This window comes from Flavisphingomonas formosensis, from assembly GCF_009755815.1.
In the GTDB taxonomy this organism is placed as follows: domain Bacteria; phylum Pseudomonadota; class Alphaproteobacteria; order Sphingomonadales; family Sphingomonadaceae; genus Flavisphingomonas; species Flavisphingomonas formosensis.
Genome location: NZ_WRPK01000011.1, coordinates 1 through 112,832, shown reverse-complemented (window position 1 = coordinate 112,832; position 112,832 = coordinate 1). Strand labels below are relative to the sequence as shown.

At 65.8% G+C, this 112,832-nt stretch carries 103 protein-coding genes, 1 pseudogene and 1 riboswitch (1 of these 105 running past the window's edge); of the genes and pseudogenes, 56 read left to right on the top strand and 48 right to left on the bottom strand.

From position 1 onward, the window contains the following. On the bottom strand, positions 1-24 hold the 5' end (the start) of the coding sequence (locus GQY20_RS25600; RefSeq protein ID WP_157220003.1) for a TonB-dependent receptor. Its footprint begins 2,670 nt before the window's first position; 24 of the gene's 2,694 nt are visible here — the first part of the coding sequence; it begins with the start codon at positions 22-24; its stop codon lies off the left edge, out of view. A gap of 278 nt (positions 25-302) precedes the next feature. Between GQY20_RS25600 and GQY20_RS25595 the strand changes: the two genes are divergently transcribed. Then, entirely contained in the window at positions 303-1,073 is a 771-nt protein-coding gene (locus GQY20_RS25595) for a CsgG/HfaB family protein (RefSeq protein ID WP_198351206.1), read from the top strand. Positions 1,074-1,076: 3 nt separating this feature from the next. After that, complete coding sequence (locus tag GQY20_RS25590; protein WP_157220002.1) at positions 1,077-1,460, top strand: VOC family protein; 384 nt, start codon at positions 1,077-1,079, stop codon at positions 1,458-1,460. Positions 1,461-1,469: 9 nt separating this feature from the next. On the opposite strand, the gene GQY20_RS25585 is transcribed toward GQY20_RS25590, so the two are convergent. From GQY20_RS25585 to crtY, 3 genes are read right to left on the bottom strand one after another with little or no spacing between them, the layout of a single operon-like run. Next, the gene (locus GQY20_RS25585) at positions 1,470-2,408 is read right to left on the bottom strand and encodes a phytoene/squalene synthase family protein (RefSeq protein ID WP_157220001.1); all 939 of its coding nucleotides are present in this window, start codon (positions 2,406-2,408) and stop codon (positions 1,470-1,472) included. Then, entirely contained in the window at positions 2,405-3,952 is a 1,548-nt protein-coding gene (locus tag GQY20_RS25580) for a phytoene desaturase (RefSeq protein WP_157220000.1), read from the bottom strand. Before GQY20_RS25580 ends, GQY20_RS25585 begins: the two co-directional genes overlap by 4 nt. Continuing rightward, on the bottom strand, positions 3,949-5,115 hold the full coding sequence (gene crtY / locus GQY20_RS25575; RefSeq protein WP_157219999.1) for a lycopene beta-cyclase CrtY: 1,167 nt from the start codon (positions 5,113-5,115) through the stop codon (positions 3,949-3,951). Before crtY ends, GQY20_RS25580 begins: the two co-directional genes overlap by 4 nt. Before the next feature lie 138 nt (positions 5,116-5,253). On the opposite strand from crtY, the gene GQY20_RS25570 reads away from it, so the two are divergent. The 4 genes from GQY20_RS25570 to thiC all read left to right on the top strand — a co-directional run bounded on the left by GQY20_RS25570 (position 5,254) and on the right by thiC (position 9,455). Further along, the gene (locus GQY20_RS25570) at positions 5,254-5,865 is read left to right on the top strand and encodes a hypothetical protein (RefSeq protein ID WP_157219998.1); all 612 of its coding nucleotides are present in this window, start codon (positions 5,254-5,256) and stop codon (positions 5,863-5,865) included. Beyond that, a complete protein-coding gene (locus GQY20_RS25565) occupies positions 5,865-6,668 on the top strand; it encodes a sterol desaturase family protein (RefSeq protein WP_157219997.1) in 804 nt (267 codons plus the stop codon). The genes GQY20_RS25570 and GQY20_RS25565 overlap by 1 nt, the downstream gene beginning before the upstream one ends. Next, entirely contained in the window at positions 6,616-7,032 is a 417-nt protein-coding gene (locus GQY20_RS25560) for a DUF2141 domain-containing protein (RefSeq protein WP_157219996.1), read from the top strand. The genes GQY20_RS25565 and GQY20_RS25560 overlap by 53 nt, the downstream gene beginning before the upstream one ends. A gap of 427 nt (positions 7,033-7,459) precedes the next feature. Further along, positions 7,460-7,569: riboswitch (TPP riboswitch) on the top strand. Positions 7,570-7,607: 38 nt separating this feature from the next. Beyond that, on the top strand, positions 7,608-9,455 hold the full coding sequence (thiC, locus tag GQY20_RS25555; RefSeq protein WP_157219995.1) for a phosphomethylpyrimidine synthase ThiC: 1,848 nt from the start codon (positions 7,608-7,610) through the stop codon (positions 9,453-9,455). A 290-nt stretch (positions 9,456-9,745) separates the two neighbouring features. On the opposite strand, the gene GQY20_RS25550 is transcribed toward thiC, so the two are convergent. Further along, positions 9,746-10,162 (bottom strand): helix-turn-helix domain-containing protein, encoded by a 417-nt coding sequence (locus tag GQY20_RS25550; RefSeq protein ID WP_198351205.1) that lies wholly within the window; start codon positions 10,160-10,162, stop codon positions 9,746-9,748. A gap of 321 nt (positions 10,163-10,483) precedes the next feature. Between GQY20_RS25550 and GQY20_RS25545 the strand changes: the two genes are divergently transcribed. Continuing rightward, the gene (locus GQY20_RS25545; RefSeq protein WP_157219993.1) at positions 10,484-10,999 is read left to right on the top strand and encodes a 2'-5' RNA ligase family protein; all 516 of its coding nucleotides are present in this window, start codon (positions 10,484-10,486) and stop codon (positions 10,997-10,999) included. A gap of 80 nt (positions 11,000-11,079) precedes the next feature. Beyond that, positions 11,080-11,499 carry a nuclear transport factor 2 family protein gene (locus GQY20_RS25540; protein ID WP_157219992.1) on the top strand — a complete coding sequence of 140 codons (420 nt, stop codon included), beginning with the start codon at positions 11,080-11,082 and terminating at the stop codon, positions 11,497-11,499. On the opposite strand, the gene cofC is transcribed toward GQY20_RS25540, so the two are convergent. The 3 genes from cofC to cofE are packed head-to-tail and all read right to left on the bottom strand — an operon-like array spanning position 11,464 to position 13,744. Continuing rightward, complete coding sequence (gene cofC, locus GQY20_RS25535) at positions 11,464-12,072, bottom strand: 2-phospho-L-lactate guanylyltransferase (protein ID WP_157219991.1); 609 nt, start codon at positions 12,070-12,072, stop codon at positions 11,464-11,466. The two genes, GQY20_RS25540 and cofC, sit on opposite strands and share 36 nt — an antisense overlap. After that, the gene (gene cofD / locus GQY20_RS25530; protein ID WP_157219990.1) at positions 12,069-12,992 is read right to left on the bottom strand and encodes a 2-phospho-L-lactate transferase; all 924 of its coding nucleotides are present in this window, start codon (positions 12,990-12,992) and stop codon (positions 12,069-12,071) included. The genes cofC and cofD overlap by 4 nt, the downstream gene beginning before the upstream one ends. Then, positions 12,989-13,744 carry a coenzyme F420-0:L-glutamate ligase gene (gene cofE / locus GQY20_RS25525; RefSeq protein WP_157219989.1) on the bottom strand — a complete coding sequence of 252 codons (756 nt, stop codon included), beginning with the start codon at positions 13,742-13,744 and terminating at the stop codon, positions 12,989-12,991. The genes cofD and cofE overlap by 4 nt, the downstream gene beginning before the upstream one ends. A gap of 202 nt (positions 13,745-13,946) precedes the next feature. On the opposite strand from cofE, the gene GQY20_RS25520 reads away from it, so the two are divergent. The 3 genes from GQY20_RS25520 (at position 13,947) to npdG (ending at position 17,970) form a co-directional block, all read left to right on the top strand. Beyond that, positions 13,947-14,816, top strand: coding sequence for a TIGR03619 family F420-dependent LLM class oxidoreductase (locus GQY20_RS25520; RefSeq protein WP_157219988.1), 870 nt, complete (start codon positions 13,947-13,949; stop codon positions 14,814-14,816). A 65-nt stretch (positions 14,817-14,881) separates the two neighbouring features. Continuing rightward, complete coding sequence (cofH, locus tag GQY20_RS25515) at positions 14,882-17,173, top strand: 5-amino-6-(D-ribitylamino)uracil--L-tyrosine 4-hydroxyphenyl transferase CofH (RefSeq protein ID WP_157220136.1); 2,292 nt, start codon at positions 14,882-14,884, stop codon at positions 17,171-17,173. A gap of 119 nt (positions 17,174-17,292) precedes the next feature. Further along, complete coding sequence (npdG, locus tag GQY20_RS25510; RefSeq protein WP_157219987.1) at positions 17,293-17,970, top strand: NADPH-dependent F420 reductase; 678 nt, start codon at positions 17,293-17,295, stop codon at positions 17,968-17,970. A 151-nt stretch (positions 17,971-18,121) separates the two neighbouring features. Here npdG and GQY20_RS25505 read toward each other — a convergent pair whose 3' ends face one another. Beyond that, positions 18,122-18,658, bottom strand: coding sequence for a nuclear transport factor 2 family protein (locus tag GQY20_RS25505; protein ID WP_157219986.1), 537 nt, complete (start codon positions 18,656-18,658; stop codon positions 18,122-18,124). Between the two features lie 125 nt (positions 18,659-18,783). On the opposite strand from GQY20_RS25505, the gene GQY20_RS25500 reads away from it, so the two are divergent. The 3 genes from GQY20_RS25500 (at position 18,784) to GQY20_RS25490 (ending at position 20,747) form a co-directional block, all read left to right on the top strand. Further along, entirely contained in the window at positions 18,784-19,320 is a 537-nt protein-coding gene (locus GQY20_RS25500; protein WP_157219985.1) for a VOC family protein, read from the top strand. Between the two features lie 15 nt (positions 19,321-19,335). Then, a complete protein-coding gene (locus GQY20_RS25495) occupies positions 19,336-20,238 on the top strand; it encodes a TIGR03619 family F420-dependent LLM class oxidoreductase (RefSeq protein WP_157219984.1) in 903 nt (300 codons plus the stop codon). A gap of 146 nt (positions 20,239-20,384) precedes the next feature. Continuing rightward, a complete protein-coding gene (locus GQY20_RS25490) occupies positions 20,385-20,747 on the top strand; it encodes a hypothetical protein (RefSeq protein WP_157219983.1) in 363 nt (120 codons plus the stop codon). Between the two features lie 59 nt (positions 20,748-20,806). On the opposite strand, the gene GQY20_RS25485 is transcribed toward GQY20_RS25490, so the two are convergent. Continuing rightward, positions 20,807-21,733, bottom strand: a complete 927-nt coding sequence (locus tag GQY20_RS25485; RefSeq protein WP_232476250.1) for a dihydrodipicolinate synthase family protein — start codon at positions 21,731-21,733, stop codon at positions 20,807-20,809. Positions 21,734-21,891: 158 nt separating this feature from the next. Here GQY20_RS25485 and GQY20_RS25480 point away from each other — a divergent pair, with 158 nt between their 5' ends. Then, positions 21,892-22,800 carry a LysR family transcriptional regulator gene (locus GQY20_RS25480; RefSeq protein ID WP_157219981.1) on the top strand — a complete coding sequence of 303 codons (909 nt, stop codon included), beginning with the start codon at positions 21,892-21,894 and terminating at the stop codon, positions 22,798-22,800. Positions 22,801-22,829: 29 nt separating this feature from the next. Here the strand turns inward: GQY20_RS25480 and GQY20_RS25475 are convergent, their stop codons facing one another. From GQY20_RS25475 to GQY20_RS25460, 4 genes are all read right to left on the bottom strand, one after another. Beyond that, positions 22,830-24,632 carry a DUF885 domain-containing protein gene (locus tag GQY20_RS25475; protein WP_157219980.1) on the bottom strand — a complete coding sequence of 601 codons (1,803 nt, stop codon included), beginning with the start codon at positions 24,630-24,632 and terminating at the stop codon, positions 22,830-22,832. A 67-nt stretch (positions 24,633-24,699) separates the two neighbouring features. Beyond that, positions 24,700-26,946, bottom strand: a complete 2,247-nt coding sequence (locus GQY20_RS25470; protein ID WP_157219979.1) for a TonB-dependent receptor — start codon at positions 26,944-26,946, stop codon at positions 24,700-24,702. Positions 26,947-27,065: 119 nt separating this feature from the next. Next, positions 27,066-27,545, bottom strand: coding sequence for a Cif family virulence factor (locus GQY20_RS25465; protein WP_157219978.1), 480 nt, complete (start codon positions 27,543-27,545; stop codon positions 27,066-27,068). Positions 27,546-27,781: 236 nt separating this feature from the next. Then, positions 27,782-29,074 (bottom strand): amidohydrolase family protein, encoded by a 1,293-nt coding sequence (locus GQY20_RS25460; protein WP_157219977.1) that lies wholly within the window; start codon positions 29,072-29,074, stop codon positions 27,782-27,784. Between the two features lie 288 nt (positions 29,075-29,362). Between GQY20_RS25460 and GQY20_RS25455 the strand changes: the two genes are divergently transcribed. From GQY20_RS25455 to GQY20_RS25420, 8 genes are read left to right on the top strand one after another with little or no spacing between them, the layout of a single operon-like run. Beyond that, positions 29,363-31,168 (top strand): DUF885 domain-containing protein, encoded by a 1,806-nt coding sequence (locus GQY20_RS25455; protein ID WP_157219976.1) that lies wholly within the window; start codon positions 29,363-29,365, stop codon positions 31,166-31,168. A gap of 14 nt (positions 31,169-31,182) precedes the next feature. Beyond that, on the top strand, positions 31,183-31,419 hold the full coding sequence (locus tag GQY20_RS25450; protein WP_198351204.1) for a DUF3311 domain-containing protein: 237 nt from the start codon (positions 31,183-31,185) through the stop codon (positions 31,417-31,419). After that, positions 31,416-32,876, top strand: coding sequence for a sodium:solute symporter family protein (locus GQY20_RS25445; RefSeq protein ID WP_157219974.1), 1,461 nt, complete (start codon positions 31,416-31,418; stop codon positions 32,874-32,876). The genes GQY20_RS25450 and GQY20_RS25445 overlap by 4 nt, the downstream gene beginning before the upstream one ends. Further along, positions 32,873-34,075, top strand: coding sequence for an NAD(P)/FAD-dependent oxidoreductase (locus GQY20_RS25440; protein ID WP_232476249.1), 1,203 nt, complete (start codon positions 32,873-32,875; stop codon positions 34,073-34,075). The genes GQY20_RS25445 and GQY20_RS25440 overlap by 4 nt, the downstream gene beginning before the upstream one ends. Continuing rightward, positions 34,072-34,374, top strand: a complete 303-nt coding sequence (locus tag GQY20_RS25435) for a (2Fe-2S)-binding protein (protein ID WP_157219973.1) — start codon at positions 34,072-34,074, stop codon at positions 34,372-34,374. The genes GQY20_RS25440 and GQY20_RS25435 overlap by 4 nt, the downstream gene beginning before the upstream one ends. Then, a complete protein-coding gene (locus GQY20_RS25430; RefSeq protein ID WP_198351203.1) occupies positions 34,367-35,779 on the top strand; it encodes an FAD/NAD(P)-dependent oxidoreductase in 1,413 nt (470 codons plus the stop codon). Before GQY20_RS25435 ends, GQY20_RS25430 begins: the two co-directional genes overlap by 8 nt. 57 nt (positions 35,780-35,836) lie before the next feature. After that, positions 35,837-36,340 carry a VOC family protein gene (locus tag GQY20_RS25425; RefSeq protein ID WP_157219971.1) on the top strand — a complete coding sequence of 168 codons (504 nt, stop codon included), beginning with the start codon at positions 35,837-35,839 and terminating at the stop codon, positions 36,338-36,340. Positions 36,341-36,362: 22 nt separating this feature from the next. Beyond that, a complete protein-coding gene (locus GQY20_RS25420) occupies positions 36,363-36,767 on the top strand; it encodes a RidA family protein (RefSeq protein ID WP_157219970.1) in 405 nt (134 codons plus the stop codon). A 253-nt stretch (positions 36,768-37,020) separates the two neighbouring features. Here GQY20_RS25420 and GQY20_RS25415 read toward each other — a convergent pair whose 3' ends face one another. The 3 genes from GQY20_RS25415 to GQY20_RS25405 are packed head-to-tail and all read right to left on the bottom strand — an operon-like array spanning position 37,021 to position 41,449. Then, the gene (locus GQY20_RS25415) at positions 37,021-38,538 is read right to left on the bottom strand and encodes an indolepyruvate oxidoreductase subunit beta family protein (protein ID WP_157219969.1); all 1,518 of its coding nucleotides are present in this window, start codon (positions 38,536-38,538) and stop codon (positions 37,021-37,023) included. Further along, complete coding sequence (locus GQY20_RS25410; RefSeq protein ID WP_157219968.1) at positions 38,538-40,664, bottom strand: indolepyruvate ferredoxin oxidoreductase subunit alpha; 2,127 nt, start codon at positions 40,662-40,664, stop codon at positions 38,538-38,540. The genes GQY20_RS25415 and GQY20_RS25410 overlap by 1 nt, the downstream gene beginning before the upstream one ends. Before the next feature lie 5 nt (positions 40,665-40,669). Then, entirely contained in the window at positions 40,670-41,449 is a 780-nt protein-coding gene (locus GQY20_RS25405; protein WP_157219967.1) for a cyclase family protein, read from the bottom strand. A 144-nt stretch (positions 41,450-41,593) separates the two neighbouring features. Between GQY20_RS25405 and GQY20_RS25400 the strand changes: the two genes are divergently transcribed. Continuing rightward, entirely contained in the window at positions 41,594-42,097 is a 504-nt protein-coding gene (locus GQY20_RS25400; RefSeq protein ID WP_157219966.1) for a MarR family winged helix-turn-helix transcriptional regulator, read from the top strand. Continuing rightward, positions 42,094-42,477 carry a RidA family protein gene (locus tag GQY20_RS25395; RefSeq protein WP_157219965.1) on the top strand — a complete coding sequence of 128 codons (384 nt, stop codon included), beginning with the start codon at positions 42,094-42,096 and terminating at the stop codon, positions 42,475-42,477. The genes GQY20_RS25400 and GQY20_RS25395 overlap by 4 nt, the downstream gene beginning before the upstream one ends. Before the next feature lie 123 nt (positions 42,478-42,600). Here the strand turns inward: GQY20_RS25395 and GQY20_RS25390 are convergent, their stop codons facing one another. Both GQY20_RS25390 and GQY20_RS25385 read right to left on the bottom strand, forming a co-directional pair. Continuing rightward, entirely contained in the window at positions 42,601-44,328 is a 1,728-nt protein-coding gene (locus GQY20_RS25390; RefSeq protein WP_157219964.1) for an ABC transporter ATP-binding protein, read from the bottom strand. Then, positions 44,318-45,415, bottom strand: a complete 1,098-nt coding sequence (locus GQY20_RS25385; RefSeq protein WP_157219963.1) for a nucleotidyltransferase family protein — start codon at positions 45,413-45,415, stop codon at positions 44,318-44,320. The genes GQY20_RS25390 and GQY20_RS25385 overlap by 11 nt, the downstream gene beginning before the upstream one ends. A gap of 152 nt (positions 45,416-45,567) precedes the next feature. On the opposite strand from GQY20_RS25385, the gene GQY20_RS25380 reads away from it, so the two are divergent. From GQY20_RS25380 to GQY20_RS25370, 3 genes are read left to right on the top strand one after another with little or no spacing between them, the layout of a single operon-like run. Next, positions 45,568-46,008, top strand: a complete 441-nt coding sequence (locus GQY20_RS25380) for a PqqD family protein (protein ID WP_157219962.1) — start codon at positions 45,568-45,570, stop codon at positions 46,006-46,008. Then, positions 46,005-46,709, top strand: a complete 705-nt coding sequence (locus GQY20_RS25375) for a glycosyltransferase family 2 protein (protein WP_157219961.1) — start codon at positions 46,005-46,007, stop codon at positions 46,707-46,709. The genes GQY20_RS25380 and GQY20_RS25375 overlap by 4 nt, the downstream gene beginning before the upstream one ends. Then, on the top strand, positions 46,706-48,520 hold the full coding sequence (locus tag GQY20_RS25370; RefSeq protein WP_157219960.1) for a glycosyltransferase: 1,815 nt from the start codon (positions 46,706-46,708) through the stop codon (positions 48,518-48,520). Before GQY20_RS25375 ends, GQY20_RS25370 begins: the two co-directional genes overlap by 4 nt. Positions 48,521-48,554: 34 nt before the next feature. Here GQY20_RS25370 and GQY20_RS25365 read toward each other — a convergent pair whose 3' ends face one another. From GQY20_RS25365 to GQY20_RS25345, 5 genes are read right to left on the bottom strand one after another with little or no spacing between them, the layout of a single operon-like run. Then, positions 48,555-49,220 (bottom strand): GntR family transcriptional regulator, encoded by a 666-nt coding sequence (locus tag GQY20_RS25365; protein ID WP_157219959.1) that lies wholly within the window; start codon positions 49,218-49,220, stop codon positions 48,555-48,557. A 24-nt stretch (positions 49,221-49,244) separates the two neighbouring features. Next, positions 49,245-50,474 carry a metal-dependent hydrolase family protein gene (locus GQY20_RS25360; RefSeq protein ID WP_157219958.1) on the bottom strand — a complete coding sequence of 410 codons (1,230 nt, stop codon included), beginning with the start codon at positions 50,472-50,474 and terminating at the stop codon, positions 49,245-49,247. A gap of 13 nt (positions 50,475-50,487) precedes the next feature. Beyond that, the gene (locus GQY20_RS25355) at positions 50,488-51,678 is read right to left on the bottom strand and encodes an MFS transporter (RefSeq protein ID WP_157219957.1); all 1,191 of its coding nucleotides are present in this window, start codon (positions 51,676-51,678) and stop codon (positions 50,488-50,490) included. A 2-nt stretch (positions 51,679-51,680) separates the two neighbouring features. Further along, positions 51,681-53,324, bottom strand: coding sequence for a hydantoinase B/oxoprolinase family protein (locus GQY20_RS25350; RefSeq protein ID WP_157219956.1), 1,644 nt, complete (start codon positions 53,322-53,324; stop codon positions 51,681-51,683). Beyond that, complete coding sequence (locus GQY20_RS25345; RefSeq protein WP_198351202.1) at positions 53,321-55,375, bottom strand: hydantoinase/oxoprolinase family protein; 2,055 nt, start codon at positions 55,373-55,375, stop codon at positions 53,321-53,323. Before GQY20_RS25345 ends, GQY20_RS25350 begins: the two co-directional genes overlap by 4 nt. Positions 55,376-55,530: 155 nt before the next feature. Here GQY20_RS25345 and GQY20_RS25340 point away from each other — a divergent pair, with 155 nt between their 5' ends. The 8 genes from GQY20_RS25340 (at position 55,531) to GQY20_RS25305 (ending at position 64,619) form a co-directional block, all read left to right on the top strand. After that, positions 55,531-57,801: a TonB-dependent receptor gene (locus GQY20_RS25340; RefSeq protein ID WP_198351201.1), complete on the top strand. Its 2,271-nt coding sequence runs from the start codon at positions 55,531-55,533 to the stop codon at positions 57,799-57,801. Positions 57,802-57,923: 122 nt separating this feature from the next. Next, positions 57,924-59,132, top strand: coding sequence for an NAD(P)/FAD-dependent oxidoreductase (locus GQY20_RS25335; protein ID WP_157219954.1), 1,209 nt, complete (start codon positions 57,924-57,926; stop codon positions 59,130-59,132). 7 nt (positions 59,133-59,139) lie between these two features. Continuing rightward, on the top strand, positions 59,140-59,505 hold the full coding sequence (locus GQY20_RS25330; RefSeq protein WP_157219953.1) for a nuclear transport factor 2 family protein: 366 nt from the start codon (positions 59,140-59,142) through the stop codon (positions 59,503-59,505). A 12-nt stretch (positions 59,506-59,517) separates the two neighbouring features. Next, positions 59,518-60,687: a pyridoxal phosphate-dependent aminotransferase gene (locus tag GQY20_RS25325; protein ID WP_157219952.1), complete on the top strand. Its 1,170-nt coding sequence runs from the start codon at positions 59,518-59,520 to the stop codon at positions 60,685-60,687. Positions 60,688-60,777: 90 nt separating this feature from the next. Continuing rightward, entirely contained in the window at positions 60,778-63,084 is a 2,307-nt protein-coding gene (locus GQY20_RS25320) for a bifunctional salicylyl-CoA 5-hydroxylase/oxidoreductase (RefSeq protein WP_157219951.1), read from the top strand. A gap of 164 nt (positions 63,085-63,248) precedes the next feature. Continuing rightward, complete coding sequence (locus GQY20_RS25315; RefSeq protein WP_157219950.1) at positions 63,249-63,782, top strand: MarR family winged helix-turn-helix transcriptional regulator; 534 nt, start codon at positions 63,249-63,251, stop codon at positions 63,780-63,782. Beyond that, positions 63,779-64,186, top strand: coding sequence for an acyl-CoA thioesterase (locus tag GQY20_RS25310; RefSeq protein ID WP_157219949.1), 408 nt, complete (start codon positions 63,779-63,781; stop codon positions 64,184-64,186). Before GQY20_RS25315 ends, GQY20_RS25310 begins: the two co-directional genes overlap by 4 nt. Before the next feature lie 97 nt (positions 64,187-64,283). Further along, on the top strand, positions 64,284-64,619 hold the full coding sequence (locus GQY20_RS25305; RefSeq protein ID WP_157219948.1) for a hypothetical protein: 336 nt from the start codon (positions 64,284-64,286) through the stop codon (positions 64,617-64,619). A gap of 72 nt (positions 64,620-64,691) precedes the next feature. Here GQY20_RS25305 and GQY20_RS25300 read toward each other — a convergent pair whose 3' ends face one another. From GQY20_RS25300 to GQY20_RS32285, 9 genes are all read right to left on the bottom strand, one after another. Then, on the bottom strand, positions 64,692-65,213 hold the full coding sequence (locus GQY20_RS25300) for a hypothetical protein (RefSeq protein WP_198351200.1): 522 nt from the start codon (positions 65,211-65,213) through the stop codon (positions 64,692-64,694). 66 nt (positions 65,214-65,279) lie between these two features. After that, entirely contained in the window at positions 65,280-65,687 is a 408-nt protein-coding gene (locus GQY20_RS25295) for a transposase (RefSeq protein WP_198351199.1), read from the bottom strand. A gap of 402 nt (positions 65,688-66,089) precedes the next feature. Then, positions 66,090-66,977 carry an ATP-grasp domain-containing protein gene (locus GQY20_RS25290; RefSeq protein ID WP_157219946.1) on the bottom strand — a complete coding sequence of 296 codons (888 nt, stop codon included), beginning with the start codon at positions 66,975-66,977 and terminating at the stop codon, positions 66,090-66,092. A 187-nt stretch (positions 66,978-67,164) separates the two neighbouring features. Next, positions 67,165-67,614 carry a hypothetical protein gene (locus tag GQY20_RS25285; RefSeq protein WP_157219945.1) on the bottom strand — a complete coding sequence of 150 codons (450 nt, stop codon included), beginning with the start codon at positions 67,612-67,614 and terminating at the stop codon, positions 67,165-67,167. Positions 67,615-67,779: 165 nt separating this feature from the next. Continuing rightward, positions 67,780-68,133 carry a DUF2185 domain-containing protein gene (locus GQY20_RS25280; RefSeq protein ID WP_157219944.1) on the bottom strand — a complete coding sequence of 118 codons (354 nt, stop codon included), beginning with the start codon at positions 68,131-68,133 and terminating at the stop codon, positions 67,780-67,782. A gap of 615 nt (positions 68,134-68,748) precedes the next feature. Further along, positions 68,749-69,156, bottom strand: coding sequence for a hypothetical protein (locus GQY20_RS25275; protein ID WP_157219943.1), 408 nt, complete (start codon positions 69,154-69,156; stop codon positions 68,749-68,751). 552 nt (positions 69,157-69,708) lie between these two features. Next, positions 69,709-70,149, bottom strand: a complete 441-nt coding sequence (locus tag GQY20_RS25270) for a hypothetical protein (RefSeq protein WP_157219942.1) — start codon at positions 70,147-70,149, stop codon at positions 69,709-69,711. 544 nt (positions 70,150-70,693) lie between these two features. Further along, positions 70,694-71,059, bottom strand: a complete 366-nt coding sequence (locus GQY20_RS32290; protein ID WP_198351198.1) for a hypothetical protein — start codon at positions 71,057-71,059, stop codon at positions 70,694-70,696. A gap of 2 nt (positions 71,060-71,061) precedes the next feature. Beyond that, positions 71,062-71,367, bottom strand: a complete 306-nt coding sequence (locus GQY20_RS32285; RefSeq protein ID WP_198351197.1) for a transposase — start codon at positions 71,365-71,367, stop codon at positions 71,062-71,064. Between the two features lie 189 nt (positions 71,368-71,556). Here GQY20_RS32285 and GQY20_RS25260 point away from each other — a divergent pair, with 189 nt between their 5' ends. Further along, positions 71,557-72,003: a hypothetical protein gene (locus tag GQY20_RS25260; RefSeq protein WP_157219941.1), complete on the top strand. Its 447-nt coding sequence runs from the start codon at positions 71,557-71,559 to the stop codon at positions 72,001-72,003. Between the two features lie 754 nt (positions 72,004-72,757). Here GQY20_RS25260 and GQY20_RS25255 read toward each other — a convergent pair. Next, positions 72,758-73,312 carry a hypothetical protein gene (locus tag GQY20_RS25255; RefSeq protein WP_157219940.1) on the bottom strand — a complete coding sequence of 185 codons (555 nt, stop codon included), beginning with the start codon at positions 73,310-73,312 and terminating at the stop codon, positions 72,758-72,760. Positions 73,313-73,444: 132 nt separating this feature from the next. Between GQY20_RS25255 and GQY20_RS25250 the strand changes: the two genes are divergently transcribed. Then, on the top strand, positions 73,445-74,368 hold the full coding sequence (locus tag GQY20_RS25250; protein WP_157219939.1) for a LysR family transcriptional regulator: 924 nt from the start codon (positions 73,445-73,447) through the stop codon (positions 74,366-74,368). A gap of 222 nt (positions 74,369-74,590) precedes the next feature. After that, the gene (locus GQY20_RS25245) at positions 74,591-75,595 is read left to right on the top strand and encodes an acyltransferase (protein WP_157219938.1); all 1,005 of its coding nucleotides are present in this window, start codon (positions 74,591-74,593) and stop codon (positions 75,593-75,595) included. Positions 75,596-75,787: 192 nt separating this feature from the next. On the opposite strand, the gene GQY20_RS25240 is transcribed toward GQY20_RS25245, so the two are convergent. Further along, positions 75,788-76,699: a fumarylacetoacetate hydrolase family protein gene (locus GQY20_RS25240; RefSeq protein WP_157219937.1), complete on the bottom strand. Its 912-nt coding sequence runs from the start codon at positions 76,697-76,699 to the stop codon at positions 75,788-75,790. 181 nt (positions 76,700-76,880) lie between these two features. After that, complete coding sequence (locus GQY20_RS25235) at positions 76,881-78,008, bottom strand: cupin domain-containing protein (RefSeq protein ID WP_157219936.1); 1,128 nt, start codon at positions 78,006-78,008, stop codon at positions 76,881-76,883. A 111-nt stretch (positions 78,009-78,119) separates the two neighbouring features. Here GQY20_RS25235 and GQY20_RS25230 point away from each other — a divergent pair, with 111 nt between their 5' ends. The 4 genes from GQY20_RS25230 (at position 78,120) to GQY20_RS25215 (ending at position 82,112) form a co-directional block, all read left to right on the top strand. Further along, positions 78,120-79,049 carry a carbon-nitrogen hydrolase family protein gene (locus GQY20_RS25230; RefSeq protein ID WP_157219935.1) on the top strand — a complete coding sequence of 310 codons (930 nt, stop codon included), beginning with the start codon at positions 78,120-78,122 and terminating at the stop codon, positions 79,047-79,049. Between the two features lie 8 nt (positions 79,050-79,057). Next, on the top strand, positions 79,058-79,699 hold the full coding sequence (locus GQY20_RS25225; RefSeq protein WP_157219934.1) for a flavin reductase family protein: 642 nt from the start codon (positions 79,058-79,060) through the stop codon (positions 79,697-79,699). Positions 79,700-79,809: 110 nt separating this feature from the next. Further along, complete coding sequence (locus GQY20_RS25220; RefSeq protein WP_157219933.1) at positions 79,810-80,298, top strand: hypothetical protein; 489 nt, start codon at positions 79,810-79,812, stop codon at positions 80,296-80,298. A gap of 11 nt (positions 80,299-80,309) precedes the next feature. Continuing rightward, a complete protein-coding gene (locus tag GQY20_RS25215) occupies positions 80,310-82,112 on the top strand; it encodes a M14 family metallopeptidase (protein ID WP_157219932.1) in 1,803 nt (600 codons plus the stop codon). Positions 82,113-82,423: 311 nt separating this feature from the next. Here GQY20_RS25215 and GQY20_RS25210 read toward each other — a convergent pair whose 3' ends face one another. After that, on the bottom strand, positions 82,424-83,923 hold the full coding sequence (locus GQY20_RS25210) for a class I adenylate-forming enzyme family protein (RefSeq protein WP_157219931.1): 1,500 nt from the start codon (positions 83,921-83,923) through the stop codon (positions 82,424-82,426). A 265-nt stretch (positions 83,924-84,188) separates the two neighbouring features. Here GQY20_RS25210 and GQY20_RS25205 point away from each other — a divergent pair, with 265 nt between their 5' ends. Further along, a complete protein-coding gene (locus GQY20_RS25205) occupies positions 84,189-85,406 on the top strand; it encodes an acyl-CoA dehydrogenase family protein (protein ID WP_157219930.1) in 1,218 nt (405 codons plus the stop codon). Positions 85,407-85,538: 132 nt separating this feature from the next. Continuing rightward, on the top strand, positions 85,539-87,272 hold the full coding sequence (locus tag GQY20_RS25200; RefSeq protein WP_157219929.1) for an FAD-binding protein: 1,734 nt from the start codon (positions 85,539-85,541) through the stop codon (positions 87,270-87,272). Between the two features lie 58 nt (positions 87,273-87,330). Here the strand turns inward: GQY20_RS25200 and GQY20_RS25195 are convergent, their stop codons facing one another. Next, complete coding sequence (locus GQY20_RS25195) at positions 87,331-88,083, bottom strand: IclR family transcriptional regulator (RefSeq protein WP_157219928.1); 753 nt, start codon at positions 88,081-88,083, stop codon at positions 87,331-87,333. Between the two features lie 169 nt (positions 88,084-88,252). On the opposite strand from GQY20_RS25195, the gene GQY20_RS25190 reads away from it, so the two are divergent. The 4 genes from GQY20_RS25190 to GQY20_RS25175 all read left to right on the top strand — a co-directional run bounded on the left by GQY20_RS25190 (position 88,253) and on the right by GQY20_RS25175 (position 92,243). Beyond that, the gene (locus GQY20_RS25190) at positions 88,253-89,053 is read left to right on the top strand and encodes a fumarylacetoacetate hydrolase family protein (protein WP_157219927.1); all 801 of its coding nucleotides are present in this window, start codon (positions 88,253-88,255) and stop codon (positions 89,051-89,053) included. Positions 89,054-89,063: 10 nt separating this feature from the next. Further along, positions 89,064-90,008, top strand: coding sequence for an acetaldehyde dehydrogenase (acetylating) (locus GQY20_RS25185; RefSeq protein ID WP_157219926.1), 945 nt, complete (start codon positions 89,064-89,066; stop codon positions 90,006-90,008). After that, complete coding sequence (dmpG, locus tag GQY20_RS25180; RefSeq protein WP_157219925.1) at positions 90,005-91,042, top strand: 4-hydroxy-2-oxovalerate aldolase; 1,038 nt, start codon at positions 90,005-90,007, stop codon at positions 91,040-91,042. Before GQY20_RS25185 ends, dmpG begins: the two co-directional genes overlap by 4 nt. 472 nt (positions 91,043-91,514) lie before the next feature. Next, on the top strand, positions 91,515-92,243 hold the full coding sequence (locus tag GQY20_RS25175) for an SDR family oxidoreductase (RefSeq protein WP_157219924.1): 729 nt from the start codon (positions 91,515-91,517) through the stop codon (positions 92,241-92,243). A gap of 6 nt (positions 92,244-92,249) precedes the next feature. Here the strand turns inward: GQY20_RS25175 and GQY20_RS25170 are convergent, their stop codons facing one another. Next, positions 92,250-93,638 (bottom strand): amidase, encoded by a 1,389-nt coding sequence (locus tag GQY20_RS25170; protein ID WP_157219923.1) that lies wholly within the window; start codon positions 93,636-93,638, stop codon positions 92,250-92,252. A 33-nt stretch (positions 93,639-93,671) separates the two neighbouring features. Here GQY20_RS25170 and GQY20_RS25165 point away from each other — a divergent pair, with 33 nt between their 5' ends. Then, a complete protein-coding gene (locus GQY20_RS25165; RefSeq protein WP_157219922.1) occupies positions 93,672-94,739 on the top strand; it encodes an NAD(P)H-dependent amine dehydrogenase family protein in 1,068 nt (355 codons plus the stop codon). Positions 94,740-94,934: 195 nt separating this feature from the next. Here the strand turns inward: GQY20_RS25165 and GQY20_RS25160 are convergent, their stop codons facing one another. Both GQY20_RS25160 and GQY20_RS25155 read right to left on the bottom strand, forming a co-directional pair. After that, positions 94,935-95,717, bottom strand: a complete 783-nt coding sequence (locus GQY20_RS25160; protein WP_157219921.1) for an SDR family NAD(P)-dependent oxidoreductase — start codon at positions 95,715-95,717, stop codon at positions 94,935-94,937. 14 nt (positions 95,718-95,731) lie between these two features. Then, on the bottom strand, positions 95,732-96,598 hold the full coding sequence (locus GQY20_RS25155) for an SDR family NAD(P)-dependent oxidoreductase (RefSeq protein ID WP_157220133.1): 867 nt from the start codon (positions 96,596-96,598) through the stop codon (positions 95,732-95,734). Positions 96,599-96,796: 198 nt separating this feature from the next. On the opposite strand from GQY20_RS25155, the gene GQY20_RS25150 reads away from it, so the two are divergent. Together GQY20_RS25150 and GQY20_RS25145 are read left to right on the top strand one after the other, a co-directional pair. Next, the gene (locus tag GQY20_RS25150; protein ID WP_157219920.1) at positions 96,797-97,738 is read left to right on the top strand and encodes a hypothetical protein; all 942 of its coding nucleotides are present in this window, start codon (positions 96,797-96,799) and stop codon (positions 97,736-97,738) included. A gap of 75 nt (positions 97,739-97,813) precedes the next feature. After that, complete coding sequence (locus GQY20_RS25145) at positions 97,814-98,194, top strand: carboxymuconolactone decarboxylase family protein (RefSeq protein WP_157219919.1); 381 nt, start codon at positions 97,814-97,816, stop codon at positions 98,192-98,194. A gap of 22 nt (positions 98,195-98,216) precedes the next feature. Here GQY20_RS25145 and GQY20_RS25140 read toward each other — a convergent pair whose 3' ends face one another. Both GQY20_RS25140 and GQY20_RS25135 read right to left on the bottom strand, forming a co-directional pair. After that, a complete protein-coding gene (locus GQY20_RS25140; protein ID WP_157219918.1) occupies positions 98,217-99,542 on the bottom strand; it encodes a metal-dependent hydrolase family protein in 1,326 nt (441 codons plus the stop codon). 68 nt (positions 99,543-99,610) lie between these two features. Then, entirely contained in the window at positions 99,611-101,923 is a 2,313-nt protein-coding gene (locus GQY20_RS25135; RefSeq protein WP_232476248.1) for a TonB-dependent receptor, read from the bottom strand. A 559-nt stretch (positions 101,924-102,482) separates the two neighbouring features. Between GQY20_RS25135 and GQY20_RS25130 the strand changes: the two genes are divergently transcribed. Continuing rightward, positions 102,483-105,236 carry a M14 family zinc carboxypeptidase gene (locus tag GQY20_RS25130; protein ID WP_232476247.1) on the top strand — a complete coding sequence of 918 codons (2,754 nt, stop codon included), beginning with the start codon at positions 102,483-102,485 and terminating at the stop codon, positions 105,234-105,236. Between the two features lie 48 nt (positions 105,237-105,284). On the opposite strand, the gene GQY20_RS25125 is transcribed toward GQY20_RS25130, so the two are convergent. From GQY20_RS25125 to GQY20_RS32680, 5 genes and pseudogenes are all read right to left on the bottom strand, one after another. Continuing rightward, positions 105,285-106,235 carry an alpha/beta hydrolase gene (locus tag GQY20_RS25125; RefSeq protein WP_157219917.1) on the bottom strand — a complete coding sequence of 317 codons (951 nt, stop codon included), beginning with the start codon at positions 106,233-106,235 and terminating at the stop codon, positions 105,285-105,287. 28 nt (positions 106,236-106,263) lie between these two features. Further along, entirely contained in the window at positions 106,264-106,797 is a 534-nt protein-coding gene (locus GQY20_RS25120; RefSeq protein WP_157219916.1) for a VOC family protein, read from the bottom strand. Continuing rightward, positions 106,794-108,053, bottom strand: a complete 1,260-nt coding sequence (locus tag GQY20_RS25115) for a sulfotransferase family protein (protein ID WP_157219915.1) — start codon at positions 108,051-108,053, stop codon at positions 106,794-106,796. Before GQY20_RS25115 ends, GQY20_RS25120 begins: the two co-directional genes overlap by 4 nt. Positions 108,054-108,235: 182 nt before the next feature. Beyond that, the gene (locus GQY20_RS25110) at positions 108,236-109,555 is read right to left on the bottom strand and encodes an MBL fold metallo-hydrolase (protein WP_157219914.1); all 1,320 of its coding nucleotides are present in this window, start codon (positions 109,553-109,555) and stop codon (positions 108,236-108,238) included. Between the two features lie 4 nt (positions 109,556-109,559). Further along, positions 109,560-109,703 (bottom strand): annotated as a pseudogene (locus GQY20_RS32680) (SDR family oxidoreductase); the annotation flags it as partial. 507 nt (positions 109,704-110,210) lie between these two features. Between GQY20_RS32680 and GQY20_RS25100 the strand changes: the two are divergent. The 3 genes from GQY20_RS25100 to GQY20_RS25090 all read left to right on the top strand — a co-directional run bounded on the left by GQY20_RS25100 (position 110,211) and on the right by GQY20_RS25090 (position 112,693). Continuing rightward, positions 110,211-110,738 carry a nuclear transport factor 2 family protein gene (locus GQY20_RS25100; RefSeq protein WP_198351196.1) on the top strand — a complete coding sequence of 176 codons (528 nt, stop codon included), beginning with the start codon at positions 110,211-110,213 and terminating at the stop codon, positions 110,736-110,738. 213 nt (positions 110,739-110,951) lie between these two features. Continuing rightward, positions 110,952-112,058, top strand: coding sequence for a pyridoxal phosphate-dependent aminotransferase (locus GQY20_RS25095; RefSeq protein ID WP_157219911.1), 1,107 nt, complete (start codon positions 110,952-110,954; stop codon positions 112,056-112,058). Between the two features lie 107 nt (positions 112,059-112,165). Next, a complete protein-coding gene (locus GQY20_RS25090; protein ID WP_157219910.1) occupies positions 112,166-112,693 on the top strand; it encodes a dihydrofolate reductase family protein in 528 nt (175 codons plus the stop codon). Positions 112,694-112,832 lie beyond the last annotated feature (139 nt).

Sequence of the window (112,832 nt, the reverse complement as noted above, 5' to 3'; positions counted from 1 at the left end):
CGGCAACAGCCAGCCCAATTTCATTATGCCCCCAACGCCCCTTCTTTGACGCCAATGCTAGGCTAATCGCAGGGGTGACGCCACTATCGGCGGAGCAGAAACGCCGACGATCGGCGTCGAAACGGCACGATCCAAAGCATTTTCTCTCGCATGTGCAGCAACATCGTCGAAACCTGCCGCCACACGGCCAGCCGTTTCGCTTGGCTGCAAAAGACAGTCTGGGACTGTGATTTATGGCATTGCCGGAATGGATGGAGTATGGCTATCGCCGGCCTCTCTTCCACAGAGTCCTTGGGGGAATTATGCGTCTTCGTAAATTCGCCGCCGTGCCCATGATAGCGGCGCTCCTCGTCAATTCGGCCACGGCCTTCGCCTTTGACAAGTCGTCCGGGCGCAAGGCGCAGGACAAGGGCGAGGCAGAGATTCCGATCTGCACCAAGCGACTCGGCACCGTCGCCATCGTCGAACCCGACACCAACTGGTGGCAGCCGCTCGGCCTCGGGTCGCCGGAAGCGGTGATCAAGGTGTTCGTGATGAAGTCCGGCTGCTTCGGCCTCGTCGATCGCAACAAGGGTCTCGCCAGCCGCAATATCGAACGCGCCCTCGCCGATTCGGGTGAGCTGCAGGCCGGATCGAACATCGGCAAGCGCCAGGTGAAGGCAGCGGACTATTTCATCGTTCCGGATATCGTCAGCAAGAACAGCAATTCGGGCGGCAGCAACATCGCCGGCGCGCTGGGCGGTTTCCTGGGCGGCAGCACGTTCGGCGGCATTCTCGGCGGCCTTCGGGTCAGCAAGAAGGAAGCGAACGTCACCCTCACCCTCGTCAATGCCCGCACCACCGAGCAGGAGCGGCTGACCGAGGGCTATGCCCGCAAGTCCGACGTCAGCTTCGGCGGCGGCGGCGGCGCCGGCTGGTGGGGCGGCTTCGCCGCGGCCGGCGGTGGCGGCTATCAGAACACCGATATCGGCCAGGTGCTCGTGCTGGCCTATCTCGATGCCTATAAGCAGCTCGTGACCCAGCTCGGCGGCCTGCCACTGGATCCGAGCGCCGCCGCGCCGCAGGCGCGCTGAGCCGTGGGCGTCCTCGGGATCGGCGGCCTCTTCTTTCGGGCCGCCGATCCCGACGCGCTCTCGGAATGGTATCGCCGCCATCTCGGCATCGGTGCCGGCCTCAGCGCCGAAGGTGCGGGCGAGCCGGAGTCCTGGACGTGGACAGCCCATGGCGGCCCAGTCGCATTCGCTCCGTTCAAGGCGACGACGGATTATTTCCCTGCCGACAAGCAGTGGATGCTGAATCTGCGCGTGGCTGGCCTCGACGCGCTTCTCGGCAGCTTGCGTGCAGCCGGCATCGCTATCGTCACCGATCCATCCTGGGACTCGCCGGAGGCGGGCCGCTTCGCGCGCATCCACGATCCCGAGGGCAATGCGATCGAATTGTGGGAGCCGCCCGGCGCCTGATGCGTCCGCTCAGACGCGCGGTCGTGTCCACAAGCCGTCGCGGCTCGCACTGCCGTCCCAAAGAACGTCGCGCCGTGCGGCCTGACGCGCGGCCTTTACGACCCAGCCCAGCTTGGCCCGCCGCGAGGTGACGACGCGATGGTCCCACGCGTGCGCGCCGCGCGCAGCCACTTCGCGCGCGATATCGCCGTAGATGCCGGCTGCGGCCAGCACCGCCCAGGCGGAGCGGAACGACAGGGCCGGCGTGCCGTGCCGGGCCGACGCTTCATAAGCGGCCGCCCGGTCGGCCAGGCGGCGCGCAAGTATCGCAAGCCGGGGACGGAAGGGGGGTTTCATCTCCTCCCCGGGCGGCACGTCCATTTCCGCAAGCCAGTCTGCCGGCAGATAACATCGCCCCGCCGCCGCGTCCTCGCTGATGTCGCGTGCGATATTGCCGAGCTGGAAGGCAATGCCGAGATCGCAGGCCCGGTCGAGCACGGCCTCATCATCCGGCGCCACGCCCATCACGATCGCCATCATCACGCCGACGGTGCCCGCGACATGATAGCAATAGCGATAGAGATCGGCCTCGTGCCGCGGCTGGAACTCCGCCGCATCCAGCGCAAAGCCCTTCACCAGATCGCGCGGCAGCTCGTGGGGGATGCGGCACTCGGCTGCCACCAGACCGAGCGCGTCGAATGCTGCCTCGCCCGTCGCCCGCCCGGCGAGCGCATCTTCGGTGAGAGTGCGGATCATCGCCAGCCGGCCCATCGGATCCGCGACCGCGCTGCGCCCATGGCCCATCGTCTGGCCGTCGGCCAGATCGTCGCACGCGCGGCACCAGGCGTAGAGCAACCAGGCCCGCTCGCGCGTTTCCCGATCGAACAGCCGGCTCGCCATGGCGAAGCTCTTCGATCCCCTGGCGATGCTCGCCTCGGCAGCTGCGACGAGCTTCGCCCGATCCGTCATGCGAAGAGATCGCCCTGCCGCGGCGGCTCGACACTCGGCTCCGGAATCGGCAGCGGCCGCGCCTCCACCTTCAAATCGTCCAGCATCAGCCGGGCGGTGGCCTTGGCCGATCCGACGACGCCGGGAATGCCTGCCCCGGGGTGCGTCCCCGCACCCACGAAATACAGGTTGGGAATCTTGTCGTCGCGATTGTGCACCCGGAACCAGGCGGACTGAGTGAGCAGAGGCTCGAGGCTGAAGGCCGATCCGAGATGCGCGTTCAGATCCCGTCCGAAATCGGCGGGCGCATAATGGAAGCTGGTGACGATCCGCTCGCGAATATCCGGGATCAGCCGCCGCTCCACCTCGTCCAGGATGCGCTCCTCCAGGATCGGCCCGATCGCATCCCAATCGATCGGCGATTTGCCCATGTGCGGCACCGGTGCGAGTGCATAGAAAGTGGAGCAGCCTTCGGGCGCGAGCGAAGGATCGCTGACCGTCGGATGGTGGAGGTAGAGCGAGAAATCGGCGCTCAGCACGCCATGATCGTAGATGTCCGTGAGCAGCCCCTCGTAGCGCGGGCCGAACAGGATCATGTGATGCGGGATTCCCGGCCAGTTCCCCTTGATCCCGAAATGCACGACGAACAGCGAGGGCGACCAGCGCTTGCGCTCGAGCGCCGCCGCGGCGCGTTCTCCGCGCGCCGTGCCCTTCAGCAGATCCCGGTAGCTGTGCATCACGTCGGCATTGCTGGCGACCGCGTCGAAGCTGCCGCGCCAGCCGCTCTCCGTGCGCACGCCGGTCACCCGATCGCCCAACGTCTCGATCTCCGCCACGCCGTCGCCGAGCCTGACCACGCCGCCGAGGCGCTGGAAATGCGAAACCATGGCCCGCACCAGAGCATGGGTGCCGCCTTTGGCGAACCAGACGCCGCCATCCTTTTCCAGCTTGTGGATCAGCGCGTAGATGGCGCTTGTCGTCATCGGATTGCCGCCGACGAGCAGCGTATGGAAACTCAGCGCCTGGCGCAGCTTGTCGTTCCGGACGAAGGACGAAACGATCGAATGGACCGAACGCCACGCCTGATAGCGCGCGAGCTGCGGTGCTGCGCGCAGCATCGATGCGAAATCGAGGAAGGCGACATGTCCGAGCTTTTCATAGCCTTCGCGATAAACCCCGGCCGCATAGGCGGCGAAGCGGGCATAACCCTCCACGTCGGCAGGATCGAGCTTCTCGATCTCCTGCCGCAGCGCCGCCTCGTCATTGGAATAGTCGAAATTCGTCCCGTCGGGCCAGTTCAGCCGATAGAAGGGCATGACCGGCAGCAGCGTCACATCCTCCGCCATGTCGCGGCCCGAGAGCGCCCACAATTCACGCAGGCAGGCGGGATCGGTGATCACCGTCGGCCCCGCATCGAAAGTGAAGCCCTGCTTCTTCCACACATAGGCGCGGCCGCCGGGCTTGTCCCGGGCCTCGATCAGCGTGGTTGCGACGCCTGCCGACTGCAGGCGGATGGCGAGCGCCAACCCGCCGAAGCCGGCCCCGATTACAGCAGCGGATCTCAAGCGCGCAAATCCTCCCGCATGACGGCAAGCGCGCGCCGGATCGGCACGGGGGGCTTCCCGCTCAGGATACGCATCTTGTCGACCAGGGTAGAACTGCCAGCATAGAAGCGCCCTATAAGACGATGATCGAGCGTGTAGAAGCGCTCCAGCACGTCGCGCCGCCGATCGGGAATCGCGGCGCGAAACAACATTCGATCGAGCAGCCGGTAAAAGCCGCGCGCCTGCCAGGCCGCACCCGCATAGGCGTGCAGCGCAGCGTGCAGCGCCGCGCCCGAAACATCGGCGAGCGCCGCGACGAAGGATGCGGTACGAACCGCATCCGGAAGGGAATAGCCCGTCGTCGGATGGAACAGCCCGGCCCGCACGCCCGCCTTGGCGACGCCGTTGCCGCCGGACCGCCAATAGGCCTCGAAATCGCCGCCGAGCAGCACCGGCAGAGCTCCCGCCTCCTCGCGCCCGACACCCTCTATGCTCCAGCCGCGCGCCGCGGCGAATGCCTCGATCCGGCTACCGAGGCGTCCCGCGTCGAGGCCGCGCGTATCGCTGTAATAGGTATCCTCGACGAAGAGCCGATCCTCCGCGAAGGGCAGGCAGTAGACGAAGCGATAGCCATCGATCTGCTCCACCGTCGCGTCCATCACGATCGGCCATCGGAGCCCGTGCGGACGGCTGAGGACCAGTTCGCGCCCGAGGAATTTCTGCCAGCCGAGCTCGAGCTGAGCGAGATTTCCCGGCCCCCGCGCATCGATCACCCCGCGTGCATCGATCCGCCCGCCTTCTGCCAGAATCACCGCCGTCGAGGAGGCGGCCAGCACCTTGCATCCGGTTCGCAGCCGCTCGGGCGGCAGCGCCTCGCGCAGCACGGCGTCCAGCCGTTCCGACGTGATCGCCTGATAGGCGCCGCCGATATGCCGGCAGAAGCGCGGAAAGAGCACATCATGCCCCTCCCAGCGATGACATATGAGCGGATCGACCAGCCAACGATCTGCGACCGCCACGTCGCTGTCGAAAAAGCTCCACAGGTGATTGCCGCCGAAGGTGTCGCCCGCCTCGATCAGCAGCACGGCAAGTTCGGGGCGCTGCCGGGCGAGAGCGAGCGCGATCAGCCCGCCGGCAAGCCCGCCACCGACGATCGCAACGTCGCAATCCCTACCCTCTGCCATGATGGAAGGCTTATAAGCCAAAGGCCTGCGGTGGGAAGCGTCGTCCTCGCGCCGGCAAATGGCGCCTCATCTTCTCGGACGTTGGATTGACGGCCTCCATTCTGTAGAAGCGGCCGTCCATCGACCGAGGCCCGCCTGATGCCCGTTGCCGCCGCTCCCGCTCAGCAAGCTCCATCCTTCATCCTGCTGCTGATCGCCGCCTTCTTCTATGTCACCGCCGCAGGCGTCGCCTTCCATGCCGTCGTCGCCGGGCGGAAGAACGACGCGCGGCATTCGCGCGCCTTCGCCCGCCACTGGAAACGGGACGACCGTTTCTGGCTGATCGTCGCCGGCCTGCTGCTGCTGGGCGCCCTCTATCGGATCGGCAACGTCGAATATATGCTGCAGGGGCATTTCCGCGGCGAATTGCGCCAGGACAATCTCTATGCGCAACGCCGCGCCATCCAGGCGCCGATCGTCATGACCGGTCTGGTCGTCGGCCTCGCCGCACTCGCGCTCAGCGACTGGCAGTTGCGGCGGCGCCATCTTTCCGTGCGACTCGGCGCCGCAGCGGGAATCGCCCTGCTCATGTTCCTCTGTGTCAGGGTCGTTTCGGCCCATGGCATGGATGCGGCGATGCACGCCTCGGTGGGCGGACTCAAGCTGAGTTGGATCGTGGAGCCCGGCCTGCTCGTCGCGATCATTGCCTGCGCTACCTGGTTCCGCCAGTGGCGCGCGACGCTCAGGCGTCCCTCCCGCACGGCGGAGTGATGTCGGAAGCCGGCATCCTCGCCTCCGCGCTGGCGATGACGCTGATCGTCGCGGTCCGCTACCTCGTGACCAGCGGCGCCTTCGATCTGGCGACGCGCGTCCACCGCCCCGGCCTCTATACGGGCCAGGGCAGACAGATCCGGCGCGAGATCGGCTGGTCCCTGGCATCGGCGCTGATCTACGGCGTGCCCGCCGGCGTCGTCGCCTGGGGATGGCAGGCACGGGGCTGGACGCGTATCTATGTCGATATCCATGCCTGGCCACTCTGGTGGTGGCCACTGTCGATCCTCGCCTTTCTGCTGGTCCATGATTGCTGGTTCTACTGGACGCATCGCGCCATGCATGCGCCGCGGCTGTTCCGTATCGCCCATGCGGTCCACCATGCCAGCCGACCGCCGACCGCTTGGGCCGCCATGGCCTTCCATCCCTGGGAAGGGGTGAGCGGTGCGATCGTCATCCCGCTCCTCGTCTTCGTCATTCCGATCCATTTCGCGGCGCTGGGCGTCGTGCTCACCATCATGACGGTGATGGGAATCACCAACCACATGGGCTGGGAACTGTTTCCCCGGCCCCTCGTACAGGGCCGCGCCGGCCGCTGGCTGATCACCGCCAGCCACCACCAGCGCCATCATCAGGACTACAGGTGCAATTATGGACTCTATTTCCGCCTCTGGGACAGGCTGTGCGGCACGGACCAAGGGCTGGGCCAGTTTCCCGCACCGCCTTCTCCGCAGGCTCGGCGCCGCGCTGATGATCGTCGCGCTGCTACCGGCGGCGGGCGCGATCAGCGCCGGTCCGGGTGAGGTGCAAGTCCATATCGAGGGGCTTCGGTCCGTCAGCGGCCTCGTCAGCGCCTGCCTCACCACCATGCCGGCGGGCTTTCCGGACTGCCGCAACGATCCCAAATCGCTGCGCCGATCGGTCAAGGCGCAGACCGGCGCGACGATCATATTCGAGGGGCTGGCGCCCGGAACCTATGCGGTGTCGCTGATCCATGACGAGAACGGCAACGGGAAACTGGACACGCGGCTTGGAATTCCACGGGAAGGCATTGGCTTTTCGCGCAATCCGGTGGTGCGCTTCTCCGCACCCAAATTTCCCGACGCGTCCTTTACCGTCGCGGACAAGCCGGTCTCGCTGACGGTGCAGATGAAATACATACTGTAAAAAAAAGGGCCGACCCAAAGGGGCCGGCCTTGAGTTTCTTAGGAGAGGATGCCTGAAAGGCCTGCTCCTTTTGCACCTGCTCACATTTTGCTGCAACTGCGAAATAACTATTTAGTGATGCAAAGTTTGCATCCATGGTTGCATAAAGCGTTATCAGTTGGACACGCCAAGGCCGCCTGCTGAGGCCGTAGGATGCAGGAAGGCGCTGAAATCCAGGGGTTTGCGAGGCGCTGCGACCGACACGGTTTCCGGTCTTCCCGGAGCATCACTCTCCTGCGGGCTCGTTATGGAGCTCCACGTGCCGGCCGCAGCGGTTCATTGTACAGGCATGACGCCAGCCCCGGCAATCCGGCGAAACACTCGCGCTCTGCTGCCGTGCAGCAGCGTAATCGCGGCTGGACCGGCGCTTCCCGCACCTCTAAGATGCGACCATTCCCCGGGGGGCCATGAGGACATGGCTGAGAGGCGGTTGATCCACCGCGACCCGCCGAACCTGATCCGGCTGACACCGGCGTAGGGAGGGAGCGGCCACCACCGTGCTCTCGCTTCGCTCCAGCCCAATGGAGAGACGAGCAATGGCCGATATTCCCGCCCGAACCGAGCTTAAGGTCACGACCGGGCCGATCCGCGGCAGCCGCAAGATCCATGTGCCAGGGCCACAAGGCGTGCGCGTGGCGATGCGTGAGATCACGCTGGACCCAGGCTCGGGCGAGCCGCCGGTGCGGGTCTATGACTGCTCCGGCCCCTATACCGACCCCGCCGCGCATATCGACATCATGGCCGGCCTGCCCGAACTGCGCCGCGAATGGATCCGCAGCCGCGGCGACGTGGAGGAAGTGACCCAGCGCGAGGTCAAGCCGGAGGATAATGGCCAGCTCGGTCCCGACCGGTCAGGCGGAGTGCCTCCATTCCCACACGTCCGCGGCCGGGTGCTGCGTGCCAAGGCCGGCGCCAACGTGTCGCAGATGCACTATGCCCGGCGTGGGATCATCACGCCCGAGATGGAATATGTCGCGATCCGCGAGAATGTCGGCCGCGCTGCGCTCCAGGAGAAGCTCGCGCGCGACGGGCAGGATTTCGGCGCCTCGATCCCCGACTATGTGACGCCCGAATTCGTGCGCGAGGAAGTCGCCCGCGGCCGTGCCATCATTCCGTCGAACATCAACCACCCCGAAAGCGAGCCGATGGCGATCGGCCGCAACTTCCTCGTCAAGATCAACGCCAATATCGGCAATTCGGCGGTGGCGTCGGACGTCGCCTCGGAGGTCGACAAGATGGTCTGGTCGATCCGCTGGGGTGCGGACACGGTGATGGATCTCTCCACCGGCCGCAACATCCACGACACCCGCGAGTGGATCCTGCGCAACTCGCCCGTGCCGATCGGCACCGTGCCGATCTATCAGGCGCTGGAGAAAGTCGGCGGTATCGCCGAGGACCTCACCTGGGAGATCTTCCGCGACACGCTGATCGAGCAGGCCGAACAGGGCGTCGACTATTTCACCATCCACGCCGGCGTGCGCCTGCCCTACATCCCGCTGACCGCGAAGCGCGTCACCGGCATCGTCAGCCGCGGCGGCTCGATCATGGCGAAATGGTGCCTGGCGCACCACAAGGAGAGCTTCCTCTACGAGCGGTTCGAGGAGATCTGCGAGATCATGAAGGCCTATGATGTGGCCTTCTCGCTCGGCGACGGCCTGCGGCCAGGTTCGATCGCGGATGCCAATGACGAGGCGCAGTTCAGCGAACTCGCGACGCTGGGCGAGCTGACCCAGATCGCCTGGAAGCACGATGTGCAGGTGATGATCGAGGGCCCCGGTCATGTGCCGATGCACAAGATCAAGGCGAACATGGACAAGCAGCTCGAGGCGTGCGGCGAGGCGCCCTTCTACACGCTCGGGCCGCTGACCACCGACATTGCGCCGGGCTATGACCATATCACCTCGGCGATCGGCGCGGCGATGATCGGCTGGTTCGGCACGGCGATGCTTTGCTACGTCACGCCCAAGGAGCATCTCGGTCTGCCCGACCGTGACGACGTGAAGGTCGGTGTCGTCACCTACAAGCTCGCCGCCCATGCCGCCGATCTCGCCAAGGGACATCCCGCAGCCAAGCTGCGCGACGATGCGCTGTCCCGTGCACGCTTCGAGTTCCGCTGGCGTGACCAGTTCAACCTGTCGCTCGATCCGGACACTGCCGAACAATATCACGATCAGACGCTGCCGGCCGAAGGCGCCAAGACCGCGCATTTCTGCTCGATGTGCGGCCCCAAATTCTGCTCGATGAAGATCACCCAAGAAGTGCGCGATTTCGCGTCGAAGCAGAATGCCGGTGCCGAAACCTTCATCGCCGCGGAACAGGGCATGGCGGAGATGAGCGAGAAGTTCCGCGAGAAGGGTAGCGAAATCTATCTGCCGGCGGAGTGACACCCACCCTGGATGCGTCGACATTCAGGGATTGCGCGGGAAATGCCGGACCGTACGCCGTTTGCGGCCTGCGGTCCGCGATCTCCAAGAACATCCGCGTGCGGCGCACGTTCGCCGGAAAAAAATCGCCGTACCGGTTACAGCGTGGACGATCGCCGCCTATCAATTCGGAAAGGGGACGGCGTACCGTGCCCGCACTCGCAGATGAGGCCGTCGAACCCGCCACCTGCTGCTGCAAGCCAAAGCTCTTTCGGAGCGATAAGCTCACGTCACAGCGCGGCGCATCTCCATCATCCCTCGGGCCTGATGGAAGCGCGGTTCGGGTTGCTGTCGGATGAAGAGGAGGAGGTGATCAGCGCATCGAAGAAAGCGTTGAGCTGACCGAGTTGTGTCGGGGTGAGCTGAAGGATCACCCGCCGTTTGTCGCGCGGATCGGGAATACGCTCGATCGCTCGCGCCTTGTAGAGATGATCCAGCCAGCGCAGCGCCGTGGTAGCCGGCACCCGCGCGCCAACGCAGGCATCGCTCACCGAAAGCCGTGGCCCGCGCAGTTCGGCTACATACAGGTCCAGCAGCAGATCCCATGCCGGGTCTGCGAAATTCACCGTCTGCCCGAGCATGCGATCGCGCAGGTCCCGCATGCGTACGATCCGCACTGCGGCCTCGACGCGTGCAAGCTTCCTTTCCCGGCCTTCCGCAGGATCCAAGCCGAACTTCTCCTGCGCCGACTCTGCGCTGGGACGCACGTTATCCGTCATAAGCGCCTTCGTCAGGCACCGCGGATGCTTTCATCCATGAAATGCCGTCACTGATCGGCGCGCCCGCCGCTCCTGCCCCATATCCTGTCCTTTGCGTCGGGCCATTCCCGGATCGCGTTATCAACGATGATGCGACGAACACATTGATGCAAGTTAATATCACGGCCATGCTTTCGAACATTCGGCGAACGAACCATATTGGTTTTACTTGTTCTTTTTTTGTTCTACAATTGTATCGTCCCTGAGTCGTTCTTTCTCGGGAGAGAACAGATGAACGCAACGCCCGACACCTTCTTCTTCGCCCTTCGACCTCCTTCGGATTCCGCTAGGGAATTATCCCACTTGCGTGATGCGCTGGCCAGCCCGGGAATGACCAAAATCGCCCTGCACCGCTTGCACATAACCCTTTTGCTGGTCGATTTGCGCCTACCGCTGCATATCCTGTTCGAGCGTTCCAAACAGGCGCTTAGCAGCTCTCCTCTGCCAACCTGCCGGGTTATGGTCGATCGCTTGATAGGCGGCGCGCATTCGACCTTGGTCATGCCCAGTGAGCCGCTTCTCGGCTTGCAGAACATGCAAGCCAAATTAGCGTCGCGGTTAGCGATGTCTGGAATTTTCACTCCGAAATGGTGGAGATTTTGTCCTCATCTGACCTTGCTGTACAATGGTCCAAGGCTGGACATACCCATCGATCCGATCGGGTGGCGCGCCGACGAACTCTTGTTTATCCGCAGCCATGTGGGCCAAACCCGCCACGAGGTCATCGGCAGCTGGACGCTCGGCTGAGCCATTCCGATCCCCATATCCGTTCTCGATTCGGATCCGGCACGATGCTAGTATGACGCATCTCCAGACGGAGCATCGCCATGGCCGATCCGACGCCCTTAGAGCAAATCCGCGACGCCTATGCGCAGTGGCATGAGAGCAAGGCGGGATCGATCGATGTCTTCCTGAAACTGCTCGCGCCGCATTTCAAAATGCGGTCCGTGCTGGGAAATCAAATTCCCGATCCGCTGGCGCTCGATCGCAAAGGTATCGATCAGGCGCGCGAGTATCTCGATCTGCTCACACGGGATTGGGAGATGATCGAGATGCCGACCGAGCAAGTACTGAGCGATGGCGATACGGTTGTCTGGATCGGCCGTTGCCAGTGGCGCAACCGCGCGACCGGTGACGAGGTGAAGTGCCCGAAGGTCGACGTCTGGCGCTTCGCCGAGGGCAAGGCCGTGCAGTTCCTGGAAATGTTCGATTCACTCGGCTTCGCCAAGGCGGCCCGCCTGGCCTGAGCGGCCAGACCGGCCCGGCATTGCGAAGCCGGCCGCCACGGCTTCGGCCAGATCGTCCGGCGAATCGATATCGAGCGCCAGGCCGATCCGATCGACGCGCGCCGCCCGCCCCTGTCCAACATGCGCTGGAAAGCTGGCGACGCCGAATTGGAAGAGGAAAGGTCTATCGTCGTACAACGCCACCGCATTGGTGCCCCGGCCGTGCCTGTCGGGCGCGATGGCGCGGCCAGCGCGCTCCGCCGCCACCAGCAATGCGCCGACATCCTCGCTGCCAAGCAGGGGCAGATCAGCATGGAGGATGAGCAGCGGACCGCCGATCGTGTCACGAACCGCCTCCAGCTCCGCATTGAGCCCGCGCCCCCGGTCGGCATGCCAGCCGCCCGTCCAGCCATCGGGCCGATCGGCCGCGATGAGATGGATGGCACCGATCGATTCGCTCCGCTCCAATGCAGCGACCACGCCGTCGAACATCACTGCGGATAGTGCGATGCGCTGCTCCGGATCGAGCAGGCCCGCCAGGCGGGTCTTGCGTTGGGCCGGCGGCTTGAACGGCAACAGGGCCGTCCAGCTCATCGGCGCAGCGACCGGGCGAAAGCGAGGGCGGAGCGCGCGACGCGGATGCGATCATCGAGCGCCAGCATCAGCGTGTCCGTCCGTGCCGACGCGATGCCCAGATCGGCTGGCGCATCGCGCTCGTCGACCAGCATGCCGTCGATCACACCCTGATAATGCGCCGTTATCGCCGCCACGCCCTGATCGACGCCCAGCTCCACCATCAGCTTGCCGGTCGGCCCCTTGACCGCCCGCCCGCCGACGAGCGGCGAGATCGCGACCACCGGCGCTTGTGCGTCGGCCAGCGCCTGTCGCAAGCCGGGCACGGCCAGCAGCGGATCGACGCTGAGGAAGGGATTGGACGGCGCAATCAGGATCGCGTCGGCGCCTGCGATCGCGGACAGCGCGCCGGGCGCCGGATGTGCCCGATCCGCTCCCTCGAAGCGGATCGCTTTCACCCGCGGCTCACAACGGCGCGCGACGAAATAGCGCTGGAAAGCCAGCTCCCCTTCGTCGGTATCGAGTATCGTCGCCACGGCATCGTCGGTCATCGGCAACACCGTGCTCGCAATCCCCCAGCGCCGGGCGAAATCGCCGACGATCGTGGAAAGTGGTTCACCCGCTGCGAGCCGCGCCGTGCGCAGCACGTGCAACGCCAGATCGCCGTCGCCGAGCGCGAACCAGTCTTCACCGGCCAATGAGCGGACGGCGTCCATGAAGCTCCAGCTCTCGCCCTCGCGGCCCCAGCCCTGCGCGGTGTTGGCCTTGCCCGAGAGGGTATAGAGCAGCGTGTCGATGTCGGGCGAGACGCGCAGCCCCAGATGGGTGAAATCGTCGCCGGTGTTGACGATCGCGGTGACGTCCGCCGGCGGCAGCGCGTGGGCAAGGCCCAGGACGAGCTTGGCGCCGCCGACGCCGCCGGTCAGCACCGTTACCTTCACCGAAACAGATCCTCGCCCAACGGGCGGACCAGCGCGGCAGCAGCCGCATCCGGCGCATCCCAGCCTAGCCCGCGCACCAACGCGGCAGGTACCCCTTCCGCACCCTCGCCGGTCGCGAGACCCGCGGCGGAGGCGACCATGTCTCCCAGCGCGACCTGCGTCACCTCCAGGCGGCGCCCGTCGCGGTCCAGTTCGCCGCGCCGGTCGATCAGCGCCGGCAGACCGGCCACCCCGATCGCGACATTGACCACGCCGTGGCGCCAGGGTCGCCCGAAGCTGTCCGAAATCACGACCGCCGGTGCCGTGCCGAACCGCAGGGCGAGCGTGGCACGCAGCCCTTCGGCCGACGCGTCCGCATCCTCGGGGAGCAACAACACCCGCTCGTCCGCACCGGCGCCCAGGTTGGAACGATCGATTCCGGCATTGGCCATGACATGGCCCGAGCGATGGCGCGTGATCAGGATATTCGGCACGGCGCGCACCACATTCTGGCTTTCGGCCAGCACCAGCTCGATGATGCGGGGATCCTTGTTGACCTTGGCCGCGAGCTCCACCGCCTCGACGCCCGGCACCACCGTAGCGAGATCGACATGGCGGCCCTCGGCCTTGGACACGATCTTCTGCGTAACCACCAATATGTCGCTGGCATCAGGGGCGATGCCGGCCTGCGCCAGCGCGTCCGCCAGAATCGCCGCCAGATCGTCGCCCGGTGCGATCTCGCCGATCCCGGCCAGGGGAATGATCTGGATCATGTAAGATGGTTCTCGATGCGTGTCCGGGCCGCCCTTTCCGACCGTTGCGAAGGGCCGTCAACCCGCGATGCGAAGTTTGGCCGGCTTTTGTGACTTTGGGGGATGGGGACTGTCGCGCCTCCCTATTCTGCGATAACCGGGCCCGCGAAGCGGCGGCCGGCCCTGCCGGCCGCTCCGACACACATGATTGAGGGAGAGACGGATGCGGTTCCACCACGGCGAATCGATGACCGCGATAGGCAACTATATTCCGCTGGCGCAGGCCGCGGAGGCGAACGGCTATGCCGGCTTCGCGATTCCGGACAGCCTCATCTACCCCCAGGAATCCGACACGCAATATAGCTACACCTCTGACGGCGGCCGCAGTTTCCTGGAGAACAAGCCGTTCATCGAAAGCTTCATCCTGGCCGCCGCGCTCGGCGCCGCGACGCAGAAGCTGGAATTCACCACAAATGTGGTCAAGCTCCCGGTGCGTCCACCGCTCTACTCGGCCAAGCTCGCCGCCTCGGTCGCCGCGCTCACCAACAACCGCTTCAATTTCGGCGTCGGTCTCAGCGTGTGGCCCGAGGATTTCGAGGTGATGGGCGTGCCTTATGAAAAGCGCGGCAAGCGCTTCGACGAATGCATCGCCATCGTGCGCGGGCTCACCAATGGCGGCTATTTCGGCTTCGAAGGCGAATTCTACAAACTGCGCCCCGTAAAGATCAATCCGGTGCCGACCAAACCGATCCCGATCCTGATCGGCGGCCACTCCGATGCAGCGCTTAAGCGCGCGGCGCGCAATGACGGATGGGTCTATGCCGGCGGTGGCGTGGACGCGCTGGAACCCTACATCCCGAAGCTGGCTGCCGCACGAAAGGAAGCGGGCACCGAGAATGCGCCATTCCGCCTCTTCGCGACGGACATGGGCGATGCTACGGTCGATACCGTGAAACGCTATCAGGACCTCGGCGTGACCGATCTGATCATGACCTTCCGCAACATGTATGCGGTGGAAGAGGACACGCAGCCCCTCAATGAGAAGATCGACGTGCTGAAGCGCTTCGCAGACACCATTATCGCGAAGATCTGAGAGACAGAGTGGAAAGAGACGCCGCGCTCCGGGCCCATATTGCGCAATCACCGCTGCCGGCGCTGATGGCCGAGGCGCGCGCGTTGCGCGATCGCGGCCATGGCGCGTTCGTCAGCTATTCGCGCAAGGTCTTCATCCCGCTCACCCGCCTCTGCCGCGACGTGTGCAGCTATTGCACCTTCACGCGGCCGCCGCGGAAGGGAGAGCGCAGCTATCTGAGCCCAGACGAGGTGCTGGAGATCGCGCGGGCCGGCGCTGCCGCCGGCTGCCGCGAGGCGCTGTTCACGCTCGGCGATAAGCCGGAGCTGCGTTTCCGCGCTGCGCGCGAGGAACTGGCCGAGCTCGGCTATGCCACGACGATCGACTATCTCGTCGCGATGTGCCGGCTGGTGGCCGAGGAAACCGGGCTGTTGCCGCACGCCAATCCGGGGGTGATGACCGCGGACGAGATCGCCGCGCTGCGTACCGTCACCATATCGCAGGGCATCATGCTGGAAACGACGGCCGAGCGGCTGTCGGACAAGGGCGGCCCGCATTACGGCTCGCCGGACAAGCATCCGGCGGTACGGCTGGAGACGATCCGGCTCGCCGGCGAGCTGGCCGTGCCCTTCACCAGCGGCATATTGATCGGCATCGGCGAGACCCGCGACGAGCGGATCGACGCGCTGTTCGCGCTGCGCGACCTGCACGCCGCGCACGGCCATATCCAGGAAGTCATCATTCAGAATTTCCGGGCCAAGCCGGATACGCGCATGGCCGATGCGGACGAGCCGGATCGCGACGAGCTCCTCTGGACGATCGCCGCCGCTCGGCTGATCCTGGGTGCAGAGATGAACATCCAGGCGCCGCCCAATCTGTCGGGCGAGGGATTCGGCCAGCTGATCGAGGCCGGCATCAACGATTGGGGTGGCGTCTCGCCGGTGACGCCCGATCATGTGAATCCCGAGGCGCCCTGGCCTGCCATCGCCCGGCTGGCACGCGAGACCGCGGCGCATGGCAAGACGCTGGTCGAACGGCTGGCCGCCTATCCCTCGCATCTCGGTCTCGACCGCTGGCAGGACAAGGCGCTGCACCGCTCGATCCTCCATGCGATCGATGCCAGCGGCCTCGCCCGCGACGATCGCTGGCGGGTGGGGGGCTCGACGCCGCCGCCAGCGATCGGCACCGGCGGTGCGCCGCGCAACCCGGCCGTCGCGGATGCCATCGCCAAGGCCAGCGATGGCCAGGCGTTGAACGAGGCCGAGGTGGTGACGCTGTTCAATGCCCGCGGCCCCGATTTCGAGGCGGTGTGCGAAGCGGCGAACCGGCTGCGCGTCGAGGTATCGGGCGAAACGGTGCGCTACGTCGTCAACCGCAACATCAACTACACCAATATCTGCGTGCATCGCTGCGGTTTCTGCGCCTTCTCCAAGGGCCGGCGCGCCGCCCAGTTGCGCGGCCCTGCGTACGACATCGATTATGACGAGGTCGCCCGCCGCACGGCGGAGGCATGGGAGCGCGGCGCCACCGAAGTGTGCATGCAGGGCGGCATCCATCCCCGCTACACCGGCGAAACCTATCTCGCGCTGCTCCAGGCGGCGAAGCGCGGCGCGCCCGGCATCCACGTCCACGCCTTCTCGCCGCTGGAGGTGCGGCAGGGCGCGGGCACCCTCGGCATGCCGATTCCCGATTATCTCGCCATGCTGCGGGATGCCGGCCTTGCCAGCCTGCCCGGCACCGCGGCGGAGATTCTCGACGACGAGATCCGCGACATCCTCTGCCCGGACAAGCTGAATACCGCGCAGTGGCTGGAGGTGCTGTCGGCAGCGCACGAAGTGGGCCTCAGGACCACCTCGACCGTAATGTACGGCCATGTCGAGCGGCCGGAGCATTGGGCGCGCCACCTGCTGCGCATCCGCGCGCTGCAGAAACGCACCGGCGGCATCACCGAATTCGTGCCCCTGCCCTTCGTCGCCGAGGAGGCGCCGATCTACCTCAAGGGCCGCGCCCGTCCGGGGCCGACCTTCCGCGAGGCGATCCTGATGCATGCCGTCGGCCGCCTGGCCTTCCATCCCGTCATCTCCAACATCCAGGTCTCCTGGGTGAAGATGGGCGAGGAAGGGGTGAAGGCGGCGCTGGCTGCCGGTGTCAACGATCTCGGCGGCACGCTGATGAACGAGAGCATCTCGCGCGCTGCCGGTGCGGAGCATGGCCAGGAATGGGAACCGCAGAAAATGGATGCGGTGATCCGCTCCATCGGCCGCGTGCCGGAGCATCGCACGACGCTCTACGGCCAGCCGCCACGCGACCAGATCGCACGCTCCTACGTCGCGGCGCCGCTGGAGCCGCTGCAGCAAACCACGCTGCGCACGGCCTGATTTCGAAGCGTCACACCGGGCAGGGCTTTGGCAAAACGCTCTGCCCTCTTGCAAAGGCTGGCTTTCGCCCAAGCAATCCACCGGCTAAGCACGCGCCGCGCTGATAAGGAGAAAATGGAATGAGTGAAGCCGAACGGCCGACGATCGCAGTGCTGGGCGGAGCCGGCCATGAGGGCGCCGGCCTTGCCGCGCGCTGGGCCAAGGCAGGATTCCCGGTGGTGATCGGATCACGCGATCCGGCCCGCGCCGCGCAGGCAGCCGAGGAGATTGCCGGCCGCACCGGCGGCACGGTGAGCGGCGTGGCCAATGCCGATGCGGCGAAGGCGGGCGAGATCGTCGTGCTGGCCGTGCCTTATTCGGCGCAGGTACCGCTGGCCGACGAGGTCTCGCCCTCGCTCCAGGGCAAGATCCTGATCGACGTCACCGTTCCGCTCGTCCCGCCCAAGGTTGCCCGTGTCCAGCTTCCCGAGGGCGGCTCTGCGGTCGAGGCGCTGCAGAAGCGGCTCGGATCCGGCGTGCGCGTCGTCTCGGCCTTCCAGAACGTCTCGGCCCATCAGCTCGCCGAGCTGGACCATGCCGTCGACTGCGACGTGCTGGTGACCGGCGACGACGAGGCCGCGCGCGAAACCGTCTGCCGTCTGGCCCGCGCGATCGGCCTGATCGCCTGGCAAGCCGGCCCGCTCTCCAACTCCGCCGCCGCCGAAGCGCTCACCTCCGTGCTGATCTCGATCAACAAGCGCTACAAGTCGCCGCTCGGCGCCGGCATCCGCATCATCGGCGTGCCGACTCCGGAATAACCCCGCTTCATCCTCCCCGGAACAGGGAGCGGGACCGTTCGCGAAGCGAATGGTAGAGGAGCCGTCGCTGACAACAGGCGGAATGTCTGTTGCAGGCGGCGGCCCTTCCACCATCCTTTGGACGGTCCTCCCCTGCGGGGGAGGATTTAAATTACGCCGCCTCGAACCAGGTGATGGCGTGGCTGATGTCGGTCCGCTCGTGCGGCTTGCGGCCCACTTTGGCGAGATAATGCTGGGTGATCTTCATCTCGGGCCGGATCGGCTCGACGATCTCCATGATGCGGTCATATTCGGTGCGGGCGATTTTCCAGCTGCCGTCCTGGCGGACGTAGCGATCCTTGTAGATCGCACTGCCGATGGTCACGTCGTTGCGACCGAGATCGACGAAGATGTCCTCCAGATACCATATGCCTTCGGCCGTATCGTCGCCGGTGAAGGTAATTTCGGGCATATGGCCCTGGTGCATGGCAACGGCGTCCGAATGGAAGCTGGTCAGCAGGAAATCCAGCATGGTCTCCTTGCCCTGCAGGCGGACGAGATACTCGCCGCCACGATATTCCACCGAGATGTCATCGGTGAACAACGGCTCCAGCACCGCCTTGTCGGCCGTGTCGATCGCGCGGAAATAGCGATGCTTGAGGGTGCGGATGTCCTCGAGATCCGAAAGCTGCTGAAGCGTATAGGGCATGGTCTCTCTCCTTCTGCGCGATTCATTGCGGATAGCGTTACGCATTTTGCTAATCTACCAGGATCGCATTGACCAGATCGTAGGCGTAGGCCATCCATGCGCCACTAAGACAAAGGGAGAGAAGGATGAGCCGGGCGGCATATGGCGCGATCGATCAGATAGGCTATCTGGTCGACGATCTCGACGAGGCCGTGGCGCGCTGGACGGAGCGGACCGGCGTCGGCCCTTGGACGGTGTTCCGCAACGTGCGCCTGGACGGCACCTATCGCGGCGAGCCGACGACGGTGACGATGGACGTGGCGCTGGGCTATCAGGGCGATCTCCAGATCGAGCTGATCGCGACGCCGGGCGACACGCCTTCCCCCTATCGCGATGCGACCGGCCAGCGGCTGATCGGCATCCATCACATCGCCTGGATCGTCGACGATCTCGACACAGCCGTCGCCGAGGCGAAGCAGCGCGGCCTTGTGCCGGTGTTCGCCGCCCGCAACCCGGCGAGCAACGTCGCCTATCTCGAAAGCCCGGGCGAAGCCGGCATCCTCTACGAACTGATCGAGGGCGCGCAGATGCGCCAGATGATCAGCGCCGGCATCATCGCGACCAAAACCTGGGACGGCAGCAATCCGGTGACGGAGATCGATCTCGCCCTGGTCAGCGCCTGACGGGAGACACGGCAGATGCGCTTCTGGGTCGTCCTGATGGGGGTCAACGAGCTCGACCAGCTCGTCGAGCTCGCCAGACATGCCGAGGCTTGCGGCTTTCACGGCCTCACCTATCCCGATCATCTCGTCATGCCGACCGAGATCGGCAGCCGCTATCCCTATACGGAGACCGGCGAATTCTTCTGGCCGATCGAAGCGCCCTGGCCCGATCCCTGGATCACCCTGTCCGTGCTCGGCGCGGCGACCAGCCGGATCCGCCTGGCCACCAACATCTATCTCGCCGGCCTGCGCGATCCGTTCACCGTCGCCCGCGCCGTCTCGACCGCGTCGGTGTTCACCGACGGACGCGTGGTGTGCGGCATCTCGGCCGGCTGGCTTAAGGAGGAATTCGACGCGGCCGGAATCGATTTCGCCAGCCGCGGCCGGCGGCTCGACGAGATCATCGCCGTCTCGCGCAAGCTGTGGACGGGTGAGGTGATCGACCATCATGGCGAGTTCTTCGATTTCGAGAAGATGATCATGCGGCCGGTGCCCGCGGCGCCCGTGCCGGTATGGAGCGGCGGTGTCTCCAAGCCCGCGCTGCGCCGCGCCGCCGCCAATGACGGCTGGCTCGGCATCCCGATGTCCGCTGCGGAGAATGCCGCGATCGTCGGCCGCATGCAGGGCCTGCGCCGCGAAATGGGGCTGCCGGCGGCAGGCTTCGACGCCTGCGTATCGCTCGCCGGCCCGCTCGACGATGCCGCTGCGGACACGCTGGCCGGTGCCGGCGTGGAGGACATGACGGCGATCCCCTGGATGGCGACGCCCTGGGACATGGCCCGCTATGTCGACGAAGGCGCGGACGTGACCCGGCTTCAGGTGAAGAAGGACGCGATGAGCCGCTTCGCCGACGCAGTCATCGCGAAGCGCGGCGGCTGATCGGTCGCCCGCTGCGGCGACTGCGGCTGTTCCCCGCGGTGCGGGGCGGTTACAGTTCCTCGAATCATGTTCGACTTCGAGGGGCAATGGCCAGAAAATCTTCCCGCGGGCGCCGGCCCCAATCGAAGCAGAGACGGGGCGGCGGCTTGATCACCTGGCTGCTGATCATCCTGCTGATCGCGGTCATCGCGCTGCTCGCCTATCCGCATCTGCAGCCGCAGGGCGACACGGGCGCCCCCTCCCCCGCAGTGGAAGATAAATCGTCGACGGACGGCACCGGCGAGCCTTCGGCCGGCCCGGACAGCAGCCGCTCACGCTCGCTGCCCGCAGACAATCGCGTGCTGGAGCGACCGGGCAATGGCGCCCCCGCCCCGTCGAGCGCAGCCGAGGATCAGGAAGCGAACGAGGTCGCCGCGATGGTCTCGCAGGGCGTGGTCAAATATGATCGCGCGACGCGCGGCCAGCAGAACGACGCCGCCGCGCCCGCGCAGGACGCGCCGCAACGCTGAGCCGGCGCCTTGCCCGTTCGGGATATGAAGGCTTCCAATGACTGACGGGCCGGCTCAGCTCAGCCGAGACAGCCGAGCCGCGCCAGCGTCTCGCGAATCTTCGCCCTGTCTTCGGCCGATACGTCGTTCAGCGGCGGACGGACACGACCCGCGGGCACGCCGCGCTCGGCAAAGGCGGCCTTCAGGATTGCCGGGCCAGAGCCGAAGCGGCCAACCAGTTCCTGCGTATACCAATCTTCCATGATCACGCGATCCTTGCGGCCGCATTCGCGCGCCGCCTCGATGTCGCCCGCCCAGAAGTGGTTGTAGAAATCGGCGTGGATCCGGCCGAGCACACCGCCCGCGCCCATCGTTCCGTCGCCCCCCCGAGCCTCGAGCAGCGCCAGGCCATGCTCGTCCATGCTGTGCCCGAACACCCGCACGCTCTCGTTGAGACGGAAGAAGGTGGCGAGGAAACGGCGCAGGTCGCCGGTCGACTGCTTGATCGCCACGACATTGTCGAGCGCCGCAATCCGCTCCAGCAGATCCACAGACATGTCGATGCCGGTGCCCGGTGGCCAGTTGTAGACGCAGATCGGCAGCCGGCTGCCCGCGGAGACCTGGGCATAGAAACCGAGGATTTCCTCTTCGCTCGGCCGCACATAGGGCGGCGGCGTCACCAGCACGCCGTCGAAGCCGCAGTCGGCGGCATGATCGGCAAAGGCGAGGCTCTCGCGCGCGGTAAAGCTGGTGCAGCCTGCCAGCAGCGGGAGCTTGCCGGCCATCTGCGCGCCCGCCGCCTTGAAAAGCAGTGCGCGCTCCCCGGCCGACAGGCTCGTCCATTCGCCGGTGGTGCCCGCCACGACCAGGCCGTGCATGCCCTCGGCATGGAGCCATTCCAGCATTGTCCCCAGCGCGCCCGGATCCAGGCTGCCGTCCGCCGCGAACGGTGTCACGATGGCAGGAATATAGCCGCGCCATTCGACGCGCGCGCGCTTGTCGATCAAACCAAATCCCCCAGTATGTGCAGGCGCGGACCGGCCCGCCCTCATCTGTCATCCATGGTGTTGCGACACCCGTTTGCACGCATCAAGCGAGGGCGTGCGCCAAGATCATTGCGTTGATCGCAAACTAGCGACAGGGTGCGCCTCTCCGGGAGGCACGATTGATCGAAAACGCTCTGGCCTATTTCTATGAAGCCGCGAATCTCGGCTCTATGCGACTGGCGAGCGAGAAGATCGGCGTCGCCGTGTCCTCGATCAGCCGGCAGATCGCGCAGCTCGAGCAGGAGCTGGGCATAGCGCTCATCGAGCGCGGCCGTCGATCGATTCGTCTCACCGAGGCGGGGCGCATGACGCTCGATTATTATCGCGACCAGATCGCCGATCGCGAGGCGCTGATGAACCGCCTGCGTGAGCTGCGCGAGGTGAAGACCGGGCGGATCGAGATGGCTGTCGGCGAGGGCTTCCTCGGCCGCTCGTTCAGCACGCTGATCGACAATTTCCAGCGCCGCAACCCCGGCATCGCCGTCTCGATCCTCAGCGGCACGACCAGCGAGATCGTGCGGATGGTGATGGAGGACGAAGCGCATATCGGCATGATCCTGACCACCTCGAACGAGCCCAGGATCCGGACCCGTAGCTCCGTCGCGCAGCCTTTGCAGGTGATGTGTGCGCCCAATCATCCGGCCGCCGCGCTGGAGGCGCTGACCCTCGCCGATCTGCAGCATTACAAGCTGTGCCTGCCTCCCAAGGGCTTCCGCATCCGCCATCTGCTGAACGACGCCGAAAAGCGCGCCCAGACCTGGCTCGAACCGGCAATCGTCACGACCTCTCTGCAGGTGATGCGCGATCTCGTCCGCGCAGGCCGCATGGTGACGGTGCTGCCTCGCATTGCCGCGGTGGCCGAGCTGGAGGAAGGCACGCTCGTCGCCCGGCCGCTCAAGGAAGCCGAGCTGGAGCATGCCACGGTCAGCCTGATCCACCGCCTTGGCCGGCAGCTCGATGGCGCGCCGGCGCGGCTGCTCGGGCAGATCGAGGCCAAGCTGAAGACCTGGACGGAAGCCGAGCGGTAGGACCGCGCGTCAAATCAAGCCTATTTCCCTCATTCCATCCGCGCCGCGGCGCTGGTCAGCACCGCCATCGGCATCGGTCCGGAGCGCAGCACGATGTCATGGAAACGGCGCACGTCGAAACGCGCGCCGAGCCGCGTTCGCGCTGCCTCCCGCGCGGCGACGATGCTGTTGGCGCCCACCTTGAAGCTGCACGCCTGGCCTGGATAGACGCAGTAGCGCATTACCTCGCGCTCGGTGGAGGTCTGTTGTTCGCCGGCATGCTCCACCATCCAGGCCACCGCCTGTTCGCGCGTCCAGCGCTTGTGGTGGATGCCGGTATCCACCACGATACGCGCGGCACGGAACAACTCGGACTGGAGATAGCCGATCCGGCCGAAAGGATTACCGTCGAACGCGCCGATCTCATCCGCCACCTGCTGCGCATAGAGCGCATAGCCCTCGGTATAGGCAGAGAAGCGCACGATACGGCGATAGAGCGAGAGACCGCCGGCATGCCGCAGCATGCTGAATTGGAAATGATGGCCGGGCACGCCTTCATGATGGGTCAGCGTCTGCAGGCGCCAGAGCGGAAGGTCGCCGGAGCGCTTGAGGTTGATCGAATAGATGCCGGGGCCGCCACCGACGCCTTCATTGTAAAAGGCGCCGGGCGCGCTGTCCTGGATGGCGGCCGGCACCGGCCGCACCACGATCGGATCGACCACCGGCGCGTTGAAGGCGCGCGGCAGCAGCGCGACGATCTGGTCGAGTTCACGCTGGGCCTCGGCGAGCAAGCGGGCACGGCCTGCCTCATCATCGGACACGAGGAAGCGCGGATCATGGTCCATCGCCCGCAACCGCTCACCGAGCGTGCCCGACGCAAGGCCCTGCGCCCTCATCAGCCGGTCGATCTCGGCGACGAGTTCCTCGCACTGGGCGAGGCCACTGCGGTGCAGTTCCTCCGGCGGCGTATCGACCGTGGTGTTGGATCGGGCGGCGGCGGCATAATAGGCGTCGCCGTTCGGCAGGCGCCAGACACCGGCGATGTCGCTCGCCCGCGGCAGCAGCGCCTGCAAAGCTTCGATCTGGCGAGTGAGCGCCGGCGCGACCTGCGCTGCGAAGATCGCCTCGCCGCGTGCGCCGACGTCGCCCAGCCCCTTGGCCGACGCGCGGGCGATGGCATGCGCCATCAGCGCCGACTGGCGAACCGGCGCATCGCGTAGCTGCCGGAGCTGATCGACGGTGCGCGCGATCACGAAACCGGGCGGGATCACGCCGATGCCCGCATCATGGCGCACGCGCTCGGTTTCCTGGTCGAGCGCGACGGCGAACGCAGCGAGCCGGGCATACCAGGCCTCGACGTCGGCCGCGGTCTCGAGCGGATGGTTGCTGCCTATGAAATCCGGCAGCCAATAATAGGTGCCGTTCATCTGGCTGACGACATAGGGGCTCGGCCGCAAATCGATGTCGATATAGCCGTAGCGACCCAATATGTCCGCGAACTGGGTGTAGACGAAGGCGGCGATGTCATAATCGAGCAGCGCCGACGGCGAGAGGGCCGCGCGATCGATAGCGCGCAGCCCCGCCTGCGCCGCCGCGATCGCCTGGCGATCACGCGCCATGGCGGCGAGCGAGCGATCGTCGAGTCGGCTGCGCAACGCGGCCTGCGCGCCGACATCCCAGCCGAAATTGGTCGCCTGCTCCGGGCTGCGCGTCAGGAACAGCTCGGCATGACGCTGCAACAGCGTTGCCAGCGCCGCATCGGCGGAGCCGGCGGACGCCGTCGCCGCGGACACGAAGGAGGGGACGAGGCCGACGACGGCGCCCGCCGCGAGGAAGGTCCGCCGATCGATCATATCCTGCACCCCTTTACGCAAAATGGGGAGGCGCCCATCGGACGCCTCCCCCACCGTAACCCGGCTATCAGAAGTTGTAGCTCGCCGTCACGCCGAACGAGCGGTAAGACGGCTCGACCTGAACGCCGCTGTAGAAGGCCTTTTCGTAGGCGTTGGCATAGTAATGCGCCTTGAATAGGTTCTGCACGTAACCGACGACGCGAAGCGGGCCGATGTCCGTGCCGACGCGCACATTCACATTGTGGTAGCTCGGCGAGATGAACGGATACTGATAGTAGAGCAGCGCATATTGGGAAGACAGCATCTTGCTGCGATAGTTCCACTCGATCCGCGCGAAGACATCGGTCGTCTCGTTGATCGGATAGGTATACTGACCCTGCGCACCGATCGTCCATTTCGGCGCGGCGACCAGGGGCTTGCCGCTCGCATCGATAGTCGATCCATCGACCAGCGCATTGGTGTATTTGCGATATTTGGCGTTGTTGTATCCGATCTGTCCGCTCAGCTTGAATTCCTTGGTGACCGCGAAGTCGAAGCTCGCCTCGGCACCGTAGCTACGCGCGCTCGCCGCATTGTCGATGCCGCTGACGCCAACGATCTGATGGGTCACCGGGTCGACATACTGGAATTTGATCGTCTCCTGGACATTCTTCCAATCCATGTAGAAGCCGGAAAGGTCGACGCGCAGGCGGCGATCGAAGAGGTCGAACTTCGTCCCGGCTTCGTAGTTCCACAAGGTTTCGGGTTTGAAGCTGTTGGCGATCTGGCCGTTGCTCGTGGTCTGGGTTCCGCCCGACTTGAAGCCCTTCGACACGGTCGCATAAAACATCAGGTTCGGCCGCGCCTTGTAGCTCAGCGTGAACTTGGGTGAGAAATCCTCGAACGACGCGCTACGATCATTGCTGTCGGTCCTCACGCCGCCCGAGCGGTTCTCCGCGACGTTCTTCGTCTTCTCCCAGGAGTAACGCGCGCCGACGGTGAAGGCGAGCTTGTCCGTGAAGTTGGCCGTCGCCTGTCCGAACATCGCGAAATAGCGGGTCGCGCTGTCGGAGTTGAAGCCGGTGACTTCACTGTCCTCGACGCCGAACGGGCTCTCGGACCCATTGAAGGTACCCTGATCGGTGACACCGGTGTCGCGGCCCAGCGAGACGCCGAGGCTCCAGTCGAGGAAATGCTTGCCGTTGGACTGGAGGCGCAGTTCGCCGCTGTCCGATTTCCGCTTCAGATGGAAGTTTTCGTAGAAATAGTCATGGCTGCCGCCATCGACATCACCATAGTTGAAGACGGTCGATTCCAGATGACCGCCGACACCGGTGAGCGAGGCGAGGCCAAGATCCCAGGTGAAGTGGGTGCTGATATAGCTATATTTGCTACCGACGCGCTGCGGCCGATTGAAATTCACTTTGTTGTCGTTGTGCGGATAGAAGCCGACGCCGTCCGGATCGGCGATGAAACCGGGCGTCGACAGACCATAATAGACGGAGGCCCAGGTCTTGGTGACGAAGCCGGTCGGCACGCCGTCGCGCATGCCGTCGCGTTCGTTCGAATAGCTGTAGGCGACGTCCCAGGTGAAGTTGGACGACGGCGTCAGGCGGGCCTGGACGCGGCCGCTATAATAGCGGGTGTTGTTGCCGCCGCCGATCGGATTGATGTTCTTGATGAACCCGTCCGACTTGTCATACTGGCCGGCGGCCCGGATAGCGAGGACGTCCTTCACGATCGGGACGTTGATCACGGCCTGCACATGCTTGGTGTCGAAGCTGCTGTAGCCGAGCTCGACATTGCCCTCGAAATGGTCGACCGGCTTCTTGGTGATGACGTTGATCGCCCCGCCCACCGAGTTTCGGCCGAAATAGGTGCCCTGCGGGCCGCGCAGCACCTCGATGCGATCGAGATCGACGATCTGCGGGTTGCTGGTGCCAGCCGCGACGTTGAACTCGTCGATGTAGAAGGCATAGCTGCCCTGGCGCACGTCCGCATAGGGATTCAGCTGGTTGGAAATGCCGCGGATCACCAGGTCCTTGCGGTCGCGCGAGCCGTTGGACTGGAAGCTGACGTTGGGCGTCATCGCGAAATAATCCTGCACGCTCTTGACGTTCTGGTCCTTGAGCGTCTGGGCGGTGATCGCGGTGATTGCGATCGGCACGTTCTGGATCGATTCCTTGCGGCGCTGCGCCGTCACGATGATATCCGAGGTGCCCGCGGTCGCGGCGCCGGCATCGGCGGTGGCCGCCGGCTCCGCGGTCTGCGCCTGCGCGCCCGTCGCCCCCGCGGCGACAAGGATCGCGACCGCCGCGACGGAAGCCCTCAACATGTGAACAACCTTGATCGAATCCCGCATCAATAATCCCCTTTGTTTGCCGCCGGCTTCACCGTGCGGCATGGATTTCGTTCAACCCTCTCCGGACCGCGCGGGCGCGCGGCTTTGTCAGGCTATTGTGTCCAGCAATCCGGTTCGGCCTTGAGGCCGGCCTCGTCGAGATTGGTCCGCACCAGCATGATCGAGGCGATCTTCCCGCCGCGCAGCACGGCATCTCCCGCCGCCAGCGCGCACGTCACCTTGCCTGCGCCACGCGATCGGATGACATGATAGGTGAAGATGCGGTTGCCCTGCTGGAACACGTCCTTGAACGGCACGACGATCTCGACTTCCCGCCCGCTCGCCTGGATCTTGCGGAAATGCTCGACCCATTCCGGTATGCCGCGGATCACCGTCTTGCCTTCGAGCGTCAGCGTCGCATCGTCAGTGAAATAGGTGCGGAACGCCTCGGGCGTGAACCCGTCCGGACGCTTGAACGCCGCGTCCCACCACAAGAACATCTGCGACAGCATGTCGCGTGCGGGCGCGGCCGCCTGTGCCGGCATCGCCATCGTCAATGCCGCTGCTGCGGCCAATAGGATGGAGCGCTTCATTGCTGGTCCCCTATGCTGGAGCCGCCACCGTCGCGATCTGTGCTCCGGTCCGGAGTGTCCGTCAGGCGCGTCGTTGTTTCAACGCGCCCGCGAACATAAGATCGTTGCGCTGGCTGCAAGATAATCGTCAAATTGCGTGGCCCGCCACCGGAAAGCATGCCGGAGCTTTCCGCGAAAAGGACGCGGCCACAAAAGTCTGAACCGAGCTGCGCGATTTTAGGATCGCGCCGCCCCATTTAGTCGGCGAGGAAGGCGGATGCGTCATCGCGCACCACATGTCCGCCCTTCATCACGAAATCGATTGTCCGCAGCGCGCTGATATCCTTCACCGGATCGGCGGTGATCGCGACGATGTCGGCCGCCTTGCCGGGCTGGAGCCGGCCGGTCTCTTCCTGGATCTTCAGCATCTCGGCCGGCTTGATCGTCGCGGCCTGCAAGGCCTGCAGCGGCGTCATCCCCGCCTTCTGGTAAAGCTCTGCCTCGGCCACGGTGGCCGTCGTGCCGCCATTGGGCTCATAGGGGAATTCGTCGGTGCCGAGCGCGATGTTGACGCCCATCTTGATGGCGTTCTGCAGCATCGCCCAATGATCCTTGCCCGTGCTGTCGACGCGATCGAGATACCAGTCGGGCGATCCGATCTTCTTGTAGAATTCTCGGGCGCCGGGCTGGCTCACCACCATCGTCGGCACCAGCCACACGCCCTTCGCCTTCATTTCCTTCAGGGTCGGCACGTCGAGATGATAGCCATGCTCGAAGCCGTTGATGCCGAAGCGAAGCGCCTGCTGCGCGGCCGCGACCGACCCGTTGTGCGCCGTCACAGGAACGCCGTTGCGATGCGCCACCTCGATCAGCGTCGACATCTCCTCGTCCGTCATCGGCGCGGCGGAGATGCTGCCATGCGTGTCGGCGATACCGCCCGAAATCGCGATCTTGATGAGGTCCGCGCCCTGCTTGATCTGTTCGCGCACCACCTTGGCGAGCCCGTAGGGGCCGTCGGCCTCCAGCGATCCGTGGCCGCCGGTAGGCACGATGATCTCGCCCGCTGTCTTGATGCGCGGGCCGATCACCTCGCCATGCTCGATCGCGCGGCGCAGGACGAAATCATTGCCATGATCCTCTCCCACCAGCCGGACGGTCGTGACGCCGGACAGCAGCGAGCGGCGGGCGTTGTCCGCCATACGCAGCACTTCCTCTGGATCCGTCTCGTTGGCCAGCGCGGCGCCCTGCGCGCCGGGCAGCTTGAGGCCGAGATGGACGTGCATATTCATGAGGCCGGGAATCAGCCACTTGCCCTTCATCGACACGATCTTCGCACCCGCCGGCACGGCAACGCCGGAAGAAGCGCCGATCTGGCTGATCCGACCGTCCTGGACGAGGATGGTGGTGTCGGGCGTCTCGCGCCCGCTGTCGACATCCACGACCGTCCCGCCGACCAGCGCGGTGACGGAGGACGGAGCCGGCTGCGCCAGCACGGTGACCGGCCAGGCCAGCGCGACCGACAGGGCAAGCCTCCATTGGCGTGACTTCATGACTGCGCCCCCATGTGTTTTAAGCTTGAAGAGAGACTGCGGCCTTGCTCCGCATCGCACAATGCATGGGTTTGACGGAGTTCGTTGCGCTAAATGCAAGATAAACGCGCTAAATCCCCCAGCAAACGCTACAGTCAATCGCACAAGCCATTGAAAGATCGTTATAAACTACGATCGAAATCTGTCGCTTGCATTGCATGCCGGCGCTGCTGCGACCCGCGCACCGCCATTGATCGCGCCGCCGCGGCCGGCATGCTGCTGGGCAATAGATGAAAGGGGGCGAACGGGATGAAAGCCAGTTTCACGCGCCGACAGGCCATGGGCGCCGCAGGCGCGGCGTTTGCCGCATCGGGGCTGCGCGCCGCACCTGCCGGGGATGCCGGCGCAAGGCTGCGCGGGTTGCTCGACGCCAGCGCCGCCGCAGACGCGGCACGCGAGCCGCTCTCGGCCGCACCGCGCGCGATGCCGTTCGTCGATCCGCTCACCGATGCCTATCGCGCCGGCCTGCTCGCCGATCGCAAGCGGGACAGCCTCGGCCTCGCCGGCATCGATCGCGACGCCCTGCCGATCCCCGACCGCATCGCCTACGACGTCTTCGCCTATCAGACCGGCCAGTCGCTCGCTTTCCTGAGCGGCGGCGATTTCGATATCGCAAGGCGCGCTCCGCTGGATCCCTCCTTCGGCCTGCAGGTGGAACTGCCGGACTTCGTCTCCTCCGTGGCGCCCTTCGCCACGGTTGCCGATTACGAGGCCGGGCTGCAACGCCTCGACGGCTTTGCCGGCTATATGCAGAGCACGATCATGCGATTGAAGCAGGGTGTGGCCGCCGGCCAGATCCAGCCCCGCATCATCGTGACCAATATTCTCGCCCAGGTGGATGCGATGCTTTCGCTCCCGGTCGAGCAGAGCCCCTTCTACGGTGCGATCGGCCGGATGCCCGGGGCGATCGGAACCGCGGACCGCGACCGGCTCGCCGCCGCCTACCGCACGGTCATCACCGAGCGCGTCTATCCCGGCTACGCGCTATGGCGCAGCTATTTGCGCGAAACCTATTTGCCGCTTGCCGGCGAGACACCGGGCCGGTCGGCGATGAAAGGCGGCGCGGCCCTCTACGCGGCGGAGCTGGCGCAACACACGACGACGAACGAGCCGGCCGACGCCATCCACCGGCTCGGCCTGTCCGAAGTCGCCCGCATCCGCGCGGAGATGGACGAGGCCAGGGCGAAGACCGGTTTCTCGGGCGATCTCAAGGCCTTTTTCGATTTCATCCGTACCGATCCGCGCTTCTACTGCAAGACGCCGGAGGAATTGCTCGGCCGCTTCAAGGCAATCGAGGCGCGGATCTGGCCGAACATCCCGAAATTGTTCGCCCGCCGTCCTAAGGCGCCGTTCAGCGTGCAACCGTTGCCCGCGCTCGGTGCGCAGCGCGGCACCGGCTATTACCGGCCCGGCCCGCCCGACGGAAAGACGCCCGGCGTCCTCTATTTCAACATGGCGATGCTCGGCACCCGGCCGATCCCGACCTTGGAGACGCTGACCCTGCACGAGGGCATTCCCGGCCACCATTTCCAGATCACGCTGGCACGCGAAAATGCGAAACTGCCGCCGTATCTGCGGCAGCGCGACGGATTCACCGGCTTTACCGCCTATACCGAGGGCTGGGGTCTCTATGCGGAATCGCTCGGCCGGGAGCTCGGCATGTTCGACGATCCCTATCAATGGTTCGGCCACCTCGACATGGAAATGCTGCGCGCGGTGCGGCTGGTAGTGGATACGGGCATCCATGCCAAAGGCTGGGGACGGCAACAGGCGATCGACTATATGCTCGCCAACACCTCCATGGCGCAGCATGACGTGACCGTGGAGATCGATCGCTACATCGCCGCGCCGGGGCAGGCCTGCGCTTACAAGATGGGCGAGCTCAAGCTGAAGGCGCTGCGTCGGCAGGCCGCCGAGGCACTGGGCCGTCGCTTCGACATACGCGACTATCATGATCAGGTGCTGGGCACCGGCGCGCTGCCGCTGCAGGTGCTGGAGCATAAGATCGACGGCTGGATCACGGCAGGCGGCGGTCCGGCCGGATCGGGATTCTGATGGAGAAGGGGCGGATGAATGGCGAAGCGCCCGGCGAGCGACGCCGCTGGCACAGACTGGCACTGCTGCTGCCCTTCATCTGGCAGCTCGGCTTTGCCGGGATCGTGAACGACATCGCCTGGCGTCCGTTCGGCATGCCCTTCCAGATGGTCTGGCAGATGGCCGGCGTGCTGGTCGCATCGGCGGCGATCGCCTGGGTCTATCGCCGCGATGCCGCCTTCACCGCGCGGAGCGAGGCGGGCGAAGGATGATCGCAGCCATTGCCATCGCCGTGCTGCTCGCCACCGTGGCGGGCGCGATGATCTACGGCCGGCGCAAGACCCAGGCCAAGACGGTGGAGGAATGGGCGATCGGCGGACGCCGCCTCGGCCTTCTGATCTTCTGGTTCGTCAATGCTGGCGAGATCTACACCACCTTCGCAGTGCTTGGCATTTCCGGCTTCGCCTGGGCCTATGGCGCGCCCGCCTATCTTGCCTTCACCTCGGTCTCGCTCGCGTCGGCCATCGCCTATTGGCTGATGCCGCGGATATGGGAGGAAGGACGCCGCCACGGCCTCGTCACCCAGGCGGACTTTTTCGCGCGCGTCTACCGCGCGCCCTGGCTCGGCATCGTCGTAGCGCTGGCCGGCCTCTTCGCCCTCGTCGTCTATGTCGAGGTGCAGCTCACCGCGCTCAGCCTGATCCTGCAGCTCACCGTCGGCACCGGCGTCGGCAGGACAGCCAGCGTGATCCTCGCCGCGATCCTGATGCTCGCCTTCGTCTTCCTCGCCGGCCTGCGATCCGCAGCGTTCGCGGCCGGCGTCAAGGACGTGCTGATGATCTTGCTCGTCGTCGCGCTGAGCGTCACCGTCGCCTCCCATGCCGGTGCCGGTTCCCTCCTGGAGGTCTTCAGCCGGGCGGAAGCGCTGCGCCCCGGCATCGGCAGCTTCCCGGGCGCCGATCCCTCGGCCGGCCTCACCACTACCTGGTTCGTGACGTCTGCGCTCAACGTGGCGGCGAGCACCTGGTTCTTTCCGCACATGTTCCAGCTCAGCTTCGCCGCCTCCGGGCCGGATGCGCTGCGCCGGAACGCGATCTGGCAGCCGCTTTACTCGCTCTCCTATTTCTTCATCATCCTGCTCGGTTTCGCAGTGGTCGTCGCCGGTGTCGCGCCGCCGGAGGGCAATCCCAACGCTGCGCTGCTCCATTTCGTGGCGGCGCGTTATCCGGCGTGGCTGGTCGGCCTGCTGGCCGGCACCGCCTCGTTGCTGGCGCTGGTGCCGGGCTCGGTGCTGCTGATGACGTCGGGCACGATCTTCGCGCGCAACATCGTCCGGCCGCTGCTCGGCGATCGGGGCGGACGCAGGGATCTGACCATCTCGCGTCTCTCGATGGTCGGCTTCGCCGCTCTCGCCGTCTATCTCACCCTCGGTGCGAGCGAATCGATCGTGAAGGTGGGCCTCTCCGCCTATGCCTCGATCGGTATGCTGGCGCCCGGCGCGGTGCTGGCGCTGCTGTGGCGCCGGGCGAATGCGGTGGGCGTGCTGGCCGGCCTTGCAGTGGGCTATGTCGCGCTGCTCCATCCCGCCGCACTTGCGCTGTGGAAGCAGTTGCTGCCGACATGGGAGCCCGGCCTGATGGCCCTGATCCTCAACAGCATGACGGCAATGCTGGTCAGCCTCGCCGTCGGTGGCGTGGCATCCAACCGCGCGATTCCGGCGGAGGCGTGAGCGGATCGGCCGACATGATCGTGATCGGCGCGGGGCTCGTCGGAAGCGCCGCCGCCTGGCACTGCGCGCGCGCCGGCGCGTCGGTTCTGATCGCCGAGGCCGGCCATCCCAACATCGGTGCCTCGGGCCAGAATGCCGGATCGCTGCATTTCCAGATCGAGCGCCGTTTCCTCGAAAATGGCGAGCGACTGGCGGAAGAAGCCGCAAGGATCACCGCGATCAGCCGCATAGCGATCGCCGACTGGGCCGGGCTAGAAACGGCGCTCGGCGAGGATCTCCATGTCCGGCGCGACGGCGGTCTGATGGTCGCGGAGACCGCCGCCGAAGTGGCCCTGCTCGAACGCAAGGTGGCGCGCGAGCAGGCGGCCGGGCTCGGCACCCGGCTGCTCGATGGCGACGAGGCGCGCCGCATCGCCCCTTATCTGGCCGAAGGGATCGCCGCGGCGGGCTTTCTCGCCGATGAGGGCCATGCCGATCCGCGTGCCGTGACGCCGGCCTTCGTCCGTGCCGCGGAGCGCGCCGGTGCGACGCTGCGCACCGAAACGGAGGCGGTGGCCATCGCGCGGCAGGGCGGCGGCTTTGCCGTGACGCTGCGCCACACCGGCAGGGAGGAGACGATCCGTGCCGCCCGCCTGCTGATCGCCGCCGGCGCCTGGAGTCCGCAAGTGGCGATGCTCGCCAATCTGCATCTGCCGCTCTTCCCCGTCGCCCTGACGATGAACGCCACCGAACGGGTCGCCCCGCTGCTGCCGCATCTGGTGCAGCATGTCGGCCGGCGCCTGTCGATGAAGCAGACCCATGCCGGCAACATCCTGATCGGCGGCGGCTGGCCCTCGCGCCTGCGCCGCGGCACCGGCGGCGCCTTCGATCCGGCGCTCCGGCCCGAGCCGATCGAAACTTCGCGCACCGAAAATCTCCGCGCTGCGGCCGCCACCGTGCCCGCCGTGGCGGATATGAACCTGCTGCGCAGCTGGACCGGCGTCACCGCGATCACCGCCGACCAGCTTCCGCTCGTCGGCGAGGTGCCGCGAATGCCCGGTCTGTTCGTCGCGGCCGGCGGATCGGCCTTCACCCTCGGCCCCACCTTCGCCCGGCTGGTCGCGCGCCAGATGCTGGAGCAGGATCGCGCCGAAGCGGACGAGGCGCTGGCGATGCTGTCGCCCGCCCGCTTCGAGCATCTGAACGGCTTCATGGGATGACGCGGCGGATCGAACAGGGCGTCGAACGGGGATCTCGGATCACGATCTTCGTCGATGGTGCGCCGGTCGCGGCTTTTGCCGGCGAGACGCTCGCCACCGCGCTGATCGCATCCGGCCGCATCGCCTTTCGCCGCGACGGCCGCGCGGCGCTGCGCGGCCTCTTCTGCAATATGGGGACGTGCAGCGAATGTTTTGTCCAGACCGCCGTGCCCGGCCGCGCGCCTCGCCGCCTGCGGGCCTGCCTCACGCCGGTCGCCGATGGGATGGCGATCGAGACGGGAGCCGGCCCGGATGGCTGATTTCGATCTGATCGTCGTCGGCGGCGGCCCCGCCGGCATGGCCGCCGCGCGCCGCGTGCGCGAAAAAGGCCTCAGCGTCGCCGTGATCGACGAGCAGCAGCGCCCCGGAGGCCAGATACTGCGTCAGCCGCCGGCCGTGTTCCGCGTGGCGGGCTGGCTCGCCGAGCGCAGCTATCGACCCGTGAAAGCGGAGCTCGCCGCGTTCGAAGCGACGCAGGGCATCGCCTGGCTCGGCGGCCGCTCCGCGATCGGCGCCGCGCGCGAAGGCGATGGCTTCGTCGTTCACGCCGCTGGCCCGGGCGACCTGCTGCGCGTCGCCGGACGGCGCCTGCTGATCGCCGCCGGCTGCTACGACCTGCCGGTGCCGCTGCCGGGCTGGACGCTGCCCGGCGTGATGTCGGCGGGCGGCGTGCAGGCATTCCTCAAGAGCCAGCAGATCGTGCCCGGCGACCGCTTCGTGCTGGCCGGTACCCATCCGCTGATGCTGATCGTCGCCGCGCAGATCATTGCGGCCGGCGGAGAAGTGGCGGTGGTCGCCTTCGATCAGCCCCGGTCGCGCTTCCTTCCGATCATCGCCCGCCGCTGGACGAGCGCGCTCCGCCACGTGGGTACGTTCGCCGCGGCGGCGGGCGCCCTCCGGCTGCTTCGCCGGCGGGGCGTACCTGTCCGTTTCGGCCTGCCGCTCCGCAGCGCGCACGGCGTCGCCTCCGTCGAGGAAGCCCGCTTCGATGGTGCGACGGTTGCCTGCGATCGCATCGCGCTCTGCTACGGTTTCGTTTCCCAGTCCGATCTGCCGCGCATGCTCGGCGCCGGCGTCGCGTGGGCCGGCCCGGCCGGCGGCTGGCGCACGCTGCACGACGACTGGATGGCGACGGATGCCGAAGGCCTGTGGATCGCCGGCGAGACGAGCGGCGTCGCCGGCGCTGCGGTTGCGCTCGAGGAAGGCCGGCTGGCCGCGCTCGGCATCCTGCGTGCCGCCGGCCGGATCGACGATGCCGAGGGTGCGGCTGCCCCGATCCGCCGGCGCCTGGCGGGGTTGCGCGGCTTCACCGAACTGCTCGCCGCCGTCGGCGATCCCACCGAAGCGCTCGCCCGCCCGAACCCGCCCGAGACGATCGTCTGCCGCTGCGAGGATGTGACGCAGGGAGCGATTGCCGCCGCCCTCGCTGATCAACACGCCCCCAATGCGATCAAGCTCGCCACGCGCTGCGGCATGGGCCTATGCCAGGGCCGTTCCTGCGAGGCGACGCTGCTGCGCCAGATCGCACGGGCGAGCGGCGAACCGGAAGGCGCGCGGGGCGGCTTCACGGCGCGCTTCCCGATCCGTCCAGCACGGATCGGCGACCTGATCGAATCGGGGACCGTTGCGATAGAAGCAACGAATTCGTCCGTGCACGCGGATTGAGCGCAGCCGAACCGCCGATCACACTGGCACCGCACGCCATCCCTCGCGGAGTCCGCCATGACCGCTTCCACTCCGGCGCCGGAGACCGATCGCCCCCGCCTGCTCGGTGCCGATCACGTCTCCTTCACCGTCGCCGATCTCGATGCCGCCATCGCCTTCTATGCCGACGCGTTCGGCGCCACCGAACTGTTCCGCATGGGTCCGCTCGACGCGGCGGACATTCCGGCGATGCCGGACGGGCGGGACTGGATGGAGGCGCATGTCGGCGTCGCCGGCGCGCGGCTGACCCTCGTCATGCTGAAGCTCACCGACGGCCTCAATCTGCAGCTCGTCCGATACGACAAGCCGGAGCCCCGCGCGACGCAGCATCCCCGGGTGTGCGACATAGGCGGCCACCATCTCGGCCTGCGCGTCGACGACGTCGAGAAGGCCGCGCGTTTCCTGAAAGCGAGGGGCTGCACGGTGATGGAGATCATCGAGGTCCCCGAAGGCCCGCTCGCCGGCAAGAAGAATCTCTACTGTCGGGATCCCTTCGGCAACCCGCTCGAAATCGTCGACTGATTCCAAGGAAGGACCAGACCGCATGCCGATCAGCCGCATCAATCCGCCGAGCCTCTACGACAGTGTCGGCTACGGCTTCTCCCACGCCACGCTGCAGGACGGCGGCAAGACCCTGCATCTTGCCGGGCAGGTCGCCTGGGACAAGGATTGCAACGTCATCGGCGCCGGCGATCTTGCCGCGCAGACGCGCCAGGCGCTCGCCAATCTCAAGGCCGTGCTCGCCGAAGCCGGCGCGACGCCGGCGGACGTCGTGCGGCTGCGCACCTATGTGGTCGATCACAGCCCGGACAAGCTCGGCGTCGTGCTGCCCGAGATCGGCGCTTTCTATGAAGGCGCCACGCCCGCTCCGAACACCTTCCTGGGCGTCTCCACCCTCGCTCTGCCCGATTTCCTGATCGAGATCGAAGCCGTCGCCGCGATCGGCTGAACCCGCTTGTCGGCCGGCCATCGTCCCCTTGGCCGGCCGGCATCCGCCGCGTCTCCCCTCCCTGGCGGGCTACCTGATTCATCCATCGATATGGTCGCGTTTCTTTCCCCGTCATGCCAGTGGAAGCTGGCATCATTCTCGACAGGCAGCCAGGTGACTGCGGAGTGTGACCCCAGCTTCCGCTGGGGCGACGAAGAAGAACAAGCTCCCCATCAACGATGTGTGAATGCCGTACCCACGCGAGGGAGCATGCTCACGCTGCGAGGCCCGCCTCCGACAGGCAGGCGGAAAGCGCGGTGCCCTGCTCGTCCTTCAGCGCCGCTTCGCGCAGCGCCGCCAACCGCTGGGCGGCATCGGCACGGCCGGCCAGCGAACGCGCCGCCGTCATCAGCGTCCCGAACCGGGCGAGCCCCCGTTCGAACGTATCCGCATAGCCCTTGATGAGCCGCTGGCAGGACAGAATCTCCGCCGCCAGCCGCACGTCGTGTGCCGCGGCTTCCCTTGCGAGGTCGAGCCAATGCTCGATCCGTTCCTGCTCCTCGGCATAGCGCAAGGTCGAGCGGCGGCGCGTGCGCATCGCCGCGACGAGGCGCAACATCAGGAACCAGCGCAGCCGTGTCGTCTCGACATGGCGGCCCCGGGCAAACACCGTCTCGAGCCGTCGCCGCAGCCAGCCGCTCCTCAGGATCGGCGCGGCAACCCAGCCGGGCAGCGTCTCGCATATCTCCTGCAGGCGCGGATGCATGAACTCGGTGACGCTCAACAGCTGTCCGTCGGCGAGCCGCACCTCGCGCGCCACGCGTGCGCTGCGGGTCGCCCGGATCTTGAGATCCGCGACCCGGATCGTGTCTTCATAGGCCATCCACAAGGCGAGATGGCGCGCTGCCTCAGCGGTCAGCCGCCAGTCGTCCGTGCCGTCGTCCAGCGCACGGATCGCCGCCAGCCGATCGAGATAGAGGCCGGCATAGGCCGCGTCCTGATAGTCCATCAGCCGCGCCGCGCCGACGATTGCGAGAGGCTGCGCGGCGGGCGGCAGCATCGCCTCGATCCGCGCCTTGATCGCCCGGCCCGCCTCGGTAGTCGGTTCGGGCGCGGCGATCGCCGGCGCATCGGCTTCGGTCGCGGCGGTTTGCGCCTGGGCCATGCCGGTAGCGAAACCCTTGAGATTGGCTTCCACCGCCTTGCCGCCGTGGCGGATCGCCTCCTCGAACATCTCCCGGGTGAAGGGCAGCGCCTCGCTGCCCGCCAGCGCGCCGAACATGATCGAGCTGATCACGCTGCCCGACTTGCCGGCGGCCTCATCCATGTCGAATCCGATAAAGCGCGCCGCACGGCGCTTGGCGGCATCGACGATGCGGCGGCTGGAGGCGAGGCCGTCGCCCGGCGCCGACTTTTCGGAGATGGCGTAGATGCGGTGGGTGGATCCGATCAGCGTCGTGCGGTCCTCGGTCACGAAACCGCGCAGGATCGCGCGCCCCGCCTCCATCAGCTCGGACGCGATGACGATGTCGACGTCTCCCGGCACCGGCATCAGCGCCAGCACCGGATCGGGATGGTTGGCGCCCGCCACGCCCCGGCGCGCCATCTCGATATAATAGACGGTGGAGCCCGTACGCTGCGCGACACCGGGCACCGAGGTGCCCTGCGCATCATAGCCGTTGCGGTTGGCGACCTCGAGGATCCAGTCGGCCAGCACGCCGCCACCCTGGCCGCCGAGGGCGAGGATGGCGATGGTGATGCGGTCGCGGTCGGCGGGCAGGGTGATTTCCATCAAAAGCTCCGGGCGGCCAGCGCGCGCGCCTGGCGCTGCTGCAGGAAAGCGATCATGCCGGCACGCAGCCGCTGGCGCAGCCGCTCCCAGCGCGTGGGGTTGGTGACGATCCGCGCGCGGTAGAAGGACGGGCACAGCACGGCGGCATGCGCCACCTCGCCGCAATTGCCGCAGCCGACGCAGCTGTCGTCGATATGCGTCACCGGATCCTGGCGGAGCGGATCGGGATTGGGCTTCACGCTGAGCGACGGGCAGCCCGACAGGCGGATGCAGGCATGATCGCCGGTGCAGGTGTCGGCATCCACGCCGAACTTGTCGCGCTCGACCCGCTTGCCCTCGCGCGCCGCCTTGGCGAGCGCCGGCTTCACGCGGCGCTGCTTGTTGAGCATGCATTCGGACTGGGCGACGATCACCTTCGGCCCCGCCTCCGGGCTGGTCAGCGCCTCCTTCAGCGTGTCGCGCATCCGCGCGACGTCATAGGTCCGCGTCAGCGTGCGCGCCCAGGTGACGCCCAAACCGCGGACTGCCTTCTCGATCGGATTGTTCGTGGTGCGCGTCGCATTCTCGGCCTTGGACGACAATATGTCCTGGCCTCCCGTGGCGGCCGAATAGCCGTTGTCGACGATGATGGTGACCGTCTCGTCCTTGTTGAAGACGGCGTTGCCGATGCCGGAGGTGAGGCCGTTGTGCCAGAAGCCGCCGTCACCCATCATCGCCACGGCGCGCTTGCCCTCGGGCTTGAAGGCGGAGGCGCCCGCCGTGCCGAGGCCGTAGCCCATCGTCGTGTTGCCGATGTGGAAGGGCGGCAGGATCGAGAAGAGATGACAGCCGATATCGGCCGAGACGTGCAGTTCGCCCAGCTCGCGCTGGACGAGCTTCATCGCCGAGAAGATCGGACGTTCCGGGCAGCCCGTGCAGAAACCGGCCGGGCGCTGCGGGACGGTGGTGGCCAGCTCCGGTTCGGGCACGGCGGGCATCGGCGCTACGGGCGCGCGCTCCGGCGCCCATTGCCGCAGGAAGGCGATAACGCCGTCGCGCAGCACAGCACCGGTATATTCGCCCGCGCGCGGCAACATGTCCTTGCCGACGATGCGGGTCTGCAGATCGGCGCGGCGCATCATCGTGTTGAGCTCATGCTCGATGAACTCGGGCTGCCCCTCCTCGACGATCAGCACCGCCTTCTTGCCGGCGCAGAAGGCGTTCACCTCGTCCGGGATCAGCGGATAGGCGACGTTGAGGCAGTAGATCGGGATGCGGCTGGCGCCGTGAATGTCGGAAAGGCCGGCCAACTCCAGCGCGCGGTTGAGCGTGTTGTAGAGGCCGCCCTGGACGATGATGCCGATCTCGTCCGCCTCCGGCCCGAACCATTCGTTGAGCCGCTGCTCCTGGACGAAGCGGATCGCGGCCGGCCAGCGCTTCTGGATCTTTTCCTGCTCGTGCAGGAAATTGGCCGGCGGCAGCACGATGCGATCGGTGTCGCGGCGCGGATTGGCGGCGGCCTGGCCCACGGTCATCGGTGGGCGGCGATTATCCTTGGCGACGAAGCTGCCGGTGACATGGCAGGCGCGCACGCGCAGCTCGATCATCACCGGCGTCGCCGACGCCTCCGAAAGTTCGAAACCCTTCTCCACCATATCGACGATGCTGGTGAGGTTGGGCCGCGGATCGAGCAGCCACATCTGGCTCTTCATCGCGAAGGCGTGGGTGCGCTCCTGCATGATCGAGGAGCCTTCGCCATAATCCTCGCCGATGATCACCAGTGCGCCGCCGCTGACGCCGCCGGACGCGATGTTCGAGAGCGCGTCGGAGGCGACGTTGGTGCCGACCACCGATTTCCAGGCGACCGCTCCGCGCAGCGGGTAGTTGACCGACGCCGCCAGCATCGCCCCCGCCGCCGCCTCGCTGGCATTGGATTCGAAATGGACGCCAAGCTCGCGCAGCAGCGGATCGGCGTCGGCGAAGACGTCCATCAAATGGCTGATCGGCGAGCCCTGATAGCCGCCGACATAGGCGACGCCCGCCTGCAGCAGCGCCTTGGTGACGGCAAGGATGCCCTCGCCCTCGAAAACCTCGCCCGCACCGAGGCGGAGCTGCTCCACCTCCTTCTTGAAGGAGCGCTCCGCCATCCCGCTTACTCCGCCACGAAGGCGAGGACGCGCAGCGGGCTGCCCGATCCACCGACGATCTTGAGCGGCGCGGCGACCAGCACCGCGCCGACCGGCGGCAGCTGATCGAGATTCTGCAGACACTGCAGCCCGTAGCGGCCGGCCGCATGGAACAGGGTGTGGGCCGGATAGGGCGGATCCATCAGATGCGCCTGGCCTGCATCGGTACCGATCGTCTCGACGCCGAAGCCGTGCGCATCGCGTTCCTCGATCAGGAAGCGGCACGCCTCCGGATCGGGTCCGGGCGTGTGCGCGCCATCCTCGCGCCGGTTGGTATAGGCATCGCCAGCGCGCTTGGACCAGTCGGTGCGGAACAGCACCCAGTGGCGGGGCGGGATGCGGCCATGCTCGGCCTCCCATGCCTCGATCACCGCGCGCGAGAGCTGGAAATCGGGATTTTCGGCGCATTCGGCCGAGCAATCGATGACGACCGCCGGACCGACGAAATCGCTCGGCGCGATGGCATCGACGGTGTTGTCGGCCAGATCCTTGCCTGTGACCCAATGGATCGGCGCGTCGAAATGGGTGCCGGTATGCTCGCCGACGGTGAAGTTGTTCCAATACCAGGCGACGCCGCGCTCGTCGTAGCGCGAGATCTCCTGCCGGCTGAAACCCGCCGTCTGGCCGAAAGGCGGCGGCAGCACGAGCAGCGGCGTCTCCTCCGACAGCGGCTGCGTGAGGTCGATGGTGCGGATGGATCCGCCGGCAATGGCGGCAGCGAAGTCAGCGAGCGTGGCAAGCGACATGACGATCTCCCCGGTCCGCGTACTTGTCTCTCACGAACCCGAATCGAAGGCTGCCCGATAAAACGTGCAAATGCAACATTTGAAGTGTGAAGCATTGCGCTACCGATCCACCGGCGATAAGCGTGGACGATAGTGAGGCCTCCATTGGACAACCGCATTCTCGGCGACCCCGGCACATCCGCCTTCCAGGTCGAGAAATATCCCTTCTTCCTGCTCAATCGGCTGGTCGGCCGCTATAATGGCGTGATCGAGCCGCGCCTGCGCGAGATCGGGCTCGACATTCCCTATTGGCGGGTGCTGATGATCCTGGGCGAGCATAGCCCACGCGGCGTGCGGGACATCGCCTCGGCCGCGGTGATCCCGCTCTCGACGATGACGCGCATCATCCAACGTATGGCCGCCGCCGGCCTCGTCTCGCTCGGCGAAAGCGCGGAGGACGGGCGCGTCACCGAGGTTTCGCTGCTGCCGCTGGGCGAGGCCAAGCTGGCCGAGGCACGCAGCATCACGGCGCCGGTCTATGCCGGCATCATCCGCGGATTTTCGGCGCGGGATTTCGATCGGCTCCTCACCCTGCTCGAGCAGCTGCACGCGAATCTCGATCTTTTCGATCCCTCCCGCCCACGCAAGGCACAGGACAGCAGGAAATGACCCTCGATCGCCATTCCACCGGAACCCGCTTCGAAGCGCTGGCAGCCTATTCGCGCGCGGTGGCGGACGATCGCTACATCCACGTCTCCGGCACGGTCGGCATCGATCCCGCCACCGGCACGATCCCGGACGATGTCGGCGCCCAGGCCGAGCATGCGCTCGCCACGATCGAGGCGGCGCTGGCCCATTTCGGCGCGGGCCTGGCCGACGTTACGCGCACCCGCGTCTACATCACCTCCGCCGACGTGCTGATGCCGGTAGCGGACGCGCTGCGGGCGCGCTTCGCGGAATGCCCGCCGGCGAACACCACGCTGATCTGTGGCATCCCCGCGCCAGGCGCCAAGGTGGAGATCGAGGTAACGGCGCTGCGCCGCAGCTGAATCCGCCCCGCCGCCGCCTGGCCAGAGCATCATGCGGAAAAGCGGGAACCGGTTTTCCGCGCAAAGGATGCGACCACAAAGGCGTAGAGCGAGCTGGGCGATTCACATGTCGCGCAGCTTGCTCTATGCGCGCATGCCCTCGTGCGTCAGCGTCGGATCCACCGGCTGCGCCGGCGATCGGCGCAGCAGGCCGCCGATGGTGAGATCATACACCGCGTCGACGGCCGCGAGGATTCTCGGTTCGTGCGTCGCCACCACCAGCGTCTTGTTCAGTTCGCCGCGGAAGAGATGCTCAACCAGAAGATCCACCGACGGGCGATCGAGATGGTTGGTCGGCTCGTCGAGGATAAGGATTTCGGGATCGTGGAGCAGAGCGCGGGCGATCGCGATTCGCTGGCGCTCCCCTCCCGACAGCATCTGCCCGCGATCCCCCATCATTGTCTCCAGCCCGTCCGGCAGCCTGGCGATGACCGGCTGCAACGCCGCGCGGGCGATCGCGCGGTCCAGCAACGCCGGGTCGACGGCGGCACGCGCGAAGCAGATATTCTCCAGGATCGTACCGCGAAAAAACTGGGGATGCTGTGGCACATAGCCGATCAACCTCCGCCAGGCCTCGCGATCCAGCTTTTGCAAGGGCTGGCCGCCGAGCGACAGGTCGCCGGAATCGGGGGTCAGAAGGCCGGCGATCAGTTCGAGAAAACTGGTTTTGCCGACACCGTTCGGCGCGGCGATCGCGACGCTGCTGCCGGGATCGAGGGTGACGGTGATGTCGCGCAGGATCGGCCGCGATCCGTAGGAGAAGGCGACCCGTTCGAAGCGGATCGGCCGGGATCGAGCCGGCGGGTTCGTTCCCCCCGCACTTTCCACCATGCCCATCTGCTCGAGCTCGACGATGCGCGCAAGCGCCTCGTCGCCCTGCAATATCGCTGGAACGGCCCCGACTATGCCTTTGGTCGCCCCATAGATCTGGCTCGACGCAACGACGAAAGCGCCCAGTGAGCCGATCGTCATCCAGTGTCCGATGACCGCGATACCCCCGGCCACGAGCAGCAGGGCGGCGGTGACGTTCACGATCGTGACATTGGCCTGTGCATTGGCGATTCCGGCGATCGCCATGTCCGCCCCCGCGGTCGCCACGGCGTCCACCGCATCGCGGTGAAGCGCCATCTGATGGTCCTTTCCGCCGAGCACGCGGGTGACGGACAGCATCTGGACGATGTTGTGCGTCCCGACATGATAATGCTCGAAGGCCTGCTGGAACGCCTTGATCCCGCTCCGCAGCCGCCGTGGAGCGCCCTTGGAGAAAAGGCGCAGGAGCGGCGTGATCGCCAGAAATGTCAAAGCCATCCACGCCGATATGGTGAAAAGGATGATGGAATAGATGATGAGCGGAAGGAGCTGCGGCAGGAAATTGTAGAGCAACGCGTTGGTCATCACCTCGACGCGCTCGGTCTCGTGGACCAGCCGGCTCTGCACGCGCGCCGTTTCGATCCGCCCATAATCCGTCCAGCGCAGATCGAAGAGCCGCGCGAGCAGGTCGGTGCGGATGGCCGCGGTCGTGGATCGCACGGCCGGCACGGAGATGCGCGACATGAGGATGACGAAAAGCGAGCCGATGCCGCGACAGGCCAATATGCCGAACGCGGCGAGCAATAGCATCGGGACCGAGCCGGCGGGAATGGCATGGTCGATCGCGTAGCGCAAAAGCCAGAGCGCCGGCAGGGTGAGATAGACCATCACGCTGTTGGGCAGGACCGCAAGGAAAAGCGTCCGCTTCCGCGCGAGCAGGTAGCGAAGATAGAAGCGCCAGGCCGCGCGGCGATCGCTTCCCTCGCCTGCGTCAGTGGGCATGACGTCGCTTTCGCTCGCGCCGCACTTCGCGGGGGATCCATCGCAGCACGACGCCGGGAATTCTATGCGTGTTCGACAGACGGATCATGCGCACGAGACTGGTCACGCGCCGGCCCTTGAGCAGGCGCAGGGTGCGCGACGTCCCCGGATCGGTCAGCGCGCTCCAGTTCACGACGCGCTCCGCCAGCGTGGGCGGCGTTTCGCTCGAGCGGTCGATGGCGAACTGGGAAATGTCCGCTGCCATCTCGTCGCGCAGAAAACGCAGCGCCATGTTCAGCCGGCTCGCCACGCCCTCGCGCCGGGCCAAAGCCACCATGCCCTCCCAGTCCATGCCATCACCCTCCTTGCGCAGGATGGTGAGGCAGTCGGCGATCCAGCGCAGCGGTGGCATGGCGTTCCACCGCAGGCCGTGCACCGCGGTCAGCAGGAACAGATGCGATGCCGACGGCCGCATCGTCGCAGCGCCCGCAATCTCGATCGGCACGGCATCCTGCCACAGCAGCTCCGACGTAGCACGCGACTGGATCTCCTGGCTGGCCGACCAGTGCAGATCCATCTCCTTGCGCGCGGAATTCCGGAAGCCCACGGAATGGCGGTACAGGACGAGATCCTTCCAGGCGATGGTGCGATAGCCGCTGTAGTAAGGCCGCCAATCGGCGGCCTCGAGCATCCGGATCGCCTCGTCGAGCCTGGGCTCCGCGATGATGATGTCGATATCCGACATCGGCCGGAACGCGATATTGTCGTAGAAGCTGGTGCCGAGCGCGAGCCCCTTGGTGACCATAGTCGGTATGTTCGCCTGCGCGAAGCGCGTCAGCAGCAAAGCGGCGTCGCGCCGGATTTCCTGGATCTGAACCCAGAAATACCGATGCGTGCCACCGAGCCGCATCATCAGCGGATCCGTGCAGCCAAGCCGTTTCATATTGGCATAGAGTAGCGGAAGAAGGCGAAAGCTTGCAGGATCCAGATTCGCCGAGAAATCTGCCCGTGCCTTCCACGCGTGGAAGGCATCGAGCGCAAGATCGCCGTCGAGAAGCGCTGCCTTGAGCAGGAAGCTCTGCGTCTCGTCCGGCCAGAGCCACTTCATACGACGAAACCTCCCGCTTCAGACGAACGGGATATAACCTTATGGAACAGATTGGGAAAGTCACCCTATCCGCCATACGGGGGTTGCCTGCCCTATTTCGGCCTTCTACCTTGCTGGTGCGTATCTTGCGTCACATGAAATCAGGATTGGCGATGGGCACACAATACAGGCTGAGTTCGGAAGCTGTTGTAAGCGAGGTGATCGATGGCGAAGCCATTATCATGGATATGGCTGCCGGCATCTATCATAGCGCGGACGGTGTAGCGGCGCAGATCTGGGAAGCGACGCAGTCGGGCACCGATCGCGACACGATCGTCCATGGCATCAATCTGGCCTATCCCGGATCCGATCATGCGAGCGAAGTCGGCGCCTTTCTCGATATGGCCGTTGCTGCAGGCCTGCTTGTCGAGACGGAGACGGCCTTGGCGAACGGCACCGCTTATGTCTTCGGCGGCGGCGTCTATAGCCCGCCGCTGCTGCACAGTCATGGCGACATGCAGGACCTCATCATGCTCGATCCGATCCACGACGTGAGCGAGAAGCATGGCTGGCCGGTTCGCATGGAACCGGCGGGTTCCACAACGACGCGATGAGGCCAGCCGCCCCCTCGCCGTCCCCGCAGGCGGTGAGCGTCGTCATTCCCTGCCACAATTACGCGCGCTATCTCCGCGATGCGATCGACAGCGTTCTCGCACAAAGCCATCCGGTGTCCGAAATCCTGGTCGTCGACGACGGCTCGACCGACGAGACGGTCGCCGTCGCAACCGGCTATGGCGAGCCGGTGCGGCTGTTGAGCCAGGCGCGGGCGGGGATTTCGGGCGCCCGCAACGCCGGCATCGCAGCTGCGCGCTTCCCGCTCCTCGCCTTCCTCGACGCGGACGACCTCTGGCCCGCGGCCAGCCTCGCGGATCGTCTCGCGGCATTGGGCGACGCGGACGGGGTGTTCGGCGCGATCGAGCAGTTCCCGTGCCCGCACCTGGCCCCATCGGACCGGGTACGGCTCGCGGTGCCCGAGGGGGCGATGGCCGCGCGCTTCGCCGGATCGATGCTGGTGCGCAAGAGGGTGTTCGACGGGGTCGGCATGTTCGATCCGGGCCTGCGCGTGGGCGAGATGATCGAGTGGCTGGCCCGCTGCAACGGGCACGACGTGCGGTTCGCGCAGGTCGCGTCGGTATCCGTACGCAGGCGCATTCACGGCAATAACAGCGTCCTGTCGCAACCGTCCGTCAATCGTGACTATCTCAAAGCCTTGCGCGCAGCGGTAAAGCAGACGAAGGGCATGGCGAGATCGTGAACGAAGGAAATGACACGGCCGCTCGCCAGGGCGTCGACCTTCCGGAACTGACAGAGGCGGAGCAACTCGCCTTCTTCGACGGCACGGTCGACAGGGCGTTTGCGGCGCAGGCGAAAGCGGGATCCGTCACGCACCACATCGCGATTGCCGGGATCGTCATCCGCCTGGTGTTTGCGGGCGAGCGCCTCGAACGGGAATTCCTGCCCGCGCTCGGCCACCTCAAGGTCGCCGCTGCCGATCCCGACGCGACCTTCCATATCTGGGACACGACATCGACCGGCATCGACATGATTCGGCCGCCCGCGCCGATGACTGCCTTTACCGATCGGGGCGACATCTGGGGCATGTCCAGCAGCCGGATTCGCAGCGCCTTCCACTGGAGCGAATATTCGGTCTGCGCCCTGGATCTGGACCGGGGGATCGGAACCTATTGGGTCGAAGACGCGGAACGACTGCCCTATTGGGCGAAGTCCTCACCGATGCGGACGATGTTCAACTGGCTGCTCGCATCACGCGGCTTCCACCTGCTCCACGCCGCCGCCGTCGGCGACGAGGCGGGCGGCGTCCTCATCACGGGAAAGGGCGGCGTCGGCAAGTCGACGACCTCGATCGCGGCGCTGTCGAAGGGCATGGCCTTCGCCAGCGACGACTATGTCGTAGTCGGATATGATCCCGGGCCGACCGCCTTCTCGCTCTATTCCACGGCCAAGCTGGTGCCGGCACAGTTCGCCGCACATCCCGAGCTGCATCCGCTGGCGGACGACGCCCAGGCGCGGACCGAAGAGAAAGCGGTGCTCTATCTCCATCCCGGCCGCGATCGGCAGATCGCGCGGAGAATGCCGCTCAAATGGCTGGTTTCCCCACGTTTCGGTGACGGTGCAGCCAGCGCGTTCGAAGCCATTTCGGCGGTCGAGATCCACCGCGCCACCGCCTTTACCACCATGGCGCAACTGCCGCATTCCGGCGTCGAGACGCATGGCTTCATCGGGTCGCTCGTCCGCGATCTGCCGACCGCACGTCTCGTTCTCGGCCACGAGGTGTCCGCCGTTCCCGACGCCCTGCGCAGCCTGCTGAACGGCGAGATCGCCATCGCCGCCCCGCCGGCCGTCCGGGAAAGACCGCTGATCACGGTGGTGATACCCGTCTACAACGGTGCGCCTTTCCTGCACGAAGCGGTGGCATCGGTGATCGCGCAAAATTATCCGGCGCTGGAGATCATCGTGGTGGACGACGGATCGGAGGATGCGATCGAGGATGCGGTCGCAGGCTTGCCTGTCGACGTCCGTTTCTTCCGGCAGGAGAATAATGGCCCGGCCGCAGCCAGGAACCGGGGTATTCGCGATGCGTCCGGGGACTATATCGCCTTTCTCGACGTCGACGATCTCTGGCCGGCGGACAATCTCGTCTCCCTGCTCGACCAGATGGAGGAACAGGCCGATGTCGTGCTCGGGCGCGGGCAGCTCGCGCGCGGCAGAGGTGCGAACGGGCAGGATTTCGAATTCATCGGGAATCCGGACGAGGCCTTCCCCTATTATATCGGCGCTGCGCTGTTCCGGCGCGATGTCTTCCGCAGGATCGGCCTGTTCGATCGCGATCTGCGCTTCGGCGAGGATGCCGACTGGTTCAACCGCGCCGCGGAAGGCAAGGCCGTCGTCCAGCGGCTCGACCAGATGACGCTGATCGTCCGCCGGCACGAGGGAAACATGACGCGCAACAAATCCGTCGTGGAGCTCAATTCGCTGCGCGCCTTCAAGAAGGCGCTGGATCGCCGCCGGATCGCACAACAGGCTCTCGCCCGGCAGACGCCGTAACACGTCGCCCAAAGCCGAGCGCCCGGCGGTGATATCAGGCGGTGAAGCCGATCATCCGCGTCACGTCGGTGGCGTTCCAGCGGATATGGGCGCACAGCGCGTCGACCGCGGCGTCCGCATCGCCGGCAATGACGCAATCGAGGATACGCTGATGCTCGGCATCGCTTTCCTCCTGCGTCTCGGCGGACAGAAAACGCTGCATCTTCAGATAGCGGTCCGCCCGCGACAGAAGATTGTCCAGCACCTGCATCGCCAGCGGCTTGCCTGCCGCCTCGTAGAGCGTCCGGTGAAACTCCACGTTGAGGCCGGCCCAGAGCGTCATGTCGCCGGTCTCGCGGGAACGGCGCACGATCTCGCTCAGATGCGCGATCTGATCGGGCTGGATATTGGCGATGGCCGCGCGCAGCAAATAGGGCTCGATCATCAGGCGCAGCGCGTAGATCTCCTCGATCTCCGTGACCGAGAGCTTGGGGACCACGGCACCGCGATATTTCTCCCGGACGACGAGGCCTTCCGCTTCGAGCTGGGCCAGCGCCTCGCGCACCGGAATGCGGCTGACGCCCAGCTCCTGGGCGATCAGCTCCTGCCGGATGAACTGGTCCTCCGCATAGTGGCCGGCAAGGATCCGCTGCTTGAGCACGCGCGCGACCTCCACCGCCGTCGTGCTCCGCTCCAGTTTTCCGCTCGCTGCCGTCGCCACTCTACCCTCATCACCCGTCCGGAATCAGTCTAACGCCTTCCGGTAGAAGCGGCCATCCTTCATGATCGCTACTATTCCGTGCCGTACCTCGCTCAGCAGGCCGATGTCGACGGACGGATCGCCGTCCACCACTAGCAGGTCCGCCAGCGCGCCCGCCGCAACGACGCCCAGCCGCCCGCTCTGGCCTACGATCTCGGCGTTCACCGCCGTGGCCGACTTGATGATATCCATCGGCGGCAAGATGTTGGCGCGCAGCTCGAACTCCTTGGTCTGCGCGGCGATCATCTCGCCCATCAGGTCGGTGCCGAAGCCCATGGTGACGTTCGCATCTCGGCACACCTCGAGCATGTTCAGCCCCGCGGCGTTCACCTCCGCCAGCTTGCGCTTCACCTCGGGCCGCAGCCCGTAGGCGTCGGCATTGTCGGCGGATTCGCGGTAGCAGATCAGGGTCGGCACCATGAAGGCGCCCTTCTCGGCCATGAACCGCGCCGTCTCCGGATCGATGAAATTGCCGTGCTCGATGGTGCGCACGCCGCTCTCCACCGCGCGGCGCGTGCTCTTCGCGGTGTAGCTGTGGGCGGCGACATAGGTGCCGCGCGCCGCCGCTTCCTCGACGGCGGTGCGGATCTCCTCCAGCGAATATTGCGTATTCTCGAGTGCGTCGTGCGGGCTGCCCACGCCGCCCGAGACCATGACCTTGATATGGTCGGCGCCCTTGCGCAGCTCCTCGCGCACGGCAAGGCGGACCTGGTCGGGGCCGTCGGCCAGGCGTGTCATGATGTCGAGCGCAGAGGTGCAGGCGCAGGGCACGCTATCGTCGGTACGCGGGCGATGGTCGCCGTGGCCGCCCGTCTGGCCGAGTGCGCGGCCGGAAACGAACAGGCGCGGCCCTTCGACGAGGCCGAGCTCGATCGCGGTCTTCATCCCCCAGTCGCCGCCGGCGACGTCGCGCACGGTGGTGAAGCCGCGCATCAGCATGGCGCGCACCCGGTGGATGGCATGCGCCATCATCAGCGTGTGCGGCATATGCCGCTCATGATCCGAATTGAGGTGGATCGAATAGACGTGGACATGGGCATCGATCAGGCCCGGCATCAGCGTGCGGCCCTTGAGATCGATGACTTCCGCCCCCTCGGCGCGAACCGGCACGTCAGAGACTTCGCGGATCTCCCTGCCTTCGACGAGGACGTGCATGCCGTCCTGCGGGGTGTCGGCGATGCCGTCGATCAGGCGGGCATTGGCGAAGACTATCATGAATGGCTCCGGATCACGCGGCGGCGGCTTGCGCGCGGCCGCGACGGTTGGCGAGCGGGGCGACGCCCAGCACGATGAGGGTGAATATGACGAAATGGGCGGTGGCGCCCCAGCTCAGGCCCAGCGGCCCGGCAGCGGTGATCGCCACACCGCCGAGCCAGGCGCCGAGCGAGCTGCCCGCCGTCATCGCCGCCGAGGACGCGGCGGCGAGCCGGCCGGCGGGATCGGCGAGGGACAGCACGCCCATCACATAAGGAGTGATGAACAGCGAAAGCAGCATGAAGGCCGGTACGGCGAGGGTGAAGCTGGTCGCCGTGGCGACATAACCGATCACCAGCACCGTCGCGATCTTGAGCGCCACCGCGGTCAGCATCGGCACGCCATAGCCGAGCCGCGTGTCGATCGCGCGAGCGAGGCCCGGCCCGGCGATGGTGAGGAAGGCAGAAAGCGACAGCACCTGGCCGATCGCCTTGACGTCCAATCCGTCACGAACGCCGATCCGCTCGATGAAGGTGAAGACCATGTTGTGGCCCGACCACAGGATGATCAGCGCTGCAAAGGCCAGATAGCCGAAGGCAGGCAGGTCGCGCAGCCTGAGGCCGCTGATCTCGCTGGCCGAAAGCCGGTCCGCCGGAAAGAAGGGCATGAAGCAGGCGCCGAGGATGGCGACGCCGCCCATCGACAGGAACGCCCCTCCCGCGCCGTCCCAGCTGATCGCATAGGGAACGACGAGATAGAAGAAGGTCGAGAACAGGGCATAGACGACGTTCAGCACCGCGAAGGCGCGGGTCGGCCGGGCCGATCCCGCCGCGAGGCTGAACACGATCGCCACGACCAGCCCCTTGCCGAGACCGCAGAGCATGCGCGCGGCGGTGAGCAGTATTTCGCTATGCGCGAAGGCGGAGGCGACGTTGCCCGCGATCAGCAATATCAGACCGACGATCACCGTCGGGCGCGTCGGGAAGGACTGGATGCGCAGCGCCACCAGCACCGAGACGATGGCGACCGCCAGGAACTCCATCGATCCGATGCGGCCGGCCGCCGCCTCGCTGAGATGCAGGTCCTGGATCACCGCCCCGACCCAGAGCGGCATCACCATCTGCGAGGAAAAGCCGCAGCACACCACGAACAGCAGGGCGCACCATTGCAGCCGCGAGAAATCGCGGCCCGTGCCGTCCGCGGCGGTGCCCGAGGCCAGCGCCATGCTCAGGCGGCCGCGTCGACGACGCCGTCCGCTATATCGGCGGCGCGACGTTCGGCAGTTCGCCGCTCGGGCGGCCCATAGCCGCCACCGCCGCCGGTCTCCGCCACGAAGCGGTCGCCGCGCCGGAGCGGAAGCTGCTCCACCTTGTTGACGACGAAGCCGTCGGGCCGGTCGGCCGTATAGACGGTCACCTTGGGCGAGGCGCCGTCCTGCCCGCCGAACAGGCCCCATTCGGGCGTCCGGGCACGATCGAAGTGGAGCGTCACTCCCATGTCGGCCAGCGCCTCATATTCCTTCACGACATTCTGGCCGCCGCGGAATTCGCCGTCACCGCCGCTGCCGCGCCCCAGTTCCAGCCGGCGGATGAGCACCGGCGTTCGATGCTCCAGCGTCTCGACCGGCATGTTGCGGAAATCGCCCGCCGCACTGTGGATGATCGCGCTCGGCCCGTCCCCCTGTGCCGAGGCGCCCCAGCCGCCGTCCAGCGCCTCGCCGCTGGTGAAGCCCTGGCCGGTCCTGGGATCGGTGCCGATCAGGAAGATGTTCCAGCTGTCGCCCGGCAGGCCGGCGGCGACATGCTCCGGCAGCACGTCGGAAAGCGCCTTGATGATCAGGTCGATCAGCAGCATCACCGGATGGGGTCGCATGCAGGGCGCCGGAGCCTCGGCGGCATAGATGGAGCCGGGCTCGGCGATCACCTCGATCGCGCGAAAGCTGCCGTCGTTGATGTCGGGCTCGCGCTCCGGCACCAGCAGGGCGAGCGCGAGGCGCACCGCCGACACGGTATTGGCATAGCCGGTGTTGAGGTTGCCCGGCCGCTGGCGCGCGGAGCCGGTGGTATCCACTGTCATGCGATCGCCCGCGATCGTCACCGTCACCTTCGCCTCGACCGGATCGTCGGTGACGCCGTCATTGTCCGAGCAGCCTTCGGCGACATAGACGCCATCGGGGATCGAGCCGATGAAGGCGCGGAATTTCGCCTCGGTGGCATCGAAGAAGCGGGTGGCGCAGGCTTCGAGCACCTCCTGTCCGAAGCGGCCCTTGAGCCATTTCATCCGCTCCGCGCCCAGCCGGATCGCGGCGATCTGCGCCTTGAGGTCGCCCATCAGCGTCTTCGGCACGCGGCTGTTGAGACAGAGCAGGTCGATCACGTCACGTACCCATTCGCCGCGCTGCATGATCCGCGTCGGGCCCCAGCGCACCCCTTCCTGGAAGATGTTGCGGCTGTTGACCGGAAAGCCCGGTTCCGCGGTGCCGATATCGGCCCAGTGGGCGCGCACCGCTATGAAGCCCAGCACTTCCTCCTCGTCGGCGATCACGCCGATGACGTCGACATCGTTGAGATGGCCGCCGGTGATGTAGCTGTCGTTGACGGTGAACACGTCGCCGGCCTGCATGCCGTCCAGCCCATAGCGCTCGATCGTCGCCCGCAAGCCCGCATCGAGGCCGCCGGTAAACAGCGGCAGGCCGGCATATTGGCCGAGCAGCCTGGCCCGGCGGTCGAACAGCGCGATGCCATAGTCATGCGCTTCGTAGAGGATCGGCGAATAGGCCGAGCGCGCGATCATCGCGCTCATGTCGTCGGCGATCGCGTTATAGGCGTTGCGGACCACCTCGCTGGTGATCGGATCGGGTGTGACCGTCATCCCTGAGAGCCCTTCCAGCGGAGGATGAGATTGCCGAGCGTATCGATGTTCGCCGTGAAATCGGGCGGAACGATGGTGGTGCAGGTCTGCTCCTCGACGACGCAAGGGCCTGGATAGGGCGTGCCCGGCGTCATCCCGCCGCGGGCGATGAAGCGGGTGTCGAGCGTGACGCCGTCGAACTGTACAGGAAGGATGCGATCCGGCGCGGCAGCCGGATCGGACCCTTCCGCCGCGGCGATCAGTTCCGCCGCATCCAGGCCGATGCCGCCGATCGCCCGCAGCCGGAGCGTCGCCGCCTCCAGCGCTTCGTCCGGGTTGCTGTGCCCGAAGGTGGCGAGATAGGCCGCGTCGAAATCCGCGCGCAGCCTCGCCGCGGAGCCAGCCGGATCGCCGAAGAGGGCGGCGTCGATCGCAATCCCGATGGCATGTTCCTGACCGACATAGCGGATATCGAGCGTGCGGGCGAAGTGGATGGCCTCGACGGCCACCCCCTCCTGAGCGAGGATCGGCCCCAGTTCCTCCTCGATCGCCCGATAGCGTGCATCCAGCGCCTGCCAGTCGAGCGTATCAACCGGCTGGAGCAGGGTTTCAGCGCGATCGTGGATCAGATCGGACTGTAGCATGCCCCAGGCCGAGAAGGCGCCGGCGGCATGCGGGACCACCACGGTGCCGATGTTGAGCAGCCGGGCGATGTCCGCCGCATGCATCGGTCCCGCGCCGCCATAGGCGACCAGCGCGAAATCGCGCGGGTCGATGCCGCGCCGGACGGTGATGGTGCGGATGGCATTGGCCATCTGCTCGTTGATGACGTCGAGTATGCCCTGCGCCATCGCATCGCCGGAGAGGCCGAAGCTCTCGGCAAAGCTTGCGATCACCTGGCGCGCCAGCGCCGCGTCGAGCTTCAGGTCGCCGAAGGCGCAGCCGTCTTCGAGCCGGCCGAGCGCGATATTGGCATCGGTGACGGTCGGCTGCGTGCCGCCATGGCCGTAGCACGCCGGCCCGGGACGGGCGCCGGCGCTCTGCGGGCCGACCCGCAACGCGCCCATGTCGCTCCAGGCGATGCTGCCGCCGCCGGCACCGATAGTATGGATATCCACCATCGGCGCGAGAATCGGAAAGCCGCCGACCTCGCGCTCGGTCCGCACGCCGGACTGGCCGTCGATGACGAGGCTGGCTTCGAAGCTGGTGCCACCCATGTCGATGCAGATGAGGTTGGGCATGTCCGCCACCGCGGAGAGCGCGCAACCGGCGACATTGCCGCCCACGGGCCCGGACAGCAGCGAGAGTATGCCCTTTTCGCCGGCATCATCCGCTCGCATCAGGCCGCCATTGGATTGCAGCAGGAACAGCCGGGTTTCGGCCTTGGCGCGCAGTGCTTCGAGCAGATCGGCCAGATAGCGTTTGAGTATCGGCGAGGTGTATCCGTTGATCACGGCCGTGCTGGTGCGCTCATATTCGCGCCATTCGCGGCACACCTCGTGCGAAGGGCCGATCAGCACGCCCGGCAGGGCCGCTCGCAATGCGTCGGCCACCGCGGCTTCGTTCGCCGGATTGCGATAACTGTGCAGCAGGCAGATCGCGACCGCCTCGTAACCACGTTCGGCGATCTCGGCCGCCAGTTGGGCAAGGGCCTGGGGATCGGGCTCCTCGACGATCGTGCCGTCCGCCAGGGTACGCTCGGCAACCTCGAAGATGTCGCGGCGTGCGACGAGCGGCTGCGGATAGCGAAAATGCATATCGTAGGGCTGGGGCCGATTGCCGCGCCGCATTTCATAGACGTCGCGGAACCCCTTGGTCGCGATCAGTGCCATGCGCGCACCCTTGCGCTCCAGAAAGGCGTTGAGATGCACGGTCGTCCCATGAAGCACCGTGGCGGTCGTCGCCGCATCGATGCCAGCCTGGTCCAGCGCGGCGATCACGGAGGGCCAGAAGAGCGGGGGCGACGACGGCACCTTCACCGTCGAGAACCGCCGTGTCTCGGCATCGAACATCGCCAAGTCCGTGAATGTACCGCCCACGTCGATGCCGACATGCGCCCTTACGCTGGTCAATTTGGTCTCCCGGGAGTCGCCTCTGTTTCGAGAGACCTAGCTTAAGAAAAAAATTTGCCAACCCGGATATTGAATATTGGATCCAAAAATTTTCGCGCTATGAAGGGTGGCGAACGCCGAGCCGCTCGACGCGGCCGAAAAGCGGGGAGACCACCATGATCTGCATGCGAGCGGCCATCTCGGCCGGAATTTCCGTCATTGCCCTTTGCAGCGCCGCAGGCGCCCAGGCGCAGTCCGCACCCGTCCAGACGGCCGCGGCCGAGTCGGCCGGCGACGCCCAGTTCGGCAACGAGATCGTCGTCACCGCACAGCGGCGCGCCGAAACGGTGCAGAGCGTGCCGATCTCGATCAACGCCTTCGGCAGCAAGCAGCTTCAGGATCTCCGCGCGACCACGCCCGCCGATATCGCCACCCTGTCGCCAGGGGTGTTCGTAACCGGATCGCGCGGCGATCAGAACCCGGTCTTCTCGATCCGAGGCCTCAGCCTCAACGACACCTTCTCGAACAACAACCCCGAAGTCGGCATCTATTTCGATGACGTCATTCTGCCCTATACGCCGATGCTGTCCTTCCAGATGTTCGACATCCAACGAGTCGAGGTGCTGAAGGGACCGCAGGGCACGCTCTACGGCCGCAACACGACAGCCGGCGCGATCAACTTCATCAGCGCCAAGCCGACGCAGGATTTTCAGGGTTATTTCACCGGCACCTATGCGCGTTACGGCCGCAAGGAACTGGAGGGCGCATTCGGTGGGGGCGTGACCGACACTCTCGCCGTCCGCTTTTCCGGCAAGACCGTGCAGCAGAGCAGCGGCTGGCAATATAACGACCTGACCGGACAGCATATCGGCAAGGTCAACAATGTCGCGCTGCGTGCCCAGGCGCTCTGGACGCCGACGGAGCGGCTGACCGTCCATCTCGAAGGCACCTACGTCTACGATCATTCGGACGTCCAGCAGCGCGAGCATATCGGCTATTATGCCGGCGCGTTCGGCGCGGGCGGCTATTGCGCCCCGGCACTTGCCGGCTACCGCGACGAATCGCAGTGCGTCGATTTCCTCGGCTATTCGGACACCGATCCGAACCGCCGTCACGTCCAGGACAGTTCGCTTTACGGCGTCAAATCCGATTCCCGCGGCCAGGGCGTGATGCTCAATGTCGGCTATGATCTGGGCGGCGCGAAACTGACGTCGATCACCGGCTACAACCATTTCAAGCGCAGGTCCGGCGACGATTCCGATGGTGCAGCCCTGATCGAGCTGGATTCGCTGTTCACCGACAAGATCAAATCCTTCACGCAGGAGCTCCGTCTCTCCTCCGAAGGCAATGGCCCGCTGACCTGGGTCGGCGGTCTCTATTATTCGTGGGATCGCATCGCCGGCGACGCGCTCCAGGCGCTCGACGATCACATCTTCCACACCCGCGTCGACACCAGCTACGTGCAGACCACCAAGGCCTACGCCGCGTTCGGCCAGCTGTCCTACGCGCTCACCGACAAACTGAAGCTGACGGGCGGCCTGCGTTTCACGCGGGACGAGAAGCGCTACACCTACGATGCGGTGGATCTCGATCCGTTCGGCGATTCCACATTGCCGACACCGGCCGGGCTGGTGAAGAACCACGTCAACCAGAGCAACGTCTCGGGCAAAGTAGGCATCGACTATAAGGTCGATCGCGACCTCATGCTCTACGCAAGCGCCAGCAAGGGCTTCAAGAGTGGCGGCTTCAAGGCGGCGATCGCGTTCAATCCCGACGAGGTGGCGCCGTTCCGCGGCGAGACGGTGTGGGCCTATGAGGCCGGTGTGAAATCCACCCTCATGGGCGGCAAGCTCACTCTCAACGCCGCCGGCTATTACAATAATTGGCGCAACTTCCAGGCAATGGTGACCGAGATCCGCAGCGGCATCAACGTCATCACCCTCTCCAACGCCGGCAATGCCCGCGTCTATGGCGGCGAGGTCGAGGCGCAGCTCCGGCCGACCGATAGCCTGCAGTTCCGCGCCAGCGCGAACTGGCAAAGCACGAAGATCACCAAGTTCAATACAGCACCGGGATCGGACGACTATACCGGCAACCGCCTCGCCAACGCGCCGAAGCTGACCGCGAGCGGCCAGGCCCGCTGGGAGACGCCGATCGGCGGCGATAGCTGGGGCGTCTACATCCTCGGCGACGCATCCTATCGCAGCAAGGTCTACTTCTCTCTCGCCAATCGCGGCCAGAACTCGCAGGACGGCTACTGGCTGTTGAACGGCCGCATCGGCATCCACGACAAGCAGGATCGCTGGGAGCTTGCGGTGTTCGGCAAGAATATTCTCAACAAGCTCTATGTCAGCGCCTCCTACGACAATTGGGGCGGCATCTTCCCATCCCAGGATTTCCTGGGCGATCCGGCCACTTACGGCGTCCAGGCGACCGTCCGCTTCTGAGCTCCTCCCCGGCCGCTGCGTGAGTGGCGGCCGGCCCCCGGTGATCCATGCAAGAACGAAAACACAATCTCTGGTGGGCCACTGCTGGCGAACGAAACCTGTCGCCCGCGCTTGAAGGCCGCATGCGCACCGACATAGCGGTGATCGGCGCCGGCATCATGGGCACCTCGGCCGCTCTTTCGCTTGCCGAGCAGGGTGCCGGGGTGGTCGTGCTGGAAGCGGGAGAGATTGGCGAAGGCGCCTCGTCCCGGCCGGGCGGCTTCGTCGTGCCGCATTTCAGCGTGGGTTCGCCCGCCGAAGTGCGCGAGCGGATCGGCGATGATGCCGATCGTACGCTGCAGCTGGCGGGCGGCTCGGCCCAGGCCGTGTTCGATCGCATCCGCACGCTCGGCATCGACTGCGACGCCAGCCAGACCGGCTGGTATCACCCCGCCCACAGCGCCGGAGCCTTCGCCCGCGTGCGCGCGATAGCCGAGCAGTGGACCGCGCTCGGCTTTCCGGGCGAGCTGCTGGATGCCGCCGAGACGGAGATACGCACCGGCGCACGCGGCTATGCCGGAAGCTGGTATGCACCCACCGGCGGCACATTGCATCCGCTGCGCTATTGCCGTGGACTTGCCGATGCGGCGATCGCGCGCGGCGCGCGCATCCACGAGCAGTCCGCGGCGCTCGCCATCGAAAGGCGCGCCGGCCGCTATCTGATCCGCACTTCCAAGGGGGAGCTGATCGCCGAGAAGGTCGTGGTCTGCACCAACGGCCTTGCCTCCGAACTCGTCCCGCCCATGACCGCCAGCATCGTACCGCTGCGCGTCTGGCAATGCGCCACCGAGCCGCTGCCGGCGAGCTGGCGCGCGCATCTGTTCCAGCGCGGCGAATGCCTGTCCGACACCCGGCGCAACCTCTTCACCTATCGCTTCGACGCCGACGGGCGGCTGATCACCGGTGCGCTCGACGCGGCCGGCGTCTCTGGCGAGCGGGCCGGCCGGGCGATGGCCCGGCGCCTCGCGCGCGAGCTGCGCCTGCCCGGCGTGCCGCGCATCGAATATCTCTGGTGGGGCGACAGCTCGCTCTCCGCGACGCGGCTGCCGGCGACGCTGGTGGTCGATGGCGGCGTGCTGTCCGCCACCGCGTGCAACGCCCGCGGCATCGCGCTCTCGACCGTCGTCGGCGAGGCGGTGGGCCGCTATGCGCTGGGCGGCGAGCGTCCGCCGGTGACCGTGCTCGGCGATGCCGCCCGCTCCACCGCGCGGCTGCAATCCCGGCTCAGCCGCTTCTATCCCCATTTCGCGCCGCTGCTCGACTGGCTCGACACGCGCCGCTCCCACGCCTGAGGACGCTATGCCCAACCTGATCGAAGAGATGTTCGCCTGGTGGAACGAGGCGATGCGCACGCCGGAACTGCTCACGGCCGAGAATTTCGCACGCTTCTACACCGCCGATGGCCGGCTGATCGTCAACGGCAATCTGCGTGCCACCGGACCCGCGGCGCTGGCGAGCCACTATGCCGCCATCGCCGCGCGCTGCGAGGAGGTGGCGATGGTCCTCCCGGTTGAGGAAGGCTTCGCCACTGCCGATCGCGCCTTCGTCCATTGCCGCACCCATGTCGTCGCCGAGGGCAAGCAGGCCGCCGAGGAAGCGATGGCCTATGCCGTCGTCGAGGATGGCCGGATCGCCCTCCTCCGCGTCGTCTCGTTGTCGGTCTGAACGGAGCCTGCCATGGTCGCCCTGTCCCGCCGCGTCACCGGCACGTCGCGCAAGAGCTACGGCATGTACGAGCAGGCGCTGGGCCTCGCCGCCCAGGGCGTCGATCTCGTCCATCTCGAATTCGGCCGCCCGATCCACGACACGCCCGCCCATATCAAGCAGGCTACGGTGGACGCGCTGAACGCCGGCCACGTCCACTATAGCGAGATGATGGGCGAGCGCACCTTTCGCGAGGCGCTGGCCGGCAAGCTGCGCGCCTTCAACCGGATCGAGGCCGATCCGTCCGAGATCCTCGTCACAAACGGCCTGACCCAGGGGAGCTTCGCCGCCTTCATGGCGCTGATCGATCCGGGCGACGAGGTGATCCTGCTCGATCCCTATTATCCGCAGCATGTCGGCAAGATCGAAATGGCGGGCGGCCGCATCGTCACCGTGCCGCTGGACGCCGCGGCCAATTTCGCGATCCGGGCCGACTGGATCGAAGCGGCGGTGACGCCGCGCACGCGGATGATCGTGATCGTCAATCCGGCCAACCCGACGGGCCGCGTCTACAGCCGCGCGGAACTGGCCGGTCTCGCCGAGGTCGCGATCCGCCACGATCTCGTCGTCGTGTCGGACGAGGTCTATGAATATATCACCTTCGACGGCGCGGAGCATGTGAGCGTCGCCGCGTTGCCGGGGATGAAGGAGCGCACCGTCTCGCTGTTCGCCTTCACCAAGGCCTATGCGATGGACGGCTGGCGACTGGGCTATGCGGTGGCGGACGCGGCGCTGATGCCGGGGCTCGTCAAGGTCTCGACCAGCGCGGTGACGCACGTCAACGCCTTCATCCAATATGGCGGCCTCGCCGCGGTGACGGGGCCGAGCGCGCCGATGACCGCGATGGTGGAGGACGACCGGGCGAAGCGCGACCTCGTCGTGCGGCGGCTGAACCAGATGCCGGGGGTGCGCTGCGCCCTGCCGGAAGGGACGATCTACGCCTTCCCCGACATAAGCGGCACCGGCCTTGAATCGCAGACGCTGGCCGAGCGGCTGCTGCACGAGGCGCATGTCGTGGTGGAGGCGGGGAGCTTCTACGGGGCCGGCGGCGAGGGGCATTTGCGGCTGTGCTTCGGGTCGGAATCGGCGGAGCGGATCGAGACCGCGCTCGACCGGATGTCGCGGCTGTTCAACGCGCTCTGAATTTTCCTTCACCCCGGGGGAGGCCACGAATCCGCCGGTTGCCACCTGCGTTGAAATGCTTTAAGCCTAAAGCAAATGAGGAGGCGCCGCATGCGGGTGGCATGTCTGGGTGGTGGCCCTGGTGGGCTGTATTTCGCGATTTCGATGAAGCTGCGCGATCCGTCGCACGACATCGTCGTGGTGGAGCGCAACAAGGCCGGCGACACGTTCGGCTGGGGCGTGGTCTTTTCCGACCAGACGCTGGCCAACCTCACCGCCAACGATCCGGTGAGCGCCAGGACGATCGCCGCCGAATTCGCCCATTGGGACGATATCGAGGTGGTGATCGGCGATCATGTCGAGCGATCGGGCGGGCACGGCTTCATCGGCATCGGCCGCAAGCGGCTGCTCCAGATCCTGCAGGACCGCGCGCGCGAGCTGGGCGTCCGGCTAGAGTTCGAGACCGAATTCTCCGCCGACCTGTCGGCCTGGGCCGACTATGACCTGATCGTCGCCGCGGACGGCATCAACAGCCGCATCCGCGCCGCGCATGAGGACCGCTTCGGCGTCGACATCGAGACGCGGGCGAACAAGTTCATGTGGCTCGGCACGCCGCGCCTGTTCGACGCGTTCGGATTCCTGTTCGAGGAGACCGAGGCGGGCTGGATCTGGGCGCACGCCTATCGCTTCGACGAGACGCGATCGACCTTCATCGTCGAATGTTCGGAGGCGACCTGGGCCGGCCTCGGCTTCGACCGGATGGAGCAGGACGAGGCGATCGCCACCTGCGAGCGGATCTTCGCGCGGCACCTGAAGGGCGAGCCGCTGCTCAGCAATGCCGGCCATCTGCGCGGATCTGCGGCGTGGATCAACTTCCGCCGGGTGCTGTGCGAAAGCTGGTCGTTCGACAATGTCGTGCTGCTCGGCGACGCCGCGCACACCGCGCATTTCTCGATCGGATCGGGCACGAAACTGGCCCTGGAAGACGCGATCAAGCTGGCCGAGGTGATGAGCCGCGCACCGATCGCGGACCGCGCCGGCATGGCCGCGGCGCTGGCCGAATATCAGACCGAGCGCCATGTCGAGGTGCTCAAGATCCAGAATTCGGCGCGCAACTCGACCGAGTGGTTCGAGACGCTGGATCGCTATGTCGGCTTCGCGCCGGAGCAGTTCGCCTATTCGCTGCTCACCCGGTCGCAGCGGGTGAGCCACGAGAATCTGCGGCTGCGCGATCCGAAATGGCTGGAGCATATCGAGCGCTGGTTCGCGACCCGCGCCGGGCTGAACCGCACCGAGGCACCAGCACCGCCGATGTTCACCCCCTATGTGCTGCGCAACCTGCGCCTCGCCAACCGCGTCGTGGTGTCGCCGGTGCTCACCTATGCGGCGGCGGCGGACGGCAGCCCGAGCGACTTCCACCTCGTCCATTATGGCGCGCGCGCGCTGGGCGGCGCCGGGCTGGTCGTCACCGAGATGACCGCGGTCAGCGCGGACGGGCGCATCACCCCGGCCTGCCCCGGCCTCTATGACGAGGCGCATGTCGCCGCCTGGCGCCGGGTCACCGATTTCGTCCACGCCCAGGGCGAGACGCGGATGTGCGTGCAGCTGGGCCATGCCGGCCCGCGCGGCGCCACCCAGGCCGACGCGCTGAGGCCGGACCGGCCGCTGCCCGAGGGCGCCGGCTGGCCGCTGATCGCCGCATCCGCCCTGCCCTATCGCCCGGCCGGCCAGACGCCCGCGGAAATGAGCCGCGCGGAGATGGAGCGGGTGTGCCGCGATTTCGCCGCCGCGGCGAAGCGGGCAAGCGACGCCGGCTTCGACATGATCGAGATCCAGGCGGGCCACGGCTTCCTGCTCTCCAGCTTCCTCACCCCGCTGATGAACCGGCGCGAGGACGCATTCGGCGGCAGCCTGGAGAACCGGCTGCGCTTCCCGGCCGAGGTGGTGCGCGCGGTGCGCGCGGCCTGGGGCGAGGAGCGTCCGATCGCGGTACGCATCTCCGCCAGCGACTGGGTGGGCGAAGCGGGCATCACCCCTGCCGACGCGGTGCGCATCTCGGCCGCGCTGCGCGAGGCGGGCGCGGACCTGATCGACGTATCCTCGGGCGAGACCTCGGCCGATGCCCGCCCGGTCTATGGCCGCATGTTCCAGACCCCGTTCGCGGACCGGATCCGCAACGAGGCGGATTGCCCGACCATGGCCGTCGGCAACATCTTCGAGGCGGACCATGTCAACTCGATCCTGGCGGCAGGCCGGGCCGACCTGGTGGCGCTGGGCCGGCCGCACCTCGCCGATCCGCACTGGACGCTGCGCGCCGCGGCCGAGGCCGGCTATCGCGACCTCGCCATCCCGCCGCTCTACACGCTCGGCCAGGCGCAGCTCGCCCGCACCTTGCCACGGCGCGCGGACGCGGCATGAGGGGAAGCGCCCGTGGGTGCACGCTTTCGGATTGACAGAAAGGGTGATGCACCTTCTTCCGTCGCCCCCGCGCACAGACGCGACTTCGCCCTACGGTGAAGATCAGTTCGAGGACGACGAGGCTATGTGCTCGAAGCGTGAAGGGGCGGTGGAGGGGACCGATAATGGCGATCCGCGAGAAACATGACGGGAAGCTGGCCGGGCGGATGGACGTGCGCGTCTGGCTGCGCCTGCTGAGCTGCTCGACGATCATCGAGAAGAGGCTGCGCCGGCGCTTCGCCGATCGATATGACACGACGCTGCCGCGCTTCGACGTGCTGGCCACCCTGGAGCGGCATCCGGACGGCGTGACGATGGGCGAGCTTTCGCGCGCGCTGCTCGTTTCCAACGGCAACGTCACCGCGCTGGTCCGCCAGCTGGAAGGCGCGGGGCTGGTTTCGACGCGCTCGCCGGAAGGCGACCGCCGATCGTCGATCGTCGCGCTGACCGCGGAGGGCCGCAGCCACTTCGCCGAGCTGGCGGCGGCGCACCACGCCTGGATCAAGGGCATGTTCGCCGGCGTGCCCAATGCCGACCTGCGCGCGCTGTTCGATCTGCTCGCCACGGTCAAGGCATCGATCGCGGCCGAGGATAGCGAAGCCGACGAAACCGATGAAGCCAACGAAACCGGCGGAGCCGGCGGAAGGGAGAGGGAATGACATTCGTTACGCGCCAGACCGTCCGTTTCGCCCATGTCGATCCGGCCGGGATCGTTTTCTACCCGCGCTATTTCGAGATGCTCAACGCGGCGGTGGAGGATTATTTCGCCGAGGCGGTGGGCGTGGATTTCGCCACCATGCATCTGGAGCGGCATCTGGGCGTGCCGACCGTGAAGCTGGAGACCGAGTTCCTCGCCCCCAGCCGGCTGGGCGACGTGCTGGATTTCCGGATCGAGGTGACGCGCGTCGGCCGCAGCTCCGCCGACGTGGCGGTGGAGGTGCGCTGCGGCGCCGAGACGCGCCTGCGCATCGCCGTGGTACTGGTGTGCATGGACCTGAAGACCGGCCGGCCCGTGGCGTGGCCGGCGGATATGCGGCCGGTGGCAGCGGCTGAGGCGGCGTAGGGGGACTGGGCGGGCAGCGTGAAGCCTCATGCGCGCCGGGTTGAACGTCACGAGATGAGTTTTAGGGGATTCGCGGCGGATCGTGCTAGCCGACAGCATGGCTAAGCGCGAAATCGGTCTGGCTGTTGCTCTCTTCGGCATTGCTGCGGAGCCGGCGCTCGCCAACGAACTATTTTCGGTGACGGTGCCCGCGTCACAGGCGCACAATATGGCTCGTCATCTCCGCGCTTGCGGCCTCACGACAGCGGTCGCGCGTGGCGCCGACGCCAGACATGCGCGGGTCGAAGCGTGGTTTTCTACTTCGATCGATTACAAAAAACTCGACTGCGCTTTGAGAGCGATCCATCCCGAAGTGTCGGACAAGGGTGGTGGCTTCGTCGGTAACGAAGACTATCAGCCTGAAACGGCGCGTCCTTCGCAACAACCCGACTGAGAAGGATGCAGCGTCTGTCGCAAATATGGTCAGCGCCCTGTTGCACGGCGCGAGGCGGAGGAAATCGGACGTTCAATCCCGCATGATCTGCACGACCGTCTTGGCCAGTTTATACGGACCAAAGTCCGGATACATATCCGCGGCACGCTTAAACTCGCTCTGCGCCCATTGTCGGGCATGCTCCTCAACTTGCGGCAACCTTTGCCGGACAAGGATCCGCAGCGTAAAATCCTCGTCCCCCGAACAGCCCTCCGTTCCGCATTCGTGATAGAGAAGCGCTACGGCCTTTATTTCTCCGGAAGGCGAGAAGAAGACCTGTGCTCTTTGCGTGCAGATATGGGGATAGCACCCACCCAGGCTGATGATCCCATCGTCGAATGTGACCGGTGCCGCACTCGAAGCAGACAGCGTGAGCATGACCTGATCAAATTTATCGTCGTCGGGAACCGTCCAGCTCTCTTTTCCCCGGCCAAGAAAACGGCGAAGTTCCCGCTGGAAATCCTTCCGGACAATAAGTTCCGCCATGAAGACGCAATGATCGACCCGTGCCAGGCTGCAGCTTTGTGACGTTGCACCGGCAAGGGCCAAGGCCACGAAATATAGTAGCATAGGCAAAAATCTATCACGTGGAACCGGACGCGCAACCCCTGCCGGTGGGCGCTAACGGCGACGCCGACCCCGGCGGGCGATTGCATTGACGATCGCGCGCGAGCCCAGGCCCACAGCCATGGTGATCGCGGCGGCCATCGCCACCGAGCTGAACCGTCCCTGCCACAGGTGGCCGGTCACCCGCATCCGCGTGTTGACGTAGCCGGCGTAATGACGGTGGACGTAACGGAAGATGCGCCGCTGTCCATCCTCGTCTCGCGGCACCACGACGACATGGACGTGGTTCGGCATCAGACAATAGGACCAGACCGCTACCCCCGATCGGGCCGCTCCTTCCGACAGAAGGTCGAGATACAGCGCGCAGTCGCCATCCTCGAAGAAGGTCCGCTCGCGGCGACTGCCGCGCTGGGTCACGTGATGCGGGGTGGCCGGAAGGACGACGCGAGGCAGTCTGGCCATGGCCCCTCCCTGGCCCTATCGGACAAGTTTAGGAGTTTTTCCACATGTCACCGTAATAGCAGCTCGGCTGCGCATAGGCGATCTATAAGCCGCAGTGGGATCGGTCGCGGATGCTGAAGAGCGTGTGTCCGCTGGGGACGTGGCGGCCGCAGTGAAGCCCGCCCGCTGGGCCCCACCCGAAGGTGGGATTGAGCCAGCGCAGGCAGCTAAGCTGTCCGACACTAGACGGACGGGCTTCGCCACGGATTTAGCTCGCCGCGCGGCCGGCCTCAAGGCGGCGAGAGAGTCGAATAGCTCACGCGCAAGTGTGCGAAGCTCATAGCTGCCCGCTTCGACGAGTTGGCCGGTCGCGAGCCGGCATGCACTAGATCAGGGCGGAATGTCTTAGATAGTGGGAAGCGGTCATCTCAACGCAGCCGCGAGGGCGTTGAAAATGGCAGTAGCCGCGTCCAGCGTTGGAAGGCTTGAAACTTGTCCATCGCCAACCTCCAGCAACCACCAGCGCCCGTGGGTATCCCTTCCGAAGTCCGCCGACGCAAATGGGCTGGGCAGCTTTTCCGCAACGCTTTGCAGAAGGTGTTGCGGGGGCGGACCGAGCGCACTCGCTGCGTCGGATCGAGGCCAGCAACCAACGATCTGCCCGTCAACGATGAAGGCGCGATATTCATGGGCAGGCCCGCCAATCGGGAGTAGCGGCACATAGCTCTTGAATACGATGCCGCCGACAATACTTTCGCCTTGAAGCTCTCTAAAGCGGCTCACGACGCGATCTACTTCAACGGTGTCGGATGCGTCATTTATATAGCAGGCTTCACGCCAATATCCGGATGCCTGTGATTTCACCCAGTCCTTGATGACAAGCGGAGAGGCGCCGAACTGCGCAAGGATTCTTTGCCTTTGTCCTGCATCATCGAGTTCATCGAGCTGTTGCCAAGCGGTGGCGGGCATCCATTGCGCAAGTTGCGCATAGGATCCCGGCGCATGGTGGCAGGCGGTGTATTGTTCCGGCGTCGTCAGGAGAAAGATTCCACGTTTTGCAAGCTCAGCGAAGAGAGCGGCATAGGCATCAGTGCTCAGCATCCAGCCTCGGTAAACAGCCTTTCCGGCCTCATCGAAGCGAGTCTTGCGTAATGCGCTCGTGGGATCAACTCGTCTATCGAGATTATCGTGATCCAGCCGCACTGTATTGAAGCCAGTTGATCTGGCGGGCTCGACCTCGTTGGCAAAATCCGGCTCGACAGAGCGAGGATCGAGTGGGTCGGCGCAGAAGATGGCGAACGGTGTAGGCATGCAGCCACTATGCGGTGTTCGTCGCAATCAGCAAGGTTCGCTATTAGGCGATTCCAGTCCGTCCGCCGCGGGTCGCTGTCCGACGAACCGGAAAGGCGAGAAATGGTAGATTGCAGATAGTCTCCTATCGCCATCGCAACCGGCGTAAGCAGACATGGGCTTTGGTGGCCGACTATTCCTATCTCGGCTAGCGAGGCTTTGATTGAGGCCAGATTGCCGCCACACCGCCTGGGAACACCATGAATGCGTGTTCATCGTCAGCCATAAAATCCGCGACAACTTCCTTTGGTTCGGACAGTTCCTTCTCACGGCATGTCATCGTGATCCGAACGGATTGCGCTCGTGGCATCTTCGGAAAAGGCTCCGCGCTAATTACCCTCCGATTGGTGCAATATTTCAAAGTTTCCGCAAATTTCGCCCGGTTCATGGGCATGCCGAAATCTGGCGCAAGCATGATGAGCATACCACGCGCGATTTTTTCATAAGCAACATCGTCCTGCTTATCTGTTGCCTCAAGCAGTTTAAGGATTGTGCGCTTAGCCCCTTCCGATGTGGAAAATGTACCTAATCCATAAGGCTGCGGGTCTGTTGATACTGGCATTGCCGAGATTGTTGCCCATACTAGAAGTGAAAGCATGTTCATTCCCACCAGTGAATGGACTGGGAGCTAGCGCGAACCACTAGCGTCGGCAATCAGGATCGCGAGACCGGCAGCCAACGGCTAACTACGGGCGATTTCCTACGTCGCGCTCGGCTGATCGGTGCCGCACCGCGAGCGGTGAAAGTGGTGGAGAGCAGCCCTTCACTCGTCGTCTCTTAGCCGCCGCAACACGCCCTTAGCGTCGCGCTCAAATCTGCTGCCTGCTTCGTTGTCAAGGAGAGGCAGCACGTCAGGATCGTAGTTCACAATTGTATTTACATCATAAACACCGTGACGTTGCGGATCATTCATATAGTCCTGATTTTCATCTCCAGCAAAGAAGCGCCAGCCACTATCCTCAGCTCTCGTAGATGCCTCTCGGTACATGTAGCCAACTTTTTCACCGTCAACTGTTATTCGGTCTGTGGCGAGACATCCGCCCCTACCGAGGGCGATCGGCGCGATTTCATGAGCCTTTAACTTATAAATCTTTCCGAGCACTTTCTTCTCCAGCATCTGAGCGGGTTCAGAGTGCCATTACGTCCCAACGTCCGCAAGTGCGCGCTCCCCGCCGCTCCCCTTAGTGACGCGATGCCCGGCGCCGGACGACAAGGATAAAGTGGGAAGCTGCCATCAGCACGGGCCGTACCAAAACACACCTTGGCTTGGCTCGGAGTAACAAGATGCAGGCATTGGTAGGTCCGTTTTGCTGCGCGGTACTTCATAGCCATAGCCGCCATCGAAATATGGTTTGGTGAGAATGTCTACACCCCAAGTGTGAACCGTGACATGCTCAGGGTGAAGGCCGGAAATTATCGGTGGCCATTGTTCCTTGGGGATAATTTTCCAGCCGGTCATCTCGCTAGGAGCCTGGGTCTTCATAAGGGACAGAGCCTCTGCCCGGACTGCTGCCAGTCGCTTTGGATCAGAGATGGGTCGGTTACAGCCATTCAGGATCGATACCGCCACCAGCATGGCGATCTTAGCCGACGCGCAACTACATCGTTTCATCGCGTCAACAGAGCACATCCATGCAATATCCGCAAATGAGCACCTCCCGACAGACTGCTTTCGTGGGCTGCTTTGCAGACAGCGAACAACCGTGAATGGTGAAGAGCGATCCGAGCGTTTTCACTTTGAGTTCTCCGAAACCCGGACATCGCGAAAACGGAATTTGAGCACCGCAAGGGCGGCTTCGTCGGATGTCTCCACCTCAAAAAACGAGCTATCAACCGCTCGTATGGTTAGCCATTCTTTGTACGGCTCGTCGGGCTGTGCGGCTACGAAGTCGCCCCAGATTACTTGCACCGTGTCATCCGCGATGGTGAGAAGTTCGTGGCCGGTCACCTGACCGGACACCTCCGCCAGCCCTTCAAGGCGCAATCCCCCCGCGCCTGTAGCTTTGAAAGGCTCATCATCAGACGTTGTGATAGTCCAGATTGCAACCAAGGACGCCGGAGCGAGGGCACGAAGTAAGTCACGCACGTCGAAAGCGAGAACACCCCGATCGTCCAAATCATGGATGGTCAATCTTCCCACGCCACTCTCCCAACTGCCTCCCGAGAAGCTGAACGAAAGGCAGCTTCCGGGCAAGTGACGCTGCCCGCTAAACGGCTGAAGTCTGGGCGCTTCGCGCCATTCGCCGTGACACGGCGCCCGGCGCCGGACGGCAAGGGATGGTGGAAGGCGGACACTCCGGGCCTCCCCGTCTCGTAGGCTACCAACACCCAACTGGGGCCACGCTCAAACCGTGCGGCCTCCTAATTAACCTGATATTGGATCCGGAAGAACAGTGGGTCAACGAGCCGGGTGTCGCGACAACAGTAGTCTCATGCCCGTCGGCGGTCACTACGACGACGGTGGGACGGTCGCCAAGATCGGTAGCATAGCTGCCGAAACGAAGCACTCTTCCCGTCTCTACAACCGACGGCCCCGATTGCCTGAAGGCCACCACGCCGACGAACAGAACCAAAAGGGCCCCGAGGATGAGAATTGCCCGCAATTCGCCTCGCCAGCGGAGCCAAAAATGTTCCATGGCGATAGCATATAGCCCGAGCGGTCGTCTGGAAATGGGCGGAACTGCCGCTGCGATCAGGGTGTAGACGTAAGTACCGCCTCGGCGGCAAGCCCCTCGATCAGGTCACGCATAGCAGGGCCAAATCGAGCCAGATCGCCGTAGGTTACGATGAAACGGATAGTGGCCTCCTTGCTCAGATCGCGCTCCTTGCCGTTCCAAATCTCGGTTGCCAAGCGCACGGTGGCTCTCACCATTCCGCGCGCGTCATGCGGCTCGAACCTTATCGCGACCACCTCCTGCGGCGGATTTGTCTCGTTTGCACCTAGGCCGCCTGAAATGGAGGGTGGCACCTCTTCAGGTAGCGGAAACGCGGACAGGCTCTCAGCAAACTTGCGGAGATCGTCTTTAGAAAACCATGCCGTACCAACGGCGGAAAAGCCTTCAGCAGATACCGAGGCGGTGAGCTCGCCGAGCCATTCATCGTCAGGTCTGAACCGTAGGCGAAGCACGTCCATTGGCCCTCATTATGCGGTCTTGCCGATGCAGGCTATGGGAGATCGAGTTTTGGACACGCAATGGCGTAGCTTGGGCTTCCCGCTGCTCCTGTTGGCGACTCCGTGGCCGTGCCGGCCGGCAAGGAATCGGTGGTTTGCTCTCGAGCAGCATTTGGCGCGATGATCGAAAGAAGCGGACCTTACTTCGCGTAAATCTGCATGAGGCAGTAACCCACACCACAGATGGTCCCGATCGCCCCTAAGAGGCGGACAACGCGCGCATTCCGTAGATGCGGATAGGACCGATAGGTGCGTTGTTCCTCAAAGAATCGGTCGTCACCGGCTGCCATACGCTCTTCTACACGGCTAACTTGACGATTCGGGAATAAGAGCATTGCAATGCAGGGAAGTGTCAGGATAACGCCATAGAGCAACTTGCCATCCCTTCGCATGCACCTAGCGGGGGGTATTTATGCGGAAGCGGGTTCGGCTGTCCACTGCCGTAATCGGGGCGCTTCCCGCCGTGCGGCGATGCCGTAGCCATCGCCGCACGGTAAGGCATGCATTACGGTGCCACTTTACCAAATAACCGATCTTTCGGCTTCGGCCCGCGCTTTTGCGGCGTCAGAATGCGACCGGTCTTCGCCTCCAGCACGGTTATCCACTCGACGGCACCGAGCGGACGACCCGAGGTTTCTGATCGCGGCAGAGCGCGCCAGGCCTCCGCATGGTCGCCCCGCGATCCGAGGAAGTCTGCGAAGTCGCCATAGCGCTCTAGGGCAGGCTCCACCCGAACGAGCGCGTCATCCTTGCCCGCAAGATGGGCCGCCACGCTCGACCAGCGCCAATCCTGCGCACGCTCGACGCGTTTCGCCCGTACCGGATTGAGCGACACATAGCGCATCGCATGCGCCAGATGCGCCTCGTCCATCATTACCGCGCCGAAGCGGCCTTGCCAGAGATCGCCGGTCCAGCGGTGGCGGGCGTTGATGAAGCCGGTATACGGTCGGCAAAGGTCCGGCGCAGCCCGCCGTCGTCGCTCGGCACGACAATGAGATGAACATGATTGGGCATCAGGCAGCACCAGATTTCCGTGGCGGCCTTGTCCGCCGCCTCCGCCAGCAGATCGCGGTACAGCGCATAGTCCGCTTCCTTGAAGAAGGTCTGCGAGCGCCGGTTGCCGCGTTGCGTCACATGATGGGGATAACCCGGCAGCACGAGGCGAGGGAGACGAGCCATTACCAGCGCTTGCCCCATTGAGGCATTTAGTAAACTGGCACCGTAATTCCCAGCTGGGCGATGGCCGACTAGGCCGCTGGACAAGTTTGGCGACCGACAGCCACGGCAGCCATTCGGGGATCTCCTGTAATCCGCCATTCGGGACACCGCTCTATTGCGGGCGTCAAATGTGCCTGTCATCAATTGGGCATGACGAATGCCGCAGACCGAGCCGAGCGTTTATACCTCAAGGCCATGCAAATTCGCGAGGAGCATAAGCCAGGACGTTGGGCGCCTATTTTGTGGCATCTGGCGATGCGGCGCCATACAGAAGCCATGATCGACCTTGCCTGCTGGTTCTGCGATACTGACAAATGGCCCGGAAGACTGGGGGCGCAGGCAGACAGCTTTTCGCCTGCAGGACTGTATTATCGAGCATTTTCACTTGGGAATGCTCGCGCCGCTCAACACCTTGCGATGCATTGTTTCAACAGCAGAGATATGCATGGGTACCGTCGCTGGCTCAGGTTGGGCGCTAAGCTGGGCGATGGTTATGCGGCCAATCAGGTTCGGCAATTTGAAACACGGCTCCCCCACAGTTTGGCCGGACGGCTTGGGCGACTTCGGCCATATCACAAGCGCGACGAAACCTACTGAAGCTGTCCGCTTCGCCTAACCTTCCGGCCCTTCAGCCGATTTTCTGAAGCAACCCGAAAGCGGAAGGTTGGTGAGACCGTATCTTGTCCAAGCTGCCCAGCTGCCAAAACTTACACTGGGTACCCACCCCGCTTGCTTCTGATTACAGCGCCGGTTTGCCATATACACTCATTGCCCCGAATTCGCGCATTTGCGGCCTTTCCGCTCTCAGCGTCGCCCGTTGGGCAAACAGATATCGGATTCAACGTTACGTATCCGGTTCCGCTTACGCTGAGCCCAAAGGAACAGAGCAACGAAGGGCATCACGAGGAATAGAAAACGAGAATATCCCGTTGCTATCAAACCGAGGATCGCCGCAACGGATAGCACCATAAGCGCTGTAAGATGCTCTGATCGCATCGACTTCTCCACTGCCATCCCAACTCAATCCTCCCATGGGGAGTTACCGTTCGATATTACTAAATCGATCATACTTCTGAATCATCTGGCATGATAGATGACGCACCAGATGTGGTTAGTAAACCGGAACCGCAGCATCGGGCCTCAGGAGTACAGCCCATCCTTCCGAGTTCCGCTCGGGAGGAGCAATAGCGAACGATGACAAAGCGAACGCCTCTATGATCGGCCGCGGATTTCCCCTCCACCGCGATACACGCGGTCCCCTCCCCATCTTCGATGGGGAGGATGAAGAAGGAACGCTTGCCATAGGCGCTTGGTCTGCCGCCGCATTGGAGCGATCGGCGAAGGCTCAGCTTCACAGCACCATTTCCGTTCCGGCGCGGGCCAGCGCGCGGCGCGCGATGCTTTCGGCGAATATCGGCGTTTCGCGGCGATTATGGTCGCTGCCGGCCGCCTGGCGTGCCGCGGCGGCGTCCGCAAAGGCGATGCCATGTTCGTCGAGGAACGCCATGAAGGCGTCGGTGGGGTGCGCGGTGACGCGATTGGTGTAGCGGGTGCGGCCGTCGCCGGCATCCTCGGCGATCAATTCCCACAGCACGTTGACCTGGGTGCGGCCATTGGCGGTGAACACGTCCGAGATCGAATTCATCCGCACATAATGCGGCGTCGCTTCCTCGGCGACATAGTGCTGGACGACAAGGCCCGTGCCGATCATCTCGACATTGATCGACATGCGCCGGCCATCGTCCGTGGTGGTGACGCCGGCCGCGATATGATCTGGCGCGCAGCAGCGCAGATATTCCGCCTCCGGCAGGGTGAACAGCCAGTCGGCGATATCGACCTGCGCGTAAGGCACCGCGATCTCATGCGTGTAGGCGGACTGGGAGAGGATCTGGTCGAGTATTTTCATCGTCTTGGTCCTTGAGCGTTGCGGGAGACGGGAGCGTCTCTGCGGTGGCCCGGAGATGCCTCGACAGGCGCGCGATGATAACGCACGCTGTTTTGCTAACGGCTTTGCGCATTTGGCAAAGATGGAGCGCGCATGAAGGATCCCCGCTTTGCCGAGCATCTCGCGGTGTTCGTCGATGTCGTGCGGCAGGGCAGTTTCTCGGGCGCGGGCAGACGCCGCGGGCAGACGCCGTCCGCGATCGTGCGGCAGATCGACGCGCTCGAGCATTCGCTGGGCGTGCCGTTGCTGATCCGATCGACGCGGGCGCTGACCATGACCGATGCTGGCGAGCGCCTGTTCGAGCGCGCCCAGCCATTGCTCGACCAGCTGACCGACACCCATGCCGAGATTGCGGCGTTCGACGGCGCCATCGCCGGCACCTTCCGCCTCGCCTGCTTCCCGACCTTCGGCAAACGCTATGTGATCCCCGCGATCGAACGGGTGATGGCCGAGCATCCGCGCCTGACGATCGAGCTGGACCTGACCGAGCGGCTGGCCGATCCGGTGCTCGAACGGCTGGACGCGGTGATCCGCATCGGCCGGCTTGCCGACAGCACGCTGATCGCATCGAAGCTGGCGGACCAGTGCCGGCTGCTCATCGCGAGCCCGCACTATCTCGCCCGATCCGGCCGCCCCGGCACGGCGGCGGAGCTTGCCGAGCATCGGCTGATCGACAAGCTGCACGGTGCCGACCTCTTGGGCTGGAGCGACGTCGGGCGAACGGCCGGCGGGGCGGCGGCGATCGGCCCGGCGGTGTTTCGGTGCGACGATTTCGAGGCGATGCGCCTTGCCGCGCGCGCCGGCATCGGGATCGCCTTTCTGCCAGACTGGGTGATAGGGACGGACGTGCAGGCTGGAGAGCTGATCCGGCTTCCGCTGGAGGATGAGCCATGGAATGCGGAGCCATCAGGCGTATGGCTGCTGCGCGCCCTCGCCCAGCCCTCGGCGCGGCTGCGGATCGTCAGCACCGCCCTGCGCGAGACGATCGGGACGCCGCCGGTCTGGACCTGTGGTTAGCGGGCACGCTTACGGCTGGCCGATGGCCGGAGCGGCGGATCGGCGATCAAGACGTAGGGGAGCGGGCGACATCGAAGCAGCTTTCGGTCAATCGACCGGCGTGAGATGCGGAGTTTGGCCGACTGACGCAGATGGCATCTACTAATCCCCGGTCCCGATTCTGCCGTTGAATGGAGGTCAAACTGCTTTATCCTTGCCCGGGGCACAGGGGACGGGGGCACGATGACGGCCGCATTGAAGCGCCAGGGTGACGAGGCGAGGCGTTCGGGCCAGGGAAGCCAGCGCCTTTCGGGCATCGATGCCGTCAGGGCGGCGATGGCGTTTCTCGTGATCGTCCTCCACGCCATTCAGTTCGGCGACGAGGATCGCCTCCATATGACGCTGCAGATATTTTCCTTGCCGCTCAGGGCAGCCGTCCCGTTCTTTTTCATAGCGAGCGGCTTCTTCATCAAGCAGCGCGATCGGCTGACGCCCGATATCGTCGTGCAGCCGATGATCCGGCTGCTGCCGATCTATGTCTTCTGGGTGGCGGTCTATTATGTCGCCGCGGCCCTGATCCCCGGCCATGCCAGCGCCTTTCATCTTCGCGACATAGTGATGGGGGGACCGGCATTTCACCTCTGGTTCCTGCCGGCGCTCGGCATATCGATGGTTCTGGTCGCCGTCGGGCTTCCCGTCGTAAGATGGCGAGTGACCGGAATCGTCTGCGCCCTGATCGCGGCGGTGGGCCTGGCGCGTGGCAGCTATCATGACGTGCTTCATCTGCACGGCAGCGCCTCGCGCGGCGGCATCATGGTCGCGCCGCTGTTCGTGTATCTCGGTGCGGCGATCCGCGCGCGATCGTTGACGTTGAGCTCGCTCGTCTCGCTCGGCGGTATCGCGGCGAGCCTCCTGGCGCTCTATTGCGAGGAAGTCTGGATCGGCGCGCAAACCCATGCCGATTTTTCGAGCCACGATTTTGCGCTGATGACCTATCCGCTGGGGATATTCTGCTTCTTCCTGGCGCTTTCGCTGCCGAATTCCGGCATCGTCGAGAAAATAGCCACGCTGGGGAAATATAGCCTCGGCGTCTATACCAGCCATTTGCTGTTCTTGTGGATCGCCTTCGCGATATCGGGCGCGATGGCTGTTTTCATACTTCCCAACTCGCTTGCGGCGTTTGCGGCGGGGCTGGCGATCAGCATCGTCCTGTCGCGATCGAAGATATTCCGGCGGGTGGTCAGCTGAGGGGGCCGCGAGCCGATCGGCTGTAGGATTTGCTGGGCCGGGATGACGAGGAGGCAGAGGCCGGCGGGACGTCATTCCGCGGCGCGGGGGAGGGGCTTCCGTGCACGGCAAACGGCGTTTTGGGCGTGAGCGGGGGCCCCTCCACCGCCTTCGACGGTCCCCCTCCCCCTTGCGGGGGAGGATGAAGGGGGCTCAGCCTGCGACCACCGGGTGGCGCAGCGTGCCGATGCCGGTCACCTCGGCGACGATGGTGTCGCCCGGCCACACCCATTCCTGCGGATCGCGGCCCGCGCCGACGCCGGCGGGGGTGCCGGTGGCGATGATGTCGCCCGGCTCCAGCGTGATGCCCTGGCTGATGTCCGAGATCAGATAATCGACCTTGAACAGCATGTAGCGGGTGTTGGACCGCTGCTTCTCGACGCCGTTGACGGTCAGCCACAGGTCCAGCGTCTGGGGATCGGGGATCTCGTCGGCGGTGACGATGCAGGGGCCCATCGGGCAATAGCTGTCCTGCCCCTTGGAATAGATCCACTGGCCGGCGCGGCGATTGTCGCGGGCGCTCATGTCGATCAGCACGGTGTAGCCGAAGACATAGTTCAGCGCGTCCTGCGTCATCACGCGGCGGGCGGTGCGGCCGATCACGGCGCCGAGCTCCACCTCCCAATCGAGCTGCTGGGTGATGGCGGCGTTGTGGACGACGGGATCGCCCGGGCCGATCACCGTGGTCGGCGGCTTGGAGAAGATCACCGGCTGTTTCGGAAGATCCTTGGAGGTATCGAGCGAGCGGGCGCTTTCCTCGACATGCTCGACATAGTTGAGGCCGATGCCGAAGATGTTCTTGCGCGGGCGCGGGATCGGGGCGAGCAGCGTGACATTGACCAGCGGCAGCGCGCCGCCGACCGGCCAGCGGCCGTTCGCTTCCTCCATCAGCGCCTTGAGCTCGGCGAGGGCGACCGGGCCGAGATCGATGAAATCGAGCATGCGCGAAGGCAGCGGCACGCCGGCGCGCGCGCCGAGCTTCGCGATGTCGACGACGAGATCGCCGGCGAGCACGCCGAGGCGCGCTTCCGCCTCGATCGAGGCGCGATAGGTGACGAGACGCATGGGGGTCCTTTCTCGGGATTGGGGGGATTCTTTCATCCTCCCCCAGAGGGGGAGGGGGACCGCGTGTAGCGCGGTGGAGGGGTTCCGCTCACTGCATACGAATCGTCCGTCGCCGGCGCGAGCCCCTCCACCATGCTGCGCATGGTCCCCCTCCCCGTTCCGGGGAGGATCGTGTTCATCTTCAATCCACTATCGGCTGGTGGCCGCCATTTTCGGCGAGGGCCTCGGCGCGGTAGAGGCCGAGGGCGCGCATGACGGGCAGGTCGTGGAAGGAGAAGAGGCAGGCATCCTCGCTCGCCGAGCCGTTGACATGCTCGTGCCACATCCAGGAGGGGACGACGAATATGTCGCGCTCCTTCCAGTCGAGCCGCTTGCCATTGACGATCGAATGGCCGCTGCCCTTGGCGCACTGATAGACGAAGCTGCCGACCTCGCGATGCGCCTTGGTGTGCTCGCCGGGGCGGAGGAGCTGCATCGAGGCGCCCATCGTCATCATCGGCGGGCCGCCGGTCAGCGGGTTCACATAATCCATGTGGATGCCGTCATAGGGCGAGCCGTCGGTGACGCGGGCATAGCGCTGGAGCGATTCGTAGGTCGGCTCCCACTCATATTTGAGGAGCGGCGAATAGCGCTTCGACCAGCTCTCGCCCGCTGGGCGCAGCGCGGGATTGCCCCATTTCATGGTGGAATCGTCGATCGGAAAGGAGATCGCCTGCTGCAGATCCGGATGGACCTCGTAGAAATTCGCCTCCAGCGCGTTCATCAGCGGGATGTCGAGCCCATCCTGCCAGAGGCAGACGGTGCCCTCCTCCGCCACGCCATGCTCGTGCCAGGTGCCGTTGGGGGTGAGCACGAAATCGTTGCGGCCGAGCGTCATCTTGTGCCCATCGACATTGGTGAAGGCGCCCGATCCCTCCATGATGAAGCGCAGCGCGGAGGCGGAATGGCGGTGGCTCGACGCGCATTCGCCCGGCCCCATCACCTGGATGCCGGAATAGAGCCAGCCGACCGCGGCGGTGACCGCCTCGCGCCCCGGATTGGCGAGATAGACGACGCGGCGGCCCGCCTGCTCCGGCGTCACCAGATCCAGCGAACGCAGGACGTGGGGCTTCAGCCGGTCATAATGCCAGACCACCGGCACCGAATCCGACGCGGGCTCCCACGGCTCGATCTTGTTCGCCACCGTCCACAGCGCGCCGGCATGCTGGCTTTCGAGATCCCGGTAATAGTCGCGCAATTCGGCGGTGTCGGCGACGTTCGCCCGGCCGGCCACCTCCTCGCGATATTGATCGTAGCTCTGGGTCGCCATCAGCCGCGTCCTTCCGCTCCAGTTGTTATAGGCTTAAAATATGTTGCGCCGCCCTGTCAATGCGGTGCACAAGGATAGGCGGGTGGCGCTCGTTTCTGGCCGGAGGTTGGCATGACTCAGTATAAGGCGGCGGTGATCCAGGCGGCGTCGGTGCCGTTCGATGCGATGGCCTCCGCTCAGAAGGCGGCAGCACTGGTGCGCGAGGCCGCGGCGGGCGGCGCGCTGCTGGCGGTGTTTCCCGAAGTGTTCCTGGGCGGCTATCCCAAGGGCGATTCGTTCGGCGCGCCCGTCGGCATGCGCAAGCCCGAGGGCCGCGACGCCTATCGCCGCTATCATGAGGGGGCAGTGGACCTCGCCGGGCCGGAGATCGCGCTGATCGCCGAGGCGGTGAAGGAGACCGGGCTGTTCGTCGTCATCGGCTGCCTGGAGCGGGACGGCGGCACGCTCTATTGCACCGCGCTGTTCCTCGACGGCGAGAAGGGCGTGATCGGCAAGCATCGCAAGCTGATGCCGACCGGGGCGGAGCGGCTGATCTGGGGTTTCGGCGACGGATCGACGATGCCGGTGTTCGAGACCTCGCTCGGCCGGATCGGAGCGGTGATCTGCTGGGAAAACTATATGCCGGCGCTGCGCCTCGCCATGTACGACAAGCGCATCTCCATCTATTGCGCGCCGACTGCGGACGATCGCGACACCTGGGCGCCCTCCATGCAGCATATCGCGCTGGAAGGGCGCTGCTACGTACTCTCCGCCTGCCAGCACATCACCCGCGGCGCCTTCCCGGCCGACTATGAATGCGCGCTGGGCGACGATCCGGAGACGGTGCTGATGCGCGGCGGCAGCGTGATCGTGAGCCCGCTCGGCGCGATCCTGGCCGGGCCGGACTTTTCGGGCGAGACCATCCTCTATGCCGATATCGACCTCGGCGAGGTGGTGCGCGGCAAATATGATTTCGACGTGGTCGGCCATTATGCGCGGCCGGACGTGTTCCGCCTGGTGGTGGACGAAGCCGCCAAGGCCCCCGTCGTCCGCCAGGGCTGAGCCGGCCCATGCAATTCGACATGCGGGCGCTGCCCAAGGCCAGCCGCTACAAGATCCTCGGCTCCTGCGTCACGCCGCGGCCGATCGCGTGGGTGACGTCGCTCTCGGCGGGCGGCGTGCCGAATGCGGCGCCCTACAGCTTCTTCAACGTGCTGGGAGACGCGCCGCCGACGATCGCGCTCGGCCTGCTCGCCCATGGCGAGGCGCGGATGAAGGACACGGCGAACAACATCCGCACGACGGGCGAGTTCGTCGTCAACCTGGTCGACGAGGCGCATGGCGAAGCGATGAACGTGACGTGCATGGACGCGCCGCCCGAAGTGGACGAGATCGCCTGCGCGCAGCTGGAGATCGCGCCGAGCGTCGTCGTCGCGCCGCCCCGCATCGCCACGGCGCCGGCGAGCTTCGAATGCCGCGTGCTGCATGCGATCGAGACCGGGCCCAACCAGGTCGCGGTGATCGCCGAGGTGCTCTACGCCCATGTCGCGGACGCGTTCATCCTGGATGCCGAGCGGCTCTACATCGATTCGCCCGCCATGCGCCTGCTCGCCCGCATGCACGGCGCCGGCTGGTACAGCCGGCAGACCGACCTCTTCCAGATGGAGCGGCCGAGCTGGGCGGCCTGGTCGGCGGCGCGGGGCGCGGGCTGAGCCAACGCCGTCCGCGTTGCGGCCAGCGCAACGATCCGGGCGCGGCGGCGTCCTTGATCGGGAGACGTGCTTCCCCGAGCATGGCGCGATCGGATCGAAGGGAAAAGACGATGAAGTGGATCGCGGCGGGACTCATGGCGCTGATGCTCGGCGGCGCGACGGCGGCGCAGGCGGAGGCGCAGGCCAAGACTTTCTCACAGGCGATCGAGGACGATGCGCTGACCCGCATGTTCCGCTGGTGGAACGCGGCGTTCAAGGATCCCAAGGGCTTCACGCCCGAGGCGTTCGGCCGCTATTTCACGGCAGACGCGGTGATGCGGATCAACGGCAGCGACCGCGCCAAGGGGCTGGAGGCGCTCGCCGCGCGTTTCCGCATGATTCAGAGCCGCGCCTCGGCCGTCGAGATCAAGCTGCCCTTCGTCGAGGCCTTCTCCTCGCCGGACGGCAGCAAGATCTTCACCTATCACCTGATCGACGCGGTCGATGGCGGCAAGCCGGGCCATGAGATGGTGATGGGCTATGCCGAGGTGAAGGACGGCAAGATCGCGCTGGTGAACTTCCTCAGCGTCGAAGGCGAACCCGGACCGTTCACGCGATAAGGGAGACCCGAGTGAAGCCCCTTGCCGCCGCCGCCCTGATCGCCATCGCCGCCGTCGCGCATGCCGGCCAACCTGCCGATCTCGACCGGGCGCCGCTGCCGCCGGAGCAGCCCTGGCATGGGGCGAGCGAAAAGCTGATCGCCAGGCCGGGCGATCCCTGGATCACGCCATCCGAGACAACCGGCCTGACCGCGACGCCGGGCTATGCCGAAACCCGCGCCTGGCTGGAGCGGCTGGCGGCCGCATCGCCGCTGATCCGGATCGAGACGTTCGGCCGCACCGCCCAGGGGCGCGACATGATCGTCGTCATCGCGAGCAAGGACGGCGCGAGGCTGGATCCCGCCAAGCCGGTGCTGCTCGTCCAGGCGGGCATCCACGCGGGCGAGATCGACGGCAAGGACGCCGGACTGATGCTGCTGCGCGACATCGCGCTGCGCGGCAAGGCGGGGCTGCTCGACAAGGTGAACTTCCTGTTCGTGCCGATCTTCAACATAGACGGCCACGAACGCACATCGCCCTACAACCGGCCGAACCAGCGCGGCCCGGTCTCGCAGGGTTGGCGCACCACCGGGCAGAACATCAACCTCAACCGCGACTATATGAAGGCCGACACGCCCGAGATGACGGCGATGCTCGGCCTCTTCAACCGCTACGATCCCGCGCTCTATATGGACCTGCACGTCTCGGACGGGCTCGATTTCCAATATGACATCACCTACGGCTATCAGGACACGCCCTATGCCCAGTCGCCGGCGTCGAGCCGCTGGCTGCAGGACGTCTATCGCGTCAAGGCCGACGCGGCGCTGACCGCGGCCGGCCACGTGCCCGGACCGCTCGTCCTCGCGGTGGACGACCGCAAGCCCAAGGACGGCCTCTACCTGCCGCGCTTTCCCGCCAATTTCTCGCACGGCTATGGCGACCTCAGGCACATGCCGTCGATCCTGGTCGAGGATCACGCGCTGAAGCCGTACCGCCGCCGCGTGCTCGGCGATTATGTGCTGCTCGAAGCCACGCTCAAAACGCTGGCCAGCGATGGCGCGACCCTCAGACAGGCGATCGCCGCCGATCGGGCACAGCACGGCCCGATGACGATCGCCTGGGCGCCGCGCAAGGATCCGGTCCGTACCGTTCGCTTCCTGCCCATGCAGAGCGAGACCTATCTCTCCCCGGCCTCGGGCGGCCAGGAGGTGCGCTGGCTGGGCAAGCCCGCGCCGGCAGCCGAGTATCCGCTGTTCGGATCGCAGCCGGCGGATAGCATCACCCTCCCCGCCGCCTACTGGATATCGGCCACCGACAGCGAGGTGATCGAGCGCCTGCGCCGGCACGGCATCCGCATGGAGCGGATCGACGCGCCGCGCACCGTGCATGTCGACATGATCCGCATCCGCGATCCCAAGCTCGCGGCGATGCCGCTGGAAGGCCGCGTGCCTGTCACCGTCGGCGGCTTCGCGCATGAAGCGCGTGACGAAATCTTTCCGGCCGGATCGGTGCGCGTGCCGACCGACCAGCCGCTCGGCCGCCTCGCCGCCGAACTGCTCGAGCCGGAGGCGGAGGATTCGCTGTTCGCCTGGGGCTTCTTCCCCGCAATGCTGCAGCGGACGGAATATATCGAAGGCTATGTCATCGCGCCGATGGGCGAGGCGATGCTCGCCCGATCACCCGCGCTGAAAGCCGAGTTCGAAGCGAAACTGAAGGCCGATCCCGCCTTCGCCGCCAGCCCGGACGAGCGGCTGACCTGGCTCTATTCCCACACGCGCTATTATGACGGCCGCTACCTGCTCTATCCGGTGGGGCGGGAGATGGCGGCGCGCTGAGGCTGCAGGCTTCCCTTGGGGGAGCCTTTGGATTCGGTCGAAGGCTCGCGCCCTGTCTCTCTCCGTCATGCTGAACTCGTTTCAGCATGACGAAAAGGGAAAGCGCCGCATCGACTAGGTGGGAGTGGCGGAGCTTTTCTAGGAAAGGGAGCTGATGCCAAGTTGCGTCGATCATGCCCTATTCTCCCGTTCGTGCTGAGCTTGTCGAAGCACTCCCTTCTTCTTCAAGATTTTGAACGGAAAGAAAGAAGGAAGGGAAAGGGCTTCGACAAGCTCAGCCCAAGCGGAGTCACGATCAATACAGCTTGGTATTACCCCTCCTCCGCCTCGAACAGCGCCTTGAGCGCGGGCTGGCTGACCTTCATCGAGGGGGTGCGCGGCAGCTCGTCGACGCGCTTCAGCCGCACCGGCACCTGATAAGGCATCAGCCTTTCCTTGAGCCAGGCGCGCAGCGTCTCCTCGTCCGGCGCGGCGATGCCGCTGCGCGCGATCCAGGCGGCGACCGGCACCTGCCCCAGCCGCCGGTCGGCAAGCCCGGTCACTGCCGCCTCGCGCACCGCCGGATGCGTCTGGATCGCCTTCACCACATCGTCCGGCAGCACCTTGAAGCCGCCGCGCACGATCGCGCCGTCGTGCCGGCCGCGGATCCACAGGAAATCGTCGGCGTCGATCGTCGCGAGATCGGTGGTGCGCACCCAATCCCGGCCATTGCCGATATTGGGCGCGCGCAGCTCCAGCAGCCCCTCGGCGCCGCGTTCCAGCACCGCGCCGCTCTCCGGATCGAGCACCCGCGCCTCGGCGCCCTTGTTGAGCCGGCCGACCGAGCCCCGCTTCTCGCGCCAATGCGCCTTGAAATCCTCGAGCGTCCAGCCCGCGACGCCGCCGGCAAATTCGGTCGCGCCGTAATTTTGCAGCACGGGAATGCCGTAGCGCTCGTAAAAGGCGTCGGCGAGGTCGGGATCCAGCGGCGCCGTCCCGGTGCGATAGGCGACCAGGCTGGAGAAATCCTCCTTGGGAATGTCCGCGTCGAGCAACATGCGCAGCGCCGAGGGCGGCGCGCCCGCCACCTTGGGGCGATGGCGCACCACCGCGTCGCGGAATCCCTCTACCGTGAACTTCTCGATCAGGCAGACCTTCCGTCCGGCGAGCAGATTGTTCATCACGCCCGTGATGCCGGCGATATGGGCGAGCGGCGCGGTGACGATCTGCACGCCCGAGCGCAGCTTCGGCACGGCATCGGCGTCGCGTCCCTTCTCATAGGAGGCCGCGCCGGCCAGCGCCTTCTCCAGATTGCGCAGCGGCAGCGGGATGCGCTTCGGCTTGCCGGTGGTGCCGCTGGACAGCATCTCGATCGCGACGCCGGGCGCCTGCACCCTCGTCCATAACGCCGGGTCCGCGGCGGCAAGCAGATGGTTCGCGCCATCTTCAACGGCGATCACGGCGGCCCCGATGCGCCCGGCGGCCTCGCGCAGCCCCGGCCGATCCCAATCCTTCGCGGTGCCGACCAATATCGGCACGGCAGCATCCTCAATGTCTTCGGTCAGCTTCACGTCCGGCGATACCGCGTTGAGGCTGGCGAGGCAGCGCGCCGATGTGAAGATGGCGAGCAGCACGGGCAGCAGATCGATATGATTGCGCAGCAGCACGCCCACGCGCGCGCCTTCGCCTATTCCGGCCGCGTCCAGCGCCGCGCGGATCGCGGCCGCCCGCCCGGCTAGCTCGCCCCAATGCGTCCAGCGCCGGTCGAACTCCACCGCCGGCGCGGCGGGATCGATCGCCAGCACGGCCGCGATACTGCGCGCAAGATCCATGGCCATCCTCTTCCCAGATAGAGATATCTCAATACGCGCGCGCTATTTCTCCGCAAGAGGGGCGTGCGCTCCCCCGATCAATTGTTCCGCTTCGCACAGCGCGGCTTTCGATCCGGCCGTCGGGATAGGCGCGGCGCGCATCGTGCTGATGGTCATTTCGGGCTTTGACCACATAAATCGTATTTTGAAAGCCAATATACTACGAATCGAATTGACGGACCTTTCGGCCGGGATCATGATGCGAACAGGATTGAGGAGTTTTGAAATGGCAACAGCCCAGATCAGCCCGATCGCCGAATCCGCCACCCCTAGCCCGGACGAGATTCGCGAGCGCGCACGTGCCATGCTGCCGGACATTCTCGCGCGCGCCGCGCGGTGCGAGGCCGAGCATAAGGTGCCGGACGAGACCATCGCCGAGCTCAAGGCCGCCGGCATGTTCAAGATCACGCAGCCCAAGCGCTACGGCGGCTACGAGATGAACCCGAACGTGCTGTTCGACGTGCAGATGACGCTCGCCGAAGCCTGCATGTCGACGGCCTGGGTCTATGGCCTGCTCGCCGTCCACCAGTTTCAGCTCGGCCTGTTCGACGACCGTTGCCAGCAGGAAGCGTGGAGCGAGGATCCGGATACGCTGATCGCCTCCACCTATCAGCCGGTCGGCAAGGTGACGCGCGTCGAGGGCGGCTTCCGCCTTTCCGGCCATTGGGGCTTTTCCAGCGGCGTGCAGCATGCCGGCTGGATCTTCCTCGGCTCCGCGGCGCCGCCGCTGGTGGAGGGCGGCCCGCCGGTGATGACCACCTTCCTGCTGCCCAAGGGCGATTATCGCTATGTCGAGGGCACGTGGGACACGTTCGGCCTGCAGGGCACGGGCAGCCTGGACGTGATCGTCGAGGATGCGTTCATCCCCGCCTATCGCACCCACACGCTGCAGGAGGGCTTCGAGGTCGTCCACCAGCCGGGCCTCAAGGTGAACACCGGCCCGCTGTTCCGCATGCCCTGGGGCCAGCAATTCTCCCGCTCGGTCTCGACCGCGGCGATCGGTGCGCTGCAGGGCGCGCTGGATACATTCCTGCAGATTGCCGGCAATCGCGTGTCGACCAACACCGGCAAGGCGACCAAGAACGATCCGCAGGCGCAGGCCTATGCCGCCATGGTCCAGTCCGAGATCCTCGCGATGAAGACGACACTGCATCGCAATTTCGACGAGATGATGGCGTGGCTGGAGGCGGGGCAGGACATCCCGCTCACCGATCGCGTGCGCTATCGCTACGAGGCGGCGCAGGTGGCGCGCAAATGCTCGGCGCTGGTCGACGGCTTCCTGCCGCTGCTGGGCGGGCGGGCGATCTACAATTCGTCGCCGATCCTGCGCTACTGGCGCGACATATTGGCCAGCCGTGCCCATGTGGCGAACAATCCCGATCCGCTCGGGGCCTCGCTCGGCGCGGTCTATATGGGCCAGCCCAATGTCGAGCTGTTCGTCTGAACCCCTTCGATAGCCCTTTTCCGTCATCCTGACGAAAGTCAGGATCCATTGGCGCTCCGCTTGAATGGGCATCGTGTCGCGAATGGATGCTGGCTTTCGTCAGCATGACGGCTGTTCTGAAAGTTGGATAGGATGCCCATAACGGAGAGCATCGGTTTCGCGCGCGATTTCACGCGGGTCGAGGACGCACGGGTGGTCGACAGCGAAAGCGATGTCGCGTGGGACGCGGCCGGCGATTTCGTGGTGATCGGCTATGGCGGCGCGGGCGTCGCGGCCGCGTTGCAGGCACGCGAGAACGGGCTGGACGTGATCGCGATCGACCGGTTCGAAGGCGGCGGATCGACCGCGATGAACGGCGGCATCTATTATGCCGGCGGCGGCACCGCGATCCAGAAAGCGGCGGGGGTCGAGGACAGCCCCGAGGCGATGTTCGAATATCTCGAGCGCGAGGTGCAGGGCGTCGTTTCCGACGAGACGCTGCACCGCTTCTGCGACACCAGCGTCGCGACGATGGACTGGCTGATGAGCAAGGGGGTCGAGTTCGACCCGACCTATTATCCCAAGAAGACCAGCTACCCGGCGCGGGGCATCTATCTCTATCATCCGGACAATTCGCTGCTGCCGGCCTATCGCGGCACGCATCCGCCCGCCGCGCGCGGCCACAAGAGCTATCTCGATCTCGGCAATGCCGCGCAGGGCTTCGGCCGGGCGCTGTTCGAGCCGCTGCGCGACGCGGCGGCGAAGGAAGGCGTGCGGGTGATGCGCTTCACCGAGGCGCGGCAGCTGATACTCGACACGGCCGGGCGGGTGCTCGGGCTCAAGGCGCGGCACGTTTCGCCCGATCATCCCAGCTACCAGGCGCTGGTGAACGCACAGCGCGCCGCCGCCAAATGGCTGCTGATGCTGCCGACGGCGATGCCGGGCGCGCAGGTGACGCTGGCGATCGGCAAGCGCTTCGCGCGCAAGGCGGCGGCGATCGAGGCCAAGGCGGCGAAGGAGGTCTTCATCCGCGCGCGGCAGGGCGTGTGCCTTGCGTCCGGCGGGTTCATCCAGAATCAGAAGATGCTGAAACATTATGCGCCGCGCTTCGAGAAGGTGATGCCGGTGGGATCGCTGGGCGACGACGGCAGCGGCATATTGCTCGGCCGCAGCGCCGGCGGCGCGCTGGACAGGATGGGCACCATCTCCGCCTGGCGCTTCCTCAACCCTCCGTCCGCCTGGGCGGAGGGGATGCTGGTGAACGCCAGGGGCGCGCGCTACGTCAATGAATCGAGCTACGGGGCGACGGTCGGCGAGGCGATGATGAAGCCGGAGAATGACGGCGTCGCCTGGCTGATCATGGACGAGGCGCTGTGGCAGAAGGCCAGGCATCAGCTCAAGCATGACAAGATGCTGCCTTTCCAGCGCGATCCGGCCAAGCTGACCATGATGATCCGATCTAAGAAGGCGCCGACGATCGCGGCGCTGGGCGCCAAGCTCGGCTTCGATCCCGCCACCTTCGCGGCCACCGCCGCCGCCTATGCCAATGCCGCCGCCGAGCGGGCGCCCGACGCCTTCCACAAGGCGCCGGCCGACATGGGCAAGTTCACCAGCGGCCCCTTCCACGCGATCGATCTCGGGCTGGAGAGTCCCTTCTTCCCCTGCCCCTCGATCACCGTCGGCGGGCTCAAGGTGGAGGAGTCGTCCGGGCTGGTGCTGCGCGAGGACGGATCGCCGGTTCCCGGCCTCTATGCGGCGGGGCGCACAGCGATCGGCATCTGCTCCAACCTCTATATGAGCGGGCTTTCGGCGGCGGATTGCATCTTTGCCGGGCGGCGCGCCGGCAATCATGTCGCCGGGCGGGACCGGGAGCGGCAGGCGGCTTGAGGTTGGAGCAAGACCTCCGACCACGCCGCCTCCACCGTCATGCTGACGAAAAGAGGTGCTATCCCCCACCCACCCCCAGCTGACCGCTTATCTCAGCCGCCGCGGCGAACAGCCGTGGCAGCTGATCCTCCAGCGCCTCGATCGAGGTCTTCGCTGCCGAGAAGCTGAGCGACAGGGCGAAGAGCGGCTGCTGCGCATTGCCGTGATGCACCGGGACGGCGATGCAGCGCAGGCCGGGGATCAGTTCCTCGTCGTCGATCGCCCAGCCGCGCTCGCGGATGAGGGCGAGCTCCGCCGCCAGCGCGGCTTCGGTGGTGATGGTGTTCGGGGTCAGCGCCACGAAGGGCCCGCGCAGCGCGCTTTCCGCCGAGCCATCGGCATCATGGGCGAGCAGCACCTTGCCGATCCCCGTGCAATAGGCCTCGAGCTGGGTGCCCTCCACCGACGGGATGGCGCCGCGGCCATAGGGCTGCTTGACGATATAGGTCACCATGCCCTGCTCCAGCAGGCCCATATGGGCGTGGGCGCGGGCGGAACGCGCGAGGCGCGCGACGGCCGGCCGGCCGATGTCGATCAGCATGTCCCGCCAGGACACGCTCCCGGCGATGCGGAGCGCCGCGGGGCCGAAATGATAATGGCCCCGCGCCGGCGCCACGAGATAGCCACGGCCGACCAGCGAGAGCAGGATGCGGTGCACAGTGGAAGTGGGCAGGCCGGTCTCGGCGGCGATCGCAGGGAGCGAGTGCCGTCCGGCCGCCACCGCTTCCAGGATGGACAGCGCCCGAAGCGCGAGCAGGGAATCGGCAGCCATGTCCAATTCTCATCTGATGGGAATTCATCCGCAATCGCATTTTGCATGTCGGCAGGCCGGGGCCTAATTCAAGGGCCTCAACCCGACTCCGGCGCTGGACCCGTGCCGCCGATCGGGACGGGCAAGATCGGCTGTCGGGCGACAGCCTGGCGGAGGATATGAACGGCAGATGACTTCCGACACCACCACATCATCGCGAACCGACGGCTATGCCACCGAGCTGTACGAGGCGTTGCGCGACGGGCGGACCGTGACGCCGCTGATGGGACGTGATGCGACGCTCACCATCAACGACGCCTATGCGATCTCGCTCGGCATATTGGAACGGCGCAAGGCGGACGGCGAGCGCGTCGTCGGCAAGAAGATCGGCGTCACCTCCAAGGCGGTGCAGGACATGCTGGGCGTACACCAGCCCGACTTCGGCTTCCTGACCGACCGGATGTGGATCCAGAACGAGACGATCGACATCGCCGAGACCGGGCTGATCCAGCCGCGCGCCGAGGCCGAGATCGCCTTCATCCTGCGCGACGGGCTGAAGGGACCGGGCGTCACCGCCGAACAGGTGATCGCCGCGACCGAGAGCATCGCGCCCTGCTTCGAAATCGTCGATTCGCGCATCGCGGACTGGAAGATCGGCATCGTCGACACCGTCGCCGACAACGCCTCCTGCGGCGTGTTCGTGATCGGCGAGGCGCGGGCCGATCCGCGCGCGCACGACCTGCCGGCGCTCCACGTCACCGTCACCAAGAACGGCCAGCCGCTGTCCGAAGGCTATGGCTCGGCAGTGCAGGGCTCGCCGGCCGAGGCGGTGGCGTGGCTCGCCAACACGCTGGGCGCCTATGGCGTCACGCTGGATGCGGGCGACGTGATCCTGTCGGGCTCGCTGGTGCCGCTGGCGCCGGCCGTCGCGGGCGACGTTTTCGAGATGGAACTCCATGGCATCGGGCGCTGCGCCGCCCGCTTCGTTTGAAGGATACAGCATGGCTAAAGTGAAGGCAGCGATCATCGGTTCGGGCAACATCGGCACCGACCTGATGATCAAGATGGTGAAATATCCGCAGAATATGGAGCTGGTGGCGGTCGTCGGCATCGATCCGGCGTCCGAGGGCCTGGCGATGGCGCGCGAGCGCGGCATCGAGACGACGCATGAGGGGATAGAGGGGCTGAAGAAGCTCGCTTCCTACCCAGAGATCGGCATCGTGTTCGACGCGACCTCGGCCTATGCGCACAAGGTGCATGACGAGGCGCTGCGCGCCGACGGCAAGCAGGTGGTGGACCTGACCCCCGCCGCGATCGGCCCCTTCACCATCCCGCCGGTGAACATGGAGGATCATCTCGACCAGCCCAACGTCAACATGGTGACGTGCGGCGGCCAGGCGACGATCCCGATGGTCGCCGCGGTCAGCCAGGTGGCGAAGGTCCATTATGCCGAGATCGTCGCGTCGGTCTCGTCGCGCTCCGCCGGCCCCGGCACGCGCGCCAATATCGACGAGTTCACCCGCACGACCGCGAACGCGATCGAGAAGGTAGGCGGCGCCGAGAAGGGCAAGGCGATCATCATCCTGAACCCGGCCGAGCCGCCGATGATCATGCGCGACACCGTCTTCACCCTCTCCGAGGGCGCGGACGAAGAAGCGATCCGCGCCTCGGTGAAGGCGATGGTCGCCAAGGTGCAGGAATATGTGCCCGGCTACCGCCTCAAGCAGGAAGTGCAGTTCGAGCGCTATGGCGACAACAACCGGCTGAAGATCCCCGGCCGCGGCGAATTCACCGGCATCAAGACCTCGATCTTCCTCGAGGTGGAAGGCGCCGGCGACTATCTCCCCAGCTATTCGGGCAATCTCGACATCATGACCGCCGCCGCCAAGGCGACGGGCGAGCTGCTCGCCAAGAAGATCCTCGAAAAGCAGAAGGTGGCCGCATGAGCTTCGACGTCAACACCCAGAAGCTGTACATCCAGGACGTGACCCTGCGCGATGGCATGCATGCCATCCGCCACATGTACGGCACCGATCATGTCGCCGCGATCGCCAAGGCGCTCGACGAGGCCGGCGTGGATGCGATCGAGGTCGCGCATGGCGACGGCCTTTCGGGCGCGAGCTTCAACTACGGTTTCGGCGCGCATACCGACTGGGAGTGGCTGGAGGCGGTCGCCTCGGTGCTCAAGAAGTCGGTGCTGACCACCCTCATCCTGCCGGGCGTCGGCACGGTCGAGGAGCTGAAGCGCGCCTATGACCTCGGCGTGCGCTCGGTGCGCGTCGCGACCCACTGCACCGAGGCCGACGTCTCGAAGCAGCATATCGGCATCGCCCGCGATCTCGGCATGGACGTGTCGGGCTTCCTGATGATGAGCCACATGATCGAGCCCGAGGCGCTGGCCCAGCAGGCCGTGCTGATGGAAAGCTATGGCGCGCAGTGCGTCTATGTGACCGATAGCGGCGGCGCGCTGGACATGGACGGGGTGCGCGATCGGCTGCGCGCCTATGACAAGGTGCTGAAGCCCGAGACGCAGCGCGGCATCCACGCCCACCACAATCTCTCGCTCGGCGTCGCCAACTCGATCGTCGCCGCGCAGGAAGGCGCGGTGCGCATCGACGCCAGCCTCGCCGGCATGGGCGCGGGCGCGGGCAATGCGCCGCTGGAGGTGTTCATCGCCGCCGCGGACCGCAAGGGCTGGAACCATGGCTGCGACGTCATGGCGCTGATGGACGCGGCCGAGGATCTCGTCCGCCCGCTGCAGGACCGCCCGGTCCGCGTCGACCGCGAGACGCTCGCGCTCGGCTATGCCGGCGTCTACTCCTCCTTCCTGCGCCATGCCGAGAAGGCGGCGGCCGATTACGGCCTCGACACCCGCACCATCCTGGTCGAGCTCGGCCGGCGCAAGATGGTCGGCGGACAGGAGGACATGATCGTCGACGTCGCCCTCGACATGATCAAGGAACAAGAAAAAGCCGCGTGACAAAGCCTGGTACGGGGCTTTCCACCGCCTCGTGCCGCTAATCTGTCCGCATGGGCTTGGGCGCGCGGGAGGGGTTCCCCTTCCTCCGTCATCCTGACGAAAGTCAGGATCCATTTTGCCGCAGCGTATCGTCTTATCGGCGACTCTGCGGCGAATGGATCCCGGATCAAGTCCGGGATGACGAAGGGAGAAGAAGGAAAGCTCTCTCCGCGCTCCCGGCGCACATGCGGGGAGACTGAATGGACAGGGTGCAGACCGACATATTGGTCGTCGCGGCGCTTCCGCCGCCTCGATGGCGGTGTGGATCCCTACACCCATTAGCAGCCGGAAATCGCCGGCTTCTCCGACTGCGCGGAGGATGGCCATGCCTGTGTGAAGGCGCTGGTCGGCCGCGACGCGAAGGGAGCTTCGGAACGATTTAGCCCAGATGGAGCGTGGATCATCGCCTCCGTGAGAGAGGGGAGAGGAAAGCATGGCACGCACGACGGTGGTGACGGGCAGCGCGTCGGGAATCGGACGCGCCATCGCCGACCTGCTGCGCGAGCGCGGCGAGCGGGTGATCGGGGTCGACCTCAAGGGCGCCGAGGTGACCGCTGATCTCTCCACGGCGGAAGGCTGTGCGGCGATGGTGGAGGCCGTGACCATGCTCGCCCCGGATGGCGTCGACGCGGTGATCGCCAATGCCGGCGTGCTCCAGCCGGACGCGCTCTGTATCGCGGTGAACTATCATGGCGCGATCCGGACGCTCGAGGGATTGCGTCCGTTGCTGGCCAGGTCGCCCGCGCCGCGGGCGGTGGTCACCGCCTCGCTGGCGGTTGCGATCGGCGCGCCGACCGGCCTCGCCGAGGCGATCGATCGCGGCGAGGATGTGGAGGACCGGCTCGACGGCACCGGCTATGCGGTGAGCAAGCGCGCCATCGGCCATTGGGTCCGCCGCGTCGCACCGATATGGGCGCGCGCCGGCATCCTGCTCAACGCGGTGTGCCCCGGCCTCGTCGAGACGCCGATGCAGGCGGCGTCCATGGAGAATCCCCAGGTGCCGGCGATGATCGCCACCATCCCGATGGGCCGCATCGCCCGCCCGCGCGAACTGGCCGAGCTGTTCGCCTTCCTGGCGAGCGAGGCGAACAGCTATATGAGCGGACAGCTCGTCTTCGCGGATGGCGGGCTGGAGGCCGCGACACGGCCGGAGCTGTGCTAGGCTCCGTCAGGGTCGGAGCGCCGGCCGCCGCAGATGCCAGCCGGTGATGCTCTGATAGGCCTTGGCCGCCGCGAGCACGCGCGCGTCGCCGCGCATCGGGCCGACGAGCTGGACGCTGGACGGCAGCCCGGCCTCGTCGAAGCCGGCGGGCAGGCTGATCGCGGGACTGCCCGAGGCGTCGAACGGGATGGTGTAGCGGGCGACGCGATCGCCGAAGGTCATCATGTCGCCGAGCAGTTCCTGCATCCGCGCGAGGCTCGGCACCGCGATCGGCATCACCGGGCACAGGAACAGGTCCACCCCGACGAACATCGCCTCCACCGAGCCGCGGAAGGCATCGCGCGCGAGGCCGGCGAGGGTCACCGTCTCGGCGGTGAGCATCGGTGCGGCGTCGAGGTTCGCCGCCAGCGCCGGGCCATAGTCGGCGCGGCGCGACGGCCAGGTCTCGCGGTGGTTGAGGATCTGCTCGGCCAGCATCAGTGCGATGCCGATCGACATCACCTCCCGAGTCGACGGGAAGTCCACCTCGACGATCTCGGCGCCGAGCTCACGGAACACCTCCTCAGCCTCCGCCAGCGCAGCGGCGACGGAGGGTTCGATACGCTCGCGGCACCAGCGCGGATCCACGCCGATGCGCATGCCGGCAATCTCGGCGGACTGCGGCACGAAGGGATCGGCGAGGCTGGTCGGATCCGCCTCGTCGCGCCCGGCCAGCACGGCGAGAACCAGCTCGGCATCCTCGGCGGTGCGGGCGAGCGGGCCGATATGGTCGAAGCTCTGGCTGAGCGGCACCAGCCCGGCGCGGCTCACCCGGCCATAGCTGGGCTTGAAGCCGGTGATGCCGCAGGCCGCGGCCGGAAAGCGCACCGACCCGCCGGTGTCGGTGCCGAGCGCGGCGAAGCAATAGCCGGCCGACACCGCCACGCCGGTGCCCGAGGAGGAGATGCCCGTCCAATGATCGGGCGACCAGGGATTGCGCGGCGGATCGATCGCCGGGTGATGCTCGGCGGTCGCGCCTTCGGAGAGCTGCTGCTTGCCGACGATCACCGCGCCCGCCTCGCGCAGCCGGCGGACCACAGTCGCGTCCTCGCCGGCGCGATGGCCCTCCCGCACCGTCATGCCCGCGCCGGTGCGATAACCGGCGATGTCGATCAGATCCTTGATGCCGACCGGAATGCCGTGCAGCGGACCGCGCGAGCGCCCGGCCGCGCGCTCTTCGTCGGCGCGCCGCGCCTCGGCACGGGCGCTCTCGCGCAGCACATGGGTGTGCGCCTTCAGCTGCGCGTCGAGCGCGTCGATGCGGGCCAGCGCCTGTTCGGTGAGCTCGCTCGCGCTGGTCTCCCCCGCCTCCATCAGCCGGGCCGCCTCGGCCAGCGTAAGCTCTTCGATCGCCATGTTTTTCTACCCTCTCGCTGAAGGAAGCCAGCCATGCCGGCACCCTTGAAGATCATCCAGTGCGGCACCGGCATCGCCGGCAAGGAAGCGCTCGGCGCGATCCTCGAACGGCCCGACCTCACCCTGGCCGGCCTGCTCGTCCATAGCGCGGAGAATGCCGGCCGGGATGCCGCCAGCTTCGTCGGCGCGCCCGATTGTGGCGTGATCGCGACACGCGACGTCGCTACGCTCGTCGCCACGCCGACGGATGCGGTGCTCTACATGCTGCTGGTGCCCGATCTGGACGCCATCTGCGCCTTTCTCGCCTCGGGCAAGAACGTCATCACCACGGCGGGCTTCATGTACCCGGCCTGGAACAAGCCGGAGGCCGACGCGAAGCTGCGCGCCGCCTGCGCGGCCGGGGGCAGCAGCTTCTACGTCTCCGGCGTCAATCCCGGCTTCGTCGACGAGATATTGCCGCTCACCCTCTCGCTGCTCAGCCGCGAATGGGAGACGGTGACGATCACCGAATATGCCGACTGCTCCACCTATCCCTCGCCGCCGATGCTGTTCGACGTGATGGGCTTCGCCAAGACGCCCGAGGACATCGCCGCCGGCCGCGTCGCCGACATGAGCGTGATGACCGATTTCTTCGCCGCCTCGGTCGCCTCGCTCGCCCACGGGCTCGGCCTCGCGCTGGACGAGGTGCGCCAGACCCGCGAGTTCGTCACCGCCGCGCAAGGCTTCGACATCGGCGCAGGCCGGATCGAGGCGGGCACCATCGCCGGCCAGCGCTGGCGCTGGGCGGGGGTCGTGGCCGGCGTCGAGCGGATCGTGCAGCAGACCTATTGGATCGTCGCCTTCGATCTCGGCGAAGGCTGGCCGCAGACCGGCGAGATGGAAGGCGACGTGCGCTGGACGGTGACGATCGAGGGAAATCCGGCGCTGCGCTGCACCTTCGAGACGCGCCCGAGCTTCGCGCCCGGCACGCCCGCGCGCGGCGCCAACACCTCCGGCACCGCGACGGCGATGGCGGCGGTGAATGCGCTGCGGCCGGTGGTGGAGGCGCCCGCGGGGCTGCTCACCGCGATCGACCTGCCGCAGCCGCGGTGGCGGGGCTAATCCAGTAGTGGATTCCCAACCCGTTTGCACTGAGCTTGTCGAAGTGCTCCCTTCTCTTCTTTCCATCGCTCGACAAAGTAGAAGGGAGGGCTTCGACAAGCTCAGCCCAAACGGCGATAGGTCAGGATCACTGCATGTCGGTATAAGGCGAGGCTTCTCGACTTCGCTCGACACGAACGGGGTTGGCGAAAGCCCTTAGCCCAGCGCCGGCGGGGTACCCGGCAGGAAATCGAAATATTGGCCCGCGGTCATGCCGCCGTCGACGGTGACCTCCGATCCGGTGCTGTAGCTGCTCTCCGGCCCGGCGAGGAACAGGATGGCCGCAGCGACTTCCTCCGGGAAGGCGAGGCGTTGGATCGGGTTATGTGCAAGATTCTTGTCGAGATCGGATTTCCGCAGGCTCCCGTCGGGATTGGCGAGTGCGGTGAACACCCCGCCCGGATGCACCGAATTCACCCGTATGCCGCGATGCGTCAGTTCCAGCGCGGCCACCTTGGTGAAGCCGCGCACGCCCCATTTGGAGGCGGCATAGGGCGCCATCGCATTATGCACGGTGAGGCCGTCGACCGAGGAGACGTTGACGATCGCGCCGCCGCCCGCCGCCTCGATGGCGGGCGCGGCCGCCTGGACACCGAAGATCGGGCCGATCAGGTTGATGTCGATCACCCGGCGGATCTCCTCCTCCGTATAATCGCCGATCAGATTGTAGATCATGATCCCGGCATTGTTGACCAGGATGTGGAGCCCCCCGAAATGCGCGACCGCTTGCTCTACGACTACCGTCCAGGCATCGCGCTGCCGCACGTCGAGCGTCACCGCCAGCGCGGCCTCGCCGATCTCGGCCGCCAGCGGCCCCGCATCGGCGACGTCGGCGAGCACCACCTTCGCGCCTTCCGTGGCGAAGAGCCGCGCGGTCGCCGCACCGATCCCGCTCGCCGCGCCGGTGATCAGCGCGACCTTGCCGTCCAGCCTTGCCATGACAGTCTCTCCGATCAGTAGACCACGCCGCTGTTCCAGCCGAGCGGCCCGCCGAGCATCTCGCGGAATACGATCGGCTGGCGCCCGTCGACATCGGTCACGCCATATTTGATGCCGAGCTCGGACGTGTAGAAGGCCTGGCCCGAAAGTTCGGCGAGATCGGGCGCCGTCGCCACCGCGTGGATGATCCGGCCGGTGAATTCCGGATGCTCCTCGATCCCCTTGAACTTCTCATATTCCTCGGGATGCTCGCGCTGTGCGATCTCGGTCCGCTCGGTCTTGAGCACGCCCAGCCACAGCGCGATCGTCGAGACACCGAACGGCCTGAGGTCGAAGCCCATGTCGAAGGCGAGCTTGTCATGCGCCGCCTTTTGCGAGCCATAGGCCGGGCCATGCATGTAGCAGGCCGCGCCGGGCGAGGAGACGAAGGCAATCAGCCCCGCCTTGCGCGGCACCATCAGCTGCGCGGCATGCCAGCTGGCGATGTAGGAGGAGCGCAGCCCGACATCGTAGATCTTCACGAGGTCGGTCGGCTTTTCCCAGAAGGGCTTGGCGGTGGTCAGGTCGTCATGGATGAAGGTGGCGTTGTTGACGAGCAGGTCCAGCCGCCCGCCATTCTCGTCCGCCACCTGCCGGAACAGCGCCTCGACCTGTGCATCGTCGGCATGGTCGCACGCCACCGCGACGCCGCGGCCGCCCGCCTCGGTCACCTCGTCGGCGGTCTTGAAGATGGTGCCGGGCAGCGGCGCATCGCCCTCCGCCTTGGAGCGGCCGGTGACATAGACGGTATAGCCCTCGCGCCCGAGCGCCACCGCCACACCCTTGCCCGCGCCGCGGCTGCCGCCGGTGACGATCGCCACCCGTCCGCCCTGATCCGCCATCATCCACTCCCTCCGGTTCGCAGGAACCCTCCTCCCGCTTCTCGTTTTCGATTGCTAGTGGTGCCTCTTATTGTTGGAAACGTATTTTTTGCGAGAAATGCGATCGCCTTGCGTTGCGGATCGATGCGCCCGGCCTAAGCTCGAACGGCAGAACGGAGGGCCCCGAAAAAAGCCCGGCCGCACCATGAGGGGAGCAGCATGTCGACCACCGCCTACGCCGCCGATCCGGAGGAATATCGAAGCTTCAGCACCGGCCGGAAATGGTTCTCGCCCAATGACGACAAGGCGTGGGGCGAGAAGCTCTACCTGATCTTCCTGCCGCTGTTCTTCGCTTATAATGCAGTGATCCAGCAGATGGGTTGGCTGGACGTCGGCAATTTCTGGCACGTGACCCAGAATATCCTGATGTGGTTCCCCTACTGCATCATCCTGCCGCTGATCCTGCGCCGGAACACCGGCATCCCCTTCTACAAGCAATGGTGGTTCAAGTTTCAGGTCTACATCTTCTTCATCGTCTTCTTCGAGACCTATTTTCACACCGAATATTTCTTCGAAACGCTCGGCATGCGCTATCATTTCTCGAAGATCACGCTCTACTTCGATTCCTACCTGCTCGGGCCCAATCAGCGTACCGCGCTCGCCCATGACCAGCGCATCCCGGTCGGCATGTATCTCAACACCATGGCCTTTTTCACCGTCTATCATTCGGCGGCGATCGTGGTGATCCGCCGGCTGGTGAACCTGGTCCGCGATCTCGGCGGCGGCAGCGTGGCGGCCTCGCTCAACCAGCGCCTGTCGGGCGGGCAGCTTGCGGCGTTCATCATCGCCACCGCGTTCACCGCCTTCTTCTTCGCCTGGGCCGAGACCTTCTTCTACATGACGTCGGCCGGCCATTCGAACGTCTGGTACATCGATCTGCACACGCAGCTCTATGTCGGCTCCTGGTGCTATGCGCTCTACTTCATCTTCTCCTTCCCGAACGTGTTCTGGCTGGACGAGACGCCGCGCCGCGCGCCCTGGTCGCTCTGGTACACCGCCGTGCAAGCCACCGCGATGACCATGTTCGTGCTGCTGTTCATCGATCTCTGGACGATGTTCTCCGGCGCGCCCTTCGCCGACAGCTGGCCGATCCCGCGCTGAGGCCAGCCTTCCGACCCCTTCCGGCTGCCGGCGGACGCACCGCCGGCAGCCGCTTTTCATGAGAGGAGTTTTGCCATGTCCGACACGTCACGCCTGGAAAAGGGCAAGGAAATGTTCGCCGCCGTCTACGGCAAGACCGTGCCGATCCCCGAAGGCGCGGCCTATACGCCGTTCACCGAACTGATGCTCACCAATCTCTTCGGCGACGTCTGGGGACGCGAGACGATGAGCGTGCGCGATCGGCGACTGATCCTGATCGGCGCGATCGCCGCGCTGGCGCCCGATCCCTCCATGCTGATCGAGATCCAGCTGAGAGCCGCGCTCGACAATGGCGAGCTGCAGCGCGAGCAGCTGCGCGAGATCGCGATCATCCTCACTCAATATATCGGCTATCCGCGCACCGTACCGGTGATGCAGACGATCGAGAAGGTGTTGGCCGAAACGGAAGCGAAATAGGCGGCCCGGCGCCCGGCGCGGTTCACCGCGCCGGGGCAGGCGCCGTCCAGCCCTTCACGACGTCTCCGCCCTTCATCACGAAGCGGACGCGCTCCAGCTCGGTGATGTCGGCCATCGGATCGCCCGACACCGCGATCAGATCCGCATAGCGCCCGCTCTGCACCGAGCCGACGTCGGCGGCGGCATCGAGCAGATCGGCGGCACCGGTCGTCGCCGCTTTGATCGCGTCCATCGGCGTCATTCCGGAACGGACCATCAGCGCGAATTCCTGCGCATTGGTGCCGTGCGGCGCGATGCCCTGGTCCGTGCCAAAGGCGATCTTGACGCCGGCACGATAAGCGCGGCCGAGATTGGCGATGGTGATCGGCCCCACTTCCAGCGCCTTCTTGGCCGATGACGGATTCAGCGTTTCGGGATGCGCCTTGGCGACGCGGACGACCGTATCGGCGACCAGCAGGGTCGGCACCAGATAGGTGCCGTGCGCCTTCATCACCTTATAGGCCGTCTCGTCGGCGAAGGAGCCATGCTCGATCGAATCGACGCCCAGCTCCGACGCGCGGATGATCGCGTCGCGGCCGTGGGCATGCGCGGCCACCTTCATGCCCAGGCTGTGCGCGGTGGCGACGACCGCGCTGATCTCCGCGTCGGTCATCAGCGTGTGGTTGGGATCGTCGCCGATGCTGAGCACGCCGCCGCTCGGCATGATCTTGATGAGGTCCACGCCTTCGCGATGCATCCGGCGCACCACCTTGGCGGCTTCGTCGGCACCGTCGACCACGCGGCCGTCGCTGTGGAAATCGAGATCCGGCCGCATCCCGTTCTGCGGATCGCCATGGCCGCCGGTGGGGCCGAGCGGATAGCCCGAGACCCACAGGCGCGGACCGGGGATCGCACCGCGCGCTATGGCGCGCTTCAGCGCCACGATCGCGCTCGTCTCGGCACCGACGTCGCGTACCGAGGTGAAGCCGGCATCCAGTGTCTTGCGGACATTCTGCACGGAATCGAACGCGGTATCGATCACCGAGGTCTGCACGCGCTCGGCGACCGGATTCTTGCCGCTGTAGTTGGACATGATGTGATCATGCGCGTCGATGAGGCCGGGCAGCACGGTCGCGGCCGACAGATCGACAATGGTGGCGCCCTCCGGCGTCACGAAGCCATCCCGCACCTCGGCGATGCGATCGTCGTGGATCAGGATCGAAACCTTTTCGCGCGGCCGGGCCGCGACGCCGTCGATCAGCCGCCCGGCGTGGACCACGACGTCGCGGGCCTCCGCGGGAAGCGAGGCCGTGCCGAGCGCGGCCATGACAGCAAGCGCCGCAAGGTGCAGCGGAGTGCGACGAAACATGGAAATCCCCCTGTTCAGGCGGCGGCCCCCTCCCCGACTTGCGGAGCGGGCGCCGCCGCGTGGCATCGTCAGAAGCTGGTCCGCACGTTGACGCCGATCGTGCGTGGCGTCGCGCTGGTCACCAGCGTGCGGCCGACCGCGATCGCGCTCGACGTCTGCCGGGTGATGGCCGTCGCGTCGAACAGGTTGGTCACGAACAGATAGACGCCCCATTTGTTGTCCGGCTGCTCGACGCCGAGGCGCGCATTCACCAGCGCATAATCGTCGACATGGCGGGCATAGACATAGTTGGGTCGGAAATCCGACCAGGAGCTGCCGACATAGTTGAAGTCCGCGCGGGCGAAGCCGGAGAGCTTCGCGTTGAGCGGCCAGCTATATTGCGCCGAAGCGCCGCCCATCAGCCGCGGCACATAGGGGATGCGATCGCCCTTGAGGCCCGAGGTGGCGGTGACGCCGGTATTCTGGTTCTCGGTCAGCTTGGCATCGATGTAGGAGATGTTGCCGAGAAGGGTGAGGCCGCTGGCCGGCCGGATCGAGGTCTCCGCCTCGACGCCGCGGACCCGCGCCTTGCCGGCATTGCCGATATAGGAGAAGGCTCCGTTCGGCGTGCGCAGCGTCACCTGCATGCGGCTCCAGTCGATCTGGAAGACGTCCACGTTCAGCGTCATCTTCCGGTCGAACAGGCTGGACTTCACGCCCAGCTCGTAATTCCACAGGCTGTCCGAGTCATAGGCGGTGAACGCCGCGTCGAGGCCCAGCACCTGGTTGGCGCCGCCGGGACGGAAGCCCTGCGCCGCCTCGCCATAGACCATGATGTCGCGGGTGATCTTGTACGAGGCGTTGGCCTTGAACACCCAGCCATTCTCGCTCGACTTCACCTCGGTCCGCGGCGTGATCCGGGCGCCGACGAGGATCGACGGGATCGGCGTGCTGCCGAAAATGTCCTTCTCATAGTGGAAATAGCGCGCGCCGCCGGTCAGGTTCAGCTTGTCGGTGATGTCCCACGACACCTCGCCGAAGCCGGCGAGCTGCGTCAGCGTATCGTCGATGTTGCGCACAGTCGCATATTCGAGCGGATAGATGATCTTGCCGGTCGCCGGATCCGCATTCACCTGCGGGTTGGTGACGACGATGTTGCGATCGGAATAGAAGCCGCCGACGGTCCAGTTGAGCGGGCCCTTGCCGCTCGAGCTCAGGCGCAGCTCCGCCGTCCAGGCGTCCATCTCCTGTTGCGGGAACAGCGCCGAGGTCGACTGACCATCGACCAGCGCATAGAAGTTGGTCAGCTGATCCGCGGAGCAGGCCGCCCCGCCGCCAACGAGAGTCGCGCAACGCGCCGGCGTGCGCTGGCCGCGAATGTAGCGCGACACGTCGGACACCGAGGAAAGCGTGCGGTGCATATAGGATCCCGACGCGGTCAGCGTCGCGAAATCGAGATCGTAGCTGGAGGTGACGCTGTAGAGCTGCACATTGTCGCGCACGGGCTGGCGCGTATAGGCGTCGGCGACATATTTGCCGGCCTGCAGCGTCCAGGTCGAGGTGTCGGTGTCGGCATGGTTGAAATAGCCGGCGATATCGATCGTCCAGCGCTCACTCGGCACCATCCTCAACAGGAAGCGGCCGCCATAGCTCTTCTGCTGGTTGATGTTGTTGATGCCGAGGACCTTGTTGTCGATGAAGCCGTCCTGCTTGCGGTAGAAGGCGACGGCGCGAAGACCGACCTTGTCGGTTGCGAGCGGCACGTTGACCATGCCGTTCACTTCATAATTCCAGCCGCCCTCATGGGTGTTCGACAGGCTGGCGTCGGCCATGCCCTCCACCTTGTCGAGCGCGGGCTTGTTGTAGATGACGCGCAGCGTGCCGCCCATAGAGCCAGAGCCATAGAGCGTGCCCTGCGGACCGCGCAGCACCTCGACGCGGTTGACGTCGAACAGGCGCAGCTCCGGCGTCGATCCCCCCGCATCGTTGCTGGCGCCGATCATGCCCGTCACCGGCGTCTCATCATAATAGGTGCCGATCATCGGTTCGCCGGGCCCCTGGATGCCGCGGATCACCACGCGGCGCTGCGATGGACCGCCATCGACGAAGTTGAGGCCGGGCGTTGTCGCGCCGAGATCGGCGATGCTCTGCACGCCTGAATTGGCGATCGCCTCGCCGGTGACGGCGGAAATGGAGATCGGCGTTTCCTGGATCGCGGTGCTGCGCTTCAGCGCGGTCACCAGAATTTCGCCTTCATCGGCCGTGGCGGACACGTCCTGCGCCCGTGCGATATCTGCCTGAAGCGCCGTACCACTGGCCACTGCCGCCAGCAGCACCGCCTTGAAACCGGCCGACCGCCAACCCCGCCCTTGCTGCGCACGATATTCTAGAAGGAAAGCCACCCTGTTCTCCCTTTCGCAGATCGCCGCGCATGCCGCCGCCGGTCCGCGGAGAGCCGCAGCCGGAAGCGCGCCAGCGGAGGCGAAACGCCGTCCCTATCGCCCTGTCAGGAATCCCCCCGGGGGATGAGATCCACCCAATGTCCCCCGCATATCGAACCACGACCACCGCCGCCCATCCCCGGCGGACTCTTTCTTATCGGTAATCAACCTGTAACAGTGGCTGCCGAGCGTCAACACAAGATTCCGGCTATTCACAGCTGAAATGCGCAAAACTTTCGTTTCGCAGCCCAATCGCGCAACGATCGTGTGCCTCCTGTGGAAAACTCACAAAATAGCGCCAAAAGCCTTATTTTCCGGCCTGAAAATGCATATTGCGTGCGCCTGCACGCAGCGATTTGCGTCAGCTTGATAACAAATCCGTTGCGCTCGCGCGATCGAAACGGAATGATGACAGGGCTTTAAGGGGGTGGATCTGCAAAGAAAGGGAGCTGATGCGCGTCGCGCCTCTGGCCACCCGCCCGCTCGGCACGATCCGTTCCATCGTCTCCAAGGAGGAATTGTGGGAAAAAGGACTTTCCTGGCCGCAGCCGCCAGCCTGCTTCTGTCCGGGTCTGCGATGGCGCAGCAGATGGATCCCGACTATGCGGCCACGGTCAAAGGCTGGACGACCAAGCCGGAGTTCATGAGCCCGCTGGTCGATCATCTTCCGATGCCGACGACCATTCCCTCGCCGAAACAGGCATTGGGCCAGCATATCGGCGCGCCGAACACGCTCCATTATTATGAACAGATCATCAACTATTATCGGACGCTGGCGGCCAAGTCCCCGCGGGTGAAGATCATCGAGATCGGAAAGAGCGAGGAAGGCCGCGAGAACATCGTGGTGATGATCTCCTCCGAAGAGAATATCGCCAAGCTCGACATCTATAAGAAGAATCTCGCACTGCTCGCCGATCCGCGCAAGCTCTCGCCGGCCGACGCGCCGGGCGTGATCGCCGCCACGAAGCCGATCTATCATATTTCGGGCGGCCTCCACAGCGCCGAGACCGGGCCGCCGGAAATGCTGATGGAGATGAGCTATCGTCTCCTCACCGAAGACAGCCCGATGATCCGCAATATTCGTGACAACCTCATCGTCGCGATCACGCCGGTCCTCGAAGCGGACGGGCGCGACCGCTATGTCGATTGGTATTATCGCAACCTGATCAACGAGCGGGACGATCGCAACAAGCCGGGCGGCCCGCCTTATTGGGGCAAATATATCTATCACGACAATAATCGCGACATCAATTTCTCGGACGCCAGCGCGCGTCACCTGATGGACTATTATCTGGAATGGCATCCGCCGATCATGCACGAGCTGCATGAATCGGTGCCGTTCCTCTACACCTATTCGGGCCAGGCCCCGCAGAATCCGGATCTCGACCCGATCCTGTTCGGCGAGCTGCCCTGGTTCTCCAACTTCGAGATGGCGCAGCTGACCAAATATGGCATGCCCGGCGTCTGGACCCACGGCTTCGTCGACGCGTGGACGCCGGGTTACCTCGCCTTCATGTCGTCGAACCACAACGGCATGCTGCGCATGTACGAAACCTTCGGCAATGCCGGCGCCACCACCATGCTGCGCCATGTCGCGCCGGAGGTGCAGAGCGGCGTGCGCGGCGGCGACTGGACGAAGCGCGACTGGTACCGCCCGCTGCCTCCCTACAAGGAGGTGATGTGGTCGATGCGCAACAACACCAACTATATGGAAACCGGCGTGCTGACCGCGCTGGACCTGGCGGCGCATTATCCCAACGTCGTGCTCGAGAATTTCTACAAGAAGAGCAGCAATGCGATCGCGGCGGGCACCGACAAGGCACCCTATGCCTATGTCATCCCGGCCGATCAGGCGGATCCGACGCGGATCCGCTTCATCACCGACATATTGCAGCTGCAGGGCATCGAGATCGGTCGCGCCACCCAGCCGGTGAAGGTCAAGGAAGGCACGTTCCCGGCCGGCTCGCTCGTCATCAAGCTCAACCAGCCCTATGGCCGCCTCGCCAAGATGCTGCTCAAGCTGCAGGACGACTATCCCGACGAGAATCTGACCACCTATGACGACGCCGCCTGGACGATGGGCCTGATGACCCACACCCGGATCGTCGAAGTCGCGGACAAGGCTGCGCTCGACGCCGCGGTGACGCCGCTGCAACGCTTCGTTCCGGCGGGCAGGATCAGCGGCCCGGGATCGCGCCTCTATGCGGTGCTCGATCAGGGCTCGGTCAACATGGTCACGCTGCGCTATCGCCTGAAGGAGGCGGGCGTGAAGATCGTCGAGAAGCCGTTCAAGGCGGGCGGCCGGACGATCCCCGCCGGCTCCTTCCTGGTCGACGGCAGCGCCTATGCGACGCTGAAGCCGGCGGTCGAGACGCTCGGGCTCGAGGCGGTCGGCCTGTCCGGCGATGCCGGCGCGCCGGCGCACGACAGCAGCCTGCCGCGCACGGCCGTGTTCAGCACCTGGGGATCGAGCGAGAAGGTCGGCTGGCTGCGCTACGCGTTCGACCAGCATCAGCTGGCCTATGACCTGATCTACAAGGAACGGATCCGCAAGGGCAATCTGCGCGCCGACTATGACGTCATCATCCTGCCCGCGCAGGGCAAGTCGACCAAGGACATCGTCTACGACATTCCGATGAAGGGCAAGCCGCTGCCCTATACCAAGACCGACACCTATCGCTTCTCCGGCGACTATGGCTCGTCCGAGGACGTGCGCGGCGGCATGGGGCTGGAAGGGCTGGTCGAGCTGCGCAAGTTCGTCGAGCAGGGCGGCACGCTGATCACCACCGGGGATGCCAGCGGCGTGCCGGTCGACTTCGGGCTGGTCGACGACGTGACCGCGACGCGCACCAGCGGCAATTTCTACGCGCCCGGCCCGATCGTGACGGCCAAGGTCCTCAAGCCGGCCAACCCGATCTTCTACGGCTATGAGGGCGATCTCAAGGACGCGCAGATGCCCGTCCGCTGGGCCTCCAACACGCTGCTCGCGGTGCCCGACCGGCTCAAGGAGGAGGTGCTGATGCAGTTTCCGGGCGGCAAGGCCGGAGTGCAGAGCGGCTTCATGCGCGGCGCCGACCAGGTGAAGGACCGCGCAGCGATCATCAACGTGCCGCAGGGCCAGGGCCGCATCCTGATGTTCGCCACCAATCCGATCTGGCGCTGGCAGAATCTCGGCGAGTTCCGGATGCTCTACAATGCCGTGCTCAACTGGAAGCAGCTCGGCCTGACCGACGTCGCCCCGCCGGCGCCGCCGGCAGTGCCCGAAGGGAAATAGCAGGACCGCCGGTGCCCCCTCCCCGCGCGCGGGGAGAGGGCGTTCCGCTCATCCCTTCAGGAAGCGCGCCAGCGCATCCCAGCTGTCGCGCTTCGCGGTCAGGGTCACCCGCGCCTCGGGCGCCGCCTGGAAGCCGTGATAGGCGCCCGGATAGACGTGCAGCTCGACGGGAACGCCCGCGCGGGTCAGGCGCAGCGCATAATCCAAGTCCTCGTCGAGGAAGAGATCGAGCGCCCCCACCGCCAGATAGGTGGGCGGCAGGCCGGCCAGGTCGGTCGCGCGCGCAGCGGCGGCATAGGGATCGACGTCCGGCCCGCCGGGCGCCTTGCCGAGCAGCGAGGTCCAGCCGAAGACGTTGCTTTCCGCCGTCCAGATATGCTCGCCGGCATGGGGATGCGGGTCGGCGGTGGTGCAGGTACGATCGTCGATCATCGGGTAGATAAGATGCTGGAAGGCGAGCGGCACCTCGCCGCGATCGCGCGCCAGCAGCGCCAGCGCCGCGGCCAGACCGCCGCCCGCGCTCTCGCCGCTGACCCCGATCCGCTTGGGATCGATGCCGAGGCTCGCGGCATTGTCATAGGTCCATTTGAGCGCGGCGTAGCAATCCTCGATCGGGGCAGGGTGCTGCACGTCGGGAGCCAGGCGATAGTCGACCGTCACGATCACGCAGCCGAGCGCCGGCGCCAGCTCGCGATGCTCGGCCGCCATCATCTCGGGCGTGCCCATCACATAGCCGCCGCCATGGATGTGGAAGATCGCGGGCAGCGCGCCCGCGGCATCCTTCGGCCGATAGATCAGCACCCGCACGTCCGGCGCGCCGGCGGGGCCGGGCACGAACCTCTCCTCGGGCTGCAGCGCGCCCTCGGGCACCGGCAGCATGGCCTGCATCTGCTTCATGCCTTCGCGCAGCGCCGGCAGCCCTTCCTTCGAGAGCGCAAAGACCGGGAAGGTCTCCAACACCGGACGGAGCTCGGGATCGACTAGGCTGAGATCGGTCATGACGGCATCCTCTGAGTGTCGTGATTCTTCAGATCCGCCGTATCGGATCGCTGCCGTCCCAATCAACCGCGGCGTCGCGGATCATCTTCATCAGCGCGCCGCTTTGTTGTGAATGACGGATCACCTCCAGGATCGTGCCCGGCCCGCCGCCGGTATCGACATAGAACCATTCGGCGCCCGAACCCGCGCCGCCAAGGATCATCTCGGCCCCCGCCTGGATACAGACGCGCTTGGCCTGCTCGATATCGTCGACGACGATGCAGGTATGATGCAGCCCTTCGCCGCCCCGATCGCGCCATTCCTTGTAGATGGAGGGCGCGTCATTCTCCTGCCGGATCACCTCGATCTGCATGTCGCCCCAATGGCCGAGCGCCACGGTGAGGTCGGGATCGGTCAGTTCGCCGCGGTAGCGCGTCCAGTCCGGTTTCTGGCCGCTGAGAATGTAGAAGGGGCCCGCCCCCATCGTCTCCACCCAGAAACGCAAGGTCGCATCGAAATCCTCCGGCACGAAGGCCAGCTGCATCACGGCGCCGAGCTCGGCGATCTTGGTCGGCGCGCTCATTTGACCTCCACCTGCACGGGAAAGCGATCGAAGTAGAATTGGAAGCGCCTGCGCACCTCGGCCGGATCGAGGCCGAAGTCACGGCGCAGATCATTGTCCAGCGCGCCATGCTTGCCACGCTGATTGTCCTGCAGGAAAGCCTGCCAGCGGCCGCGCAGCCGGTCGTCGATCGGCAGCCCGGCCTTGGCATAGATGCGCGCGACGATGCCCATCGGATCGGCGAGCAGCTCGTGGAAATAGACGTCCTCCGACTGGCTTTCGGGAATCGCGTCCCGATCGCGCACGCAGGCGCGCAGCAGCTTCTCATAGCGGGGGATCCAATAGGCGGCGAGCGCCCCGGGATCGACCCGGTCCACCCGCACGCGCGAGGAGTAAGCGAGCGAGGTGACCGCCGACGCGATCGATCCGATCGGATCGCGGTGATTGATCACGAAGGTCGCGTCCGGGAACACCGTCTTCAGCGCAGGCAGCTGCTCCATATGCTGCGGGCATTTGAGCAGCCAGCGATTGGGTCCCTTGAACCAGGTCAGCACCTGCAGCACGCGCTTCATGTAGCGATAGACGGGCGTCTGGTCGGTGTTCCAATAATAGTCGGTCCAGACATGGTTCGGCACGCCCCATTCGAGGTAATAGCTGCCGAAATCGATGCACTGCAGCTCGATATCCTCGGAGATATGGTCGGGATCGAACGGGTGCACCGCCTTGACGTAGGGCAGCATCGCATCCATCTGCGCCCAGGCTTCGGCGGCCTTGGCGTAGCGCGGATCGGTCGCGGGATCACCGGTCTCGTCCGGCCCGGCCGGCACCGGCCGCAGCGCCTCCCAATAAGGCAGCGAGCGCAGCCGATCGTCGGCGCCGAGGAAATTCTGGAGATAGGTGGTGCCCGAGCGTGGCAAGCCGGCAACAATCAGCGGACGATCGATCACGATGTCGAGTATCTCGGGATGCCGCGCGATCGCATCCTCGACCCGCAGCCGGTTCGCGGCGAAGCGGACCATGTCGGCATAGGTGCCGGCGCGCGCGAGCGCGGTGAGGTCGGTCTCGGCATCGATCGAGGCGACCCAGGTTTCGAGGCGGACGCGGAAACCCGGATCGCCGAAATCGGAAAGCCCCGTTTCGGCGCGCGCCGCCTCCAGCACGCTCTCCGCGGTGATGGTGACGGGGTGCGCCGCAGCGGCGGCGAGCGCACCTGCCTGCAGCTCGCTGAGCCGCGGCTCGCGCATGTCGTCGATGATCGTCTTGGCCTGTGCCGCCATCGTCTCTTCTTTCCTTCGCCTTCTTTCATCCTCCCCGGAACGGGGAGGGGGACCGCGCGCAGCGCGGTGGAGGGGTTCCCGCGCGCGTCATTTCCGACATCTGCGCTGTAGAGAGCTGAACCCCTCCACCACCCTGCGGGTGGTCCCCCTCCCCCTTTGGGGGAGGATGTAATCTTTCCACCTCACGCCGGGGCGCCCACCGCGGCGAGCTTGCCGCGCGTCGCCTCGATCTCGCCCTTCAGCCAATATTGGTACCAGCGGTTGCGCGGTGGGGCGGCGGCAAGCAGCGCCTCGTGCGCAGCCAGATGTGCGGCCAGCGCCTCGCCCTCGGCGGGATCGCCGGCCAGCGCGATCTCGGCGAGATGGATCGCCTCCAGCGGCTTGCCTTCCGCCGCGAGCGCACGGGCGCGACGGCCGAGCGCCTCCGGCCCCGCCAGCGCCGCGATCTCGGCATGCATGGCATGAGCCGGCACGTCGTAGAGCTCGGTGGTCGAGCGATAGTGGAACCAGCCGGCATAGCCGTACCAGATCGCCTCCACGTCCCAGATCACCGTGCCATAATCCTGCCCGACCTCCAGCTCCGGCGGCAGGCGGATCTCGCGCTTGAGCTGATCGAGGCTCTTGCCCTCGTTCATGCCGCGCACCGTCTCGTCATGCACATATTGCACGGCGTCGCGCAGCCGGGTGATCTCCTCGCGGATGAAGTCGCGGCCGCGGATCGGGTTGAAATGGCCGGTGACCAATATGTCCGGCTCGATATCGAGGATGCGCTGATAGGTGGCGAGATAGGGCAGCACGGGGCGCGGCCGGTCGCCGCGGATGGTGTGCAGGTTGGGCATGTGCGGGAAGAGCGGGCCCATCGCATTGCCGGTGAAGAGGATGCGCCGCTGCGGCAGCCACACCGCGAGCGAATCCAGAGTCTCGCCGCCCGGCAGCGCGATCACCTCGAAATCGACACCGCCCTGGGCGAAGCGATGGACGCCGTCCACCGCCACGTCGGGCGCGACGGTGGTGTAGACCGACTGCATGCCTGCCGCCATCGCCTCGGCATCGGCCGCATTCAGCGACTGCACCTCGTTCGGGAAGAAGCGCGGATTGCGGCGGTTGCGAAAAGCCTGGATGCGCACGTCATCCGCCTGGCAGGCCGGGCTCGCCCGGTGCGCGATCACCTCGCTCTCTGGTCCCTTGAACGCGTTGGTGCCGCCGACGATGTCGAGATGCGCCTGGGTGAGGATGATATGCTTCACCGGCGCGCGGCTCGCCTCGTCGAACTTGGCGCGGTGGATCGGCCCCTCGACGGCAAGGCCGGTGCTGATCACCACGTCGCCGTCCGCCGTCGTCACCAGATGGGCGTTGGTCGTGCCATGGGAGAGATAGACGCCGTCGACGATCCGGTAGAGCGGCGTCGCGAAGGTCGCCATCGCAAGCTCGGTCGATCCCTTGCGCCGCCGGTGCAGCGGGACCGCATCGCGTTCGTCGAAGGGGGTCTGTTCGATGGTCATGGCATCACCCTTGGATGGAGAAGCCGCCGTCGACCGGCAGCATCTGCCCGGTCACGAACGCGGCCGCGGGGCTGGTGAGGAAAAGCACCGGGCCGGCGACGTCCTCGGGCTGGCCGAGCCGGCCGAGCGGGGTGCGCGCCTCGCGATAGGCCTCGCGATAGGCCGCCGCGATCTCCGCGCCTATGCCGCTGGTACCGCCCGTCACGAGCACGCGCGCGTTGGCAAAGGTGAAAGCTGCGCTCGTCATGCGATCCTCTCTTTATCGTCTCTGGCCGACATGATGGCGGCCGGGCGGCGCAGGACAAGCGAAGCGCATTCGCGGTTTCGCATTTCGGACACTAAATCGGCCACGCCATCGCCCAACCGGAACCGGACATGGAACCGACCACCCTGCATGCATGCGCCGGAGCGCAGGATGTGGAGCTGTTGCCGTGCGGCGGCGACTAGCGGGCGAGCGCCTTCGTAACCGCCCTGCCCCTCGCGCGAGCTGTCCCTGCGCTACCGCCAGCGCCGGCGCCGATCCTGCGGCCCGAAGCATCAAGCTGGCCATCGTCCACATGCGGCCGCGATTGCCGGCCCGGCCCGCCTCCCCTACCCCTGTCGCCAGCCGGCGCAGGAGATCCGGCCGGAGTGGAAGCAGCCGAAAGGACATATGATGAGCGAGATCGATCCCGAGGCCTTCGCGCAGCTCGTGCGCGACGTCCGCATCCTCAAGGATATCGAGGCGATCAAGCGGCTGCGCTACGCCTATTTCCGATCGATGGACACCGCCCAGTTCGACGAGTTTCGCGAGGTGCTGACTCCCGATTTCTCGGCCCATTATGTCGGCAGCTCCTACGAATTCTTCGCGTCCAATCGCGACGAGTTCGTCGAGATGATCAGCCAGAGCTTCAGTACCAACATGGCCGCCACCCATCAGGGCCATCATCCCGAGATCGACATCATCGACGAGACCAACGCCACCGGCCGCTGGTATCTCCAGGATGTCGTCTACAAATATCACACCAACGAGCTGATCTACGGCACCGCCATCTACACCGACCGCTACGAGCGGCGCGCCGATGGCTGGAAGATCGCCTATTCCGAATATTATCGCGTGATCGAGGTGATCGAATTCCCGCCGCGCCCGCCGAAATTCGTCGGCCATTATCTGGCGACGCATGGGACGAAGGTGGACGGCTGAAGCTCGAAGGCCTTTCCCGAGTCAGCCCCTCTCCGTTCGTCCCGAGCGAAGTCGAGGGACCAAGCCGAGCGTAGTCGAGGCTGCCGCCGTTGGCTTCTCGGCTACGCTCGAAGGAGTCCCTCGACTTCGCTCGAGACCAACGGAGACACGCGCGGTTCAATCCGAACCGGAACGATCCTATGACAGGCGCCCACAAGCCGACGAGGTGCCCCGATGGAACTGCCGCCCTTCCTGCTCGATCACTGGATGGCCGCGCATGAATTCGCGACGCCGCCGATCGCCTACAATCTTGCTTCCAGCACCGGACCGCGCTGGACGATCGACACACTCGCGGCGCTGGGCGATGTGCCGCTGGAGCTTGCCTCGATCCCGCTCGGCTACGCCCCGCCCGACGGCTCCCGCACGCTGCGCGAGGCGATCGGAGCCTTCTATGGGGTCGATCCGGACTGGATAGTGGTCACCACCGGCGCCTCGGAAGGCTTCGCCATCCTCGCCTGCCTCGCGGCCCGACCCGGCGCGACGATGCTGTTGCCCGATCCCGCCTTTCCCGCCTTCGCGGCGGTCGCCCGCGCCTGGGGCCTCGGCATCCGGAGCTATGCCCTGTCGCGGGAGGAGGGTTTCGCCCAGCGGGCCGGATCGGTCCTCGCCGCGGCCGATCGCGACACTGCCCTCGCCCTGATCAATACGCCGCACAATCCGACGGGGTCCGTCATGCCGGCGAATGAGGTCCGCGCTCTCGCCCAGGGGCTGGCCGCGCACGGCGCGCCGCTGATCGTCGACGAGGTCTATCACCCGCTCTATTTCGGCGCCGCCAACCCGTCCGCCGCCGGCACGCCCAACACGGTCGTGATCAGCGACATGTCCAAGGCCTTTTCGCTGCCCGGCCTCCGGCTTGGCTGGATCGTCGATGCCGATGCCGAACGGCGCAAGCGCATGATCGACGCGCGCAGCTATTTCACGATCAGCAGCTCGCCACTGACCGAAGCGATCGCCGCCCATGCGCTGCGCCATCACGCGGCCGTGCTGGCCCGGCTGGCCGCCGTCGCCACCGCCAATCTGACGCTGCTCGACGATCTCATGGCGGAATGCGGCGACAGGGTCGGCTGGGTGCGCCCGCAGGGCGGCACGGTCGGCTTCCCCTGGTTCCGCGATGGTCGCGATGCCCGCCCCTTTTGCAAGGCGCTCGCCCGGGCCGGCGTGCTGGTGGCTCCCGGCGACTGTTTCGGCGTGCCGAGCCATATGCGGATCGGCTTCGGCCAGCAGGCTGACGGTTATGCCGATGCGCTCGCGATCATGGGCGAGACGCTGAAGCGCTTCTGATCCCAGGAAGAATCGTTTGGGCTGCGCGTGCTCGTCGCGAAGGCGATGTCTTGCACTCTCCGTCAGCATGACCGGTACAGCGCGATGCGGGAGGAGAGACGAAGGGCATGGCACGGATAAAGGGATATATCGCCGCGAGCCTGGACGGCTTCATCGCCGATCGGGACGGCAGCCTCGACTGGCTGTTCCGCTATGACGACATGGATCTCGGCGAGCATGATTATCGCCTGTTCGCGGAGACGATCCGCACCGTGGTGATGGGCCGCGACACCTATGATTTCATCAGTGCCCAGCCGGCACCATGGGCCTATGCCGGCAAGCGGGTGATCGTCGTGACGTCCCGGCCGATCGAGGCCCCTAGCGGCGAACTCGAAACGCGGGACGACGTGGAGGCGCTGATCGCGGAGCTCAGGGCGTTGGACGACGGCGATGTCTGGATGCTCGGCGGCGGCAGGCTGCAAGCCGCCTTCCTTGCACGCGGAGCGATCGACGAGATCGAGATATTCGTGATGCCGGAGATATTGGGCGGCGGGTCTCCGCTGTTTCCGGAAGCTGTCCCGCGCCTGTCACCGAAGCTCATCGAGGCGAAGCAGCTGGACAAGGGATGCGCGTATTTGCGGTACAGTTTCGGCTGACTGCGACCTGTCACACGAAAAGCCCCGCGGGCCGTTGCCTGCGGGGTGTGCTGTTGGGGTATTGGGATGGGGTGCTGTTGGTTGCGGGGACAGGATTTGAACCTGTGACCTTCAGGTTATGAGCCTGACGAGCTACCGG

What these genes read in the sequence shown, in the direction of transcription:
- GQY20_RS25320 (WP_157219951.1), top strand. Translation starts at nt 60,778, where the DNA reads ATGCGGGTGGCATGTCTGGGTGGTGGCCCTGGTGGGCTGTATTTCGCG.
- GQY20_RS25540 (WP_157219992.1), top strand. Translation starts at nt 11,080, where the DNA reads ATGGCCGATCCGACGCCCTTAGAGCAAATCCGCGACGCCTATGCGCAG.
- GQY20_RS25190 (WP_157219927.1), top strand. Translation starts at nt 88,253, where the DNA reads ATGACTTCCGACACCACCACATCATCGCGAACCGACGGCTATGCCACC.
- GQY20_RS25090 (WP_157219910.1), top strand. Translation starts at nt 112,166, where the DNA reads ATGGCACGGATAAAGGGATATATCGCCGCGAGCCTGGACGGCTTCATC.
- GQY20_RS25445 (WP_157219974.1), top strand. Translation starts at nt 31,416, where the DNA reads ATGATCGCAGCCATTGCCATCGCCGTGCTGCTCGCCACCGTGGCGGGC.
- GQY20_RS25095 (WP_157219911.1), top strand. Translation starts at nt 110,952, where the DNA reads ATGGAACTGCCGCCCTTCCTGCTCGATCACTGGATGGCCGCGCATGAA.
- GQY20_RS25435 (WP_157219973.1), top strand. Translation starts at nt 34,072, where the DNA reads ATGACGCGGCGGATCGAACAGGGCGTCGAACGGGGATCTCGGATCACG.
- GQY20_RS32290 (WP_198351198.1), bottom strand. Translation starts at nt 71,059, where the DNA reads ATGGACGAGGCGCATCTGGCGCATGCGATGCGCTATGTGTCGCTCAAT.
- GQY20_RS25155 (WP_157220133.1), bottom strand. Translation starts at nt 96,598, where the DNA reads ATGGCGGATCAGGGCGGACGGGTGGCGATCGTCACCGGCGGCAGCCGC.
- GQY20_RS25260 (WP_157219941.1), top strand. Translation starts at nt 71,557, where the DNA reads ATGACGAATGCCGCAGACCGAGCCGAGCGTTTATACCTCAAGGCCATG.
- dmpG (WP_157219925.1), top strand. Translation starts at nt 90,005, where the DNA reads ATGAGCTTCGACGTCAACACCCAGAAGCTGTACATCCAGGACGTGACC.
- GQY20_RS25185 (WP_157219926.1), top strand. Translation starts at nt 89,064, where the DNA reads ATGGCTAAAGTGAAGGCAGCGATCATCGGTTCGGGCAACATCGGCACC.
- cofC (WP_157219991.1), bottom strand. Translation starts at nt 12,072, where the DNA reads ATGAGCTGGACGGCCCTGTTGCCGTTCAAGCCGCCGGCCCAACGCAAG.
- GQY20_RS25230 (WP_157219935.1), top strand. Translation starts at nt 78,120, where the DNA reads ATGACTCAGTATAAGGCGGCGGTGATCCAGGCGGCGTCGGTGCCGTTC.
- GQY20_RS25375 (WP_157219961.1), top strand. Translation starts at nt 46,005, where the DNA reads ATGAGGCCAGCCGCCCCCTCGCCGTCCCCGCAGGCGGTGAGCGTCGTC.
- GQY20_RS25305 (WP_157219948.1), top strand. Translation starts at nt 64,284, where the DNA reads ATGGCTAAGCGCGAAATCGGTCTGGCTGTTGCTCTCTTCGGCATTGCT.
- GQY20_RS25460 (WP_157219977.1), bottom strand. Translation starts at nt 29,074, where the DNA reads ATGAAGTCACGCCAATGGAGGCTTGCCCTGTCGGTCGCGCTGGCCTGG.
- GQY20_RS25465 (WP_157219978.1), bottom strand. Translation starts at nt 27,545, where the DNA reads ATGAAGCGCTCCATCCTATTGGCCGCAGCAGCGGCATTGACGATGGCG.
- GQY20_RS25325 (WP_157219952.1), top strand. Translation starts at nt 59,518, where the DNA reads ATGGTCGCCCTGTCCCGCCGCGTCACCGGCACGTCGCGCAAGAGCTAC.
- GQY20_RS25505 (WP_157219986.1), bottom strand. Translation starts at nt 18,658, where the DNA reads ATGCCCTATACGCTTCAGCAGCTTTCGGATCTCGAGGACATCCGCACC.
- GQY20_RS25405 (WP_157219967.1), bottom strand. Translation starts at nt 41,449, where the DNA reads ATGTCGCTTGCCACGCTCGCTGACTTCGCTGCCGCCATTGCCGGCGGA.
- GQY20_RS25545 (WP_157219993.1), top strand. Translation starts at nt 10,484, where the DNA reads ATGAACGCAACGCCCGACACCTTCTTCTTCGCCCTTCGACCTCCTTCG.
- GQY20_RS25500 (WP_157219985.1), top strand. Translation starts at nt 18,784, where the DNA reads ATGAGCCGGGCGGCATATGGCGCGATCGATCAGATAGGCTATCTGGTC.
- thiC (WP_157219995.1), top strand. Translation starts at nt 7,608, where the DNA reads ATGGCCGATATTCCCGCCCGAACCGAGCTTAAGGTCACGACCGGGCCG.
- GQY20_RS25125 (WP_157219917.1), bottom strand. Translation starts at nt 106,235, where the DNA reads ATGACCGATCTCAGCCTAGTCGATCCCGAGCTCCGTCCGGTGTTGGAG.
- GQY20_RS25200 (WP_157219929.1), top strand. Translation starts at nt 85,539, where the DNA reads ATGCCCATAACGGAGAGCATCGGTTTCGCGCGCGATTTCACGCGGGTC.
- GQY20_RS25520 (WP_157219988.1), top strand. Translation starts at nt 13,947, where the DNA reads ATGCGGTTCCACCACGGCGAATCGATGACCGCGATAGGCAACTATATT.
- GQY20_RS25250 (WP_157219939.1), top strand. Translation starts at nt 73,445, where the DNA reads ATGAAGGATCCCCGCTTTGCCGAGCATCTCGCGGTGTTCGTCGATGTC.
- GQY20_RS25220 (WP_157219933.1), top strand. Translation starts at nt 79,810, where the DNA reads ATGAAGTGGATCGCGGCGGGACTCATGGCGCTGATGCTCGGCGGCGCG.
- GQY20_RS25475 (WP_157219980.1), bottom strand. Translation starts at nt 24,632, where the DNA reads ATGATCGATCGGCGGACCTTCCTCGCGGCGGGCGCCGTCGTCGGCCTC.
- GQY20_RS25450 (WP_198351204.1), top strand. Translation starts at nt 31,183, where the DNA reads ATGAATGGCGAAGCGCCCGGCGAGCGACGCCGCTGGCACAGACTGGCA.
- GQY20_RS25565 (WP_157219997.1), top strand. Translation starts at nt 5,865, where the DNA reads ATGTCGGAAGCCGGCATCCTCGCCTCCGCGCTGGCGATGACGCTGATC.
- GQY20_RS25415 (WP_157219969.1), bottom strand. Translation starts at nt 38,538, where the DNA reads ATGGAAATCACCCTGCCCGCCGACCGCGACCGCATCACCATCGCCATC.
- GQY20_RS25235 (WP_157219936.1), bottom strand. Translation starts at nt 78,008, where the DNA reads ATGGCGACCCAGAGCTACGATCAATATCGCGAGGAGGTGGCCGGCCGG.
- GQY20_RS25410 (WP_157219968.1), bottom strand. Translation starts at nt 40,664, where the DNA reads ATGGCGGAGCGCTCCTTCAAGAAGGAGGTGGAGCAGCTCCGCCTCGGT.
- GQY20_RS25285 (WP_157219945.1), bottom strand. Translation starts at nt 67,614, where the DNA reads ATGCTTTCACTTCTAGTATGGGCAACAATCTCGGCAATGCCAGTATCA.
- GQY20_RS25585 (WP_157220001.1), bottom strand. Translation starts at nt 2,408, where the DNA reads ATGACGGATCGGGCGAAGCTCGTCGCAGCTGCCGAGGCGAGCATCGCC.
- GQY20_RS25280 (WP_157219944.1), bottom strand. Translation starts at nt 68,133, where the DNA reads ATGCTGGAGAAGAAAGTGCTCGGAAAGATTTATAAGTTAAAGGCTCAT.
- GQY20_RS25270 (WP_157219942.1), bottom strand. Translation starts at nt 70,149, where the DNA reads ATGGACGTGCTTCGCCTACGGTTCAGACCTGACGATGAATGGCTCGGC.
- GQY20_RS25330 (WP_157219953.1), top strand. Translation starts at nt 59,140, where the DNA reads ATGCCCAACCTGATCGAAGAGATGTTCGCCTGGTGGAACGAGGCGATG.
- GQY20_RS25360 (WP_157219958.1), bottom strand. Translation starts at nt 50,474, where the DNA reads ATGATAGTCTTCGCCAATGCCCGCCTGATCGACGGCATCGCCGACACC.
- GQY20_RS25390 (WP_157219964.1), bottom strand. Translation starts at nt 44,328, where the DNA reads ATGCCCACTGACGCAGGCGAGGGAAGCGATCGCCGCGCGGCCTGGCGC.
- GQY20_RS32285 (WP_198351197.1), bottom strand. Translation starts at nt 71,367, where the DNA reads ATGGCTCGTCTCCCTCGCCTCGTGCTGCCGGGTTATCCCCATCATGTG.
- GQY20_RS25495 (WP_157219984.1), top strand. Translation starts at nt 19,336, where the DNA reads ATGCGCTTCTGGGTCGTCCTGATGGGGGTCAACGAGCTCGACCAGCTC.
- GQY20_RS25350 (WP_157219956.1), bottom strand. Translation starts at nt 53,324, where the DNA reads ATGACGGTCACACCCGATCCGATCACCAGCGAGGTGGTCCGCAACGCC.
- GQY20_RS25315 (WP_157219950.1), top strand. Translation starts at nt 63,249, where the DNA reads ATGGCGATCCGCGAGAAACATGACGGGAAGCTGGCCGGGCGGATGGAC.
- GQY20_RS25165 (WP_157219922.1), top strand. Translation starts at nt 93,672, where the DNA reads ATGCCGGCACCCTTGAAGATCATCCAGTGCGGCACCGGCATCGCCGGC.
- GQY20_RS25595 (WP_198351206.1), top strand. Translation starts at nt 303, where the DNA reads ATGCGTCTTCGTAAATTCGCCGCCGTGCCCATGATAGCGGCGCTCCTC.
- GQY20_RS25170 (WP_157219923.1), bottom strand. Translation starts at nt 93,638, where the DNA reads ATGGCGATCGAAGAGCTTACGCTGGCCGAGGCGGCCCGGCTGATGGAG.
- GQY20_RS25240 (WP_157219937.1), bottom strand. Translation starts at nt 76,699, where the DNA reads ATGCGTCTCGTCACCTATCGCGCCTCGATCGAGGCGGAAGCGCGCCTC.
- crtY (WP_157219999.1), bottom strand. Translation starts at nt 5,115, where the DNA reads ATGGCAGAGGGTAGGGATTGCGACGTTGCGATCGTCGGTGGCGGGCTT.
- GQY20_RS25255 (WP_157219940.1), bottom strand. Translation starts at nt 73,312, where the DNA reads ATGAAAATACTCGACCAGATCCTCTCCCAGTCCGCCTACACGCATGAG.
- GQY20_RS25355 (WP_157219957.1), bottom strand. Translation starts at nt 51,678, where the DNA reads ATGGCGCTGGCCTCGGGCACCGCCGCGGACGGCACGGGCCGCGATTTC.
- GQY20_RS25210 (WP_157219931.1), bottom strand. Translation starts at nt 83,923, where the DNA reads ATGGATCTTGCGCGCAGTATCGCGGCCGTGCTGGCGATCGATCCCGCC.
- GQY20_RS25100 (WP_198351196.1), top strand. Translation starts at nt 110,211, where the DNA reads ATGAGCGAGATCGATCCCGAGGCCTTCGCGCAGCTCGTGCGCGACGTC.
- GQY20_RS25430 (WP_198351203.1), top strand. Translation starts at nt 34,367, where the DNA reads ATGGCTGATTTCGATCTGATCGTCGTCGGCGGCGGCCCCGCCGGCATG.
- GQY20_RS25140 (WP_157219918.1), bottom strand. Translation starts at nt 99,542, where the DNA reads ATGTTTCGTCGCACTCCGCTGCACCTTGCGGCGCTTGCTGTCATGGCC.
- GQY20_RS25380 (WP_157219962.1), top strand. Translation starts at nt 45,568, where the DNA reads ATGGGCACACAATACAGGCTGAGTTCGGAAGCTGTTGTAAGCGAGGTG.
- GQY20_RS25115 (WP_157219915.1), bottom strand. Translation starts at nt 108,053, where the DNA reads ATGGCGGCACAGGCCAAGACGATCATCGACGACATGCGCGAGCCGCGG.
- GQY20_RS25455 (WP_157219976.1), top strand. Translation starts at nt 29,363, where the DNA reads ATGAAAGCCAGTTTCACGCGCCGACAGGCCATGGGCGCCGCAGGCGCG.
- GQY20_RS25290 (WP_157219946.1), bottom strand. Translation starts at nt 66,977, where the DNA reads ATGCCTACACCGTTCGCCATCTTCTGCGCCGACCCACTCGATCCTCGC.
- GQY20_RS25395 (WP_157219965.1), top strand. Translation starts at nt 42,094, where the DNA reads ATGACCCTCGATCGCCATTCCACCGGAACCCGCTTCGAAGCGCTGGCA.
- GQY20_RS25335 (WP_157219954.1), top strand. Translation starts at nt 57,924, where the DNA reads ATGCGCACCGACATAGCGGTGATCGGCGCCGGCATCATGGGCACCTCG.
- GQY20_RS25145 (WP_157219919.1), top strand. Translation starts at nt 97,814, where the DNA reads ATGTCCGACACGTCACGCCTGGAAAAGGGCAAGGAAATGTTCGCCGCC.
- GQY20_RS25570 (WP_157219998.1), top strand. Translation starts at nt 5,254, where the DNA reads ATGCCCGTTGCCGCCGCTCCCGCTCAGCAAGCTCCATCCTTCATCCTG.
- GQY20_RS25205 (WP_157219930.1), top strand. Translation starts at nt 84,189, where the DNA reads ATGGCAACAGCCCAGATCAGCCCGATCGCCGAATCCGCCACCCCTAGC.
- GQY20_RS25420 (WP_157219970.1), top strand. Translation starts at nt 36,363, where the DNA reads ATGCCGATCAGCCGCATCAATCCGCCGAGCCTCTACGACAGTGTCGGC.
- cofH (WP_157220136.1), top strand. Translation starts at nt 14,882, where the DNA reads ATGGCCGAGGCGCGCGCGTTGCGCGATCGCGGCCATGGCGCGTTCGTC.
- cofE (WP_157219989.1), bottom strand. Translation starts at nt 13,744, where the DNA reads ATGATCCAGATCATTCCCCTGGCCGGGATCGGCGAGATCGCACCGGGC.
- GQY20_RS25295 (WP_198351199.1), bottom strand. Translation starts at nt 65,687, where the DNA reads ATGGCCAGACTGCCTCGCGTCGTCCTTCCGGCCACCCCGCATCACGTG.
- GQY20_RS25385 (WP_157219963.1), bottom strand. Translation starts at nt 45,415, where the DNA reads ATGAAGTGGCTCTGGCCGGACGAGACGCAGAGCTTCCTGCTCAAGGCA.
- GQY20_RS25310 (WP_157219949.1), top strand. Translation starts at nt 63,779, where the DNA reads ATGACATTCGTTACGCGCCAGACCGTCCGTTTCGCCCATGTCGATCCG.
- GQY20_RS25225 (WP_157219934.1), top strand. Translation starts at nt 79,058, where the DNA reads ATGCAATTCGACATGCGGGCGCTGCCCAAGGCCAGCCGCTACAAGATC.
- GQY20_RS25175 (WP_157219924.1), top strand. Translation starts at nt 91,515, where the DNA reads ATGGCACGCACGACGGTGGTGACGGGCAGCGCGTCGGGAATCGGACGC.
- GQY20_RS25160 (WP_157219921.1), bottom strand. Translation starts at nt 95,717, where the DNA reads ATGGCAAGGCTGGACGGCAAGGTCGCGCTGATCACCGGCGCGGCGAGC.
- npdG (WP_157219987.1), top strand. Translation starts at nt 17,293, where the DNA reads ATGAGTGAAGCCGAACGGCCGACGATCGCAGTGCTGGGCGGAGCCGGC.
- GQY20_RS25560 (WP_157219996.1), top strand. Translation starts at nt 6,616, where the DNA reads ATGATCGTCGCGCTGCTACCGGCGGCGGGCGCGATCAGCGCCGGTCCG.
- GQY20_RS25120 (WP_157219916.1), bottom strand. Translation starts at nt 106,797, where the DNA reads ATGAGCGCGCCGACCAAGATCGCCGAGCTCGGCGCCGTGATGCAGCTG.
- GQY20_RS25245 (WP_157219938.1), top strand. Translation starts at nt 74,591, where the DNA reads ATGACGGCCGCATTGAAGCGCCAGGGTGACGAGGCGAGGCGTTCGGGC.
- GQY20_RS25340 (WP_198351201.1), top strand. Translation starts at nt 55,531, where the DNA reads ATGATCTGCATGCGAGCGGCCATCTCGGCCGGAATTTCCGTCATTGCC.
- GQY20_RS25150 (WP_157219920.1), top strand. Translation starts at nt 96,797, where the DNA reads ATGTCGACCACCGCCTACGCCGCCGATCCGGAGGAATATCGAAGCTTC.
- GQY20_RS25470 (WP_157219979.1), bottom strand. Translation starts at nt 26,946, where the DNA reads ATGTTGAGGGCTTCCGTCGCGGCGGTCGCGATCCTTGTCGCCGCGGGG.
- GQY20_RS25110 (WP_157219914.1), bottom strand. Translation starts at nt 109,555, where the DNA reads ATGACCATCGAACAGACCCCCTTCGACGAACGCGATGCGGTCCCGCTG.
- GQY20_RS25195 (WP_157219928.1), bottom strand. Translation starts at nt 88,083, where the DNA reads ATGGCTGCCGATTCCCTGCTCGCGCTTCGGGCGCTGTCCATCCTGGAA.
- GQY20_RS25425 (WP_157219971.1), top strand. Translation starts at nt 35,837, where the DNA reads ATGACCGCTTCCACTCCGGCGCCGGAGACCGATCGCCCCCGCCTGCTC.